This window comes from Pseudomonas taiwanensis, from assembly GCF_013393345.1.
GTDB lineage: Bacteria > Pseudomonadota > Gammaproteobacteria > Pseudomonadales > Pseudomonadaceae > Metapseudomonas > Metapseudomonas resinovorans_C.
The window spans coordinates 1-113,787 of the sequence record NZ_QJRF01000070.1 but is presented as its reverse complement, the minus strand read 5'-3'; the positions used below and the strand labels follow the sequence as shown (position 1 = coordinate 113,787).

General features: G+C 64.1%; 98 protein-coding genes, 4 tRNA genes and 1 pseudogene (1 of these 103 only partly in view). 49 read left to right on the top strand and 54 right to left on the bottom strand.

What is annotated here, in order from left to right:
- The 16 genes from DM872_RS23405 to yaaA all read right to left on the bottom strand — a co-directional run.
- Nucleotides 1–316, bottom strand: the 5' portion of a protein-coding gene (locus tag DM872_RS23405) for a hypothetical protein (protein WP_179061671.1). 53 nt of this gene lie to the left of the window's left edge; the window shows 316 of its 369 coding nt (coding positions 1–316); the start codon lies at nucleotides 314–316; the stop codon falls past the left edge of the window.
- A 98-nt stretch (nucleotides 317–414) separates the two neighbouring features.
- A complete protein-coding gene (locus DM872_RS23400; RefSeq protein WP_179061670.1) occupies nucleotides 415–1,245 on the bottom strand; it encodes an SDR family oxidoreductase in 831 nt (276 codons plus the stop codon).
- An 85-nt stretch (nucleotides 1,246–1,330) separates the two neighbouring features.
- Complete coding sequence (locus DM872_RS23395; protein ID WP_179061669.1) at nucleotides 1,331–1,795, bottom strand: multidrug transporter; 465 nt, start codon at nucleotides 1,793–1,795, stop codon at nucleotides 1,331–1,333.
- A gap of 106 nt (nucleotides 1,796–1,901) precedes the next feature.
- On the bottom strand, nucleotides 1,902–3,344 hold the full coding sequence (locus DM872_RS23390) for a mannose-1-phosphate guanylyltransferase/mannose-6-phosphate isomerase (protein ID WP_179061668.1): 1,443 nt from the start codon (nucleotides 3,342–3,344) through the stop codon (nucleotides 1,902–1,904).
- Between the two features lie 135 nt (nucleotides 3,345–3,479).
- On the bottom strand, nucleotides 3,480–4,124 hold the full coding sequence (locus DM872_RS23385) for an alginate O-acetyltransferase AlgF (protein ID WP_179061667.1): 645 nt from the start codon (nucleotides 4,122–4,124) through the stop codon (nucleotides 3,480–3,482).
- Nucleotides 4,125–4,191: 67 nt separating this feature from the next.
- The gene (locus DM872_RS23380) at nucleotides 4,192–5,340 is read right to left on the bottom strand and encodes an alginate O-acetyltransferase (protein ID WP_179061666.1); all 1,149 of its coding nucleotides are present in this window, start codon (nucleotides 5,338–5,340) and stop codon (nucleotides 4,192–4,194) included.
- A gap of 12 nt (nucleotides 5,341–5,352) precedes the next feature.
- Complete coding sequence (locus tag DM872_RS23375) at nucleotides 5,353–6,846, bottom strand: MBOAT family O-acyltransferase (protein ID WP_179061665.1); 1,494 nt, start codon at nucleotides 6,844–6,846, stop codon at nucleotides 5,353–5,355.
- A 190-nt stretch (nucleotides 6,847–7,036) separates the two neighbouring features.
- Nucleotides 7,037–8,134 carry a mannuronate-specific alginate lyase gene (locus DM872_RS23370; RefSeq protein ID WP_179061664.1) on the bottom strand — a complete coding sequence of 366 codons (1,098 nt, stop codon included), beginning with the start codon at nucleotides 8,132–8,134 and terminating at the stop codon, nucleotides 7,037–7,039.
- 14 nt (nucleotides 8,135–8,148) lie between these two features.
- Nucleotides 8,149–9,573 carry an alginate O-acetyltransferase gene (locus tag DM872_RS23365; RefSeq protein WP_179061663.1) on the bottom strand — a complete coding sequence of 475 codons (1,425 nt, stop codon included), beginning with the start codon at nucleotides 9,571–9,573 and terminating at the stop codon, nucleotides 8,149–8,151.
- A gap of 11 nt (nucleotides 9,574–9,584) precedes the next feature.
- Complete coding sequence (gene algG / locus DM872_RS23360) at nucleotides 9,585–11,144, bottom strand: mannuronan 5-epimerase AlgG (RefSeq protein WP_179061662.1); 1,560 nt, start codon at nucleotides 11,142–11,144, stop codon at nucleotides 9,585–9,587.
- A gap of 29 nt (nucleotides 11,145–11,173) precedes the next feature.
- Entirely contained in the window at nucleotides 11,174–12,619 is a 1,446-nt protein-coding gene (locus DM872_RS23355) for an alginate export family protein (protein WP_179061661.1), read from the bottom strand.
- 91 nt (nucleotides 12,620–12,710) lie between these two features.
- Nucleotides 12,711–14,072: an alginate biosynthesis TPR repeat lipoprotein AlgK gene (gene algK / locus DM872_RS23350; RefSeq protein ID WP_179061660.1), complete on the bottom strand. Its 1,362-nt coding sequence runs from the start codon at nucleotides 14,070–14,072 to the stop codon at nucleotides 12,711–12,713.
- A gap of 13 nt (nucleotides 14,073–14,085) precedes the next feature.
- Nucleotides 14,086–15,246 carry an alginate biosynthesis protein Alg44 gene (locus DM872_RS23345; RefSeq protein WP_179061659.1) on the bottom strand — a complete coding sequence of 387 codons (1,161 nt, stop codon included), beginning with the start codon at nucleotides 15,244–15,246 and terminating at the stop codon, nucleotides 14,086–14,088.
- A gap of 29 nt (nucleotides 15,247–15,275) precedes the next feature.
- The gene (gene alg8, locus DM872_RS23340) at nucleotides 15,276–16,757 is read right to left on the bottom strand and encodes a mannuronan synthase (protein WP_179061658.1); all 1,482 of its coding nucleotides are present in this window, start codon (nucleotides 16,755–16,757) and stop codon (nucleotides 15,276–15,278) included.
- Nucleotides 16,758–16,821: 64 nt separating this feature from the next.
- Entirely contained in the window at nucleotides 16,822–18,132 is a 1,311-nt protein-coding gene (algD, locus tag DM872_RS23335; protein ID WP_179061657.1) for a GDP-mannose 6-dehydrogenase, read from the bottom strand.
- Between the two features lie 775 nt (nucleotides 18,133–18,907).
- Complete coding sequence (gene yaaA / locus DM872_RS23330) at nucleotides 18,908–19,687, bottom strand: peroxide stress protein YaaA (RefSeq protein WP_179061656.1); 780 nt, start codon at nucleotides 19,685–19,687, stop codon at nucleotides 18,908–18,910.
- 416 nt (nucleotides 19,688–20,103) lie between these two features.
- Here yaaA and DM872_RS23325 point away from each other — a divergent pair, with 416 nt between their 5' ends.
- From DM872_RS23325 to DM872_RS23305, 5 genes are all read left to right on the top strand, one after another.
- Nucleotides 20,104–21,495, top strand: a complete 1,392-nt coding sequence (locus DM872_RS23325) for a PhoH family protein (RefSeq protein ID WP_077522549.1) — start codon at nucleotides 20,104–20,106, stop codon at nucleotides 21,493–21,495.
- An 81-nt stretch (nucleotides 21,496–21,576) separates the two neighbouring features.
- Nucleotides 21,577–22,047 carry a cyclic pyranopterin monophosphate synthase MoaC gene (gene moaC, locus DM872_RS23320; protein ID WP_179061655.1) on the top strand — a complete coding sequence of 157 codons (471 nt, stop codon included), beginning with the start codon at nucleotides 21,577–21,579 and terminating at the stop codon, nucleotides 22,045–22,047.
- A 2-nt stretch (nucleotides 22,048–22,049) separates the two neighbouring features.
- Nucleotides 22,050–22,298, top strand: coding sequence for a MoaD/ThiS family protein (locus DM872_RS23315; protein WP_179061654.1), 249 nt, complete (start codon nucleotides 22,050–22,052; stop codon nucleotides 22,296–22,298).
- Nucleotide 22,299: 1 nt separating this feature from the next.
- Nucleotides 22,300–22,749: a molybdopterin synthase catalytic subunit MoaE gene (moaE, locus tag DM872_RS23310; protein ID WP_179061653.1), complete on the top strand. Its 450-nt coding sequence runs from the start codon at nucleotides 22,300–22,302 to the stop codon at nucleotides 22,747–22,749.
- A 373-nt stretch (nucleotides 22,750–23,122) separates the two neighbouring features.
- Entirely contained in the window at nucleotides 23,123–23,899 is a 777-nt protein-coding gene (locus DM872_RS23305; RefSeq protein ID WP_179061652.1) for an ABC transporter substrate-binding protein, read from the top strand.
- Between the two features lie 731 nt (nucleotides 23,900–24,630).
- Here the strand turns inward: DM872_RS23305 and DM872_RS23300 are convergent.
- The 4 genes from DM872_RS23300 to DM872_RS23285 all read right to left on the bottom strand — a co-directional run bounded on the left by DM872_RS23300 (nucleotide 24,631) and on the right by DM872_RS23285 (nucleotide 28,837).
- Nucleotides 24,631–25,392, bottom strand: coding sequence for an amino acid ABC transporter ATP-binding protein (locus DM872_RS23300; protein ID WP_077522538.1), 762 nt, complete (start codon nucleotides 25,390–25,392; stop codon nucleotides 24,631–24,633).
- A gap of 10 nt (nucleotides 25,393–25,402) precedes the next feature.
- Nucleotides 25,403–26,500, bottom strand: a complete 1,098-nt coding sequence (locus DM872_RS23295; protein WP_179061651.1) for an amino acid ABC transporter permease — start codon at nucleotides 26,498–26,500, stop codon at nucleotides 25,403–25,405.
- Between the two features lie 10 nt (nucleotides 26,501–26,510).
- Nucleotides 26,511–27,698, bottom strand: coding sequence for an amino acid ABC transporter permease (locus DM872_RS23290; RefSeq protein ID WP_179061650.1), 1,188 nt, complete (start codon nucleotides 27,696–27,698; stop codon nucleotides 26,511–26,513).
- A gap of 110 nt (nucleotides 27,699–27,808) precedes the next feature.
- The gene (locus DM872_RS23285; protein WP_077522532.1) at nucleotides 27,809–28,837 is read right to left on the bottom strand and encodes an amino acid ABC transporter substrate-binding protein; all 1,029 of its coding nucleotides are present in this window, start codon (nucleotides 28,835–28,837) and stop codon (nucleotides 27,809–27,811) included.
- Nucleotides 28,838–29,314: 477 nt separating this feature from the next.
- Between DM872_RS23285 and DM872_RS23280 the strand changes: the two genes are divergently transcribed.
- The 5 genes from DM872_RS23280 (at nucleotide 29,315) to rhlB (ending at nucleotide 35,968) form a co-directional block, all read left to right on the top strand.
- Nucleotides 29,315–29,974, top strand: a complete 660-nt coding sequence (locus DM872_RS23280; RefSeq protein ID WP_179061649.1) for an alpha/beta hydrolase — start codon at nucleotides 29,315–29,317, stop codon at nucleotides 29,972–29,974.
- A 29-nt stretch (nucleotides 29,975–30,003) separates the two neighbouring features.
- Nucleotides 30,004–31,905: an acyl-CoA synthetase gene (locus tag DM872_RS23275; protein ID WP_179061648.1), complete on the top strand. Its 1,902-nt coding sequence runs from the start codon at nucleotides 30,004–30,006 to the stop codon at nucleotides 31,903–31,905.
- Nucleotides 31,906–32,214: 309 nt separating this feature from the next.
- Nucleotides 32,215–33,153, top strand: a complete 939-nt coding sequence (locus DM872_RS23270) for a GGDEF domain-containing protein (RefSeq protein WP_179061647.1) — start codon at nucleotides 32,215–32,217, stop codon at nucleotides 33,151–33,153.
- An 83-nt stretch (nucleotides 33,154–33,236) separates the two neighbouring features.
- The gene (locus DM872_RS23265) at nucleotides 33,237–34,394 is read left to right on the top strand and encodes a dipeptidase (protein WP_179061646.1); all 1,158 of its coding nucleotides are present in this window, start codon (nucleotides 33,237–33,239) and stop codon (nucleotides 34,392–34,394) included.
- Nucleotides 34,395–34,492: 98 nt separating this feature from the next.
- Nucleotides 34,493–35,968, top strand: coding sequence for an ATP-dependent RNA helicase RhlB (gene rhlB / locus DM872_RS23260; RefSeq protein ID WP_179061645.1), 1,476 nt, complete (start codon nucleotides 34,493–34,495; stop codon nucleotides 35,966–35,968).
- 1,096 nt (nucleotides 35,969–37,064) lie between these two features.
- Here rhlB and DM872_RS23255 read toward each other — a convergent pair.
- Genes DM872_RS23255 through DM872_RS23230 form a run of 6 tightly spaced genes read right to left on the bottom strand, consistent with a single transcriptional unit; the run spans nucleotide 37,065 to nucleotide 43,937 of the window.
- Complete coding sequence (locus DM872_RS23255) at nucleotides 37,065–38,396, bottom strand: DUF58 domain-containing protein (RefSeq protein ID WP_179061644.1); 1,332 nt, start codon at nucleotides 38,394–38,396, stop codon at nucleotides 37,065–37,067.
- Entirely contained in the window at nucleotides 38,393–39,421 is a 1,029-nt protein-coding gene (locus DM872_RS23250) for an AAA family ATPase (protein ID WP_179061643.1), read from the bottom strand. Before DM872_RS23250 ends, DM872_RS23255 begins: the two co-directional genes overlap by 4 nt.
- Nucleotides 39,418–40,659 (bottom strand): DUF4350 domain-containing protein, encoded by a 1,242-nt coding sequence (locus DM872_RS23245; RefSeq protein WP_179061642.1) that lies wholly within the window; start codon nucleotides 40,657–40,659, stop codon nucleotides 39,418–39,420. The genes DM872_RS23250 and DM872_RS23245 overlap by 4 nt, the downstream gene beginning before the upstream one ends.
- Nucleotides 40,656–42,239 (bottom strand): DUF4129 domain-containing protein, encoded by a 1,584-nt coding sequence (locus DM872_RS23240; RefSeq protein WP_179061641.1) that lies wholly within the window; start codon nucleotides 42,237–42,239, stop codon nucleotides 40,656–40,658. Before DM872_RS23240 ends, DM872_RS23245 begins: the two co-directional genes overlap by 4 nt.
- Nucleotides 42,226–43,206, bottom strand: coding sequence for a stage II sporulation protein M (locus DM872_RS23235; protein ID WP_179061640.1), 981 nt, complete (start codon nucleotides 43,204–43,206; stop codon nucleotides 42,226–42,228). The genes DM872_RS23240 and DM872_RS23235 overlap by 14 nt, the downstream gene beginning before the upstream one ends.
- Entirely contained in the window at nucleotides 43,203–43,937 is a 735-nt protein-coding gene (locus DM872_RS23230; protein WP_179061639.1) for an RDD family protein, read from the bottom strand. Before DM872_RS23230 ends, DM872_RS23235 begins: the two co-directional genes overlap by 4 nt.
- Nucleotides 43,938–44,255: 318 nt before the next feature.
- On the opposite strand from DM872_RS23230, the gene sbcB reads away from it, so the two are divergent.
- The gene (gene sbcB, locus DM872_RS23225) at nucleotides 44,256–45,686 is read left to right on the top strand and encodes an exodeoxyribonuclease I (RefSeq protein WP_179061638.1); all 1,431 of its coding nucleotides are present in this window, start codon (nucleotides 44,256–44,258) and stop codon (nucleotides 45,684–45,686) included.
- An 80-nt stretch (nucleotides 45,687–45,766) separates the two neighbouring features.
- Here sbcB and mvaT read toward each other — a convergent pair whose 3' ends face one another.
- The gene (gene mvaT, locus DM872_RS23220; protein WP_077522510.1) at nucleotides 45,767–46,147 is read right to left on the bottom strand and encodes a histone-like nucleoid-structuring protein MvaT; all 381 of its coding nucleotides are present in this window, start codon (nucleotides 46,145–46,147) and stop codon (nucleotides 45,767–45,769) included.
- A gap of 324 nt (nucleotides 46,148–46,471) precedes the next feature.
- Between mvaT and purU the strand changes: the two genes are divergently transcribed.
- Genes purU through DM872_RS23205 form a run of 3 tightly spaced genes read left to right on the top strand, consistent with a single transcriptional unit; the run spans nucleotide 46,472 to nucleotide 47,981 of the window.
- A complete protein-coding gene (gene purU / locus DM872_RS23215; protein WP_077522508.1) occupies nucleotides 46,472–47,323 on the top strand; it encodes a formyltetrahydrofolate deformylase in 852 nt (283 codons plus the stop codon).
- A gap of 48 nt (nucleotides 47,324–47,371) precedes the next feature.
- Complete coding sequence (locus DM872_RS23210; protein WP_179061637.1) at nucleotides 47,372–47,797, top strand: CBS domain-containing protein; 426 nt, start codon at nucleotides 47,372–47,374, stop codon at nucleotides 47,795–47,797.
- A 10-nt stretch (nucleotides 47,798–47,807) separates the two neighbouring features.
- Entirely contained in the window at nucleotides 47,808–47,981 is a 174-nt protein-coding gene (locus DM872_RS23205) for a hypothetical protein (protein ID WP_179061636.1), read from the top strand.
- A gap of 215 nt (nucleotides 47,982–48,196) precedes the next feature.
- Here the strand turns inward: DM872_RS23205 and DM872_RS30975 are convergent, their stop codons facing one another.
- Both DM872_RS30975 and DM872_RS30970 read right to left on the bottom strand, forming a co-directional pair.
- Nucleotides 48,197–48,961 (bottom strand): methyl-accepting chemotaxis protein, encoded by a 765-nt coding sequence (locus DM872_RS30975; protein ID WP_373273739.1) that lies wholly within the window; start codon nucleotides 48,959–48,961, stop codon nucleotides 48,197–48,199.
- A gap of 93 nt (nucleotides 48,962–49,054) precedes the next feature.
- Nucleotides 49,055–50,074 (bottom strand): annotated as a pseudogene (locus DM872_RS30970) (cache domain-containing protein); the annotation flags it as partial.
- A gap of 124 nt (nucleotides 50,075–50,198) precedes the next feature.
- Between DM872_RS30970 and DM872_RS23195 the strand changes: the two are divergent.
- Nucleotides 50,199–51,692 (top strand): helicase HerA-like domain-containing protein, encoded by a 1,494-nt coding sequence (locus tag DM872_RS23195; RefSeq protein ID WP_179061634.1) that lies wholly within the window; start codon nucleotides 50,199–50,201, stop codon nucleotides 51,690–51,692.
- Between the two features lie 250 nt (nucleotides 51,693–51,942).
- Here DM872_RS23195 and DM872_RS23190 read toward each other — a convergent pair whose 3' ends face one another.
- The 8 genes from DM872_RS23190 to DM872_RS23155 all read right to left on the bottom strand — a co-directional run bounded on the left by DM872_RS23190 (nucleotide 51,943) and on the right by DM872_RS23155 (nucleotide 60,657).
- Entirely contained in the window at nucleotides 51,943–53,415 is a 1,473-nt protein-coding gene (locus tag DM872_RS23190; RefSeq protein WP_179061633.1) for an inorganic phosphate transporter, read from the bottom strand.
- 156 nt (nucleotides 53,416–53,571) lie between these two features.
- Nucleotides 53,572–53,769: a hypothetical protein gene (locus DM872_RS23185; RefSeq protein ID WP_077522498.1), complete on the bottom strand. Its 198-nt coding sequence runs from the start codon at nucleotides 53,767–53,769 to the stop codon at nucleotides 53,572–53,574.
- A gap of 303 nt (nucleotides 53,770–54,072) precedes the next feature.
- Complete coding sequence (mapR, locus tag DM872_RS23180) at nucleotides 54,073–55,494, bottom strand: GntR family transcriptional regulator MpaR (RefSeq protein ID WP_179061817.1); 1,422 nt, start codon at nucleotides 55,492–55,494, stop codon at nucleotides 54,073–54,075.
- An 81-nt stretch (nucleotides 55,495–55,575) separates the two neighbouring features.
- Nucleotides 55,576–56,991, bottom strand: a complete 1,416-nt coding sequence (gene ccoG, locus DM872_RS23175; RefSeq protein ID WP_179061632.1) for a cytochrome c oxidase accessory protein CcoG — start codon at nucleotides 56,989–56,991, stop codon at nucleotides 55,576–55,578.
- A 202-nt stretch (nucleotides 56,992–57,193) separates the two neighbouring features.
- Nucleotides 57,194–57,367: a hypothetical protein gene (locus DM872_RS23170; RefSeq protein ID WP_179061631.1), complete on the bottom strand. Its 174-nt coding sequence runs from the start codon at nucleotides 57,365–57,367 to the stop codon at nucleotides 57,194–57,196.
- A gap of 82 nt (nucleotides 57,368–57,449) precedes the next feature.
- Nucleotides 57,450–57,995: an ADP compounds hydrolase NudE gene (gene nudE / locus DM872_RS23165; protein WP_179061630.1), complete on the bottom strand. Its 546-nt coding sequence runs from the start codon at nucleotides 57,993–57,995 to the stop codon at nucleotides 57,450–57,452.
- A gap of 376 nt (nucleotides 57,996–58,371) precedes the next feature.
- Nucleotides 58,372–59,502 (bottom strand): LuxR C-terminal-related transcriptional regulator, encoded by a 1,131-nt coding sequence (locus DM872_RS23160; protein WP_179061629.1) that lies wholly within the window; start codon nucleotides 59,500–59,502, stop codon nucleotides 58,372–58,374.
- Between the two features lie 108 nt (nucleotides 59,503–59,610).
- Nucleotides 59,611–60,657 (bottom strand): Rieske 2Fe-2S domain-containing protein, encoded by a 1,047-nt coding sequence (locus DM872_RS23155; RefSeq protein ID WP_179061628.1) that lies wholly within the window; start codon nucleotides 60,655–60,657, stop codon nucleotides 59,611–59,613.
- A 269-nt stretch (nucleotides 60,658–60,926) separates the two neighbouring features.
- Here DM872_RS23155 and DM872_RS23150 point away from each other — a divergent pair, with 269 nt between their 5' ends.
- From DM872_RS23150 to DM872_RS23130, 5 genes are all read left to right on the top strand, one after another.
- Complete coding sequence (locus tag DM872_RS23150; protein WP_179061627.1) at nucleotides 60,927–61,901, top strand: NADP-dependent oxidoreductase; 975 nt, start codon at nucleotides 60,927–60,929, stop codon at nucleotides 61,899–61,901.
- A gap of 88 nt (nucleotides 61,902–61,989) precedes the next feature.
- Nucleotides 61,990–62,805 (top strand): SDR family NAD(P)-dependent oxidoreductase, encoded by an 816-nt coding sequence (locus DM872_RS23145; protein WP_179061626.1) that lies wholly within the window; start codon nucleotides 61,990–61,992, stop codon nucleotides 62,803–62,805.
- An 11-nt stretch (nucleotides 62,806–62,816) separates the two neighbouring features.
- A complete protein-coding gene (locus tag DM872_RS23140) occupies nucleotides 62,817–63,743 on the top strand; it encodes an alpha/beta hydrolase (RefSeq protein WP_179061625.1) in 927 nt (308 codons plus the stop codon).
- Between the two features lie 11 nt (nucleotides 63,744–63,754).
- The gene (gene ribB, locus DM872_RS23135) at nucleotides 63,755–64,840 is read left to right on the top strand and encodes a 3,4-dihydroxy-2-butanone-4-phosphate synthase (RefSeq protein WP_179061624.1); all 1,086 of its coding nucleotides are present in this window, start codon (nucleotides 63,755–63,757) and stop codon (nucleotides 64,838–64,840) included.
- A complete protein-coding gene (locus tag DM872_RS23130) occupies nucleotides 64,837–66,048 on the top strand; it encodes an NADH:flavin oxidoreductase (RefSeq protein ID WP_179061623.1) in 1,212 nt (403 codons plus the stop codon). Before ribB ends, DM872_RS23130 begins: the two co-directional genes overlap by 4 nt.
- Before the next feature lie 519 nt (nucleotides 66,049–66,567).
- On the opposite strand, the gene surE is transcribed toward DM872_RS23130, so the two are convergent.
- The 4 genes from surE to DM872_RS23110 all read right to left on the bottom strand — a co-directional run bounded on the left by surE (nucleotide 66,568) and on the right by DM872_RS23110 (nucleotide 72,188).
- Nucleotides 66,568–67,557, bottom strand: a complete 990-nt coding sequence (gene surE, locus DM872_RS23125; protein ID WP_179061622.1) for a 5'/3'-nucleotidase SurE — start codon at nucleotides 67,555–67,557, stop codon at nucleotides 66,568–66,570.
- Between the two features lie 137 nt (nucleotides 67,558–67,694).
- Nucleotides 67,695–69,071, bottom strand: a complete 1,377-nt coding sequence (locus DM872_RS23120; RefSeq protein ID WP_256873460.1) for a DUF1329 domain-containing protein — start codon at nucleotides 69,069–69,071, stop codon at nucleotides 67,695–67,697.
- A gap of 79 nt (nucleotides 69,072–69,150) precedes the next feature.
- Nucleotides 69,151–70,527 carry a DUF1329 domain-containing protein gene (locus DM872_RS23115; protein WP_179061621.1) on the bottom strand — a complete coding sequence of 459 codons (1,377 nt, stop codon included), beginning with the start codon at nucleotides 70,525–70,527 and terminating at the stop codon, nucleotides 69,151–69,153.
- Nucleotides 70,528–70,550: 23 nt separating this feature from the next.
- Entirely contained in the window at nucleotides 70,551–72,188 is a 1,638-nt protein-coding gene (locus tag DM872_RS23110; protein WP_179061620.1) for a DUF1302 domain-containing protein, read from the bottom strand.
- Between the two features lie 234 nt (nucleotides 72,189–72,422).
- Here DM872_RS23110 and DM872_RS23105 point away from each other — a divergent pair, with 234 nt between their 5' ends.
- Both DM872_RS23105 and DM872_RS23100 read left to right on the top strand, forming a co-directional pair.
- Nucleotides 72,423–74,180 (top strand): FAD-dependent oxidoreductase, encoded by a 1,758-nt coding sequence (locus tag DM872_RS23105; RefSeq protein ID WP_179061619.1) that lies wholly within the window; start codon nucleotides 72,423–72,425, stop codon nucleotides 74,178–74,180.
- A gap of 156 nt (nucleotides 74,181–74,336) precedes the next feature.
- On the top strand, nucleotides 74,337–75,215 hold the full coding sequence (locus DM872_RS23100) for an SDR family NAD(P)-dependent oxidoreductase (RefSeq protein WP_179061618.1): 879 nt from the start codon (nucleotides 74,337–74,339) through the stop codon (nucleotides 75,213–75,215).
- A gap of 49 nt (nucleotides 75,216–75,264) precedes the next feature.
- On the opposite strand, the gene DM872_RS23095 is transcribed toward DM872_RS23100, so the two are convergent.
- Both DM872_RS23095 and DM872_RS23090 read right to left on the bottom strand, forming a co-directional pair.
- Nucleotides 75,265–76,020, bottom strand: a complete 756-nt coding sequence (locus tag DM872_RS23095) for an SDR family NAD(P)-dependent oxidoreductase (protein WP_179061617.1) — start codon at nucleotides 76,018–76,020, stop codon at nucleotides 75,265–75,267.
- Nucleotides 76,021–76,119: 99 nt separating this feature from the next.
- Complete coding sequence (locus DM872_RS23090; protein WP_179061616.1) at nucleotides 76,120–77,079, bottom strand: GlxA family transcriptional regulator; 960 nt, start codon at nucleotides 77,077–77,079, stop codon at nucleotides 76,120–76,122.
- A gap of 96 nt (nucleotides 77,080–77,175) precedes the next feature.
- On the opposite strand from DM872_RS23090, the gene DM872_RS23085 reads away from it, so the two are divergent.
- The 3 genes from DM872_RS23085 to pbpG all read left to right on the top strand — a co-directional run bounded on the left by DM872_RS23085 (nucleotide 77,176) and on the right by pbpG (nucleotide 79,137).
- On the top strand, nucleotides 77,176–77,616 hold the full coding sequence (locus tag DM872_RS23085) for a thioesterase family protein (RefSeq protein ID WP_179061615.1): 441 nt from the start codon (nucleotides 77,176–77,178) through the stop codon (nucleotides 77,614–77,616).
- Nucleotides 77,617–77,628: 12 nt separating this feature from the next.
- On the top strand, nucleotides 77,629–78,015 hold the full coding sequence (locus DM872_RS23080) for a DUF488 domain-containing protein (RefSeq protein WP_179061614.1): 387 nt from the start codon (nucleotides 77,629–77,631) through the stop codon (nucleotides 78,013–78,015).
- 177 nt (nucleotides 78,016–78,192) lie between these two features.
- On the top strand, nucleotides 78,193–79,137 hold the full coding sequence (gene pbpG, locus DM872_RS23075) for a D-alanyl-D-alanine endopeptidase (RefSeq protein WP_179061613.1): 945 nt from the start codon (nucleotides 78,193–78,195) through the stop codon (nucleotides 79,135–79,137).
- Between the two features lie 141 nt (nucleotides 79,138–79,278).
- On the opposite strand, the gene DM872_RS23070 is transcribed toward pbpG, so the two are convergent.
- Nucleotides 79,279–80,208 (bottom strand): LysR family transcriptional regulator, encoded by a 930-nt coding sequence (locus tag DM872_RS23070; RefSeq protein ID WP_179061612.1) that lies wholly within the window; start codon nucleotides 80,206–80,208, stop codon nucleotides 79,279–79,281.
- Nucleotides 80,209–80,328: 120 nt separating this feature from the next.
- Between DM872_RS23070 and lysA the strand changes: the two genes are divergently transcribed.
- Nucleotides 80,329–81,564 (top strand): diaminopimelate decarboxylase, encoded by a 1,236-nt coding sequence (lysA, locus tag DM872_RS23065; protein ID WP_179061611.1) that lies wholly within the window; start codon nucleotides 80,329–80,331, stop codon nucleotides 81,562–81,564.
- A 174-nt stretch (nucleotides 81,565–81,738) separates the two neighbouring features.
- Nucleotides 81,739–82,845, top strand: coding sequence for a cell division protein ZapE (gene zapE, locus DM872_RS23060; protein ID WP_179061610.1), 1,107 nt, complete (start codon nucleotides 81,739–81,741; stop codon nucleotides 82,843–82,845).
- Between the two features lie 9 nt (nucleotides 82,846–82,854).
- On the opposite strand, the gene DM872_RS23055 is transcribed toward zapE, so the two are convergent.
- Nucleotides 82,855–83,340: a GlcG/HbpS family heme-binding protein gene (locus DM872_RS23055; RefSeq protein WP_179061609.1), complete on the bottom strand. Its 486-nt coding sequence runs from the start codon at nucleotides 83,338–83,340 to the stop codon at nucleotides 82,855–82,857.
- 195 nt (nucleotides 83,341–83,535) lie between these two features.
- Here DM872_RS23055 and DM872_RS23050 point away from each other — a divergent pair, with 195 nt between their 5' ends.
- Complete coding sequence (locus DM872_RS23050) at nucleotides 83,536–85,266, top strand: AMP-binding protein (RefSeq protein WP_179061608.1); 1,731 nt, start codon at nucleotides 83,536–83,538, stop codon at nucleotides 85,264–85,266.
- Here the strand turns inward: DM872_RS23050 and DM872_RS23045 are convergent.
- Nucleotides 85,244–85,834, bottom strand: coding sequence for a Crp/Fnr family transcriptional regulator (locus DM872_RS23045; RefSeq protein WP_179061607.1), 591 nt, complete (start codon nucleotides 85,832–85,834; stop codon nucleotides 85,244–85,246). The two genes, DM872_RS23050 and DM872_RS23045, sit on opposite strands and share 23 nt — an antisense overlap.
- 169 nt (nucleotides 85,835–86,003) lie before the next feature.
- Between DM872_RS23045 and DM872_RS23040 the strand changes: the two genes are divergently transcribed.
- Nucleotides 86,004–86,423, top strand: coding sequence for a hypothetical protein (locus DM872_RS23040; RefSeq protein WP_179061815.1), 420 nt, complete (start codon nucleotides 86,004–86,006; stop codon nucleotides 86,421–86,423).
- 779 nt (nucleotides 86,424–87,202) lie between these two features.
- Here the strand turns inward: DM872_RS23040 and DM872_RS23035 are convergent.
- Nucleotides 87,203–90,682 (bottom strand): hybrid sensor histidine kinase/response regulator, encoded by a 3,480-nt coding sequence (locus tag DM872_RS23035; RefSeq protein ID WP_179061606.1) that lies wholly within the window; start codon nucleotides 90,680–90,682, stop codon nucleotides 87,203–87,205.
- Between the two features lie 251 nt (nucleotides 90,683–90,933).
- On the opposite strand from DM872_RS23035, the gene DM872_RS23030 reads away from it, so the two are divergent.
- The 5 genes from DM872_RS23030 to DM872_RS23010 all read left to right on the top strand — a co-directional run bounded on the left by DM872_RS23030 (nucleotide 90,934) and on the right by DM872_RS23010 (nucleotide 95,888).
- Entirely contained in the window at nucleotides 90,934–91,503 is a 570-nt protein-coding gene (locus tag DM872_RS23030; protein WP_179061605.1) for a GNAT family N-acetyltransferase, read from the top strand.
- Complete coding sequence (locus DM872_RS23025; RefSeq protein ID WP_256873459.1) at nucleotides 91,503–92,348, top strand: AraC family transcriptional regulator; 846 nt, start codon at nucleotides 91,503–91,505, stop codon at nucleotides 92,346–92,348. Before DM872_RS23030 ends, DM872_RS23025 begins: the two co-directional genes overlap by 1 nt.
- A 37-nt stretch (nucleotides 92,349–92,385) precedes the next feature.
- Nucleotides 92,386–93,117 carry an AzlC family ABC transporter permease gene (locus DM872_RS23020; RefSeq protein ID WP_179061604.1) on the top strand — a complete coding sequence of 244 codons (732 nt, stop codon included), beginning with the start codon at nucleotides 92,386–92,388 and terminating at the stop codon, nucleotides 93,115–93,117.
- Nucleotides 93,099–93,428: an AzlD domain-containing protein gene (locus tag DM872_RS23015; RefSeq protein WP_179061603.1), complete on the top strand. Its 330-nt coding sequence runs from the start codon at nucleotides 93,099–93,101 to the stop codon at nucleotides 93,426–93,428. Before DM872_RS23020 ends, DM872_RS23015 begins: the two co-directional genes overlap by 19 nt.
- Before the next feature lie 585 nt (nucleotides 93,429–94,013).
- On the top strand, nucleotides 94,014–95,888 hold the full coding sequence (locus DM872_RS23010; protein ID WP_179061602.1) for an MFS transporter: 1,875 nt from the start codon (nucleotides 94,014–94,016) through the stop codon (nucleotides 95,886–95,888).
- Nucleotides 95,889–95,930: 42 nt separating this feature from the next.
- Here the strand turns inward: DM872_RS23010 and sugE are convergent, their stop codons facing one another.
- Entirely contained in the window at nucleotides 95,931–96,245 is a 315-nt protein-coding gene (gene sugE, locus DM872_RS23005) for a quaternary ammonium compound efflux SMR transporter SugE (RefSeq protein WP_179061601.1), read from the bottom strand.
- Nucleotides 96,246–96,450: 205 nt separating this feature from the next.
- On the bottom strand, nucleotides 96,451–97,371 hold the full coding sequence (gene rdgC, locus DM872_RS23000) for a recombination-associated protein RdgC (RefSeq protein WP_179061600.1): 921 nt from the start codon (nucleotides 97,369–97,371) through the stop codon (nucleotides 96,451–96,453).
- 159 nt (nucleotides 97,372–97,530) lie between these two features.
- On the opposite strand from rdgC, the gene DM872_RS22995 reads away from it, so the two are divergent.
- The 6 genes from DM872_RS22995 (at nucleotide 97,531) to DM872_RS22970 (ending at nucleotide 99,670) form a co-directional block, all read left to right on the top strand.
- Nucleotides 97,531–97,606 (top strand) — tRNA-Val (locus DM872_RS22995).
- Between the two features lie 15 nt (nucleotides 97,607–97,621).
- A tRNA-Asp gene (locus DM872_RS22990) sits at nucleotides 97,622–97,698 on the top strand.
- A 73-nt stretch (nucleotides 97,699–97,771) separates the two neighbouring features.
- Nucleotides 97,772–97,847: transfer RNA gene (locus DM872_RS22985), tRNA-Val, on the top strand.
- A 15-nt stretch (nucleotides 97,848–97,862) separates the two neighbouring features.
- Nucleotides 97,863–97,939: transfer RNA gene (locus tag DM872_RS22980), tRNA-Asp, on the top strand.
- 214 nt (nucleotides 97,940–98,153) lie between these two features.
- Nucleotides 98,154–98,864 carry an FKBP-type peptidyl-prolyl cis-trans isomerase gene (locus DM872_RS22975; RefSeq protein ID WP_077521478.1) on the top strand — a complete coding sequence of 237 codons (711 nt, stop codon included), beginning with the start codon at nucleotides 98,154–98,156 and terminating at the stop codon, nucleotides 98,862–98,864.
- A gap of 371 nt (nucleotides 98,865–99,235) precedes the next feature.
- Nucleotides 99,236–99,670 carry a YkvA family protein gene (locus DM872_RS22970; protein ID WP_179061599.1) on the top strand — a complete coding sequence of 145 codons (435 nt, stop codon included), beginning with the start codon at nucleotides 99,236–99,238 and terminating at the stop codon, nucleotides 99,668–99,670.
- Here the strand turns inward: DM872_RS22970 and DM872_RS22965 are convergent.
- Nucleotides 99,658–100,419, bottom strand: a complete 762-nt coding sequence (locus tag DM872_RS22965; RefSeq protein WP_373273735.1) for a substrate-binding periplasmic protein — start codon at nucleotides 100,417–100,419, stop codon at nucleotides 99,658–99,660. The genes DM872_RS22970 and DM872_RS22965 overlap by 13 nt on opposite strands.
- Before the next feature lie 121 nt (nucleotides 100,420–100,540).
- On the opposite strand from DM872_RS22965, the gene DM872_RS22960 reads away from it, so the two are divergent.
- From DM872_RS22960 to DM872_RS22950, 3 genes are read left to right on the top strand one after another with little or no spacing between them, the layout of a single operon-like run.
- Nucleotides 100,541–100,855: a helix-turn-helix domain-containing protein gene (locus tag DM872_RS22960; RefSeq protein ID WP_179061598.1), complete on the top strand. Its 315-nt coding sequence runs from the start codon at nucleotides 100,541–100,543 to the stop codon at nucleotides 100,853–100,855.
- Nucleotides 100,852–101,217: a hypothetical protein gene (locus DM872_RS22955; RefSeq protein WP_077521470.1), complete on the top strand. Its 366-nt coding sequence runs from the start codon at nucleotides 100,852–100,854 to the stop codon at nucleotides 101,215–101,217. The genes DM872_RS22960 and DM872_RS22955 overlap by 4 nt, the downstream gene beginning before the upstream one ends.
- The gene (locus DM872_RS22950; RefSeq protein ID WP_179061597.1) at nucleotides 101,217–101,684 is read left to right on the top strand and encodes a tetratricopeptide repeat protein; all 468 of its coding nucleotides are present in this window, start codon (nucleotides 101,217–101,219) and stop codon (nucleotides 101,682–101,684) included. Before DM872_RS22955 ends, DM872_RS22950 begins: the two co-directional genes overlap by 1 nt.
- Nucleotides 101,685–101,837: 153 nt before the next feature.
- Here the strand turns inward: DM872_RS22950 and DM872_RS22945 are convergent, their stop codons facing one another.
- On the bottom strand, nucleotides 101,838–103,583 hold the full coding sequence (locus DM872_RS22945; RefSeq protein WP_179061596.1) for a bifunctional diguanylate cyclase/phosphodiesterase: 1,746 nt from the start codon (nucleotides 103,581–103,583) through the stop codon (nucleotides 101,838–101,840).
- A gap of 83 nt (nucleotides 103,584–103,666) precedes the next feature.
- Nucleotides 103,667–105,748, bottom strand: a complete 2,082-nt coding sequence (locus DM872_RS22940; protein WP_179061595.1) for a carboxy terminal-processing peptidase — start codon at nucleotides 105,746–105,748, stop codon at nucleotides 103,667–103,669.
- A 126-nt stretch (nucleotides 105,749–105,874) separates the two neighbouring features.
- On the opposite strand from DM872_RS22940, the gene DM872_RS22935 reads away from it, so the two are divergent.
- From DM872_RS22935 to DM872_RS22920, 4 genes are all read left to right on the top strand, one after another.
- Nucleotides 105,875–106,840, top strand: coding sequence for an NAD(P)H-quinone oxidoreductase (locus DM872_RS22935; RefSeq protein ID WP_179061594.1), 966 nt, complete (start codon nucleotides 105,875–105,877; stop codon nucleotides 106,838–106,840).
- A gap of 156 nt (nucleotides 106,841–106,996) precedes the next feature.
- A complete protein-coding gene (ahpC, locus tag DM872_RS22930; RefSeq protein ID WP_069082528.1) occupies nucleotides 106,997–107,560 on the top strand; it encodes an alkyl hydroperoxide reductase subunit C in 564 nt (187 codons plus the stop codon).
- 176 nt (nucleotides 107,561–107,736) lie between these two features.
- Nucleotides 107,737–109,293: an alkyl hydroperoxide reductase subunit F gene (gene ahpF, locus DM872_RS22925; protein ID WP_179061593.1), complete on the top strand. Its 1,557-nt coding sequence runs from the start codon at nucleotides 107,737–107,739 to the stop codon at nucleotides 109,291–109,293.
- 122 nt (nucleotides 109,294–109,415) lie between these two features.
- Nucleotides 109,416–109,955 (top strand): hypothetical protein, encoded by a 540-nt coding sequence (locus tag DM872_RS22920; protein ID WP_179061592.1) that lies wholly within the window; start codon nucleotides 109,416–109,418, stop codon nucleotides 109,953–109,955.
- 72 nt (nucleotides 109,956–110,027) lie between these two features.
- Here DM872_RS22920 and modA read toward each other — a convergent pair whose 3' ends face one another.
- Together modA and DM872_RS22910 are read right to left on the bottom strand one after the other, a co-directional pair.
- Nucleotides 110,028–110,783: a molybdate ABC transporter substrate-binding protein gene (gene modA, locus DM872_RS22915; protein ID WP_179061591.1), complete on the bottom strand. Its 756-nt coding sequence runs from the start codon at nucleotides 110,781–110,783 to the stop codon at nucleotides 110,028–110,030.
- Nucleotides 110,784–110,832: 49 nt separating this feature from the next.
- Nucleotides 110,833–111,645 carry a TOBE domain-containing protein gene (locus DM872_RS22910; protein WP_179061590.1) on the bottom strand — a complete coding sequence of 271 codons (813 nt, stop codon included), beginning with the start codon at nucleotides 111,643–111,645 and terminating at the stop codon, nucleotides 110,833–110,835.
- Nucleotides 111,646–111,794: 149 nt separating this feature from the next.
- Between DM872_RS22910 and DM872_RS22905 the strand changes: the two genes are divergently transcribed.
- The gene (locus DM872_RS22905) at nucleotides 111,795–112,223 is read left to right on the top strand and encodes a TOBE domain-containing protein (RefSeq protein WP_179061589.1); all 429 of its coding nucleotides are present in this window, start codon (nucleotides 111,795–111,797) and stop codon (nucleotides 112,221–112,223) included.
- Nucleotides 112,224–112,537: 314 nt separating this feature from the next.
- Nucleotides 112,538–113,787: OprD family porin (locus tag DM872_RS22900; RefSeq protein WP_179061588.1), on the top strand; the 1,250-nt coding region annotated here is incomplete at its 3' end.

Genomic DNA, 113,787 nt, shown 5'->3' with positions numbered 1-113,787 from the left:
GATAGCAGAGGTAATGGACCAGGAACAGCAGGACGCCCATGGGGCTGGGCGTGTCCTGCAGCGTCATCATCGCCAGCAGTCCTAGGTATAGCAGGCCGAGCAGGCCGCCGTAGGTGAACACGATGCGCCAGCGCTCACCGGGTTCGGGGGCGCGGCGCTGGATCAAGCGGAACGCGAATGCGAGTGCAGCGGCCGTGGCGGCAGCGATCAGCAGCGTGGCGAAGATCCCGCCGATTTTCACGAAACTGCGAAACAGCAGGTTCAGGACGACGGCCAGGGCCACGCCGCCGACGGCGTAGCGCAAGGAGAGCGACATGGTGGTTCCTCGGGACCAGGGTGGGGTAACTCTAGCTGATCGGCTTGAACGTAGATCGCGTTGGGCCTCGCTGTGCTCGGCGCCAACCTACGAGGGCGTCACAACTCCACGCCGAGACCGAAGCGCTTCTTCAACACCCGGTCCAGCACGCGTCGCGGCACCCAGCGCGCCAGCAGCGGCAGGGCGCGGCTGCCGTTGCCGATGCGTACCAGCGGCGGACGCGGATTGCGTTGTACGGCCGCGAGCAGGGTGCGGGCGAAGTCCGCCGCCGAGGTGGGGTTGTCCTGAGAGGCACGGGCGCGGGCGCGGATGCCTTCACGCACCGGCCACCAGGGCGAATCTTCGGCGATCAGGGCTTCCGCCTCGCGAGTGGCGCTGGCGCCGAAGCTGGATGCGATGGCACCGGGCTGTACCTCCATCAGCTCGATGCCGAAGGGCGCCAGTTCCAGGCGCAGGGCTTCGGAAAGCGCGTGCACTGCGGCCTTGGACGCGCAGTAGGCACCGGCGAAGGGGGTGACCAGCACACCCGATACGCTGCCGATGTTCACCACCAGGCCGCGGCGCTTGCGCAGCAGCGGGAAGCAGGCGCGGGTCACATCCACCAGCGCGAAGACGTTGGTGTCGAACTGCTTGCGCAGGGCATCGATACCACCGTCCAGCAGCGGCCCCATGGCGCCGAAGCCGGCATTGTTCACCAGTACGTCGAGGCCGCCTTCCTCCTGTTCCAGCCGCTCGGCGAGGGCCGCTACGGCGGCCTGGTCGTTCACGTCCAACTCGACGGCGATGAAGCCGGCGGCGTCCAGCGCGGCCAGGTCCTGCGGCTTGCGGGCCGTAGCCCAGACGGTGTAGCCGCTGGCCGTGAAGGCGTCAGCCAGGGCGCGGCCGATGCCGCTGGAGCAACCGGTGATGAGGGCGGTGGGGGAGGGCATGGCGTGTCCTTGTACGCGGAATGTTGGGCTTCGCTTCGCTCTGACCTGCGCGGCCCGCACCAACCTACGGTCGCTGGCTGGGCGATCAGTCGACGAATGTGCCACGCAGATTGGCGGCGCGAAACTCCAGGGATTGTGCGCGATAACCCTGGCGAATGGGCGGCAGGGTCAGGCAGTCCTGCCATTCGGCGCCGGGTTGCAGTTCGGAAGGGCCGAGGTAGCGCGGATGGTCGTAGCTGGGCTGAGCGAGGTTGATGGTGTCGCCGGGGCGGAAAGCCTGGACCTGCCAGGCGAAATCGCGCAGCACGGCCTTGTCGCCGTTATGCACCCGGATCGCCAGCGGGCGGTCGGCGGGGCAGCGTTGCGGGGTGTACGTGAGCTGGATATCGAGGCGGGCGAAGCGGCGTTCCTCGCCACGTTCTTCCCAGAGCACCCAGACGGCGATGAGCGCTACGCCCAGCACCGCCGCCAGGGACAGCGACAGGGCCTTGGCCGGGTAGCGCACCAGCAGGATCAGCCAGGTGAGGAAAAGAACGGCGCCAATGAGCATGGAAGGACCTCCTTGAGGCCTTCCATGCTAGCAAGAGTGCCCATGGCCGAGGAGCGAGCTTGCTCGCGAAAGGTTGCCCCTTCGCCAGCAAGCTGGCTCCTACCGGTCAGCGGGCGATGCTGTGCACGGTCGCGGACTGCGGGGCGCGGCCGTAGACGTCGTCCAGGCGCTCGATGTCGTCTTCGCCCAGGTAGCTGCCGGACTGCACCTCGATGATTTCCAGCGGGATCTTGCCGGGGTTGGCCAGGCGGTGGACCGAGGCGATCGGGATGTAGGTGGACTGGTTTTCGGTCAGCAGGAACACCTTGTCGTCGCAGGTCACCTGGGCGGTGCCGGAGACCACGATCCAGTGCTCGGCGCGGTGGTGGTGCATCTGCAGCGAAAGCTGCGCGCCGGGCTTCACCGTGATGTGCTTGACCTGGAAGCGGCCACCCATGTCCACCGAGTCGTACGAGCCCCAGGGACGGTACACGGCGCAATGGTTCTGGGTTTCGCTGCGGCCGTCGGCGTCGAGCTTGTTGACCAGCTTTTTCACGTCCTGCACGCGGTCCTTGTGGGCGATCATCATGGCGTCCTTGGTCTCGACCACCACTACGTCGTCCAGGCCGATCACCGAGACCAGCTTGCCGTTGCCATGCACCAGGCAGTTGTGGCTGTCCTGCACCACGACGTCGCCCTTGGTGACGTTGCCGTTGTTGTCTTTCTCGTGCACTTCCCAGATGGAGCTCCAGCTGCCCACGTCGTTCCAGCCGGCGGAAAGCGGCACCACGCAGGCGCGGGAGGTCTTCTCCATCACCGCGTAGTCGATGGAGTTGTCCGGGCAGCAGGCGAAGGTGGCCGAGTCGATGCTCACCGCGACGCCGTCGCGCTTGCTGCGCTCCAGGGCCAGCAGGCAGGTGTCGTAGATGTCCACGTCGTGTTGCTTGAGCTCTTCCAGGAAGCGGCTGGCGCGGAACAGGAACATGCCGCTGTTCCAGAAGTAGTCGCCGGATTCCACGTACTCGCGGGCCTTGGCTTCGTTCGGCTTCTCGACGAACTGCGCCACGCGGCTGATGCCTTCCGGCAGGGCGCCGTCGACCTTGCTGCGGATGTAGCCGTAACCGGTTTCCGGACGCTCGGCGGGGACGCCGAAGAGCACCATCTCGCCCTTTTCGGCGGCGCTGCTGGCCAGCGCCAGGGCTTGCTCGAAGGCCTCCTGGTCGCGCAGCACGTGGTCGGCGGGGAGCACCAGCATCAGCTCGTCGCGGCCTTCGGCGACCAGTTGCATGGCGGCGATGGCCACTGCCGGCGCGGTGTTGCGGCCGAAGGGTTCCAGCAGCATGGACTGCGGTTGCAGGCCGATGGCATCGAGCTGCTCCTGGACGATGAAGCGGTGATCCTGGTTGGCCACCAGCACGGCTGGCTGCATGCCCTCGAAGCAGAGGCGCTGCAGGGTCTGCTGGAACAGGGTCTGGTCGCCGGCGAGGGCGAGGAACTGCTTGGGATACTGTTTGCGCGAAAGAGGCCAGAGGCGAGAGCCGCTACCGCCAGAGAGGATCACGGGAATCATGGGTGTTTCTCCTAACTCAGTCATGGGTTGTAGGCGCTGCTTCCACAAATCACATTTCTTTCTTTTCCCACCCTCTGCGGGGCGGGTAGGTACCGGCGGGGGTTCAGCCCACGCCGGTTATTTCTGCTGTGCCGCTCAGGATTCCGCCGGGCGCTTCACCCACACCGGGGAGAGCTTGCCGCCGTTGCCGGTGATGTAGAGGCACACCACTTCGCCGCGCTGCAGGGAGACGGGCTTGAGGTCGCTGACCTTCTTGTCGCCGTCGAACAGGGCGAGGCCGACTTTCACCGGGTTGATCTCGCGCTCGCCGCGACCTTGCGGGGCCACGTCGGCGACGACCGGGGTCTTGCCGTCGGCGGTCTTCAGGGTGAGCTTGGCGTCGGACAGGTTCTGCACGCGCAGCAAGGCTTTCTGCTTGTTGCGGAACGGCGGTTCTTCCACCAACTGCGGGCCCTTGCCGGTCTGGTTGACCAGGGTGTAGTAGCGGTCGGCCTCGAGTTTCACCGAGAGGTTGCTGCTGCCGACCTGGGCGCTGTAATTGCCGGCCGGGAGGAATTTGAAGTCGCTGGAGCCGAGCGGCGGTACGTCAGTCAGCGCGGTGTTGCCGACATTGACGCTGAGCTCGTTGCTGGCGGCGTTGTAGGCGCGGACGAAGGCGGACCCCTTGGGCGCCTTTGGCCCGTACAGGCCACCCTCGTCGGCCTGGGCATGCAGGGCACCGAGGCCGAGTACCAGGGCGCAGGCATAAGACGTCCAGCTGCGGTTGTTCTGTCGGTTCATGAGGTGTACCTCCATCTATCTCTCTGGATAGGGCCGTGTCCGGCCCTGTGTTCCCCTCACGGGGTATTCAGTTGCCCGAGCGCGAAGCCAGGCGTTCTTCGGAACCCGCGCCCTTGCGCAGGTTGGCGACCCATTCGGGATCGAAGTCGGACAGATCGCTCTGCATCGGCAGGTAGCGTTCCGGGAACTCCCAGATCACCAGCTGTGGCGGGGCGTCCTTCAGTTCGTCGCTCTTGAGGTACTTGAGCATCGGCAGGATCGGCCCATTGCCGTCCTCGGCGTGGTTCACCAGGTCGCGTTGCAGGGACTGGCGCAGGGCGCCGGCGAAGTTCCACTTGTCGTTGGCGCTGTAGCTGGTGCCCACCAGCACCACCGGCACGTTGCTCTCGGCGAACAGGGCATCGCCGCCGGCGTCGGTTTCGTCCTGGCTGCGGGTGGCGCGCTTCTGGAGCTGATCCGGTGCCGGCATCAGGTTCTCGAACAGCGGGTCCAGCGGCAGGAAACGGGTCAGGTCGCCCTTGTAGTCCTCATTGCCCAGCACCTCGGTGACGTATTGCTGAGGGCTGCCATGCAGGCTCATGGCCTGGCTGATCGACTGGCCCAGGCGACCGGCTACCACTTCGGCACCCAGCGGGGTCCAGTGGGTGTCGGTGCGCAGGAATACCTGGCCCTGGTTCTTGGCGTCTTCCAGCGTGGCGAGCAGGTCCGGGGCAATGATCCCGGCCTTGCGCGCGACGCCACGGAAGCGCTCATAGAGGTCCTGGCGCAGGGCGGTGGGGGTGACCTGGCCGACGTGTTCGGGGTAAAGGCGCGATTTGGCCGGGATGATCGCCAGCACCAGTTCCACGTTGTGCCGCGCCAGTTCGTCGCGCACGCCCCCGATCAGCGCCAGGTTGTCGCGGACCTGGCGGGTGCCATCGGCTACCGGGTCGAATTCCTCGTCCGAGTAGAGCCAGCCGTCCTGGCCGATGACCACGCCCTGGCGGCCTTCACCGAACAGCTTGTAGTCCACCAGAGCCCAGAGGTTGGTCCCCAGCTGCTTGACCGGGAATTCCTCGTCGTAGCGCTTCTCGAAGGCCAGGGCCAGCTTGCCGTCCAGCACGCTGGTTTCCTTGGCCACGGAGAAGCCGAGGATCGCGCGCATGGACCACAGGCTCAGCGCCAGCAGCAGGCCGCAGAAGAGCAGGATGTAGAGCAGGTTCAGGGTTCTGTTCATGGTCGGTTCCACTCAGAACTGGAAGTACAGGAAGGGCGAGAAGCTCTGCGCCGAGAGTTTCAGCACCGAGGCGGCGAACAGCAGGAGTACGGCAGCGTGGAAGGCCAGGGCGCCGATCTGCACGCGAGCACGGGGCAGGGCAGCGCTGCCGTCGGCATTGATGGTGATGCCGTCGTCTTCTTCACGGGCCTTGGCCTTCGGCGCGCCGGCCAGGGGCTGGGCGTAGAACTGGCGGATACCGCAGATGACCAGCACCACGTAGGCCAGCAGCAGGGTGGCGATCTGCAGGCTGGTGAGCTGGGCGCGGTTGAGCTCGGAAAGCTGCCAGTCACCGAAGCTGAACATGGCGGCGTACATGCGCCAGGCAACGTCCAGGTTTTCGGCACGGAAGATCACCCAGCCGATTACCACCAGCAGGAAGGTGAAGACCCATTTCAGCGGGTTGATCGCCCGTGGCGCGGCGTTCACGCCCAACGCGCGCTCGATGGCCAGCCAGGCACCGTGCCAGGCGCCCCAGATGATGTAGGTGAAGTTGGCGCCGTGCCACAGGCCACCCAGCAACATGGTGAGGAACAGGTTGCGGTAGGTCTGGAAGGTGGTGCCACGGTTACCGCCCAGGCTGATGTACAGGTAGTCGCGCAGCCAGGTGGAGAGGCTGATGTGCCAGCGCCGCCAGAACTCGGTGATGGACTGGCTGATGTAGGGCTGGTTGAAGTTCTCCATGAAGCGGAAGCCCATCATCAGGCCGAGGCCGATGGCCATGTCGCTGTAGCCGGAAAAGTCGAAGTACAGCTGCGCGGTATAGGCCAGCGCACCGAGCCAGGCGTCGCCCGTGGTGGGATCGGAGAGGGCGAAGCAGTGGTCGGCGATGGGCGCGATGCTGTCGGCGATGAAGACCTTCTTGATGAAGCCCTGCATGAAGCGCGTGCAGCCCTCGGCGAACTTGTCCACCGTGTGGGTGCGGTGATTGAACTGGTCCACCAGGTCCTTGAAACGCAGCACCGGGCCGGCGATCAGGTGAGGGAAGATCGCCACGAAGGCCGCGAAGTCCACCAGGTTGCGCGTGGCCGGCGTGTCGCCGCGGTACACGTCGATGATGTAGCTGATGGATTCGAAGACGTAGAACGAGATCCCGATCGGCAGCAGGATGTGCGTGAGCACGAAGGGCTCCATGCCGAACGAGGTGATGATCGCGTTGAGGCTGTCGACACCGAAGTTGGCGTACTTGAAGTAGCCGAGGACGCAAAGGTCCACCACCACGCCGAGGAGCAGCCATTTCTGCGCCGTTTTCGTGCGCACTCCGGCCGCACCGATGCGCAGGCCGATCCAGTAGTTGAAGACCGTTACGGCGGCGAACAGCACCAGGAAGTCGATGCGCCACCAGGCATAGAAGATGTAGCTGGCGACCAGCAACAGCAGGTTTCGATAGCGTGTCCCGACCAGGTAGTACAAGCCGAGGAAGATCGGCAGGAACAGGAACAGGAACACGTTGGAAGAAAAGACCATCCGAGTCTCTCCAGTGAACGTTTGATTTCAGTCCCGCCTGCGAGGGCGGGGGCGTATTTCTCCCCTCTCCCTTTGGGAGAGGGGCCGGGGCGGGCCGCGTTCGGATGAGGGTTACTGAGCTCCGCGCGGAGTCCGTCCACCCTTACCCCAACCCTCTCCCAGGGGGAGACGGGGCTATCCGAGCGTGGGTTTAGCTCTCTCCTTTCTTCTTCGGATGGAACACCTGGGTCACATCCCCGCCGAGGCGGAAGGTCTTGTAGGGGCCCATTTCGTCCTTCCATGCGAGGGTCTTGGCCGAGCAGGAATAGAGCGAGCACCAGGGCTCGAGCCAGGAGAACTTGTCGTGCTTCTTCAGCTCGCTCATGTCCTGGTCGTCACCGGTCTTTTCATCGAAGGCGTCCTGGTCATCCACGCCGGCGATCACCTTCTCGCCGAGGCGGCGCAGGGCGCTGTCGTTCGTTTGGCGCAGGTCCACGTCGTTGGCCTGGGCGAACGCCGCGATCATCGCCAGCGGCGGCAGGCTGTAGTTGTGGTAGGCGAGGGCGCGTTGCTTGCGCTTGAGTTCGTTGGGCAGGAAACCGTTCTGATCCACCTGGCCAGCTGCCACGCGATACTGCGCCACCGACCAGTCGAAGAGGTCCTCGCGGTTGGTCGCCACAGCGGTGGCCATCACCGACCAGGCGGCCCAGTAGGAGTGGTTGTTGATCTTCTTCAGCGGCAGGTCGCTCCAGTCGTGGACGACCTGGTCGGCCAGGCGCGAGAACCAGGATTCGATCACCTGGGTCTGGGCGCGGTAGGGCGCCAGCGGCTGCGACTCGGAGAACTTCAGGCGCAAGTAGGCCGAGGCCATGCTGCCCAGTGCCCATTTGCGCATCGACTTGCCGGTGTGGTTGTACTGCGGGCTCAGCAGCGCATTGGCCTGGGCCCAACTGCCCAGCCATTGCAGAGAGCATTCGAGCTGCGTGCGCTGGCCCTTGCGCATGTACTCCATGACCATCTTGCTGACGCCGCGCTCCATCTCGGTGATGTCGGCGGTCTTCTCGCGAAAGGCCTTTTCCGCGTTTGGGTTGAGGGTGGCGCGGGCCTTGTCGGAGCCCTCGTACTTGCTGCGGAACTCCAGCTTGGCGGTGTAGGGCGCGGGCGGCGCCTTGCAAGTGCCGGCGGACTTGGCGTCGATATCCACAGGGGCGTAGTAGCCCCTGGGCGGCACCAGGTCTGCGGCGTGGCCCTGTGCGGCGAGCAGGATGCCTGCGAGCAGCGGAGCGATCAGCCAGGGTCGGGTGGTCATGGGTACCTCCTTCCTCACTCGGCCTTCGCCGTGAGGTTGTCCCCGCCCTTGCCAGGGCGTGCGCAGACGCTGACCTCGACGCTGAGGTCCTGGGGCATCTGCTCGGGGCTGTGGATTTCCAGGGCGAGCATGTTCAGGTCGGCCCAATCGGGCTCGTTGCGCAGCTCGAAGGCGTAACGACCACCGGTATCGATGCGGTCGCTCTGTTCCAGCTTGAAGTTCTCGCGGCGGCCGTTGAGGTACCAGATGGTGGTCTTGAGGTCGTGGATGGACGGATCGCTGAGGCGCAGGTCCACCTGGTAATCGCCGCCGCGCAGGTCGCGCAGTGGTGCGCCCTTGCCATTGACCAGCACCTCGTTGGCGCCAGGCTTGAGCTTGACCTTGTTCTTCAACACCGCCGGCCGGCCTTCGCAGCCGTTGTTCACCATGGGCACGGCCTGGCGGTAGAAGCTCGCTTCGGCCATGTCGTAGTGGGTGGCGAATTCCCAGACCAGGACCTTGGGCGGGTTCTGATGGAATTCCGGGCTGCTCATGTACTGCATCAGGGCGCTTTCGAAACCGCCGCCACTGACGGCCATGTTGAGCACCTCGGCACCGGTGTGCTGCTGCAGGAAACCGGCGAAGTTGTAGGCCGGACCGCTGTTACTGGTGCCCACCAGGGTGACCTTGGGGTTGGATTCGTCGCCGAACAGGCTGTCGCCGCCATCGCCCGCCGCCTCGGTTTCGTAGCGGTCGACGTACTGGGTGGCATAGCCGTTGCCGCAGAACTGGGCGGCAGTCTTGTGCAGGGTACCGGCCTTGGGCAGCAGGCCCACCACCTTGCTCTGGTAGTCCTTCTTCGGAATGTCGCTGAAGCCGGGAATCTGGTTCAGGGTCTCGGCGACAAGCTTGGCGGTGCGGTCCGCACCGGCCGGCGTCCAGTGGTGGTCGGCCTTGAAGTAGTAGTCGGTGCCAACGCCTTTCTCATCGAAGAGTGGCGACAGGTCGGTGACCCAGATGCCAGCCTTGCGGAAATGGTCGACGGCAGCCAGGTAGTTCTTCTTCGCCAGTTCGTAGTTGAAGTGGGCCTTCTCTTCGGGCGTGAGCTTCTCGCGGTTCACCAGGCCTCGGGTGGGCTGGTAGACCACCATCAGCTCGACTCCCTTGGCCTTGAGCGCGTCGCGCAGGCGCTTCAACTGGCTCCAGCCGAAGGGTGTGGTGCCGAAATCGGTACGCAGGTCGTACTGGGTCCGGAACAGCCAGTCGCCCTCACCCTGCACCAGGGTGGTGAAGAAGCTCAGGTACTTGGTGTTGTAGTTGGCCGGATTCTGCGCCGCGGCGCAGAGCGGCCCCGTGCGTTGCACGCTGAACTCGGGCGCGGCGTGCGCACCCTGGGCAGAAGCCAGCAGGGCGGCTGCCAGGGCCGAAGGGATGAACCATTTGCGGGAAATTCTGGGCATGATCGGGTACCTCAATCCTGGAGTTCGGCCTGGGTTTCGACGGGGTCGATCAGCACCGCTTGCTTGCGGCGCACCATCAGGTCGAGGATCTCGTCCTGCTTTTCGCCGAGGATGCCGGCGAAGCTGATACCGGTGGATTTGCTCGGGGCGAGCAGCTCGACGCGGTACAGCTCAACCGATAGGGGCGAGTCGATGGACAGGGGGCTGGAGCCGTTTCCGGCGAGCTTTCCGCCGACCAGGATCAGCGAGACCTTGGTGTCGAAGGGGTCGAGCTTGATGTTGCGGTCGGTGTTGGAGAGGTCCTTGATGTGGCCATACACGCCGGTCAGGCCGTTGGCCGCGGAGAGGTTCTCGTACAGGCGGATGTTCACGCTGTTGCGCACGCGAATGCCGTGGCGCTGGTTGCTGAGGATCTTGTTGCCCCAGAGCAGGTTGTTGGAGCTTTCGTAGATGGTGATGCCGTCGGAGTGGTTCTGGTACACCTCGTTCCAGGCCACGAGATTGTTCACCGAGTTACGGTCGATCACGATGCCGGAGAGCTTGTTGTCGTAGCTCTTGTTATTGATGATCCAGCTGTCGTCCACCTCACGGGAAATGATGATGCCGTGCTTCTTCTTGGTCCCGAAGACGGTGTTGTGGGCGATGATCAGACCGTTCGAGCGGTCGTGCGGGTCGATGCCGTAGACGATGTTGTCGCGGTAGGTATTGCCCTTGATGACCACGTTCTCCGCTTCGAAGCAGTAGAAGCCGTACCAGTGGTCGACGAACTCGGAATCCAGCAGCCAGCCGGTGGGCGCAGGGCGTTTCAGGCGCTTGGCCTGGCCCGGCGTGTACTGGGTGATGGAGACGCCGTAGGACTTGGAGTTGTCGTAGCCGAGGCTGGTGACCTTGCTGCCGACGATGTACAGCTCGCTGCCACCCCAGGACACCAGGAACGGACGGAATTCCTCGGGCTTCTGGAACCAGGCCGGGGACTTGTTCTTTTCGTTCCAGGCGGTGAGCTGGGTGCCGGTGATGAACAGCTTGCCGTCGTTGACCAGGAACGCGCCGCGCTCCTGGGACAGGCGGAATTCCCGGGTCTCCTTGCCGATCTGCAGGCTCGCCCCCTGGGCCACCACGATTGGCAAGCGGGCGAGGTACACGCCCGGCTCGGTTTCGCTGAACTGGCTGTCGGGCAGTGCCTTGGCCAGGTCCGCCGGGGTCACGTAGCCACCTTCGACGAAGATCGCCTGCGGCATGCTCTGCTGACGTTTCACCCACTCGCGCAGGCGCTCGTCACCGCCGATGAAGTCCTTCAGCGAGTCCTGCTGGAGCATGCGCCTGACCGCCACCTTGCCGCGGATTGAACGATCGATCTTCGCGTCCACGGCGGCGGCGGTGTAGCCGGACAGGTCTGGCGCCTTGGGTGTATCCAGATGCAGTTGCTCCACCGGCGCAGTGGACACCGTGTAGTTCTTGATCGGCTTCAGTTCCTGGGTCAGTTCTGCACCCTGGACCCAGGGTGCGGCGAACTGCAGGGCGCCGAGCACGACGCCGCCTGCCAGCAGCGTGGTTCCCATGCCACGTTTCATGACTGTTCCTCCCTTGCGCCGGATGTCCATCAGAAGCGCCAGATGAAGTCGACGAAGGCGCGATGCATGAGCGAGTCGGTGCCGCTGGCATAGGCATCGCCCGGCTTGAACACGCCGCCACGGAAGCGCACGAGGGCGGAGCGCTCGTCCAGGTGCTCGGCCATCGAGGCCGGCAGGAGGCCCTGCTTGAAGTAGCGGGTGACCACCAGGTCCATCTCCTGGCCGATGTCTTTCTCGCCGTCTTCCAGGGGAGCGATGATTCCGCTCTGGCCCACGTCCTGGTTGTCGTCCACGCGCCAGAAACGGTGGTAGACGACGCTTGCGTCGTAGTCCTCGCCCATCTGCCAGGAGGTGAAGGCGGTGGCCACCTGGAGGTTGCTCAGCTCGCCCCGGAAGGCTTCACCGAAGCGGTGCATGCGGGCTTCGGTGCCGGTGAAGTTGGAGCGGTTGCTCTCCAGACCGGTCTGGCGGAACTGCTCCGAGCTGTCGTCGTCGCCGCCACCGCTGCCACGGGCATAGGCGCCGCCGACCTTCCATTGGTCATCGATGTTCCAGCGCAGGCCGAGGTCCACCGCCCAGGCGTCGACATCGACATTGCGGCTGCCGTTGGCGAAGTTCTGGTTGCCCAGGGTCGACTGCTGCAGTTCGTCCACGTCGCCGGTCAGCCAGGTGGCCTGCGCCCAGTAGTTCAGCGGCAGGGTGGAGCGGCGGTCGAAGAAGCCACCGTCGGCTTCCAGGCCCAGCCAGGTCAGGTCGCCGGTGGTGCGCTTGTCGAGCTCATCCACTTCCTCGCCGACGTTGGGCAGGTCGCCGTTGTCGCGACTGTGGTGCAGCTTGGCGCCGACCCAGTGACCCGGGCGCCATTGCGTGGAGATGTCGCCGAAGAAGTGCTGGCGGTCCTCGTCTTCCGGCGCCAGTTCGTCGATGTCGGTGCGGTATTCGCTGAAGCGCTCGGCGACGCCAGCATGGGCGCGAAGCAGGGTGGTGTCGAAGCTCCAGCGCAGCGCTTCGATGTTGGTATCCCACCAGGTGCCTTCTTCGCTGCGTACACGCTGGCGACCGAAGCGCAGGTGCTCGCCGGGGTAGGCGGTGAGGCCGCCGTAATCGATCCAGAACTCGCGCATGGCGAGGTAGCTCTTGTCCGGTTCGCGTCCGTTGTTGCGCTGGGCGGCATCGGCTTCGATGTCGTTGGATTCCAGGGTGTCGGTTTCGACGATATCGGTGGCGGTGACCGCCTGGCCCATGGCGAAGGCGCTCCATTCGCCGCGTTCGCCGTAGACCCAGGGGCGCAGGTCGAGACCGATGCCGTTGACGTCACCGCCGTCGCGGGTGCCGAGGTCGCGATCATCTTCGGATTGGGCGGTGATCTTCACGTCCAGGCCGAAGTTCTTGTCGTGGGTCTCTGCGGCGTGGGCGATGCTTGCGGCCAGCAGGGACAGACCAAGGCCAGCCTTGATCCAGGGATTCTTGTTCATGCGTTTCTCATCTCTCTTGTTCCGCGGGCCGTACTTCGCTGTTGGGCTTCGCTGCGCTCTGCCCAACCTACCGGGAGCTGCGGAGGGGGATTCATAGGCTGCTCATCTGCGTGTCGGGCGCTGCGGCGCCGCGCACGGCGCGTTCTTCACGCAGCAGTTGTTCGGCGCGGGGACGTTCGGCCGGCGGCAACTGCTGCTGGACGCTTTGCGCCAGCTCGAGGGCCTGGGGCGTGTTCTTGGGCAAGGCCAGCTGGCTGAAAACGAACGCGTTGACCAGGTTGCGCTGGATACCCTTGCCCTGGGCGTACATCTGGCCGAGGGCGAAGTCGGCATTGATCTGGCCGCTGCGGGCGGCACGGAGCAGGTGGTCCAGGGCCTTGTCCGGATCGATGTCGCCCAGATAGCCCCGCAGGTAGATCTGGCCCAGCAGGTAGTTGGCGGTGGGTTCGGTGGCGGCGGCCTTGAGCAGGTGCTCCTCGGCCTTCTTCGGGTCCTGCGGCACCAGCTTGCCTTCGTAGTAGAGGCGGCCTTGCAGCAGCTCGGCGCGGGGCTGGGAGGCGGCTCGGCCTTTCTCCAGGTAGCCCAGCAGTTGCTCGGTATCGCCCTGTTCCGGGTATTCGTAGATCAGCTTGGCCAGGCTCACCCAGGCGGCGGGGTAAGCGGGTGCCAGCGCTTCGAGCAGTTCCTTGGCCTTGCCTTCGTCGGGCGTGCCGATGTCGGCGTCGGCCAGGACCAGCGCGACCGATTCCACGCGCTGGGCGGGAATGCGCCCGGCGCGGTAGCCGGCCATCAGTTGCTCCAGCAGTTTCTCCTTGGCGTCGGCATTGCCTTGCTTCTGGTAGACGGTGGCCAGCTCGACGTAGCAGACGTCGGCCAACGCCAGGTTGCGGGTGCAGATCTGCTCGATCTCCCCGAGGTGCTGATCGTAGGAACCCTGGGTGCGATAGAAGAGGATCTGCGCCAGCTCCGCCTGGGTGTGACCCTCGGCGCGCCATTTGGCGATGCGCGCCGGAACGTTCACCGAGGGGAAGTCCTGCGGGTATTGCAGGTAGAGCATCACCAGCGGCAGCAGGCTGCTTTCCTCACCGGCTTCGAAGGACTCTTCCAGCAACCGCGCGGTTTCCTGGCGTTCGGCCTGGCTCAGCTGGGTCTTTCGCGCCAGCAGCTTGCCCAGACGGGCCTTGGCACGGGGCGACTGGTCGATGGCCTGGCGATAGGTCTGCTCGGCCTTCTGCAGTTGCGCCGGGTCTCCGCTGGCCACCTGCAGGTCGGCCAGGCCGACTGCGGCGTCGGCATAACCGAGGTCGGCCAGCTGGCGGTAGTTCTGCTCGGCGGTGGAGCTGTCACCGCGCTTCAGGGCTTCGTGGGCGAGGCGTTCGTCCGGCAGGCCGGCACAGCCGGCCAGGGCGACGGCCGCGGCCAGCAGCAGGAGGGGAGTGGCGTGATGGGCCATGGTTGCGCCCTCCTCAGAAGCCCGCGGCCAGGGCGCGGTCGATCAGCCAATCGAGGGACGGGCCACGATCGATGCTGACTTCCACCGGCTGACCGGCGAAGGTGCTGGGCAGCGGCTCGTCAGGCTGGATGGTGGCGCGGATGTCGGCGGACATGGTGCCGTCATGCAGGCTGCTGCTGAGGATCTTGCCGTGGCGTGCCTGGTCTTCGCCGGCCACCTGGAAGGTGACGCGGGCACCCGGTTTGGCCTGGCCGATGTGGCGGAAGGGGAAGCGCGCCTGGATGGTGGCCTGGGTGTCCTGGGGCACCAGTTCGAAGATCACGTCGCCCTTGCTGGCGAACTGGCCGTCAGCCACGAGCTGGCGGGCGATCTTGCAGTTGCAGGGGCTGGTGAGGGTGCCCTTCATCTGCTTGCCGAACAGTTCTTCGACGTTCTTCGGGGTGAGCTGGTCGTCGGTCAGGTGACCCTTGAGCATCTCCAGCATGGTGGCGTTGAAGGACGCGATGGGCGCGCCTTTCTCCACGCTGGCGTCTGGGCTAACCAGGCTTTGCACCGTGCCTTCGCGGGGCATGGTGACCTGCATGGAAGGCACCGCGACCATGGCCGAGTCGGCATGGGTGACGAAGTACAGGCCGTACAGCGAATTGAGGATGTAGCCGAAGGCCCCGACACCGACGACGAAGATGCCAGCACTCAAGCCGACCGCCTTGAGACGCGCCAGGGGGCCCATGCCACCGCCCGCACCGCCTTTGCGTGGCTTGGTGAAGTTCTCGCGCTGCAGGGTGCTGAGCAGGTCGCCGGCGCTGACCAGTTCGCCCGAGAGGTGCGAGCTGATGAGGTAGCGCAGGGTGGCGATGTCACGCGGCTGAAGGCCATGGAAGACACAGCCAATGCGCTCGGTGCGGGTGTCCACGGCGCGCACCTGGAACTCTACGTCCAGGCCCAGGCTGAGGCCGTCGATCTGGAACATCAGGCGGCCCTTGTGGTGGTCGCCGATGCTGGAGCCGGCGCGCCCGGCAGTGAAGGCGAAACCGCCGGCGGAGACGTCCAGCAGCGACGCTTCGAAGCGCTCGCCACGGGCGATGTAGCGGATCTTGCCGGGGATCTTCACCCGCGCGTGCTGGCGCTGGGCTTCGGATTCATGCACCACATTGAGATTGACGGCTGTATTCATGGCTTCGATTCCTGTCAGGTTCCTTGTGCTCACACGATCGCCAGCAGCGCGGCGACGAATACGCTGGTTGCGGAGAAGGTCATGGCGCGTGAGGACCAGGTGTTGAACCAGCGCGAGAAGCTCGCGAGGTCACGGTTGAGCTTGGTGTTCTGGCGAGTCCAGGACTGCTGGTCGAGGCGGAAGAAGACGTAGATCTTCACCAGCGCTCCGACGATCTGGTTGTAATAGAGGATCAAGGGGTAGGCCGGTCCGATCCGGTGCCCGGTAATGCTGAGCAGCAGGGTCAGGACGAAGCGGGTAAGGCCGATCCACAGGAGGTACACCAGCAGGTAGGCGATGCTGTACTTCAGGCTGGCGATGATGGCCACGGCCAGGCCCAGCAGGCAGGTCCACATCGAGGCACGCTGGTCGGCCAGTACGACGGAGGTGAACCAGCCGAGACGACGCGGACCGAGCGCCAGGGCGCGGGAGTTCTGCCGCAGGTTGTTGCCGTACCAGCGGAACATCAGCTTGCGACTGGCCTTGATGAAACTCTTCTCCGGCGGGTGCTCGACCGTGTTGATCGCGGCATCCGGAACGTAGAAGGTGTCGTAGCCCAGGCGCATCAGGCTGTACCAGCTGGACTTGTCGTCACCGGTGAGGAACTGGAAACGCCCCAGACGCCAGTGGTCCAGGTGGTCGCTTTCCACGTCGGCGATGAAGTCCGGATCGGTCACCACGCTGGCGCGGAACACCGACATCCTCCCGGTCATGGTCAGCACGCGCTTGGAGAGGGCCATCGAGCACATGTTGAGGTGGCGCTGGGCGAATCGCAGCTTGTGCCACTCGCTCATGATGTAGCTGCCGCGCACCTCGCAGAACTCGTTGGTGGTCAGGCCGCCGACGTTGGGGAAGAGCTTGAACCAGGGCACGGTCTTCTTGACCACGCCTTCGGCCAGCACTGTGTCGCCGTCGATCACCGCCACGACCGCGTCCGCATCCGGCAGTTGCCGGGAGATGGCGCGGAAGCCATAGGCCAGGCCATCGCGCTTGCCGGTACCGGGAATGCGCACGAAGTCCAGCTTGACCCGCGACGGTGGCGCGAGCTTCGTCCAGAGGTTCTTCACCAGCAGCTCGTCGGACAGCTCGACGATGGAGCAGACGACGGTGGTCGGGTAGCCGCAGGCGATGGCTTCCTCGATCACTGAGCGGTAGACCATGGCGGTGGTCAGGGCCTCGATGCGGAAGCTCGTCACCAGCAGGAACACGTGGGACGGGTCTGCCGCGTTGCCGAGCTTGGCCAGGCGCCGCTTGTACCAGGGATACACGAAGTAGAGGAACAGCGTGCCGCGCACGAAGTGCAGGGCGCCCATGGAATAGCGCCAGATGCCCACAGCCCCGATCAGCAGCAGGAAATGCTTGGAGTCGGGGTCGAAAACGGACCTGGGCAGTGCCAGTGCCAGCAGCATCAGTGCAATGAGGTAGAACAGCCAGCCCGAGGCTTCGAGCAGGCCATGCTTGATCTTGTCCATAGAGTCGTCCTGGGCTCGTTTGGCGGATGCCCCCCTTCCCGTTGGGGAAGAGGGGCAGGGCGCTTTACCAGCAGATTCCCTCGGCGTTGCCTTGGGAGCCCTTGGGCATGAAGCCCACCAGGTCGATCACCTGCTTGCCGGCCGGTGCTTTCTGGGCCAGCGGGGCGAACAGCTCGTCACGGTTGCCCAGGACGATGATGTCCGCCTTGTCGACCACCGCGTCGAAGTTGCTGTCCAGCAGCGAGGACACGTGGGGGATCTTCGACTCGATGTAGTCCTTGTTGGCACCGTGGACGCGGGCGTACTCGACGTTGCGGTCGTAGATGCTGAGGTCATAACCCTTGCCGATCAGCATCTCGGCGAGTTCCACCAGCGGGCTTTCACGCAGGTCGTCGGTACCGGCCTTGAAGGACAGGCCGAGCAGGGCGACCTTGCGCTTGTCGTGGCCGGAGATGATGTCGAACGCCTTCTGCACCTGGCCGGCGTTGCTGCGCATCAGCGAGCCGATCAGCGGGGATTCCACGTCCAGGGAAGTGGCGCGGTAGTTCAGCGCGCGCACGTCCTTGGGCAGGCAGGAACCGCCGAAGGCGAAGCCCGGGCGCATGTAGTACTTGGACAGGTTGAGTTTGTTGTCCTGGCAGACCACGTCCATCACCTCACGACCATCGACGCCGACCGCCTTGGCGATGTTGCCGATTTCGTTGGCGAAGGTGACCTTGGCCGCGTGCCACACGTTGCAGGTGTACTTGATCATCTCGGCCACTTCGATGTCCTTGCGGATGATCGGGGCGTCGAGCTCGCGGTACAGGGTTTCCAGGACGTCACCGGCGGCCTTGTCCAGCTCGCCGATCACGGTCATGGGCGGGTAGTCGTAGTCCTTGATCGCGGTGCTTTCGCGGAGGAACTCGGGGTTCACAGCGACGCCGAAGTCCACGCCGGCCTTCTTGCCGGAGCAGTCTTCGATGATCGGGATCACCACGTTCTTCACGGTGCCCGGCAGCACGGTGCTGCGTACGACCACGGTGTGGCGCTCGGCCTTGTCGCGCAGGGCGAAGCCGATTTCGCGGCAGACGCCTTCGATGTAGTCGAGCGACAGGTCGCCATTCTTCTTGCTCGGGGTACCGACGCAGATGAAGGAAACCTGGGTGTCGCGAACGGCACCGGCGACATCGGTAGTGCCGCGCAGACGGCCAGTTTTCACGCCTTGCTGTAGAAGTTCTTCCAGACCCGGTTCGACAATGGGCGATTTGCCATTGTTGATCAGGTCGATTTTGGTCTGAGAAACGTCGACACCGACAACTTCATGACCACGAGCAGAGAGGCAGCCGGCGCACACTGCACCAACATAGCCCAAACCGAAGATGCTGATTCGCATCGTATTCACCTCGTCCTTTAAGCACGCTGTTTAATATGTGACGTTAGTGTCACTTCCGTTTGCACCTTTATGTCGCAGTTGCAACTTTAAAGTGCACAGGCATGAGTAGTACCGGACGCCAAAGTTAGGGCGCCTGAACTGGGCATGTCGCATTGCTTGCCCGGGTAGAGTCCTGAGCTGATCGCCGCAACGGCTCTGGCTCGTTGGTTTTGTCCAGTAGGTCGAGTTTGTTGCGCTTCTCCTTAATTAACTTATTTGGCTTTCGCCAGATAAAAACTACCCCTCGGCTGCGAGCCGATAGTTGGTAAAGGCAGTTTGAGATCACACCGAAATATGGTGTGAAGAATTAAGTCACGGGGGTATGAGTGTCCGTCATTTCGGATAGTTCCTACCGTTCGTCCCAGATTTTACTTATTGCAGTTTTTTGACTACGCCCCGTGTCAAGGTCGTGGCATTCTCAGAGTTGACGTGATTTGAAAAAGTTCCAATCAGGCAGTTTGCAAGTTTTCGACTATTGCATTTTGCAAGTTGGCCACTATCCGAAAACAACTTGGCCACCATCAAAAAACAAGTTCGCCAGTATCAAGGACGAACTTGTGCCAGCCATATGATCTTGAAGTGATATTGAAGCCGCAGTGGCAATCCAGTGGCCCGCACCCGCCCCGTAGGTTGGGCAGAGCGCAGCGAAGCCCAACACCAGAAGTGCCAGGCGAGCAGGAAAGGGATAGCGACGGCACAAACGAAAACCCCGCCATTGCGGCGGGGTTCTGTCATCTCACTCCTGCGGCTCGTCGCGCAGGAACACCAGGCTGTCCGGCTTGGAATGCTCCGCCGAGTAGCGGTAGCCCTGATAGTTGAAGTCCTTGAGGCCTTCAGGGTCCTGCAGGCGCTCCTTGATCACGTAGCGGGCCATCAGGCCTCGGGCCTTCTTGGCGTAGAAACTGATGATCTTGTACTGGCCGTTCTTCAGGTCCTTGAACTCGGTATCGATGATGCGGGCGTTCAGCGCCTTGCGCTTCACCGAACTGAAGTACTCGTTGGAGGCTAGGTTGAGCAGGATGTCGTCACCCTGGGCCGCCAGGGCTTCGTTCAGCCAGCCACTGATGCGCTCGCCCCAGAAGGCATAAAGGTCCTTGCCGCGGGCATTGGCCAGCTTAGTGCCCATTTCCAGGCGGTAGGGCTGCATCAGGTCCAGCGGTCGCAGCAGGCCATAGAGGCCGGAGAGCATGCGCAGATGCTGCTGCGCGAAGTCGAAGTCGGCCTCGACGAAATCTTCGGCATTGAGGCCCGTGTACACGTCGCCCTTGAAGGCCAGTAGGGCCTGCTTGGCATTGGCTGGGGTGAAATCCGGATGCCAGCTGCCGTAGCGCGCGACGTTGAGGCCGGCGAGTTTGTCGGACAGGTGCATCAGCTCGGCGATTTGCGCGGGGCTGAGCTCGCGCAGTTGCTGGATCAGCTCCTGGGCATGGTCGAGGAACTCCGGCTGGGTGAAGCGCGAAGTGACCGGCGGGGTCTCGTAGTCCAGGGTCTTGGCAGGGGAAATCACCAACAGCATCGAATCGTCTCCTTCGGGAACGGGGCGATTCTAGGGATTTGCGTCGGTTGGCTCCACCTATCCCGCCGATAGGCAGGTTGGATACGGCAGCCGGAATGATCCCAAGCGGGAAAAGTCGAGGAATTTCGGGGGAGGGGACTTTCGAATTTAACGGGTGCTTTCCTACGCGCCAAGGTCTTTTTGTCGTACTGAAAAAAAATCGTGTACAGGCAAAAAAGTTCTTTTTTCTGTCATCCCGAATGGAGTATTAACAAATCAGACCGCCGAACCCTGCAGACAGGTGGCGGCCATCGGCCCTCACCTTGTTGGCTCCATCCCTTAACCGGCATGACCCGGAGCGGGGAGGTCGGCGGCCCTCCGCGGCGGAGAGCCTCCCTGGCATTCCGTCGCCTGGCCCTATAAGAAGGTGACCGAGTATGGATGACCACGGACGCTCCCGCCCTACCGCTCCAACCTTGTACGCGCTCGACACCAACGTCCTGATCCACGATCCCAACGCCTTGTTCAACTTCCAGGAACACCACGTGGCCATTCCGATGACCGTGCTGGAGGAGTTGGACAAGCTGAAGACTGGCAAGCAGGGCGTTGCCGCTGAATGCAGGCAGGCCATCCGTAATATCGACAAGATTCTCAGTGGCGCAACCCCCGAGGAAGTGGAGCACGGAGTACCCATCCAGCGAGAGAAAAGCGGCCCCTGCGGCTTCCTCTCGATTCTCATGAGCAAACGCGCAGCCCCCATCACCTGGCTGCCTGAAGACCTCAACGACAACAAGATCATCAACCAGCTGGTGGAGCTGAAGAGCCGCAGGCCGGGCATGTCCGTGGTGCTGGTGACCAAGGACATCAACATGCGCCTGAAGGCGCGCGCCTGCGGGATCGATTCCGAGGACTACCACACCGACCAGTTGGTCGACGATGTGTCCCTGCTGTCCCGTGGCTACCACGATATGCCCGGGTCGTTCTGGGACCGTGTGAGCAAGGTGGAGACGCGCCAGGACCATGGACGTACCTGGCATCGCGTGCAGCTCACCGACAACCTTCCAGCCGTGCACGTCAACGAGTTCATCGTCGACGAGCAGGGTTTCGTCGGCTGGATCAAGGGCATCAAGGCCGATGAGCTGCTGATCCTCGATCTGCATCAGGAGCCGCTGCTGCATCAGGAAGCCTGGGGCCTGCGTCCGCGCGATGTGTACCAGGCGCTGGCGCTCTACGCGCTGCTGGACCCGGATATCCACCTGGTCAACCTCAGCGGTGCGGCGGGTTCGGGCAAGACCATCCTGGCGCTGGCCGCAGCTATCGAGCAGACCATGGTCAGCAAGCGCTACCGGCGCATCATCGCCACCCGCAGCGTGCAGGGCCTGGACCAGGAAATCGGCTTCCTGCCCGGTACCGAGGCGGAGAAGATGGAGCCCTGGCTGGGTGCGATCACCGACAACCTCGAAGCCCTGCACATGGACGACGAGAACACCCACGGCAGCGTGGATTACATCCTCAGCAAGGTGCCGCTGCAGTTCAAATCCCTGAACTACATCCGCGGCCGCAGCTTCCAGCAGAGCCTGATCATCATCGACGAGTGCCAGAACCTGACGCCGCACCAGATGAAAACCATCATCACGCGTGCCGGTACTGGCTCCAAGGTGATCTGCCTGGGCAACCTGGCGCAGATCGACACCCCTTACCTTTCCGCCCCGAGCTCGGGCCTGACCTACCTGACCGAACGCTTCAAGGACTTCCCCCACGGCGTGCACATCACCCTCCAGGGCGTGCCGCGCTCCGTGCTGGCCGAGTACGCCGAAGCGCATATGTGACCCTCGACTCCCGCTGGGCGGCAGCTGCCGCCCAGCGGGGATTTCTGTATACAATCTGTCTCCTGTCCAAGGAGACTCGCAGTGCTTACCCATCTCGATGCCCAAGGTCGCGCCAACATGGTCGACGTCACCGACAAGGCGGTGACGTCCCGTGAGGCGACGGCCGAAGCCCGTGTGCGCATGCGCCCGGAAACCCTCGCCATGATCCAGTCCGGCGGCCACCCCAAGGGCGACGTGTTCGCCGTGGCGCGCATTGCCGGCATCCAGGCGGCGAAAAAGACCTCCGATCTCATTCCGTTGTGTCACCCGTTGATGCTCACCAGCGTCAAGGTGGAGCTGGCCGCGGAAGGGGACGACTGCGTGCATATCGTCGCCCGCTGCAAACTGGCCGGGCAGACCGGCGTGGAAATGGAAGCGCTGACCGCCGCCAGCGTGGCTGCCCTGACCATCTATGACATGTGCAAGGCGGTCGATCGCGGCATGACCATTGAAAACGTACGCCTGCTGGAAAAGCTGGGCGGCAAGAGCGGCCATTACCAGGCCGGGGAGTAATGATGATTCGCGTGCAGTATTTCGCCCGTTACCGTGAAGCGCTCGGCATCGAAGGCGAGCAGCTCAACTGTGACCCGACGTTCGCGAAGCTGGATGATCTGCGCCGGCATCTGCTGGCCCGTGGCGGTGTCTGGGAGGTTCTCGCCGAACAGAACCTGATGTGCGCCCGCAACCAGGAGCTGTGCAGCCTGGACGAAGCCCTCAGCGACGGTGACGAAGTCGCCTTCTTCCCCACCGTGACCGGAGGCTGAGATGGCCATTCGCGTGCAGGAAATCGCTTTCGATCCCGGTGTTGAACTCAACGCGCTGCACGCGGCCAATGTGGGGATTGGCGCGGTGGTCGGCTTCGTCGGCTATGTGCGCGACTTCAACGACGGCCAGGATGTAGCCGGTATGTTCCTCGAACACTATCCGGGCATGACTGAGAAGGCCCTGGAGAAGATCGCGGCCGAAGCACGGGAACGCTGGCCGCTGCTCAATGTGGATATCCTCCACCGCATCGGCCGCCTGGAGCCGGGCGAGCCCATCGTCTTCGTCGGTACTGCCAGCGCCCATCGCCAGGCAGCGTTCGACGCCTGCAACTTCATCATGGACTTCCTCAAGACCCGCGCGCCGTTCTGGAAGAAGGAAGACACCGCCGAAGGCCCACGCTGGGTGGAAGGGCGGTGCAGCGACAAGACCGCTGCCGAGCGCTGGGAATGAACCGAGTGCGGACTGCTTTTCCTGTGGGGGCGAATTCATTCGCTAAGCAGGCCGCAGGCCTGCCATTTGGAGTCCCTAGGGGCAGCTACGCTCCCCTTCGCGAATAAATTCGCCCCCACAGATATTTGTTCCTGTTGTCTCGAAGCCCGGACCCGCCGGGCTTTTTCTTGGGCCATTGACGATATGTACATTTGAGTCCAGTATGGACTCACAAGTACAAGTTAGCGGCGTCCATGATGATCCACAGCCAGCTACCCATTCCATTCCCATGCCGGCCAGCCTTGGCGGCAACTGCTTCTGCCTCGCAAATCCATTCCGAACCGGCACGCCCTGCAATGCGGCGGGCCTCCATCCGTAATGCGGGAGTCGCACCATGAAGAAACTCGTTCTGCTGGGCAGCCTTGCCCTTAGCCTGCTGGCCTCCAGCGTTTTCGCTGCTGACAAGCCCCTGCGCATTGGCATCGAAGCGGCCTATCCACCCTTCGCCTTCAAGACGCCGGAAGGGCAGATCGCCGGCTTCGACTACGACATCGGCAATGCCATGTGCGAGGAAATGAAGGTCAAGTGCCAGTGGATCGAGCAGGAGTTCGATGGCCTGATCCCCTCCCTGAAGGTGAAGAAGGTGGACGCCGTGCTGTCCTCCATGACCATCACCGATGAGCGCAAGAAATCCGTCGACTTCACCAGCAAGTACTACTACAGCCCGGCGCGCCTGGTGATGAAGAAGGGCAACGTGGTCGACCCGGAATTCAAGAGCCTGGTGGGCAAGACCATCGGTACCCAGCGCTCCACCACCACCGACCGCTTCGCCACCGAGGTCCTGGAGCCCAAGGGCATCAAGATCGTGCGCTACAGCACCCAGAACGAGATCTACCTGGACGTGCTTTCCGGTCGCCTGGACGGCGCGCTGGCCGACGTCTTCCCGCTCAACGAGGGCTTCCTCAAGACCGATAACGGCAAGGGCTACGAGTTCGTCGGCCCGGTGCTGAACGATCCGAAGTACTTCGGCGAAGGTGCCGGCATCGCCGTGCGCAAGGGCGATGACGAACTGCGCGAGAAGTTCAACAACGCCATCAAGACCCTGCGCGAAAACGGCAAGTACCAGGCGATTCAGGCCAAGTACTTCGACTTCGATATCTACGGCGAGTGATCGATCTGCCGCTAGGAAGAAGCCGCGCGAATGCGCGGCTTTTTCATTTGGACGAAAGCAGTCAGAGCGCTGCACGGACTGCCCCCTCTCCCGCTGCGGGAGAGGGTTGGGGTGAGGGTTGCTTCGCGAATGAATTCGCTCCTACAAAGGCAGGCAGGGCTGCGCCCTGCTTGGCGATTGAAATCGTCCCCACAGGTATGTGCGGGCGCCGAAGTTGAGCCGGGAGTCACCCCTCTCCCATTGGGAGAGGGGCCGGGGGTGAGGGTGGTTTCGGGCTGGCTCGGCGCCCGACTGCTTCGCGAATGAATTCGCTCCTACAAAGGCAGGCAGGGCTGCGCCCTGCTCAGCGATTGAAATCGCCCCCACAGGTATGTGCGGGCGCCGAAGTTGAGCCCGGAGTCACCCCTCTCCCATTGGGAGAGGGGCCGGGGGTGAGGGTGGTTTCGGGCTGGCTCGTCGCCCGACTGCTTCGCGAATGAATTCGCTCCTACAAAGGCAGGCAGGGCTGCGCCCTGCTTGGCGATTGAAATCGCCCCTACAGGATTGTGCGAGCGCTGAAGGTGGGCTGATAGTCACCCCTCTCCCGCCTGCGGGAGAGGGGCCGGGGGAGAGGGGATTCCGGTAGGCTCGGTGCCAGCCCCTTCGCGAATGAATTCGCTCCTACAGCGAGCTGTCCCGCGCCAACAAAAAAGGGAGCCCGAAGGCTCCCTTTTTCATTCAGCGTCCAATCCTCAGTGCAGGATCTGTCCCAGGAACAGCTTGGTCCGCTCGTTCTGCGGGTTGTCGAAGAAGGCGTTGGGCTCGTTCTGTTCCACGATCTCGCCCTTGTCCATGAAGATCACCCGGTTGGCCACGGTGCGGGCGAAGCCCATTTCGTGGGTCACGCAGAGCATGGTCATGCCGTCATGGGCCAGGCCGATCATGGTGTCGAGCACTTCCTTCACCATCTCCGGGTCGAGCGCCGAGGTGGGTTCGTCGAACAGCATGATCTTCGGCTTCATGCACAGCGCGCGGGCGATGGCCACGCGCTGTTGCTGGCCACCGGAAAGCTGCCCCGGGAACTTGTGCGCCTGCTCCGGAATGCGCACGCGCTCCAGGTAATGCATGGCGACTTCCTCGGCCTGGCGCTTGGGCATCTTGCGAACCCACATGGGCGCCAGGGTGCAGTTCTGCAGCACGGTGAGGTGCGGGAACAGGTTGAAGTGCTGGAACACCATGCCCACTTCGCTGCGGATCGCCTCGATGTGCTTGAGGTCGTTGGTCAGCTCGGTGCCGTCGACGACAATGCGCCCCTGCTGGTGTTCTTCCAGACGGTTGATACAGCGGATGGTGGTCGATTTGCCGGAACCGGACGGGCCGCAGAGGACGATGCGCTCGCCCTGCTGCACGTCGAGGTTGATGTCCTTCAGCACATGGAACTGGCCGTACCACTTGTTCACGCCCTGCAGTCGGATGATCGGCTCGCCGGCGGTTTTCTTGCTTGCTTCAGTCATGGGATGACTCCTAACGCTTGTGGCTGGTGTCCAGCTTGCGCTCCAGGCTCATGGAGTAGCGGGACATGCCGAAACAGAAGATCCAGAACACCAGGGCGGCGAAGACGTAGCCTTCGGTGGCCATACCCAGCCAGGCGGGGTCGGTGGTGGCTTGCTTGATGCTGTTGAGCAGGTCGAACAGGCCGATGATGATCACCAGGCTGGTGTCCTTGAACAGCGCGATGAAGGTGTTGACGATGCCGGGGATAACCAGCTTCAGGGCTTGCGGCAGGATCACCAGGCCCATCATCCGCCAGTAGCCCAGGCCCATCGCCGCAGCGGCTTCGTACTGGCCCTTGGGGATGGCCTGCAGGCCGCCACGCACCACTTCAGCGATGTAGGCCGACTGGAACATGATCACGCCGATCAGCGCCCGCAGCAGCTTGTCGAACGACAGGCCTTCAGGCAGGAACAGCGGCAACATCACCGAGGACATGAAGAGGACGGTGATCAGCGGCACGCCGCGCCAGAACTCGATGAAGGTCACACAGATGACCTTGATCGCCGGCATGTTCGAACGTCGTCCCAGGGCCAGCAGGATGCCCAGTGGCAGCGCACCGACGATGCCCACGGCAGCGATCACCAGGGTCAGCATCAGGCCGCCCCATTGGCTGGTGGAGACGGTGGACATGCCGAGGAAGCCGCCGTGCAGCAGCCAGTAAGCGACGATCGGGTAGATCACCAGGAATGCCAGGCCGTACTTGGCCTTCTGCTGGAAGCGCGGGATGAACAGCGGCGCAGCGCCGATGATCGCGACCCACACCGCCAGGTCCACTCGCCAGCGCAGTTCTTCGGGATAGAAACCGTACATGAACTGCGAGAAGCGCATCTTGATGAACACCCAGCACGCGCCTTCGCTGGTGCAGTCGGCACGGGTGGTGCCGCTCCAGTCGGCCTGGAGGAAGGCCCACTTGATCAGCGGCGGCAGGATCAGCCAGACCAGGTAGATGGCGAACAGGGTCAGCAGGGTGTTGAACCAGTTGGAAAACAGGTTGGCGCGCAGCCATCCCAGTACGCCGACGCTCATCCGGGGTGGCGGCTGGTCGGGCTTGAATACGTGTGTCGTCATGGTTCGGACCTCACCGCTCGACTAGCGCAATGCGCTTGTTGTACCAGTTCATCAGCAGGGAAATGCTGATGCTGATGGCCAGGTAGACGCTCATGGTGATGGTGATCACCTCGATCGCCTGGCCGGTCTGGTTCAGCACCGTACCGGCGAACAGCGAGACCATGTCCGGGTAGCCGATGCCGGCCGCCAGGGACGAGTTCTTGGTCAGGTTCAGGTACTGGCTGGTGAGCGGCGGGATGATCACGCGCAGGGCTTGCGGAATGATCACCAGACGCAGGGTCTTGGCAGCGGGCAGGCCCAGAGAACGCGCGGCCTCGGTCTGGCCGTGGCTGACCGCCTGGATGCCGGAGCGCACGTTCTCGGCGATGAACGCCGCGGTGTACACGGTCAGCGCCAGGGTCAGGGCGATCAGTTCCGGAATCACTACCCAGCCGCCGCGGAAGTTGAAGCCCTGCAGCACCGGCATGCTCCACTGGAATGGCGCGCCGAATACCAGGGACACCAGACCCGGAATCACCACCAGCAGCGCCAGGGCGCTGAGCAGCACCGGGAAGCGTTGACCGGTGGATTCACGCTTGGCTTTCGCCCAGCGGGCCATCGCGATGATCGCCACCAGCACCAGTACCAGGCTGACCAGGAACGGCCAGAAGCCATCGGCGATGGTCGGCGCCGGCATGTACAGGCCGCGGTTGTTGAGGAAGAAGTGCTCGCCGATGGCCAGGCTCTGGCGCGGCCCCGGCATGGGCAGCATCACCGCGAAGTACCAGAAGAAGATCTGTAGCAGCGGCGGGATGTTGCGGAAGGTTTCGATGTAGACGGTCGCCAGCTTGCGTACCAACCAGTTCGGCGACAGGCGCGCTACGCCCAGGATGAAGCCGAGGATGGTCGCGAAGACGATGCCGATAGCCGAAACCAGCAGTGTGTTGAGCAGACCGATGACGAAGACACGGCCATAGCTGTGGCTTTCGTTGTAATCGATCAGGTGTTGGGAAATCCCGAAGCCGGCGCTCTGCTCGAGGAAATCGAAGCCGGACAGGATGCCGCGCTGTTGCAGGTTGTGCTGGGTGTTCTGGAACAGGTACCAGCCCAGTGCCACGACTGCGACGACGGCGATGATCTGGAATAGCCACGCGCGTGCCTTGGGATCGGTCCAGATCGAACCTTTCGGGGCACGCGGGGCGTTGGCAGGTTTTTGCATGACAGCCCTCTGGGAACCACTGGCCGGCCGGATGGGGGGGCGGCGGCCAGGGTTCGCGTTGAAACGGAACTCGAACCCGGCAGCCACTTCATGTGGCCGCCGGGAGACGGTCAGCGCACCGGCGGTGCGTACTGCAGACCGCCCTTGTTCCACAGGGCGTTGATGCCGCGGTCGATCTTCAGGTCGCTACCGGCACCGATGTTGCGATCGAAGATTTCACTGTAGTTACCGACCTGCTTGACGATTTGCACCGCCCAGTCCTTCGGCAGCTTCAGGTCCTTGCCGAACTCGCCTTCAGTACCCAGCAGACGGGCAATGTCGGGGTTCTTGGTGGACTTGGCGGTTTCTTCGACGTTCTTCGAGTCGATGCCCAGTTCCTCGGCGTTCAGCATCGCGAACAGCGACCAGCGCACGATGTCGAACCACTCCTCGTCACCCTGGCGTACGGCCGGGCCGAGGGGCTCCTTGGAGATGACTTCCGGCAGTACCACGTACTCGTCCGGGGCAGCCAGCTTGATGCGCTGTGCATAGAGCTGGGACTGGTCGGAGGTCAGCACGTCGCAACGACCGGACTCGAGCGATTTGGCGCTCTCGTCGGAGGTGTCGTAGGTGATGGGGGTGTATTTCAGGTTGTTGGCGCGGAAGTAGTCGGACAGGTTCAGCTCGGTGGTGGTGCCGGCCTGGATGCAGACGGTGGCGCCATCGAGCTCCTTGGCGCTGGAAACGCCGAGCTTCTTGTTCACCAGGAAGCCTTGACCGTCGTAGTAGGTCACGCCGGTGAAGTTCAGACCCATGGCTGCGTCACGGGAGCTGGTCCAGGTGCTGTTACGCGAAAGGACGTCGACTTCGCCGGACTGCAGCGCGGTGAAACGTTCCTTGGCGGTCAGCGGGCTGTACTTGACCTTGCTGGCATCGCCGAACACGGCAGCGGCAACGGCACGGCAAACGTCAACGTCGATGCCTTTGTAGTTGCCCTTGCCATCGGCATACGAGAAGCCCGGGAGGCCGTCGCTGATGCCGCATTGTACGAAGCCTTTTTTCTTCACCGCGTCCAGGGTGGCGCCCGCTTGCGCGAAACCGCTGACACCGAGAACGGTTGCCGCGGTCAGCACGGCCAGGGTGGATTTCACCATCTTCATCAAAACCTCCAGTTGCTTTTATTGGTGTTGGAGTCTCGGTCCCACCGCCGTACCCTCGTGAGGCAGGTTCAACCTTTCATGCACTGGAAAAGGTCAACCGGGGTGTCAGACCTAAGGAAGGAGTCTAGTTGGCGCTGCTCCGCTCGCCACCAGACCTTTCCTCGCCCATTGGTCAAATGGGCTGGAGACGGATTGCGCCACCCTCGCACCACGAATGGCACCAGGTGATCGCCTGCAAGGTAGCAACCTGGATTGCTACCCAACCCGTTGCACGCCAGGGCAAGTGTTACCGAGCCCCGGCGCAAATTTCAGTCTGGTGCTCGTTAGCAAAGGGCGTACCAGCGAGGTGCCAGTAGGCCTATTCCGATAGGTCAATAGGTAAAGTTTTAGCGGTGCGACATCTTTTTCAGTTATCAAACCACCCCTTTGAATGGCATCGCCCCACAACTGTGCAGATGCACCACAACGGAGCCACACATGAGCGACACACTGATTCTCGAGCCCCCACATCGCGCCGATGCCTGCGTCATCTGGCTTCACGGCCTGGGCGCGGATCGTTATGACTTCCTGCCAGTGGCCGAGGCCCTGCAGGAAGCGCTGGGCACCACCCGCTTCGTGCTGCCGCAGGCGCCGACCCGTGCGGTGACCATCAATGGTGGCTGGGCCATGCCTTCCTGGTACGACATCCTCGCCATGAGCCCGGAGCGCGCCATCAACCAGCCCCAGCTGGAGGAATCGGCGGAGCATGTGATGGCCCTGGCGCAGGCACAGGTCGACGGCGGCATCGAGCCGCGCCGCATCTTCCTCGCCGGCTTCTCCCAGGGCGGCGCCGTCGTCCTGCACACCGCCTTCCTGCGTTGGGCGGATGAGTTGGGCGGCGTGCTGGCGCTTTCGACCTACGCACCGACCTTCAGCGATGACATGACACTGTCGGATACAAAACGACAACTGCCGGTCCTTTGCTTGCATGGCACTTTCGACGATGTGGTCCCGCCCGCGATGGGCCGCTCCGCCCATGATCGCCTGGCCGCCGCCGGTGTTCCCGTGGAGTGGCGCGACTATCCGATGGCCCACGAAGTACTGCCGCAGCAGATCCGCGACATCGGCACCTGGCTGGTGGAACGGCTGCACAGCTGATCTCCAACCCTTCAGTACAAGAAGCGACCATGGCCCCGACCTCAGCTCCGCCCATCGCCAATCTGCGCGATATCGAAGAACTCGAACGTCTTTCGCTGGAACAACGCGGCATGCCGGACAGCACCTACGAGCTGATCCGCCGCAGCGCCGAACGCAATCCGGGCAAGCGCGCCATGACCTTCCTGCTCCAGGGCGACGCTGAGGAGACACCTGTCGAGGTGACCTATGGTGAACTGCTGGCGCGGGTGACCCAGGCCGCCAATGCCTTCCACCATCTGGGCGTGCGTCCGGGCAAGGCGGTGTCATTCCTGCTGCCGAACCTGCCCCATACGCACTTCACTATCTGGGGCGGCGAAGCGGCGGGGGTGGTCAATGCCATCAATCCCTTGCTGGAGCCGGAGCACATCGCCGAGCTGATCCATGCGGCCGACTCCAAGGTGCTGGTGACCCTGGCGCCGTTTCCCGGTACCGACCTCTGGGACAAGGTCGCCAGCCTGCGTGACCGCCTGCCGGAATTGGAGGCCATCGTCACGGTTGACCTGGCGAACCTGCTGCCCGAGCCGCAACGCAGTGCCATCAAGGCCCAGCGCGGCGCGTTGCCGGAAGGGGTGCTGGACTTCGACGAGCTGCTCGACCGCTTCCCCGCGGACCACCTGCAAAGCGGCCGCGTGATCGCAGCGGATGACGTGGCGTCCTACTTCCACACCGGCGGTACCACCGGCACGCCCAAGCTGGCGCCTCACAGCCACCGCAACGAAGTGGCCATGGCGATGATCCTCGCCTACGCGATCAACCTGGGGGAGGGCGACAACACGCTCTGCGGCCTGCCGTTGTTCCACGTGAATGGCGTGATGGTCACCGGCCTCGCACCGATCTTCGCGGGCGCCGAGTTCCTCATCGCCACGCCCCAGGGCTATCGCAATACGCGGCTGATCCAGAACTTCTGGAACGTCATCGAACGTTATCGGGTGAGTTTCTTCAGCGGCGTGCCGACCATCTACGCGGGTCTGTTGCAGGTCCCCAGCGAAGGCCATGACTTGTCCAGCTTGCGCTACGCCTTGTGCGGCGCAGCGCCCATGCCGGTGGAGCTGATTCGCCAGTTCGAGGCCAAGACCGGCCTCAAGCTGATCGAAGGCTACGGCCTGACTGAAGCCACCTGTGGCACCTGCGGCAATCCCGCCCATGGTGAGCGCCGGCCGGGTTCCATCGGCATGCGCATGCCCTATTGCCAGGTGAAGGTGGCGGTGCTCGACGAACAGGGCCAGTACCTGCGGGATGCCGCGCCTGATGAAATCGGTAACCTCTGCGTGCGTGGCGTGACCGTGTTCAAGGGCTACTTGCAGGCGAGCAAGAACAAGGACATCTGGGTCGATGGCGACTGGTTCAACACCGGCGATCTCGGCCGCATGGACGCCGACGGCTACATCTGGCTCACCGGCCGCAGCAAGGACCTGATCATCCGGGGTGGACACAACATCGACCCGCAGATGATCGAGGAAGCCCTGCATCGACATCCCGCCGTGGCCATGGCCGCGGCGGTCGGCAAGCCGGACGACAAGGTCGGCGAGTTGCCGGTGGCCTATGTGCAGCTCAAGCCCGGCGCCGTTGCCAGCGAAGCCGAGTTGCTGGCACACGCGGCGCAGCATGTGCCCGAGCGTGCCGCAGTGCCCAAGGATGTCTGGATCATCGACGCCATTCCGGTGACCGCCGTGGGCAAGACCTTCAAGCCGGCGCTTCGCTACGACGCTACCCGCCGCGTGCTGGAAGGTGTGCTGGGGGCCATCGCTCCCGGCGTGAAGGTGGAAGTGGTGAATGATGATCGCCACGGACAGGTCGCGGAGATTCGCGCACCCGGGTTGGATGAGCCGCTGCGTACGCTGCTGGAAGCTCGCATGGCGGGCTATTCGGTGAAATTCCGCTTGATGGCTTGAGGCCATCTATACTGCCCCCAGAAGGCCGCCTCCGGGCGGCCTTCTGGTCACTGCGCCATTCAGATTTCGCGTCTTATGCTCCGAGCAGTTGCAGGAGCGTTTTCGTGCGTCCAGAAAAATGTTGCGAAATTGTGGCGAACATCAGGAATTGTCGCGTTCCTTACCGATATCCGTCCGCCCGTCGGCCCAACTTTGGACGGGCATTGCCAGACGAAAAGTGCGGGAATACTGTCGCACTGCGTTAACAACTGAGACAGGGATCGTTAGCGGTGCCGTCCGCTTCGACTGCCATCCGAGGCCGTTGCAGCCATGAAGCATGTCCACTGGCAAAAAGACATGGCCCTGTTGGGCCGACTGCGTCTGTTCCAGAACGTCACCGCGAACAGCCTCGAGCTGTTGCTCAAGGAGTTTCGCGCCTGCGACCTGGACGCCGGCGAGATCGTGCTGAGTCCGTTCAATCGCAACCAGTACCTTTATCTCGTCGTGAGCGGGCGGCTGAAGGTCTACCTGGGTTCCCTGGACAACAACCCTGTCAGTTCCATCGAGCCGGGCGAGTGCGCCGGCGAGATCAGCTTCATCGACAACGACCACCCTTCGGCCTACGTGGTCGCAGCGGAGCCCACTACCGCATTGCGACTGCACCGGCAATCGCTGGTCAGCCTGTTCCAGCAGTCGCCGCAGTTGATGCAGAACCTGCTGGAAGTGCTGTGCGACCGCGTGCGCCAGGGCAATCGGATCATTCTCGATACCGAGCAGAACGCGAAGATCGACACCTTGACCGGGCTCTTCAACCGGCGCTGGCTGGAACAGATCTACCAACGCGAAAGCACCCGCTGTTCCTTCAACGAGCAGCCGATGTCGATGCTCATGCTGGATGTCGACCACTTCAAGTCCTACAACGACTGCCATGGGCATCTGGCGGGCGATTACGCGCTGTGCCTGGTGTCCCACACGCTGCGCAATCAGCTGCGGCCCAAGGACAGCATGGCGCGCTATGGCGGCGAGGAATTCGTCATCCTGCTGCCCGAGATGGGCTGCGAAGAGGCCCGCACCATCGGTGAGCGGCTGCGGACCAGCCTGGAACAGATCCCGTCCTTCTATTCACCGCTGGGCGTATTGCCGGGCGTGACCATCTCCATCGGCCTGGCGGAAATGCAGCGCCCGGACAGCCTGCAGGGCATGATTTCGCGGGCCGACAACGCGCTGTACCAGGCCAAGCAGGATGGGCGTAACCGACTGAACGGCTGATTTCGGCCCCGCATTACATTTCCGCTTCCTTCAAACGTCTGTTTGCTAGAGTCCGTTCACTACAAGACAGCGGGAAGCTGGACATGCGCAAACTCCTGATCGCTTTGCTTTTGCTGGTGGCCGTTGGCCTGGGGATCTTCTTCTACCTGCCGGGCTTCCTCGACCGTGAAATGAACACGGTGGCCGCTCCGCCGCCCTATCACGCCTCCGACGAGGCCGAGAAACTGCACAAGACCCTGTTCGTCGCCGACCTGCACGACGATGCCCTGCTGTGGAACCGCAACCTGCTGGAACGCCATGATTTCGGCCATAGCGACCTGCCGCGCCTGCTCGAAGGCCACGTGGGCCTGCAGGTGTTCTCCACCGTCACCAAGACGCCGCGCGGCCTCAACTACGAGCGCAACGGTTCGGACACCGACGACATCACCCCCCTGGTCATGGCCCAGCGCTGGCCGCGTGCGACCTGGCACAGCCTGCTGGAACGCGCCCTCTATCAAGGCAAGAAGCTGGAAGAAGCCGCTGCCGGCAGCCAGGGCAAGTTGACCCAGGTGCGCAGCCGCGAAGACTTCTCCCGGTACCTCGCGGCCTGGGAGAAGGACCCGAACCAGGTGGCCGCCATCCTGGCGACCGAGGGCCTGCACCCGTTGGAGGGCAAGCTGGAGAACGTCGACCGCATGTACGACGCGGGCTTCCGCATCATGGGGCTGACCCATTTCTTCGATAACGAGGTCGGTGGTTCCGCCCATGGCCTGGAGAAGGGCGGCCTGACCCCCTTCGGTCGCCGAGTAATCGCCCGACTGGAAGAGAAAAAAATGCTGGTGGACCTGGCCCATGCGTCTCGCGCACTGATCGACGACGTGTTGACTATGGCCGAGCGTCCGGTGCTGGTGTCCCACACCGGTGTCGAAGGCACCTGCCCGGGCACCCGCAACCTCACCGACGCGCATATCCAGCGTATTGCCGCGACCGGCGGGGTGATCGGCATCGGCTATTGGGACACTGCGGTCTGCGAAACCTCGGTGAAAGCTATCGTCAGGGCCATCCGCTATGTCGCCGACAAGGTGGGCGTGCAGCATGTGGCACTGGGTTCGGACTTCGACGGTGCCGTGCACACGCCATTCGACACCAGCGGCCTGGCGCAACTGACCCAAGGCCTCAAGGACGCCGGATTCAACGAGGCGGACATCGCCCTCATCATGGGCGGCAACGTTCGCCGACTGTTGCTGGAGTCCCTTCCTTAGACCAAGTCAAGCCCTAGAATGCCCGCAGCTCTTCGCCCTGCGGGCATCTTGCTTTACACTGGCGGCCGTTCATTCCTTAATCAATCGACGAGACCACCGTGCTCAAAGCACTCAAGAAGATTTTCAGCAAGGGTGAAGAGCCGCAGGCCGGCCCCACCCCAACCGCTCCAGCCCCCGCCCGTACCGACAAGGAAGAGCGTCCGGCCAAACCGAAGAAAGCGCCTCGCGAAGCAGGCGAAAAGGCCGAAGGCTCCAGCGAACGCGCTCCCCGTGGCGAGAAAAAGCCCCGCAGCGACAAGCCCAAATCCGACAAGCCGCGTCGTGAGCGCCCGGCCAAGGCCGCGGCCCCGGCGAGCACCTGGAAGCTGGAAGACTTCGTGGTGGAGCCTCAGGAAGGCAAAACCCGCTTCCATGACTTCAACCTCGATCCAAGTCTGATGCATGCCATCCACGATCTGGGTTTCCCCTATTGCACCCCGATCCAGGCACAGGTCCTCGGTCATACCCTGAAGGGCAAGGACGCAATCGGACGCGCCCAGACCGGTACCGGCAAGACTGCCGCCTTCCTGATTTCCACCATCACCCAGTTGCTGCAGACCCCGCCGCCGAAAGAGCGCTATATGGGCGAGCCGCGTGCGCTGATCATCGCGCCGACCCGCGAACTGGTGGTGCAGATCGCCAAGGATGCCCAGGCCCTGACCAAACACAGCGGCCTGACCGTGATGAGCTTCGTCGGCGGCATGGACTTCGACAAGCAGCTCAAGCAACTGGAATCGCGTTTCTGCGACATCCTGGTCGCCACCCCCGGCCGTCTGCTGGACTTCAACCAGCGCGGCGAAGTGCACCTGGACATGGTCGAAGTGATGGTGCTGGACGAAGCTGACCGCATGCTCGACATGGGCTTCATCCCGCAAGTGCGCCAGATCATTCGCCAGACCCCGCACAAGGGCGAACGCCAGACCCTGCTGTTCTCCGCCACCTTCACTGAAGACGTGATGAACCTCGCCAAGCAGTGGACCGTCGACCCGGCCATCGTCGAGATCGAGCCGGAGAACGTCGCCAGTGAAACCGTCGAACAGCATGTCTACGCCGTGGCTGGCAGCGACAAGTACAAGCTGCTCTACAACCTGATCGCGCAGAATGACTGGACCCGCGTCATGGTCTTCGCCAACCGCAAGGACGAGGTGCGCCGTATAGAGGAACGCCTGACCAAGGACGGCATCAGCGCCGCCCAGATGTCCGGCGACGTACCTCAGCACAAGCGCATCAAGACCCTGGAAGGTTTCCGCGAAGGCAAGATCCGCGTCCTGGTGGCCACCGATGTCGCCGGCCGTGGCATTCACATCGATGGCATCAGTCACGTGATCAACTTCACCTTGCCGGAAGACCCGGACGACTACGTCCACCGCATCGGTCGTACCGGCCGTGCGGGCGCCAGCGGTACCTCCATCAGCTTCGCTGGCGAGGACGATGCCTTCGCCCTGCCGCCGATCGAGGAATTGCTGGGCCGCAAGATCAATTGCGAGATGCCCCCGACCGAACTGCTCAAGCCGGTGCCGCGCAAGCATCACTGAGGTCGAGTGGAATGAGAAAAGGCGAAGCCAGGTGCTTCGCCTTTTTCTTTGGGGGCAGGGAAGGGGAGACCTGCGGCCTCCTTGGCGAATGAGCGCCGGCTCTTGTAGGTTGGGCAGAGCGCAGCGAAGCCCAACGAGGTCGACCGTGACTCCGCGTGTTGGACTTCGCGTAGCTCTGCCACAACCTACGGGTCGGATACGCGGATCGCCCCCGCGCGGACGGGGTTCTTGTAGGTTGGGCAGAGCGCAGCGAAGCCCAACGAGGTCGACCGTGACTCCGCGTGTTGGACTTCGCGTAGTTCTGCCACAACCTACGGGCCGGATGCGCGGATCGCCCCCGCGCGGACGGGGCTCTTGTAGGTTGGGCAGAGCGCAGCGAAGCCCAACGAGGTCGACCGTGACTCCGCGTGTTGGACTTCGCGTAGCTCTGCCACAACCTACGGGTCGGATACGCGGATCGCCCCCGCGCGGGCGGGTTCTTGTAGGTTGGGCAGAGCACAGCGAAGCCCAACGAGGTTGACCGCGACTCCGCATGTCGGGCTTCGCGTAGCTCTGCCACAACCTACGGGCGCGGATGCGCGGATCGCCCCCGCGCGGACGGGGCTCTTGTAGGTTGGGCAGAGCGCAGCGAAGCCCAACGAGGTCGACCGTGACTCCGCGTGTTGGACTTCGCGTAGCTCTGCCACAACCTACGGGCCGGATGCGCGGATCGACCCCGCGCGGACGGGGCTCTTGTAGGTTGGGCAGAGCGCAGCGAAGCCCAACGAGGTTGACCGTGACGCCGCGTGTTGGGCTTCGCGTAGCTCTGCCACAACCTACGGACCAGATGCGCGAATCGAACCCGCGCGGACGGGGCTCTTGTAGGTTGGGCAGAGCACAGCGAAGCCCAACGAGGTTGACCCTGACTCCGCATGTTGGACTTCGCGTAGCTCTGCCACAACCTACGGGCCGGATGCGCGGATCGCCCCCGTGCGGACGGGGTTCTTGTAGGTTGGGCAGAGCGCAGCGAAGCCCAACGAGGTTGACCCTGACTCCGCGTGTTGGACTTCGCGTAGCTCTGCCACAACCTACGGGCGCGGATGCGCTGCCCCGTGGACTACAGCGCCCCCGCCTTCTTCCACGCCAGATAACGGCTCACCAACTCCGGTCCCAGCTCACTGGGGCGGGCGTCCAGCACCGGCACGCCGTGGGCCGCCAAGCGTTCATGCAGGCTGTTACGGGCATTCAGGTAGTCCACCGTACCGCAGTAGGCGAGGGCATCATCGAAGCCCCGGACGGGGCTCTGGCGCAGGCTGTCGAGGACTTCCTCACGCAGGCTGACCACCAGCAGGCGGTGTTGGCGGCCGAGGCGCTTCACGGCGTTGAACAATTCGGCGTCGTCCTCGTCGCGCAGATTGCTCACCAGGACCACCAGTGCGCGGCGGCGCTGGCGCGCCAGCAGCGCGTCCGTGGCGGCACTGTAGTCAGCCGGGCGCAGCGTACTGTCCAGGTCGTAGACGCCATTGAGCAGCACGTTCAACTGCGCCGGCCCCTTCACCGGCGCCACGAAGCGGTCGCGCTCGGCTGCGAAGGTGGACAGACCAACCGCATCGCCCTGGCGCAGCGCCACATAGCTGAGCAGCAGACTGGCGTTGAGGGCGTGGTCGAAGTGCGAGAGATCACCGTCCTGGCTGCGCATGCGCCGGCCGCAGTCGAGCAGGAAAACGATCTGCTGGTCACGCTCGTCCTGGTATTCGCGGGCGATAGGCGTGCGCTTGCGGGCCGTGGCCTTCCAGTCGATCTGGCGCAAGGTGTCGCCGTCGCGGAATTCCCGCAGTTGGTGGAATTCCAGGCCCAGGCCGCGGCGCGGGCGCTGGCGTACACCGAGCTGGCTGAGCCAGTCGTCCACAGCCTTCAGCTGCGCGCCATAGAGGCGCGCGAAATCCGGGTAGACGCGGGCTTCGCCGGGCAGGTCGAGCACGCGCTTGTGCCGCCACAGGCCGAGCGGGCTGGGCAGCTGTATTTCGCAGGCAGGGAAGTGGAAATGGCCGCGCTTGAGTGGTCGCACCCGATAGCCGAAGTCGGTGCGCTCCCCCGGGTGCAAGGCCACCCGCTGGGGTAGCGACTCGAATTCCATGGCGGCTGGCACCTGGTCGAACAGGTCGATCTCCAGGGGGCGGCCATAGCCGTGATGGAGGGTCAGTCGGACATCGCTCCAGCGCCCAAGTGCCAGGTTGCCGGGAAGCTTGCGCTCCAGCTGCGGTGACGGCAGGCGGCGCAGCCAGAGACCATCCACCAGGCCAAGCAGGATGAGGGCGCAGAGCAGCCCCCACCAGAGCAGGTCCAGCTGGCCGGGCAGGCCGACGCCCAGCGCCGGCAGGGCGCCGAGCAGCAGGGCCAGGCCGAACAGCGTGGCCACCAGCGCCAACAGTGCGCGGGACGGCTTCATAGGCGCGGCGCCGGCACCTGGTCGAGGAGTTGCTGGAGCACCTGATCCACCGACAGGCCTTCGATATCCAGTTCCGGCGACAGACGCACGCGGTGGCGCAGTACCGCCAGGGCGCAGCCCTTGATGTCGTCCGGGAGCACGAAGTCGCCGCCGCGCAACAGGGCGCGGGCGCGGCCGCCGCGCACCAGGGCAATGGAGGCGCGCGGACCGGCACCCATGGCCAGGCCCGGCCAGCTGCGGGTGGCGCGGGCCAGACGCACGGCATAGTCGAGCACCTGGTCGTCCACCGGCAGATCGCTGGCGATCTTCTGCAGGGCCATGACATCGCGGGCTTGCAGCAGCGTGCGCAGCGGTGCCACTTCGAGCATGTCGGCGCGAGGCGAGCGGGTGACCTGGCGCACCAGGCTGAGTTCTTCGTCGGCGGCTGGGTAATCCATGCGCAGCTTGAGCATGAAACGGTCCAGCTCGGCTTCCGGCAGGGGATAGGTGCCTTCCTGCTCGATGGGGTTCTGCGTCGCCAGCACGAGGAAGGGCTGGGGCACCGGCAGGGCGCGGCCTTCGAGAGTGACCTGGCGCTCCTGCATCACTTCCAGTAGCGCGGCCTGGGTCTTGGCCGGGGCGCGGTTGATCTCGTCCGCCAGCAGCAGATTGGTGAACACCGGGCCCTTGCGCAGCTTGAACTGCTCGCTCTGCATGTCATACACGGCATGGCCGGTGACGTCGCTGGGCATCAGGTCGGGGGTGAACTGGATGCGCGAGAACTCGCCGCCGAAACAGCGGGCCAGGGCGCGGACCAGCAGCGTCTTGCCGAGGCCCGGCACGCCCTCCACCAGCACGTGGCCACCCGCCAGCAACGCGGTGAGCACGTCGTCGATCACGGCGACCTGGCCGACCACGGCCTTCTGCAGTTCCACGCGCAACGCCTGGGCCAACTGGCTGGCGCGCTGACGCTGGACGGCGACCGAGGGGGCGGAAGCGCTGCTGGCTTCGGTTTGCGACGGGTCGGAAATCTGTTCGCTCGTCATAGGGCGTTCCTAAGGGTTTGCAGGTGGGTGACCTGGCGGGTGAAGTCGGTGGCGGTGAGCCGTTGCTTGGGCAGCGGCCGCATGGCCTGGCTGATGGCGCTGGGCGGCAGGCGGGTCAGGCGGCCCAGCACTTGCCACTGTTCGGCCACGGCGAGCCGTTCGAATCCGGGATGGCGATGGCGGGCGCGACGCTGGATATCACGTTGCAGGCCTTGCAGCAGGCTGGCCTGACCGCTGCGGCGAAGCAGGAAGTCGGCGCTGCCGCGCAGGTGTTCTTCCAGTTGCCGGCGCGCGCGGCTGGCCGGTGCCTGCAGCGGCCCCTGGCGTTGGCCAACGTGCCAGAGCAACAGGACGATAAGCAGGGCCAGGGCCACCAGGGCCTCGGGGAAGTTTTGTCCGAGCAGCGTGGCCAGGCTGTCGCGCTCTGCGCGGTAAAGCAGGGTGACGGTGCTGTCCTGGGTGAGATACCAGAGCAGCCAGGCGTTGTCGTACTCGCCGATATCGCGGGTCTGCCAGATCCAGCCGTCGGTGAGCACGGTGACCAGGCCGTCGCCGTGGTCCAGTTGCAGCATATGCGTGGCCTTGGCGCTGTTGGCCCAGGCGTGGGCGCGGTTCTGGCTGTCGTAGAGGTGGAACTCGGGGTCGAAGCTGGCGTAGGCCGGCGCTTGTTCATTTTCCAGATAGAGTTTGGTCAGCTCCGGGAAGGGGTCTTCCTCGGCGGGCTCCTGTTCGTCCTGGGGAGAGGCCGCGGCCTCGGCCTGTTCCTCGGTGCGAGTGTCGTCAGGCGTCTCGGGTTCGGGGCCAGTATCTTCTTTCAGGTCCTTGGCTTCGTGCTGCTGGATGCCCAGGCGGTCCGCCAGCAGATCGCCGCTCTTGCCTTCGTCTTCGTCGTAGATTCGCTCGGCGATGAACAGCAGATGCCCGCCCTTGCTCGTCCACTCCAGCAGGCGATCGGCCTGGCGTGGCGTCATGCGCGAGCGGCTGCCGAGCAGCAACAGGCTGTGGCCGGCGCTGGGCAGGTTGTCGAGTACTTCCAGGCCGTCCGCCCGCGCCACTTGCAGGCCCTGCTTGCGCAGGAAGTGTTCGGCGGCGAGGTACGGATTGCCCAATACTTCAGGCGCCGGGCCGTGTTCGACGGTGTCCTGATAGGGCTGCAAGCGCCCGCCGATCTGGATCGCCAGCAGACCCAGCAGCAGGGCCAGGCCGGCGCCAATGAGAAAGCGCAGGCGCGGTTTCATGTTGCGGCTCCGGCGGCGAACAGGCGACGCCAGCCATCGCAGAGACCCTGGCGCAATTCGGCGGCGGGCAGGCGGTGGCCGTAGGCGAGGTTCTGCCAGTGCCCGGTGAGCGCCTGGCTGAAACCTTCCAGTTCGGTGTTGTCCAGGCGGCGCACCAGTTGCAGCACTTCACCTTCGGTATGGGATTGCCTGAGTGGCAGGCGGAAGTCGTGCAACAGGCGGCTCAGCAGGGCGCGGTAAAGCAGGCCGAGGGCTTCGCGGGGCTGGCTGGCCCAGAGGCGTTCGGCCTCTGTGGCGACATCGTCAGGCAAGCTCTCTGGCGCCAGCTCCAGTCCGAACAGCACTGAAGGCGCTTCACGCGTGCGGCGTTGGGGAAGTCCCAGGTGCCCGGCGAAGGTGCTGATCCAGTCGCGATAGCGCCAGAGCAGGAGCGCAAGGAGGCTGATCAGCGCACCCCATAGCAGCACCTTGATGACCAGGGCGAGGGTGTCCAGGCTTTTGGCGTACTCGGCCAGCTTGAACAGATTACGGATGAATTGGGCCCAGCCTTCGACGTCTTCGGGCTTGGGTTCCTTGTCAGCGGCTTCTTCGCCCAGGCGCCAGCGAGTGACGGTTTCCCGATTCTGGAAGGGCGGGCCATCCAGCAGGGCGCCGATGTTTTCCTTCGCGGTCTTGCCGGTCAGCGACTGGTGGGTGAGGCGTTCGGCATCGGGACCGTCAAGGAAGGCCTGGGGCGCGAGGCAAATGGGCGGCGTGTCGTCCGCCATGGCCGGTTGCGGCAGCTGGCTGAGCAGCAGGCCGAGCCCCAGCAGCAACGCGTAGGCAGTGCCGGTCAGACGCTGACGCATGCGACGGAACTGGAGTTCGATGTCCCAACCTTCGAGGGACGTGCGGCGGTTCAGGTACAGGGTGAAGCCGCAGGCGACGTAGACCGGCCCCCAGATCATCAGCACCAGGACGTAGAGGCTGTTGGACAGGTGTTCCAGCCAGAGCCATTCGCCGGACGCCATTTCCAGGAGCTTCTGCCAGTCCCAGTCGATCGCCACCTGCTGGGGCAGCATCAGGTAGAGCAGGGTGATGAGGCCGAACCAGAGGGCGGATTCCAGGTGGATGCCGATCACCGTCAGCCAGGTGGCACCGCCTGCGTTGCGCTGCCCCAGCACGACCAGGCGCTGGCTTCGCGCCTGTCCGGAAAGGCCTTCCAGTTGGAGTACCGGCAGGTCGAAGCTGCGGGTGGTACTGAGGCGCCGCCAGGTGAGGCTGGCGAGCAACTGCGGCTTCAGCAGTCGCGGATACGCGCGCAGTGCTTCGCCGAGGGTCGGCGTGTCACCGAACAGGGCGCGGGAGAGGATGTACAGCGGCAGCCGTTCGTAGGCGGGCTTGAGCAGCCAGAAGAGGAAGACCGCCAGCCCCGGGTAGCTCCAGCAGACCAGCGTGAGCAGGCCGAACACCGGCAGGGTTACCAGTGCCCAGCTGGCCATCAGTAGGCCGGCGTGACGGCGCGCCAGCAGCACGCCGAGGTCCATGGCTTCCCACGCACTGCGGGGGCGGATCGCGACGCTGGCGTCAGTCAGGCGCATGAGCCCTCCTGCCCACCAGCCCGAAATAGAGTGCGACCAGCAGCCAGAGGCCCGCACCCACCCTGTACTTCACCTGGGGCGTCACCAGGGTCATCGACGACCAATAGGCCTCGACGAAGGCGGCGATCACCAGTAGCAAGATCACTCCGGCGACCAGTTGCACGCTGCGGGCCCCGGCCAGTCTCAGGGCTTCGCCACGGGGCAAGCGGCCCGGGGCGAGCAGGGCCCAGCCCAGTTGCAGGCCGGCGGCACCGGCGAAGGCGATGGCGGTGAGCTCGAAGGCACCATGGCCGATGACGAAGGACCAGAAGGTTTCGCCGAAACCGACCTGGGTCAGGTGCCCCGCCACGGCGCCTATGTGCAGGCCGTTGAACAACAGGAAGAACAGGCTGCCGACGCCGAAGAGCAGGCCGCCGGCATAGGTCTGAAAAGCGATGCCGATGTTGTTCATGATGTAGTGGCCGAACATCATCCAGTCGTCCCCGGAGTCCCGCTCGCTCATGGGGCCGATACGCCGCGCATCGGGGTCGTACATGGACTCCATCGACGACACTTGCTCCGGATCCAGCACGCTGTAGACCAGGTCCGGCCAGTTGTGTACCAGCAACCCCATCAACAGCAGGCTGCCGTAGAACAGCAGGCTGGCGGCGGCGATGCTGCGCCACTGGCTGCGCACCAGGCGCGGAAATCCACCCAGGAGAAAGCCCAGCAGGCGCGCACCGAGGTGGCTGCGATGGCGGTAGAACTGCTGGTGGCCGCGCATGGCGAGCTGTTGCAGGTGCTCCACCAGGTGGCTGCTGTAGCCGCGCTCCTGGGCCAGCGCCAGTTGCTGGCAGACCTGTCGGTAGTCGGCGGAAAAACTTTCGCAGGCACGGGCGTCGGCCTTGCCACGTTCGAGGCGGTCAAGCAGGTCGGAAAAAGCTTTCCAGTCTGCCTGGTGCTGGCGTTCGAAGAGGTTCTGTTTCATGGCGAAGCCGATCCCAACAGGCCCCGGGCGATGCCGTTGATGCGAGCCTGGGCCTGTTCCGCCGATACGTTCAGCGGCGCGGCGAGGATGCCCGCGAGCTCAGCGCGTCGGGCCGGCGACAGGTCGGACTGGCGTTCGGCGAAGCCCAGCAGGGCACGCTGGTCGGCGAGGGTCAGGTCGAATGGCGCGCGCTCGGGCGCGGCCTCCGGCAGTTCGGGACGTTGAGTCTGCTCGTCGCGATAGACCACCAGGCTGCCGGCGGCAATGTCGCCCAGGCGCTTGAAGGTAGGGTGCAGGAGGCAGCTGAGGGCGCCCAGGGTGTAGGCGAAGGGCAGCAGGTCGACGAAGCGCAGCAGGTTGCGCACCAGCGAGGCCGACCAGCCGACGGGGGTGCCATCGTCATGCACGACCCGCAGGCCCATGACCTGCTTACCGGGCGAACGGCCCTGGTTGAGCACTTCGAACAGCACCATGTACCACCAGTTGAGCAGGAACATGAGGATCAGGCCGAGACCGAAACCGAGCTGGCCGAGCAGGGCAAGGGCGATGAACAGCACCAGCATGATAGCGCCGCGAATGGCCAGGTCGATGGCATAGGCAAGGGCACGTGGGAGCAGGCCGGCCGGACGCAGAACCAGGTCGATGCCTTCCGGCGTTTCCACCTGGTAGCGGGTGTCCAGCGGTTTGGCTTGGGAGTCGACCGGTAGGGAACTGGCTCGGATTGCGGGCATCGGCTGGGCGCCAAGGGGAAAGCCCGATGCTAGCGAGCGGCCGGTATCCAGGCAACCTGGCGGCGCGGACTCAGACCGCATGCTGTGAAAGATGTGGAGTTATCGACAGGGCGCTTGGCGCGCGGGTGCGTGCGCGAAGTGCGAAAGGCACGGGCATGGGGCAGTCCTTGGCGGGGCGGTCGTCCAGTGGCGGCGATTCTAGGCACGCCGCAAACCGCCCAGCAAGGCGGTGAATGGCGAAGTTTCCCGGTCTGTCCAGCGCCGTTGCACTCTATCCGCCGGTGATAGACTGCCCAGCTCACGAAAAAGGGGGACGCCGTGACATCCAGCATTTTCTGGCACGACTACGAAACCACCGGCATCAACCCGCGCTGCGACCGTCCGCTGCAGGTGGCCGGCATTCGGACCGACGAGGCGCTCAATGAGATCGGCGAGCCGATCAACCTCTACTGCAAGCCCAGCGACGATATCCTGCCCCACCCGGCCGCCTGCCTGGTCACCGGCATCCTCCCCAGCACCCTGGAGGCAAAAGGATTGGGTGAAGCCGAATTCATGCATCGGGTGCACGCCGAGCTCGCCCTGCCGGGCACCTGTGGTGCCGGCTACAACACCCTGCGTTTCGATGATGAAGTCACCCGCTACAGCCTCTATCGAAACTTCCATGACCCCTATGCCCGCGAATGGCAGGGCGGAAACAGCCGCTGGGACCTGATCGACCTGGTGCGCACCGCTTATGCGCTGCGGCCGGAGGGCATCGAGTGGCCGCAACAGGAAGGCCGCGTGAGTTTGCGCCTGGAGCTGCTGACCGCGGCCAACGGCATCGACCATGGGCAAGCCCACGATGCGCTTTCCGACGTCCGCGCGACCATCGCCCTGGCGCGCCTGCTGCGCGAGCGTCAACCGAAGCTGTTCGACTATCTCTATCAGCTGCGTAGCAAGCACAAGGTCCAGGAGCAGGTGCGCCTGCTGCAACCTCTGGTGCACATCTCCGGGCGCTTCTCCGGTGAACGTCACTACCTGGGGGTGGTGCTACCCCTTGCCTGGCATCCGCGCAATCGCAACGCGCTGATCGTGCTGGACCTGCAGTCGGAGCCTGGCCCGCTGCTCGAACTGAACGCGGAAACCCTGCGCCAGCGCCTCTATACCCGGCGCGATGACCTGGTTGAGGGCGAGTTGCCGGTACCGCTGAAGTTGCTGCATATCAATCGGTGTCCGGTAGTCGCGCCCCTTGGGGTGCTGCGCGAAGCTGATCGGCAGCGCATTGGCGTTGATCTGGAACTCTGCCAGCGTCGTGCCGAACTGGTCGCCACGCAGGCCGCCATCTGGCAAGAGAAGTTGCCGGTTATTTACGCCGAAGAAGAATTCGCTTCGGTGGATGATCCGGAGCAGCAGTTGTATGACGGATTCCTCGGTGACCGGGATCGTCGACTCTGCGAACAAGTGCGGCGCGCCGATCCGCAACGTTTGTCCCGCGAGAATTGGCCGTTCGACGACCCGCGCTTGCCGGAGTTGCTGTTCCGTTACCGTGCAAGAAACTTCCCTGAAACTTTGTCGGATTCCGACCGCACGCGATGGGAGGCATTTTGCAGGAATCGGCTGAATAGCCCGGAATACGGGGCGCCTAATACCCTGGAGAGTTTTTTCAAGGCACTGGATGAGTTCCAGCTCAATGCCGAGCCCGCAAAACAGGCGGTGTTGCTGGAGTGGCGTCGATATGCCACGGAACTGCGGCATCGCTATCAGTTGTGAAAATACCCCGGGTAATTCCGGGGTTTACTCGCGCCAATAAAAAACGCCAGCAGATGCTGGCGTTCTTTATTGCCGAAGGCTTAGCCCAGGATGGTGGCCCAGCTTTCAACGGCGTCGGCGCCCCACTTGGCTTTCCACTCTTTCAGAGTCTTGTGGTTGCCGCCTTTGGTTTCGATGACTTCACCGGTGTTCGGGTTCTTGTACTGCTTGACCTTGCGGGCACGCTTGCTACCGCCACCAGCGGCTTTGGCGGCGCGGGGCGCCTTGGCGGAGCGGGCATCGGGGTCGAGCAGGGCAATGATGTCGCGCAGGGATTTCTGATATTCGCCCATCAGGGTGCGCAGTTTGCCTTCGAACTCAAGTTCTTTTTTCAGCTTGTCGTCCTGGGACAGGTTCTTCAGGCGCTCCTGGAGCTCCTTGATGGCTTCTTCCGTTGCCCGGTATTCGTTGATCAGCGACATGTCGGCGTCCCTTGTTGGAATCTACGTTGACTTGCGATTGCGAAGTGTCATCAATAATAGACAGCGATTATCTGCAAGTAAATAAGCAGGAAAACTTTTGTACGCATTGTCGGTGACTTCTTCTTTCATACTAGTCCGCTGGTCGTTCAAGTGCGTAATTGCGCTTCGTGCACTCGCTATATCGATGTCGGCTTTCGCCCCTTAGTTGTGCGTTGGGTTTTCTTCGCGGTGGCGGGCAATCCGCTGCAAGCCACGTGGTTACTGAAGTTTTTGTGCACACTGGCTAGAATGGCCGCCTTCGTGAAGTCTCTGGAGTGTTCCCAAATGCGCACATTTCGTCTGGTGATTGCCTGTCCGGACGGCGTCGGCATCGTAGCCAAGGTCAGTAACTTCCTGGCTACCTACAACGGCTGGATTACCGAGGCCAGCCATCATTCGGATAATCAGAGCGGCTGGTTCTTCATGCGCCATGAAATCCGTGCCGATTCCCTGCCTTTCGATCTGGATGGTTTCCGCCAGGCGTTCGCGCCCATCGCCCGTGAGTTCGCCATGGACTGGCGGGTGACCGACTCCGAGGTGAAGAAGCGCGTCGTGCTGATGGCCAGTCGCGAGTCTCACTGTCTGGCCGACCTGCTGCACCGTTGGCACAGCGGCGAACTGGATTGCGAGATCCCCTGCGTGATCGCCAACCACGACGACCTGCGCAGCATGGTGGAATGGCACGGTATCCCTTACTTCCACGTGCCGGTGGACCCGAAGAACAAGCAGCCGGCCTTCGATGAGGTTTCGCGCCTGGTGGAAGAGCACAACGCCGATACCGTCGTGCTTGCCCGCTATATGCAGATCCTCCCGCCGGAGCTCTGCCAGCGTTACGCCCACCAGGTGATCAACATCCATCACAGCTTCCTGCCATCCTTCGTGGGCGCCAAGCCTTACCATCAGGCATCGCTGCGGGGCGTGAAGCTGATCGGCGCCACCTGCCACTACGTCACCGAAGAGTTGGACGCCGGTCCGATCATCGAGCAGGACGTGGTGCGCGTGACCCATCGCGACAGCGTCGAAGACATGGTTCGCTTCGGCAAGGACGTGGAAAAGATGGTGCTGTCCCGTGGGCTACGCTATCACCTTGAAGACCGGGTGCTGGTGCACGACAACAAGACCGTCGTGTTCAACTGACGACCTTGGCGGGCATCCGCTCCGGTCAACCGGCAGAGGAGCCCGCCCATGCTCAAGTCGATCAAGGTGCGCGACTGCATGACGCGCCACCTGGTGACCTTCAGGTCCGACACCGATCTTCTCCTCGCCATCGAGCGGCTGCTGGAGCACCGGATATCCGGTGCTCCCGTGGTGGACTCCCAGGGCCATCTGATCGGCATGCTTTCGGAAGGCGACTGCTTGCGCGGCATCCTTTTCGGCACCCATGACGAGGCTGCGATTGGCAGTGTCAGCAAATGCATGTCCACCCGGCTGGAGACCGTCTCTCCCGACGCTGACATCATCGACATCTGCCAGCGTTTCCTGCGCGACAAGCGCCAGCGCTTTCCGGTAGTCGAAGAGGGCGTGCTGATCGGCCAGGTCAGTCGTCGCGATGTGTTGCTTGCCGTGAAAGGCTTTGCCCGGCATGACCCTGAACAACCCCCGGAAGTCTGAGGATTGCCCCATGACTGACCCACGTGACCGAGCCACCTCCAGCCCGCCGCCCACCCTTGGCGAAGGCTGCGTACGCCGCTATGACCCCGATGAGCTGAGCGAGGAGAACGGCACCGAGTTCCCCGGCGCGGCGGAGTTGTGGCGAAAGACGCAGGAAGAGGAAGAAACGAAGAAGGCGCCCTAGGGCGCCTTCTTAGTGTTTGATGTGGGAGCGAATTCATTCGCGAAGAGTCCGAGCACGGCCTTTCGCGAGCAAGCTCGCTCCTACGGCTGTCAGTTGCGTAGGGTGGATAACGCTCTTTTTATCCACCATCGGCGTCATGCCGAACGACTTGTTTCCGCTGTGGGAGCGAATTTATTCGCGAATGAATTCGCTCCCACACGAGCAACCACCCGCCGTCAGATGCGGAAACTCCCCACCAGTTGCTGCAGGCGTGCGGCCTGCTGGTCCAGGTCGGCACAGGCGCGCAAGGTCGCCTGGAGGTTTTCCACGCCTTCCTGGTTGAGGGTGTTGATCTCGGTGATGTCCATGTTCAGCGAATCGACTACGGCGGTCTGTTCCTCGGTGGCGGTGGCCACCGACTGGTTCATGCCGTCGATCTCGCCGATGCGATGGGTCACGCTGCCCAGGCGCTGGCCGGCCTGGTTGGCGATTTCCACGCTCTGCTCGCTGTAGCGCTGGCTCTCGGTCATGGTGGTGACCGCTTCGCGGGCGCCGACCTGCAGCTCTTCGATCATCTGCTGGATTTCCTGCGCCGACTCCTGGGTGCGATGGGCCAGGTTGCGCACCTCGTCGGCCACCACGGCGAAACCACGACCGGCTTCGCCGGCGCGGGCGGCTTCGATGGCGGCGTTGAGGGCGAGCAGGTTGGTTTGCTCGGAAATGCCTTTGATCACTTCGAGGATCTGGCCGATGTTCACCGTCTTGCTGTTCAGCGTCTCGATGTTGCCGCAGGAGGCGCGAATCTTGCCGGACAGCTCGTTCATCGCGGAGATGGTGCGCTCCACCACCTGGCGGCCATCCTCGGCCAGGGTGCGCGCGGAGGATGCCTGGTTCGAAGCGTCGGCGGCGTTGCGGGCGATTTCCTGCGCGGCGGCGCCAAGTTCGTTGATCGCGGCGGCGACGCTGTTGGTGCGGTTGGCCTGCTCGTCGGAGTTGCTCATGGACGAGTTGGAGGCGTTGAGCACCAGCTTGGCGACCTGATTGACCTGATTCGTGGCCGACGACACTTCACGGATCGAACTGTGGATACGCTCGAGGAAACGGTTGAAGGCGCTGGCCAGATCGCCGAACTCATCCTGGGTATGGATCGCCAGGCGGCGAGTCAGGTCGCCTTCGCCCTGGGCGATGTCCTGCATGGCGCGACCCATGATGTGCAGGGGTTGCATCAGGACGCGGATCAGCATGCCGAGCAGGATCATGATGATCACCACGGCGATCACGGTGGCGATGATGGCCGACGCGCGGAACTCATTGAGCATGCTGTAGGCCTTGTCCTTGTCCACCGATACGCCGATGTACCAGTTCACCGAGGGCAGGCCTTTCACCGGGGCGAAGGTGAGGATGCGCGTGGTGCCGTCCACTTCGACTTCGCTGAAGCCGGTGCTGATGGCCGGGGTGTTCTGCGGATAGAGGTCCCGCAGGCTCTTCATCACCAGGTCCTTGTTCGGATGCACCAGGACCTTGCCGTCGGCGCTGACCAGGAAGGCGTAGCCCATGCCGTCGAAGTCCAGGGCATTGATGATCTGCACCAGCGTCTGCAGGCTCAGGTCGCCGCCCGCGACGCCCAGGGACTGCACTGGCGTGGCGATGGTCATGATCAGCTGGCCGGTTGCAGCATCCACGTAGGGTTCGGTGAGGGTGGTGCCGCCGGCGCTCTTGGCGCCCTGGTACCAGGGGCGGGTGCGCGGGTCGTAGCCCTCGGGCATCGCGCTATTCGGGCGCATGGTGAATTGCCCGTCTTGCGTGCCGAAATAGGTGAACGCGAAAGTCGAACTCAGTGCCCGCTGTTGCAACAGTGAAGGTACGGCATCGGCGGAAGGGTTGGCTGCAAGGGATTCGGCCACGCTTTCCACCAGCAGAATCCGGCCCGACAGCCAGTTCTGGATATTGCTGGCGGTGACATCGCCCATTTCCTGCAGATAGTTTTCCAGATCGTCTCGGAGCGCATTCCTTTGCAAGTAATCGTTGTACAGGGTGAACAGCGAGAAGGCTGCAATGACCACCAGCGAGGCGGCGAGCAGAATCTTGTGGCTGAACCTGAGGTTTTTGATCATGTTTGCTTGCGTCCGGTTGGGTCAGGCACCAGTCTTCATGGCACGTGAGTGCTGAAAAACTGAGTAGAAACGTCGGTTTATATATCGGCGGGAATCAATCAAAGCTTTAACCGAGGAAGGCGAAATGCCCGATCAAAACTCCCTGATTCTCGGCGCTGACCCACAAGGCGCTGCCGTCTCCCAGGCCATGAAACTGGCCAATCGCCACGGACTGATCGCGGGCGCTACCGGCACCGGCAAAACGGTGACCCTGCAGCGCCTGGCTGAAGTCTTCAGCGATGCCGGTGTGGCGGTGTTCGCGGCGGATATCAAAGGCGATCTCTGCGGCCTTGGCGCAATGGGCAATCCCCAGGGCAAGGTGGCCGAGCGCATCGCCTCCATGCCCTGGCTTGGTCATCGGCCCCAGGCTTACCCGGTGACCCTATGGGATGTTGCCGGGCTCTCCGGCCATCCGCTGCGCACCACCCTCAGCGAGATGGGCCCGTTACTGCTGGGCAATCTGCTGGAGCTGACCGACAGCCAGCAGGCCGCGCTGTATGCCGCCTTCCAGGTCGCCGACCGCGAAGGCCTGCTGTTGCTCGACCTGAAGGACCTCAAGGCGCTCCTCAACCATCTCAAGGATCACCCGGAACTGCTGGGTGAGGACCGTGCCCTGTTCGCGGGCGCTTCTGCCCAGGCCCTGCTGCGACGACTGGCCACCCTGGAGCAGCAGGGCGCCGAGGCACTGTTCGGCGAGCCGGCACTGCAACTGGAGGACATCCTCCAGCCGGACCGCGACGGCCGTGGGCGTATCCATCTGCTGGACGCCAGTCGTCTCGTCCATGAGGCGCCCAAGGTCTATGCCACCTTCCTGCTCTGGCTGCTGGCCGAGCTCTTCGAGCAATTGCCGGAGCGGGGCGATGCGGACAAGCCGGTGCTGGCGCTGTTCTTCGATGAGGCGCACCTGCTCTTCGCCGGGACTCCGAAGGCCCTCCAGGAGCGCCTGGAGCAGGTGGTGCGACTGATTCGCTCCAAGGGTGTCGGCGTGTACTTCGTCACCCAATCCCCCAGCGACCTGCCGGATGACGTGCTCGCGCAACTCGGCTTGCGCATCCAGCATGGCCTGCGCGCCTTCACCGCCAAGGAACAGAAGTCGCTGCGCGCAGTGGCCGATGGTTTCCGCCCGAATCCCGCGTTCGACGCATTGAGCGTGCTCACTGAACTGGGCATCGGCGAGGCGTTGGTGGGGACGCTGGAAGAGCGGGGCACCCCGGCCATGGTCCAGCGCGTCGCCATCGCACCGCCTCAGTCACGAATCGGCCCGCTGAATGACAGCGAACGCGCCGCGCTGGTGCGAAGTTCGCCCCAGGCCGGTCGTTACGACAAACCGATCGATCGCGAGTCCGCCTATGAAAGGCTCACCGCCCGTGCCGCTCAGGCACCCGCCGAAGAACCGGTGCAGAAGGGCGGCAAGGCGCAGGCCAGCCCACCTGGCATGGGAGATCTGGCCGGTGAGTTGCTGGGCTCCTTCGCCAGCCAGGCGATGAAGACTGCCGTCCGCCAAGCGGCCAACCAGCTCGGCCGGCAACTGGTGCGCGGCCTGATGGGGTCGTTGCTGGGCGGCAGCAAGCGCCGTTGACTGCTTGTGGGAGCGAATTCATTCGCGAATGAATTCGCTATGTCTGCATTAAGAGTTGCAAGTAGCTGCATTGCCCGTAGGAGCTGGCTTGCCAGCGAATGGCCCCGTTTCGCTAGCAAGCTAGCTCCTACAAGGCTCCTGGACCGATCGCCGATCTCTGGCGACAGCTAACGCAGACATAGCCAATGAATTCGCTCCCACAGGAACGAAAAAGGGCGCCACAAGGCGCCCTTTTTCATGCTCGTCCGAATCAGACGATGAAGGTGATGGCCAGCCAGAAGAGGGCGGCGGACAACACGATAGTGGTCGGCAGGGTGAGCACCCAGGCCATCAGGATGTTGCGCACGGTGCCACCTTGCAGGCCGCTCTTGTTGGCGACCATGGTGCCGGCGACGCCGGAAGACAGCACGTGGGTAGTGGACACCGGCAGGCTGTAGACGTTGGCGAGGCCAATGGCGCAGGCCGCGGTGATCTGCGCGCTCATGCCCTGTGCGTAGGTCATGCCGTGCTTGCCGATCTTCTCGCCGACGGTCCGCACTACGCGCTTCCAACCCACCATGGTGCCGATGCCAAGGGCCAGGGCCACGGCCAGGATCACCCAGAACGGCGCGTATTCGGTGGTGGCGGTCAGGTCCTTGCGCAGCTTCTCCAGGTCGGCCTTTTCGCGGGCCGGCAGTTCGGAAAGCTTGCCTACCTTCTTCGCGGTGTCGTCCAGACAGAGCAGGTAGCGGCGGACTTCCACGCGGGTTTCGTCGCTCAGATCACGGTAGTTGGCCACGCCGTTGAGGCTGTTGAGCAGGGCGGCGATGGTCGGCTCGGTCTGCTTGGGATCGCAGCGATAAAGCTGCGGCATCTCGCTGCCATTGCTCTTGCCCAGCGCCAGCATCTCGCCGAGGGTGTCGGTATGACGCTGGTAGAACTGGCTCAGGTGGGTCGCCGCGTCGCGGGTACGCTCGATCTGGTAAGTGGTGCTGTTCAGGTCCAGGACGAACTTGGCCGGCACGATACCGATCAGCACCAGCATGATCAGGCCGATGCCTTTCTGGCCGTCGTTGGAACCGTGCACGAAGCTCACGGCCATGGCGGAAAGCACCAGCACCAGGCGGTTCCAGAAGGGCGGGTGCTTCTTCTCGTCCAGTTCCTTACGGGTTTCCGGCGTCTTGTGCATCTTCGACAGCGGATACAGCCACTTGAGGCTGAGCAGTACCAGGGCCGCGACCAGGAAACCAGCTGCCGGCGAGAAAATCAGCGACAGGCCGATATCGATGGCCTTGCCCCAGTTCACGCCTTCGGCAAGCGGAACTTCGGTCAGAACGGCGTTGGCCAGGCCGACACCGAGGATCGAACCGATCAGGGTGTGGGAGCTGGAAGCCGGAATACCGAAGTACCAGGTGCCCAGGTTCCAGGCGATGGCCGCGGTGAGCAGGCTGAACACCATGGCCAGGCCATGGCCGGTGTTGACATTGATCAGCAGTTCCACGGGAAGCAGGTGGACGATGGCATAGGCCACGCCGACGCCGCCCAGCAACACACCTAGGAAGTTGAAGACTCCCGAAAGGAATACCGCCCGATAGGGCGACATGGCCTTGGTGTAGATGACTGTGGCCACCGCGTTGGCGGTGTCATGGAAACCGTTGATGAACTCGAAGGTCAGGACGAATGCCAGGGCGAGACAGAGGCTCAGCACCAGCCAGGCATCTAGCCCGCTGAAGAGATCGAACATGAAAGTTTTGTGACTGAGGTCATGAAGGGGCCGCGATTATGCCAGAAAACCGGTCGTCGCCCAGTCCCTGACGCCGAGCGGCTTCCGAGGTTCCCTACTGAAGTTGTCGCAAATCAATACGAGCGATTCTCCCGACGGGCGGGGTGCGACAATCTGTCAGGGTTCCTCTCGCAACTCTTTCTCGATCTTCTCCAGCTCTCTTTCGAAGCTCTTGTCTAGCAGGCTGGGTTTCTTTCGCCAGGGCTTGCGCTCGGGGTCCCTTTGCGCAGCGTAGGTGGTTACTTCGCCACCGTATACATCCTTGTAACGTTGCGCCTGGCGCTCGAGTTCGGCGCGCAGTTCGTCTTTCGTCACGTGGTTAATCCATCTCTCTGATTAATGGTCTTCAGCTGCAGCGGGTGATCTAGAGGCTTCTGCCCCCTTGGCGTCGGTCACCCGGTAGAGGCCGTCGATGCGACCTTCTTGTAGGACAATGTTCGTTACTCGCAACTAGTGGGGACTTAACCGCGTACTACGGAAAGTCCCTGCGAATAATCTGGGATTAGATGTCGATTTCTGTAAGAGCCCAGATGGAACAGTCGCAAGTATAACAAGCAAACGGGAAAGCTCCATTGTTGGAGCTTCCCATTCATGCGACGGATATCTGCACTTGCAGTATCAGGAGTTACCCAGGAGAGACCGGATTATCCTGCCGAGAGTTTCCATTGCCTGTTCACTGGAGTTGCTCCAGGGATGGCCATAGTTGAGGCGAGCGCAATGGCCGAAACGCCGTGTTGCCGAAAAGATCGGCCCCGGCGCGATGCTGATGCCCTGGGCCAGGGCGAGTTGGAACAGGCGCAGCGAGTCCACCTGCTCGGGGAATTCGAGCCAGAGGAAGTAGCCCCCTTCCGGGCGGCTGACGCGGGTTTCCTCGGGGAAGTGCCGGGCCACTGCCGCGAGCATCGCATTGCGCTGGCTTTCCAGGGCGTAGCGCAATTTGCGCAGGTGGCGGTCATAGCCGCCATGTTGCAGGTAGTCGGCGATGGCGGCCTGGGCCGGCACCGAGGCGGAGATGCTGGTCATCAGCTTCAGCCGCTCGATCTGCCCAGCGAAGCGTCCACCTGAAACCCAGCCCACCCGGTAGCCGGGCGCAAGGCTCTTGGAGAAGGAGCTGCAATGCATCACCAGGCCTTCGGTGTCGAAGGCCTTGACCGGTTTGGGCGCGTGCTGGCCGAAGTACAGCTCGGCGTAGACGTCGTCCTCGATCATCGGTACCTGGTGCTTGGCCAGCAGCGCCGCCAGCTGGCGCTTCTTGTCTTCGGAAAGGCTGGCGCCCAGCGGATTCTGGAAGTTGCTCATGAACCAGCAGGCCTTGATCGGCAGCCGCTCCAGGCTGTCTTCCAGTACTTGCAGGTCGATGCCATCGCGCGGGTGCACGGGAATTTCCACTGCTTTCAGTTTCAGCCGCTCGAGTACCTGGAGGCTGGCATAGAAGGCTGGCGCCTCGATGGCGACGAGGTCACCGGGGCGAGCCACCACCTGCAGGCAGAGGTTCAACGCCTCCAGCGCGCCGTTGCAGATCACCAGTTCCTCAATGGGCAGCGGCAGGCCACCGACCATGTAGCGCAGGGCGATCTGCCGGCGCAGGGCATGGTTGCCCGGCGTCATGTCGGCCACCGTCGAGCGCGGGTCCATCTCCCGCACCGCATGAGCCATGGAGCGGGCCAGACGCTGCAGGGGGAACAGTTCCGGGCTGGGGAAAGCCGAGCCGAAAGGCACGGTGTCCGGGTCCTTGATGGAGCTGAGCACCGAGAACACCAGTTCGCTGACGTCCACCTCGGTGGTTGCGGCTTCCCTCGGTCCGGGCTGGGGTTCCGGCAGCGGCCGGCGCACATGCTCGCAGACGAAGTAGCCCGAGCGCGCACGGGCCATGATCAGCCCGCGGCTCTCCAGCAGGTAGTAGGCCTGGAACACAGTGGAAGCGCTCACACCGTAGGTGCGGCTGGCGTGGCGCACCGAGGGCACCTTCTGCCCTGGGGCCAGGACCCCGGTGCGGATCAGTTCGGCGATCTCGTCGGCGAATTTCTCGTAGCGCTTCATCTTTTCCTGGTTGGGCAGCGGCAAGGCGGTGCCCAACTCTAAGCGCTCGGCGCGTGCGCCGCCATGATCCCGGGCCATGCTTCAGCGCCTCGGGCTGACGAAGGTGCTGTTGCCACTAGCCTCGGTGGCCGGGTCGTCCAGGCTGCGCACCACGAAGCGGAGCGGGCGGGAGCCGGCCGGGCCACTGTCGTCGGTGTGCGCCACGGAAACCGGCAGGGAGAGAATCTCGCCGGCACCGATGCTGACCTCGTGCTCGCCCTGCAGGCGGAAGCCGGGGACGTCTTCCAGCTCCACTACGTAGCGCTGCTCCCGCTGGGTCTTGTTGATCAGCTTGAGGTTGTAGATGTTCTCGATCTCGCCAGCGGCGTTCTCGCGGAACATGCCACGGTCCTTGATCACGTCCACCGACAGCTGGGGACGGGTGGCTCCCAGCCAGAAGAGGGCCGCGATCATCAGCAGCAGGGCAATGGCGTAACCGATCAGTCGTGGACGCAGCAGGTGGGTCTTGCCACCTTCCAGCGCACGCTCCGAGCTATAGCCCACCAGCCCGCGGGCATAGCCCATGCGATCCATGATCGAGTCGCAGGCGTCGATGCAGGCGGCGCAGCCGATGCAGGCGATCTGCAGGCCGTCGCGGATGTCGATGCCAGTGGGGCAGACCTGCACGCACATCTGGCAATCAATGCAGTCCCCCAGGCCCTGGGCCTTGGGGTCGCTGCCTTTCTTGCGCGGTCCACGGGATTCGCCGCGGGTGGCGTCGTAGGAAACGATCAGCGTGTCCTTGTCGAACATCACGCTCTGGAAGCGGGCATAAGGGCACATGTGGATGCACACCTGCTCGCGCATCCAGCCTGCATTTATATAGGTGGCGAAGGTGAAGAAGATCACCCAGAACAGTGCCGTCCCGCCGACCTCCCAGGTGGCCAGGTTCGCCACCAGATCACGCACTGGGGTGAAGTAACCGACGAAGGTGATGGCGGTTGCCAGGCTGATGGCGAGCCAGAGGCCGTGCTTGGCGGAGCGGCGCAGCAGCTTGCTTGCGCTCCAGGGCGCGGCGGCGAGCTTCATGCGCTGGTTGCGGTCGCCTTCGGTAACCTGCTCGCACCACATGAACATCCAGGTCCAGACGCTCTGCGGGCAGGTGTAGCCGCACCAGACGCGGCCGGCGAACACTGTGATGAAGAACAGGCCGAACGCGCAGATGATCAGCAGCCCTGACAGCAGGATGAAGTCCTGGGGCCAGAACGTGGCGCCGAAGATATAGAACTTACTGTCTTCCAGGCTCCACAGCACCGCCTGGCGACCGCCCCAGTCGAGCCAGAGGGTGCCGAAGAACAGCAGGCACAGGAGACCCGCGCCGACGCGGCGCAAGTCACGGTAGAAACCGGTGAAGCTACGGGTGTGGACAGGTCCGTTGGAGGCGGAAAGGGGTTTGCTTGCAATCGGCGGCAGGCTGGGGGTGACCTCTATTACCTGCGCTGGAATTCTCTCGCTCATGATCAGTGCCCATCAGGCTGTTACGGCGAGACGGACTATAGGAAGGCACTGATCGGCAAAACAGATTCAGATCAGCCGGCAAAAACCATATCAGATGAGTCGGTATGGGGCGCGAAGCCGCAACACGCGTGGCGTGGGTGCCTGGCGGTGAAATCCAGGACAGCTGTGCGGCAACCGGTCGCGGGGTGCCGCAGCACAGCGATCAGCGCAACATCGACCCTATGGTGGCAACCGGCATGATGCAGGTGGGGTAGGCGGGAGGACAGTACTGGGTCGCGGCCAGGGGCTGCGGCAGGGGGCGCATCAATACGGCGGCGTAGGCAGCACCGAAGGCGCAGATGACGACGGCGAGGCACAGCTTTCTTCTTGTTGTCATGGTCATTCCTCTGCAACGGAGGGACATCTTGTTATGGGGCAAGACTAGGAACTGCTGCGACAAGCCGCCTCGTCCGAATGGACTAGATTCGGGGCGACCTGCTGAGTGCCATGAACAGTGCGGCAATGGCGCGTGCTTCCTGCAACTCGCCCGACGCCACCAGGGTCGGCAGCTGTGACAGGGGAACCTGCATGACCTCCAGGGGTTCCGGCTCATCACCCGTGGTAGCGCAGGGCTGCAGGTCTTCGGCCAACACCACGCGGCAGCTGTGGCACAGGTGTCCGGGCGCCAGGGTCAGCACGCCCAGTTCACGGAGGTATCCAGCGCGCAGGCCGACTTCCTCCATCAGTTCGCGATTGGCCGCCTGTAGTGTGGTTTCCCCGGGCTCGACCCCGCCCTTGGGCAGGCCCAGCACGCGCTGCTCCACGCCGACGGCGTACTCACGCACCAGCAGCACGTGCTGTGGGTCGGCCAGCGCCACGACGAGCACCGATTCATAGCCGGAGCCCCGCAGACGCTCGTAAACCCGCTGCTGGCCGTTGGCGAACTCCAGGTGCAGGGCTTCGATCTGGAACCAGTCGCTTCTGGCACGCAGTTCGGTCTTGAGGATGGTGGGCAGGCTGCGCATGGCGGGCTCCCGTGGCGGACCCGACAGAGCGTCGCGCGCATCGGCGGCGAGGGCATCGTCTGGATGGACTACGCCACACTGTAGGAGCCAGCTTGCTGGCGAACGGCTGCGCGCGGGTCTATTCGCGAGCAAGCTCGCTCCTACAAAAACGGCGCGGGCCGGACCGCTCGCACCAGCTGTAGGAGCCAGCTTGCTGGCGAACGGCCGCGCACGGGGGCTATTCGCGAGCAAGCTCGCTCCTACAAAAGCGGCGCGGGCCGGACCGCTCAGCCCAACGTCGCACTCGCTGTAGGAGCCAGCTCGCTGGCGAAGGGTCGCGCACGGGGGCTATTCGCGAGCAAGCTCGCTCCTACAAAAGCGGCGCGGGCCGGACCGCTCAGCCCAGCGTCGCCACGCTGCGCAGGATCAACCGCACCAGCATTGTCTGGCGGGTCACGCCGGTCTTGGAGAAGGTGGAGCGCAGATGCGCCCGTGCGGTATTGCGGCTGATCCCCAGGGCGTCGGACGCCTCGTCCAGGGTCAGGCCGTTGGCCAGCAGCATGGCCAGTTGGGCTTCGGCGGGCGTCAGGTCGAACAGCGCCTTGACGATCTCCTGGGGGGCGCTGGATTCCTGCTCGGGGTCGCTGATAAAGATCACCACCGATGGGCACTGCTTGCCTTCGTTCCAGGCCGACAGCGGCACCGAGCGCACGATGATGCCGAGGTCCGCCTTGCCGGACGGCCGCTGCACGCGCAGGGCCTCCACCACCGAAGGGAGGTTGTTCTTCTGCGATTGCAGGGCCTGCTTCACCAGCCGGCGAAACTCCTGGGTATCCCGTGGGTTACCCACCTGCAAGCCATCGTTGACCAGCTTGAGGCCGTCCTTGTCGTGCAGGAGGCGTTCGGCCACGCGGTTGGTCTGCAGTACCTTGCCGTCCTCGTCGAGGATGATGGTGCCCACGGCGAGCTGATCCACCGCACCGGCATACAGGTTGCGCTCGGTCTCGATGCGGTTGAGCTGCATGTGGATCTTGATCGAGCGTTCCAGGTGCGGGATGAACTGCGCCACCAGCGCCTTGTCGTCTTCGGTGAACTCAGCGTCCTCGCGACCCCGGCTGACACGGATGCGGCATTGCGCGCCGTCGCTGGTCCGGATGTCGGCGCCGAGAATGTGGAACACACCCACCGGCTCCAGGAAGCTCTTGAAGAACTCCGACTCTTCCCATTCCGTACGGGAAAGGAATTCGCTGTTGGTCACCACCTGTCGGTTGGGCAGGCCGACGAAGGGGTCCAGGGCGAAGAAGTGCTTGTTGTAGGACGCCGTGACTTCGGAGGAGCTGCCGGTGGTGTTGACCATCAGACCCTCGGCATGCTCGCTCGGCGGCCGCAGGATGAAGGTGACGTACTTGCTCTGCAGGTACTGGTTCAACTGATTGAGAAAGGTTGCCCAGGGGATGTCTTCCAGCGGTCCCTGATAGAGGTTGCCGAGCATCCCGCTGAACTCATCGAGCGTGAGATTGTGTGCCATATCTGAACCGCTTTTTATTTTTGTAGGGAGCTTCTTACAGACTAACGGGATCATTCATCAAGGCTGATCGTCTCCCACTGATCGGGAGACGATCGATCCCGACCGAACTCAGGCGGTTTCGGTGATGTCCAGAACAACGAACGAACGCGGTTCGGCGAGGCTGGCGGGCAGCTCGGCGATGTCGGTGTAGAACTGGTCGTACCACTTGCGCAGCTGGTAGACCGGACCGTCGCCATCGCACAGCAGCGGGTTGTCCACACGGGTCTTGCTGTGCCAGATGGCCACGTCTTCATAGAAGGCGTTCTGGGCCTGCTGCACATAGGCCCTGGCCATTTCGCGGTTCTGCTCGTCGGTCAGTCCGGGCACCTTCTTCACCAGCACGCCGTAGCGCAGGGTGAAGCTGTTCAGGTCGATGGGGACGTGGCAGTTGAGCAGGATCGAATGGATCGGCACACCACCCATGGCACCGGTCATTTCGGTGATCTGGTAGGCCGGGCCGTAGTAGGTCGCCACCGTGGTCAGCTCACTGTCGCCGGACAGGCGCGCGCTGCTGCCGCGCATCACCTGAACCGCCATGTGGCGCTCGAAGGTGTTGCTGAAATGGTTGAGATCGGTGCCGTGCACCGCGTCGAAGTGAGCCATGTCGGAGATGTTGTCGATCAACTCGCGGCAGTTGGTGTCGATCTTCAGCTCCGCCACTTCCCAGTCGGCCCACTCATCGCTGAAGGAAGCGTCGATGCGCGGGATCGCCTGCTCCTCGATCGGCCCATTGCCTTCTGGATCGTTCCAGACGAACAGCAGATTGTTCTGCTCCGACACCGGCCAGGACTTGATTTTCGCCCGTGGGGGGATGCGCTTGGCGTAGGGAATGTCATCGCACACGCCGTCGGCGCGCCAACGCCATTCGTGGAAGGGGCAGCGGATTGCGTCGCCTTCGACGCAGCCCTGGCTCAGGTCCGCGCCCATGTGCGGGCAGAACCCGTCGAGGATGCGGATCTGACCGTCTTCCCCGGCGAAGGCCACCAGGCGGGTGCCGAACACATCCAGGCGGTGCGCCTTGCCGTCGCGGTACTGCGCGGCCAGTCCCAGGCAATGCCAGCCTCGCGCGAAGCGCGGTTCCAGCTGCTTGGCTTCGATTCGGTGCAGGGTACTCATGTTCTTGTTCTCCCATCGGGGTTCTCGAGGGCTGCTTGCGGCTCAGGCAGAACGGCGCAGCGGATGCACTGAACGGATTCTGCGGAGCCAGCATTTCCCGGCATCGTCTGATCGGACGATGGCCCTGGTCGGCGACGCGGTTTTACTGCGGGCAAGCGCAACAAACAGGCGCTGACATCAACCGATGTGCGTCGCCCATGCCATTTGTCCCTTCGGGCAAGACTGCTCCCAGGCGCGCCACTCAATTGGAAACTGACTCGGAGACTCGCATGCGCGCAGTGGTCATCGAACGCCTTGGTGGAGCCGAGGTACTGCAACTGACGGAAGTCGAACGCCCCCGCCCTGGCCCCGGTGAAGTGCTGGTGCGGGTGGTCTGCGCCGGGGTCAATCCGGCGGACTGGAAGTGCCGCGAGGGTTACCTCGGCGGCTTCCTCGACTATCGCTTCCCCTTCATCCTCGGCTTCGACCTCGCTGGCACCGTCGCCGAACTGGGTGAAGGTGTGAATGATCTGGTTCCGGGCAGCCGGGTCTTCGCCCAGAGCGATGTCGGCGCCGGCAAATGGGGGGCCTACGCCGAGTACGCCTGCGTATCCCGCGATTCCCTGGTGCCCATGCCGGACAACCTCAACTTCGCTGCTGCGGCTGCCGTGCCGACTCCGGCACTGGCTGCCTGGACCGGCCTGCTCGAAGAGGGCGCGCTGCGACCCGGCCAGACCGTCCTGATTCATGGTGGCGGTAGCGCGGTAGGCGGATTCGCCATCCAGTTCGCCCGCTGTGCCGGGGCGCGGATCGCCACAACGTGCAGCGCCGCCAATGCCAGCCAGGCATGCGTCCTGGGTGCCGAGCTCGCCATCGACTATCGATCCGAAGATATCCACAAGGCACTCGGGCAATGGGCGCCGGAAGGTGTGGACCTGGTGCTCGACTGCATCGGGGGCGGCAGCCTGCCGAACGGTCTCGACCTGTTGCGCCCCGGTGGTGCCCTCGTCGCCATCCTTACCCTGGCACCGGGCGATTCTGGCCCCGACCATGCCGAAGCGGCTCGACGCGGACTGCGCACGGCGGTGGCCTACAGCCGCATGCCCAGCGGCGAAATGCTGGGACGCATCGCCAGCCTGCTGGCCGCTGGCCGAGTGCGCCCACCCGCCCTCGACCTGCTGCCGCTGGCTGAGGTGGCCAGTGCCCACGAACGCCTCCAGCAGGGCCGCGTGCGGCGCAAGCAGGTCCTGCAAGTCGCCGAGTGAGCCACGCCCTCGTCCGCTCGGACGATGGATTGGCCAGCCGAAGCGGCTCTACTGGCTCCGACAACAACAAGAGCAAGGGGCGTCAGCCATGCGAATCGAACAGGGCCAGGTGGCGGTGATCACCGGTGCAGCCGGCGGCATAGGTCGCGGCCTGGCGGAAGAAGGGGGCGCACGTGGTCTGCGTCTGGTGCTGAGCGATGTGGACCCGCAGCGCCTGGCGGCCCTTGCCGCGCAGCTTCAGGAGCAGGGTGTCGAAGTGGTCAGCCGCGTAGCCGACGTGGGTGACGCGGACCAGGTGGATGCCTTGCGCGATCTCGCCGTCGAACGTTTCGGCGGCGTCGATCTGCTCTTCAACAATGCCGGCATCATGCAGACCGGCTTCAGTTGGGAGATCGAGGCCAGCCGCTGGCAGCGCCTGCTGGATATCAACCTGGGTGGCGTGATCAACGGCATCCGCAGCTTCGTTCCGCTGCTGCTCGCCCAGCAACGCCCGGCACAGGTGGTCAACACCGCGTCCCTGGCCGGACTGGTCTGCAGCCCCATGCTCGGCCCGTACACCGTCAGCAAGCAGGCGGTGGTGGCGCTGTCGGAAACCCTCCACTACGAACTGGCCGTGTTGCAGTCCCAGGTCGCTGTGGCGGTGCTCTGCCCGGGACCCGTGGCCAGCGACATCATGACGTCCAACCGGGTCGCTGGCGCCGCCACCGGCCAGCTCGACGCGCTCCTCGACAGCAGCATCCGCCAAGGCATGGACCCGCGTGACCTTGCTCGCGAAGTCTTCGCCGGCATCGAGGCCGGACGCTTCTGGCTGCTGCCCCACAAGAATTTCAAACCGGCGCTGGAACGGCGCCTCACCAGCATCCTCGACGAGACCAACCCGGTCTTCCAGATGGCCGAAGCCTAAGGACCGCCACCATGTCCCTCGATCCCCAGATCGCCGCCGTGCTCCAGCAATTCAGCGGCATGCCGCAACCGGACTACAGCCAGCTCGACCCCGTGCAGTACCGGCAGTTCTGCGACAACCTGATGCCGCCGATTCCCGGTGATCGCCTGTTCGAGGTGCGCAACCTGCGCCTGGCGGGCGCCGAAGGCGAGCTGGATGCACGGCTCTACCGACCGGAGGATCGTAACGACCTTCCCCTGCTGGTGTTCTTCCATGGCGGTGGTTTCGTCATCGGCAACCTAGACACCCACGACAACCTCTGCCGCAGCCTCGCGCGCCTGTGCAACGCCGTAGTGGTGTCGGTGGCCTACCGACTGGCGCCGGAGAGCCGCTTCCCGGCGGCGCCTTACGACTGCTACCGCGCCACCTGCGACCTGGTGGAGCGTGCCCGCGAACTGGGCTTCGATGCCAGTCGCCTGGCCCTGGCCGGAGACAGTGCCGGGGGCAACCTCGCCATTGCCGTGAGCCGACTGGCACACATTCGCAAGGGCCCGCGCATTGCCTGGCAGTGCCTGTTCTATCCAGCCACCGATGCCCGTTGCGACAGCGCATCCCATGAAGCCTTTGCCGAGGGCTACTTCCTCACCCGCGAACAGATGCGCTGGTTCTGGAGCCAATACCTGCCGCGCACCGAACTGGTCGACGACGCCCTGGCGTCCCCCGTGCGCGCCGAGGACCTGGCCGGTCTGCCGCCCACCACCCTGATCAGCGCCGAATACGACCCCTTGCGCGATGAAGGCGAAGCCTTTGCCCAGCGCCTGCAAAAGGCTGGGGTGCAGGTCCGCCTGGAGCGTTGCGAAGGCATGATCCACGGATTCATCAGCATGTCCGCGTTCGTCAGTCGGGCCCAGGCAGCGCTCGAATCCGCCTGTGCCGACCTGCGCCGCGCATTGAACTGAAAGGAGTACCCATGGACAGCCCGCAGCGACTGATCGAGGCCATGGCCAGCGGCACGATGCTGGTGGTGACCGACGAAGACGAAGGCGAAGGCTCGCTGGTGATCGCCGCCGGCCGCGCCGATGCCGACGCCATCAACTTCATGGCTCGCGAAGCACGCGGGCTGATCTGCCTGGCGCTCACCGAGGAGCGTTGCAAGGCCCTCGGCCTGGAACTCATGGTGCCCAACTCGCGGGCCCGCCACGGCATGGGGTTCACCCTGTCCATCGAGGCGCGCACCGGGGTTTCCACCGGCATCTCCGCGGCCGATCGCGCACGCACGGTATCGGTCGCGGTGGACCCGACGAGCGTCGCGAGCGACCTGGTGCAGCCCGGTCACATCTTCCCCTTGCGTGCTCAGCCGGGCGGCGTGATGCAGCGTGCCGGACATGTCGAGGCTGCGTGCGACCTGGCGCGCCTCGCCGGCCTCATGCCCGCCGCCGTGCTGGTGAGCATTCTCGATGAAGACGGCGAACCCGCACGCGGCCAGGCCCTGCGCGACTTCGCGGAGCGGCACGGCCTGCCGCTGGGCAGCGTGGCCGACCTGATCCACTACCGCATCCTCCATGAGGGCACCATCCGCCGCTCGGGCGAGTACCCGATCCAGACCCGTCACGGCGAGTTCCGCGTCATCACCTACCTGGACGACTACGAGGGACAACTGCACCTGGCTCTGGTACGTGGCGAAGTCCGCCGCGACCGGCCAGCGCTGGTGCGGGTTCAGGCGGCGGAAACCCTGCGGGACCTGCTCGACAGCCACCCCGGGCAGTGGAACCTCGACCGCTCACTGGCGAAGGTGGCGGAGGAGGGCGCAGGCGTTGTGGTCCTGCTGGCTCATCAGGAAACGCCGGCCGCGCTGATCGAACAACTCCAGCAGGGTGAGCACAAGCTCCGCCCCCCGAGCTTTCCGCAGCGCACGCTGGGGATCGGCGCACAGATCCTGCGGGACGTGGGCGTTCGCAAGATGCGCCTGCTGAGCTTCCCGGTGAACTTCAAGGCGGTGTCCGGCTTCGAGCTGGAAGTCGCCGAATTCGTCCCCTTCGATCGGGAGCAGGCATGAACCAGCACCTCGACAGTTTGCTGCAACCGGCTCGACTGGCCGGGCTTCAGCTGCGCAATCGGCTGATCAAGACGGCCACCTTTGAGGGCATGTGCCCGGGCGGGATTCCCGGCGACGACCTGATCAACCATCACGCGAGCGTGGCTCGCGGCGGCGTCGGCCTGACCACCGTGGCCTATTGTGGCGTCTCGCCCGACGGCCTGACTTTCCCCGACCAGATGTGGATGCACGCCGGCATCTTCCCGCAGCTGAAACGCCTGACAGCGGCCGTGCACGCCGAGGGCGGCGCCATTTCCGCCCAACTGGCCCACTGCGGCTACTTCAGCCGCAACCGTCCGCTGAACATTCCACGTCCTCGCGGCCCGAGTGCCTGCATCAACCAGTACGGCCTGTTCTCCGGCATTCCCTTCGGCGGTGCCATGGGCATGGCCGACATCGGCCGCACCGTTGCTGAGTACGCAGCAGCGGCCAGCCTGGTCCGTGATGCGGGCTTCGATGCCATCGAAATCCACATGGGACACGGCTACCTGCTCAGCCAGTTCATTTCGCCGGCCCTGAACAAGCGCCGCGATTCCTACGGCGGCGCACTGGAGAACCGAATGCGCCTGCCACTGCAGGTGCTGGCCGCCGTGCGTGGGGCGGTGGGGCGCGATTTCCCGATTCTGGCCAAGCTCAATCTCAGCGATGGCTTTGCCGGTGGCCTGCAGATCGAAGAAGCCTGCGAGGCCGCGCGCCTGCTGGAAAGCGCAGGGCTGGACGCCATCGTCATGAGCGGCGGGCTGGTCAGCCGTACGCCGATGTTCCTCTTCCGCGGCGATAGCCCGCTGGCGCAGATGGTGCCGCTGGAAAAGAACCCGTTGCAGCGCACCGCGATGAAATGGTTCGGCGGCGCCAGCTTCCCCGACCTGCCATTCGAGGAGCTGTACTTCCTCGAACTCGCCCGGCAGATGCGCAAGGCAGTGTCCATGCCCCTGGTGTACCTGGGCGGCGTGGCCAGCGGTGAAGGCATGGCGAAGGCAGCGGAGGAAGGCTTCGATTTCCTCGCGCTCGGCCGCGCCCTGCTCAATGACCCGCACCTGCCGCAACGCCTGCAGCAGGAAGGCTCGACCTGGCGCAGTGCCTGTACGCACTGCAACCAGTGCGTGGCCAGCATGGGGTTGCCGGGTGGGATTCGCTGCGTGCTGAACCAGCCTGCGGTGTTTGCCTAGCGCTGCGCTGGCACTGATTTTTCTGTGGGGGCGAATTCATTCGCTAAGCAGGACGCAGGTCTGCCTGGGTGACTGCTTCGCAGTCCATAGCGAATGAATTCGCCCCCACACCAGGAAGCTTTGACTCCGAGTTATTCACAACAAAAACGAACACCCGTGACTCGTGAAGCATTCCCCGAAGGCGTCGCCCTGGTAGCCGCGTAGCTCAGCCACAACCTACAAGGGACCACGCTTCATCGGTTCCCCAACGCACGATGCGCTTTTGTAGGTTGGGCCGGGCGGCGTTCCGCGAGCGCAGCGAAGCCCAACGTGGCGTGGGTTCAGGTCCGCACCGTTGGGCTTCGCGTAGCTCAGACACAACCTACAAGGGACCGCGCTTCATCGGCTCCCCCCGACGCACGATGCGCTTTTGTAGGTTGGGCAGAGCGCAGCGAAGCCCAACGTGGCGCGGTATCAGGTCCGCATAGGTCGCACAAAAAAGCCCCGCATTCGCGGGGCTCTTTTTTCATCACCGAAAGCTTAGGGCTTCACGCCACCCAGCATCAGCTTCGCCTGCGCCTGGACCAGCGGCGAGGCGGTGTAGTTGCCGTCGATGGGGGTGATCACCGCTTTGCCGAGGGACAACTGGTAGGAGTCACCCTGCTTCTGCTCGGCGGTGGGGGCGGGCGGAGGGACGAGGTTCACCCGTACCACACCGTCAGCGCCTTGCTGCGGCTGGAAGACCACGTTGCCCCAATCGCTGATCGGCGCGAAGGCCACGCCGGTGACTTCGCCCGATTCCAGTGCCGGGTAGTTGATGTTCAGCCCGGTGTTGCCCGGCAGGCCGATCACGTTGGTTTCGCAGTAAGGCTTGGCCTTGCCACGGCTCTTGTCGCAGATGCGTTTCGCCTCGGCCCCGAGGGCGGCCGCGCGGTTGATCACGCGAACGGCGAAGCGCGCGGTGTCGTCCATGGCGTTGAGGGTTTTCTGGTAGCCGGCCTGCGGGTTCTGGGCGATCAGTTGCAGGTCGATGGCGGTGGACACGGCCACTGCCGGCACGCCCTTGAACATGGCGCGGACGGCTGCGTTGACGGTGCCGGACATCTGCGTCAGCGGGCCGACGTTGTCGCCGAAGTTGGTGCCGGAGACCACCAGGTCCGGGCGGTTGTCCTTGAGCAGCAGGTCGAGGCCCACGTTCACCGCGTCCACCGGAGTACCGATGGCGGATGTCTTGCCAGCCGGCGGGGTGTAGCCGGCGGGGGCGCCGACGCAGTACTTGTCCTGGGCGAGCTGGGTAATGGCGACGGCCTGGCCGGGCACTACGACGCTGGCCGCGCCGATGCCGCTGCTGTCGTTCTGCGGGCCGACCAGGGTGACCTGGTGGCCGGCGGCGACCAGCGCCTGGTAGACGGCGTCGATGCCGGGAGCGCGGCAGCCGTCGTCGTTGGTCAGGAGGATGTTCAGGGCACTGGCCTGCGCGGACAGGCCAAGGGCGGCCAGGCAGATGCCGGCGCTCAACAGCGTTTTCATTGTTGTTTCCTCGTGAGGTGGGGCTGTTTGGAAAAAGCTGACCCTAGGGTCGATTTGTTACAGGCTTTCGAGGGTGCTGTTGCAACTGCTGCCGGGTGGCGACGCCATTGCGGCATCGCCACCCGGCATGCCCGGGATCAGCGACCCTGCTTGCGCAGGCTCGCGACTGTGAAGTTACTGGCGTCGAAGTCGCTGGCATTGAGCTTCGGCGCGTCCTGGTCGTTGATCAGGCGGTCGGCCAGGTAGGAGCCGGCGATCAGGTCGTGATAGACCGCGACGCGGGCATGGAAGCCCTGCAGCTCATAGGCGTAGATCGAGGCTTGCATGTTGGTACGCCAGAGTTGGCCCTTGCCGTCGTAGTTGTCGGCCAGGGCGGCGGCCCAGGTGTCTTCGTCCAGGTACATCACGCGCTTGCCGTAGACGTGGCGTTTGCCGGGCTTGAGAGTGGCTTCCAGCACCCAGACGCGGTGCTTCTCGTAGCGCATGTATTCCGGATTGATGTGACCGTTCGTGGACAACAGTTGGTCGAGCTTCACCGCCGGGTCGTCGAGCCGGTAGTTGTTGTAGGGGATGTACAGCTCTTTCTTGCCCACCAGTTTCCAGTCGTAGCGGTCGGGGGCACCGTTGAACAGGCGGTCCTCGTCCATCACGCGGAAGCCGCCGGCGCCGTACGGGGTGTCGTAGGCCACGGTGGGCGCGCGACGCACGCGACGGTTGCCGGGCAGGTATTGCCAGCTCTGGCGCGGCTGGGCCAGCGGGTCGGTGAACTCGTTGCCGAGGAAGATCTCGCCCCGTTTCCGGGTGGGTTCCATGGTGGTGATCATGAAGTGCGCCTGGATGCCGTTGAAGGCACCGGCGGTCCCCTGGGGATCGGTCCACGGCGAGAGGATCTTGTAGTTCACCAGTTCGAACTGGCGGTTACCGTTGGACAGGGTCAGGGCCATCTTGTAGGTGGCGTCTTCCTTCCAGGCCACGGTGTGGAGGTTGTGGTTCCACATCAGTTCGTAGCCGTTTTTCGGAATGGGGAAGGGCGCTCCGCCATAGGCATTCGCCACGCCGTTACCGTCATTCACCAGTTCGGCGTTCAGGGCGTTCTGCTTGATCGCGTCCTCGACCCACTGGGCGTACCGGAAGTCCCGGTGGCTCGGGTAGACGGGCATCGTGAAGCTCTTTGGATAGCGCTGGAACAGCGCCTTCTGACCGTCGGAGAGCTGGTCGGCGTACTGCGCCATGTTCTCGGCGGTAATGGTGAACAACGGTTTTTCGCCCGCGTAAGGATCGGGGTGCTTATTGCCGCTACCGGCGAACTGCACCTGGGGCGGGGCACCGCGCCACTTGCCACTCCAGGCAGGAATGCTGCCGTCGGCGTTGCCAGCTTTTTCGGCACCGGTGGGCGTCAGTTCCTGGCCGAGGCGTGCGGCTTCTTCGGGGCTGACCTTGGCCAGGGCGGAGGTACTGGCGATGCTGGCGACCAGCAGGGCGCCGAGCACGGGCGCGGGGTATCTCATGAACATGTTCAAGGGTTCCGTGGATGGGCAGGGAAAGCCCCGGCCCCGCCGCTTTGCGCGGTATCGGGGCCAGGGCGCGCCGGACTTATTTACCCAGCTTGCGCAGGTTGGCGGCGGTGAAGTAGCTGGCGTCGAAGTTCGCTTCGTTCAGCTTTGCCGGCTTCAGCCCGTTGACCAGGCGGTCGGCCAGGTAGGAGCCGGCGATCAGGTCCTGGTACACCGCCACGCGGGCGTGGAAGGCCTGGATCTCATAGGCGTACACCGAGGTCTGGGTGTTGGTGCGCCAGAGCTGGCCCTTGCCGTCGTAGTTATCACCCAGCGCGGCGGCCCAGCTGTCCTCGTCGAGGTAGAACATGCGCTTGCCATAGACATGGCGCTTGCCCGGCTTGAGGGTCGCTTCCAGTACCCAGACGCGGTGCAGCTCGAAGCGCACATGGTCGGGGTTGATGTGGCCGGTGCCGGAGGTCAGCTCTTTGACGGGCAGGTCCGGGTCATCCAGGGCGTAGTTGTTGTAGGGGATGTACATCTCCTTCTTGCCCAGCAGCTTCCAGTCGTAGCGGTCGGGGGCGCCGTTGAACAGGCGGTCCTCGTCCATCACTCGGAAACCACCTGCGCCGTAGGGCGTGTCGTAGCCGATGGTGGGCGCGCGACGCACGCGACGGTTGCCGGGCAGGTACTGCCAGGCCTGGCGCGGCTTGGCCAGCGGGTCGGTGAAGTCGCAGCTGAGGATGATCTCGCCCTTCTTCCGAGCCGGTTCCTGGGTGCTGATCATGGCGCAGGCCTGGGTGCCATCGAAGCCTTCGACCGAGCCCTTGGGGTCATCCCAGAGGGAGAGGATCTGGTAGCCGACCTTCTCGTCCACGCGGTTGTTGTTGGCCAGCACCAGGGACATGTTGTAGGTGGCTTCTTCCTTCCAGGCTCGTGCCGGAAGGTTCTGGTTCCACATCAGCTCGTAGCCGTTCTTCGGGATGGGGAAGGGCGAACCGCCGAACGCGTTGGTCACGCCGTTGCCTTCATTCACCAGCTCAGCGCTGACGGCGTTGTGCTTGAGGTTGGCCTCTACCACGGGCGAGAAGCGGAAGTCGCGATGGCTCGGGTAAACGACTATCCGGTACGTGTCCGGGTAGCGCTTGAACAGCGCCAACTGGCCGTCGGAGAGCTTGTCCTTGTACTGCTCCACGTTGGCCGCGGTGATGGTGAACAGCGGCTTTTCACCCGCATAGGGATCGGGTCGTTTGCTGCCGCTGCCATCGAATTTCACATGGGGCGGTGCACCCAGCCATTTGCCGCTCCATGCGGGAATGCTGCCATCGGCGTTGCCGGCCATTTCGGCGCCCATGGGGGTCAGGTCCTTGCCAAGACGGGCGGCTTCTTCGGGGCTGACCTTGGCCAGCACGGGAGTGCTGGCCAGGCTGGCGGCGAAGAGGGCGATGAGGAGCGGTTTGTTGTTGTGCGCTTGCATCTCGTCTCTCCTGCTGCGGTGGATCAGAAGCTGTACTTGGCGCTGAGGCCGAAGTTGTCGCGGTCTGCCAGCGGGGTGTCGCCGGCGTCGCCGAGGAAGGCGTTGTAGCGAGCCTCGATGGTGAAGTTGTTGAGGTAGCGCCAGGTGGTGCCGATGCCGAGGCGGTCGTCGCCTTCACCCATCCCGAAGCTGCCGGCCATGGAGGAATCGCCACCGAGGGACTGGCTGTAGATCAGCGGAATGGTCAGGTCCCAGCCTTCGAAGATGTTCAGGTAGTCCAGCGACAGGTTGAGGGTGTAACCCCAGGCCCGCTTGTCGTTGTAGAGCTCGTCGGTGTTGTTGGTGGTGATGGGCACCGCACCGCCGAAACCGTCCGGGACGAAGACGTTGAAGCTGGGCGCACGGTCGTTGTTGAGCACCTCGTTGTAGCCAACCTCACCGGTCAGGGTGGTGTTGTCGGCAAAGGGCTGGTCGCCGAAGGAATGGATGAACGACACCTGCGCCTGCAGGGTCTCGGCGCGCACCGCGTGAGGCGTCAGGCCGGTATCCACCAGCACCGGCTGGCCATCGCGGTAGCTCACTTCACCGCTGACGTTGGTTTCGCCGAGCACGGTGGAGAAGCTCGCACCGTAGAGGTCGATGTTGTCGAAGTAGCGCACCTGGTACTGGGCGGAGTTCCAGTTGGTGAGGAAGTCCAGGGTCGGCGCCTTGTCGTGGAAGCGGATGTAGTAGAGGCCGAACTCGGTGTTGTTCAGCGACTCGGCCACGTAGGTCATGGCCACGCCGTACTGGCCGCTGTCGCTGGGCTTGTCGTCGTCGATCCGGCGGGTCAGGCCGAAGGCGTCGGTGAAGCCGCCTTTGTCCATCTGGTCGGTGACCGAGAAATAGCTGCCGACGCCGTCGATCTCGGTCTTGTCCCAGTCGTACTGGTAGTAGGCCTGCAAACCGAGATTGTCGGTGACGCTGATCTGGCCGAAGAGCTGGCCGACCGGCAGGAAGATTTCCTTGATCTCGACACCCGGCGTGTTGGCCTTGGTGCCATCGGCGGGGCTCATGGCGGAGGAAATGCCGTTGCTGATGAACAGGCTTTCACCCCAGCTCACGACCTGGTCGCCGAGGCGCAGGTTGAGGTCATGACCGCCCATGTCCCAGGCACCGTAGACGTAGGAGTCGAGCATGCGCACGTCTTTGCCGTGCTGGTCGATGGTGTCGTGGGGGAAGTGGTTGGCCTTCGAGCAGGCACCCCCGGCGAGGCAGTTGGAGGTGCCGGTGCCGTTGTCGTTGCTGCGGTTGTAGACGTCGTCGTAGAAACCGCTGGCACGCATGAACAGGCCGAAGTCCTGACGCCAGTTGAAGTTGGCCTCGGTGAGGAAGCTGGCGCGGTTGTTGATCAGGCTGCCCTTGTCGAAGGCGTTGTTGCCGTCATCGATGTTGGCGATGGCTGGATTCGGGAAGCCGTTGGACAGCGCGTGATCGCGGGACTCGGTACGCCAGGCGAGGGCGTAGGTGAGGGTCGTGTCCCAGGAAATCTTCAGGTCTTCGTTGGGCTGGAAGGCCAGGGCATGGCTCTGTCCGGCTTGACCGAGGGCCAGCCCCAAGCAGGCGAAGCGGATCGCGGAGTGTAGCGGCGCAAGGGGATGCCCCTTTCTTGTTCTTATCATGATGTCGCTCTCGGCGTGTCTGGGCACAGCTCGTTCCGCCAGGCCCAAGATTGAGTTGAGTGTGGCGGGGCTGACTATGTGGTCACCGAGAGGGCGCAACATCGTCCGAAAAGACTAAGCGGAACGGCCCGGCACAAGGCGCCTTGCGCTAGTCCCAATGGACGATGTTGCTGCGCGGAGGGCTGTCGAGAATCCGGCTGGATTGCGCAGACAGAACAACAAGGGAGTAACCCGATGAGCGCGAACAGCCTGCAGTGGGACGAGAGTTGCGACGTACTGGTGGTGGGATCGGGAGCCGGCGCCATGACCGCTGCGCTCCGGGCCCGAGACCTCGGTTCGACGGTGCTGGTGGTGGAGAAAAGCGACCGCTATGGCGGCACCTCGGCGGTGTCCGGTGGCGGTATCTGGATACCCTGCAACCACCGCATCGAAGCCCTCGGCGGCGAGGATTCGGCGGAGCAAGCCATTGCCTACATCCGGGCCGTGACCCATGGCGAGATCGACGACGGCCGCATCGAGCAATACGTGGAGCAGGGGCACCAGGTGGTGCGCTATCTCGAAGCCAATTCACGTGTGCGTTTCGAAGCCCAGCCACGCTACGCCGACTACTACCCGGAAGTGCCCGGCGGCAAAGCCGGTTACCGCTCGATGGACCCGCTGCCCTTCGACGCCCGCCTGCTGGGGGACGAGTTCGCCCGCATGCGTGAGCCTTCTCCCGGCACCCTGATGATGGGCCGCATGGCCATGACCATGAAGGAAGCGCAGGTGCTGCTGTGCCGTGGTCCCGGCTGGTTCGGCCTGACCCTGAAGATTCTCTGGCGTTACTGGCGCGACCTGCCGGGGCGCCTGCGCTCGAAGCGCGACCGCTTCCTGACCCTGGGCAACGCCCTGGTCGCCGCCTTGCGCCGCTCCCTGCTGGACCGCGAGGTGCCGCTGTGGCTCAACTGCCGGCTCGAACGCCTGATCGAGGAGGACGGCCGGGTGTTGGGCGCCGAAGTGATCCGCGATGGCCGCCGCCTGCTGATCCGTGCCCGTCGTGGGGTGGTGCTCGGCGCCGGTGGTTTCGAGCGTAACCAGGAGATGCGCGGCCAGTATCATCCGCAGCCGTCCCGCAGCAACTGGAGCGCCACGCCGCCCTATAACACCGGCGACGCCATTCGCGCCGGCCAAGCCCTGGGTGCGGCTACCGCGTTGATGGACCACAGTTGGTGGGCACCGACCACCCATGTCGAGGGCGAGGAAAAGCAGCGCGCGCTGTTCGTCGAACGCACCTTGCCGGGCTGCATCATGGTGGACTCCGCCGGCCAGCGCTTCGTCAATGAAGCCGCGCCGTACACCGACATCGTCTATGCGATGTATCAGCACGACAGCGAAGGCGCTCGCAGTGTGCCTTGCTGGCTGGTGTTCGATGCCGAGTTCCGCCGCAAGTACCCCTGCGGCGCGCTGTTGCCGGGTTACGCGATGCCCGACAGCCGGCTGCCGAAGCACTTGCAGGGTTACTTCCACAAGGCCGACAGCCTGGTGGAGCTGGCGGGCCAGATCGGCGTCGATCCGACCGGGCTATTGCGCACCGTCGAACGCTTCAACCCCATGGCCGAAGCGGGCCGGGATGAAGATTTCCACAAGGGCGACTCGTTGTTCGATCGCTACTACGGCGACCCCACCGTGCAGCCGAACCCCTGCCTGGCGCCGCTGCTGCAGGCGCCTTACTACGCCGTGAAGGTGGACGCCGGCGACATCGGCACCAAGGGCGGCCTGCTCACCGATGTGCACGCCCGAGTGCTGCGGGAGGATGGCAGCCCCATCGCCGGCCTCTATGCCATCGGCAACACCGCCGCTTCGATGATGGGCCGCACCTATCCCGGCGCCGGCTCCACCATCGGCCCGGCCATGGTGTTCGGCTTCCTGGCGGCCGGTCATATCCACGATGCGGAGCAGAACCCTGTAGGGGCGAATTCATTCGCCAAGCAGGCCGCGGGTCTGCCCTCCTGACCGCCAATTTGTAGGAGCTAGCTTGCTAGCGAAAAAGGGGTCATTCGCTGGCAAGCCAGCTCCTACGGGCAATGCAGCTACTTGCAACACTTAATGCTGACTCAGCCAATGAATTCGCCCCCACAACAGAGCAGCCCACTCCAAGGAGTCCATGAGATGACTGCAAACAAACCCCGCATTGCCCTGGTCACCGGTGCCAGCCGTGGCGTCGGCAAGGGCATCGCCATTGCCCTCGGCGCCGCCGGCATGACCGTCTACCTCAGCGGCCGCTCCGGCACCGAAAGCGCCAGCCGCCTGCGTGGCCAGTTGCTGCCCGGCAGTCTCGCCGAAACCGCAGAAGCAGTGACCCGTGCCGGCGGCCAGGGCATAGCCGTGCCCTGCGACCATCGTGACGACGAGCAAGTGCGTGAACTTTTCGCCCGTATCGAACGGGAGCAAGGTCGTCTCGATCTGCTGGTGAACAATGCCGCCTTCCTCCACGAGAACCTGATCGATCCCGGTCCGTTCTGGGAGAAGCCGCTGGAGCTGGTGGACATCCTCGACGTCGGTCTGCGCTCGGCCTACATCGCCAGCTACCATGCGGCACCGTTGCTGGTGAAGAACGGTCACGGTCTGATCGCCTTCGTCTCGTCCTACGGCGCCGGCTGCTACATGCACGGCCCGGCCTATGGCGCGCAGAAGGCGGGTGTGGACAAGTTCGCTGCGGACATGGCGGTGGACTTGGAAGGCACGGGCGTGGGTGCGGTGTCGCTATGGCTGGGGCCGCAACGCACAGAGCGCACCGCCATTGCCGGGGCCGAACGCGCTGACCAGTACGAAGCCTTCCTGGCCGTGGCGGAAACCCCGGAGTTCAACGGCCGGGTGATCCATGCCTTGCTGAACGACCCGCAGCTTTCCAGCCTCTCCGGGCAAACCCTGGTGACGGCGGAGCTGGCGCAGGGTTATGGCATCAGCGAAGCCGAAGGCCGGCAGCCGCCGTCCTACCGCGAGATGCTTGGCAGTCCGCGCCAGCAACATCCAGCGCGGGTGATCTGAGGCAAAGGAGAAAGGGGCGCTTGGTAGCGCCCTTTTTTCGTTCCATCCATCAGCCCCAGTACGCCTGGCCGCCATCCAGAGGGATGGTTGCGCCGGTCATGTAGCGGGCATGGTCGCTGACCAGGAAGGCCACGGTGCGGCCGATATCGTTCTCGCAATCACCGACCCGGCCCAGCGGAATGCTGCGGACGAAGGCTGCGGCTTCTTCCGGGCAGGCTTCCATCCAGCCGCGAAGACCGGGTGACAGGGCGTGGGGGGCGATGACGTTGACGCGGATGCCGTCCGGCCCCCATTCGCAGGCCGCGCCGCGGCTGAGTGCGCGGATGGCTTCCTTGGTGGCGGCGTAATGTCCGTAGCCCGAAGCATCCCAGCGCACGGCGGCGGAGGAGGCCAGGTTGATCACCGCGCCGTCGCCCTTGAGGTGCGGATAACAGGCGCGCATCAACCTCAGGGTTGCCACCGGGCCGGAGTCGAGGCCCTTGCCGAATTCTTCGTCTGTGACGTCCAGGATGCGTCCCAACGGCACGATCTGCGCGTTGTTCACCAGGATATTCAGGCCACCGAAGGCGTCCACCACCTCGCTGACGCAGCGCTCGATATCTCCAGCGTCCATCACGTCGCAGGTCACCGCCAGGGCGCGGCCTCCGCGTTGCGTGATCTGCTCACAGGTCTGTTCCAGCGTGGCCAGGGTGCGCCCGGCCACCGCTACGTGCGCGCCCTCGGCCGCCAGCGCCAGGGCGATCCCCTGGCCTACGCCCTGACCACCGCCCGTCACCAATGCCACCTTGCCTTCCAGCATCTTCATCGGCTGTTTCTCCTGCTCCTCATGGATGGGGTATTGCCGGGGCAAAACTCCCACCCAGGCCGGGAGGTGGCATCGTCCGAGGGGACTAACGCCCGCCACTCAGCCGGCGCGCAGCTCGCGAATACCCTTGCCGAGGCGCTTGCGCAGCAGAGTGCGCAGGGTTACGCCGTCGGCGTAGCCCACCAGCCCGGCCACCTGGTCGACGCTGTGCTCGCTGGTTTTCAGCAGGTGCACGGCGCGTTCGATGCGCAGGTCCTGCACATAAGCGAGGGGCGTCTTGCCCAGCACTTCGTGAATGCGACGGGCGAGGGTGCGCTTGCTGGTGGCCAGCTCGCTGGCTGCGGCATCGAGGTTGAAGCCTTCCGCCAGGCGCTCACGTACCCAGCGGTCGAAGCGTTGCACCAGCGGGTCGGCATGGGCCAGGTGGTCGGATAGGGCATAGGCCGATTGCGACGGCCGCGAGTCGACGATCAGGTAGCGCGCTACCAGGGCGGCAAGCTCCGGGCTGGTCTGGCGGATGAGCCAGAGGGTCAGGTCCAGGTGGCTGAGGGCGGCGCCGGCGGTTACCAGTTGCCCGGAGCTGACGATCATCCGGCCGGCATCCAGTTGCACCTGTGGATAACGTTGCCGGAACAGCGGTGTCAGCCACCAGGTGGTAGTGGCCTCATGGCCGTCCAGCAAGCCGGTTTCCGCCAACACGAAGGTGCCGATGCAGGCCGCGGCGATGCGCGCACCGCCTTCGGCCCAGCCGCGCAGGGTGGCGACCGCATCGGCGACATCGGGACGCGCCAGGGCCTGTTGCAACGGGTCGGGCATCTTGTAGCCCATGGCCGGGACAATCACCCATTCCGGCATCGGGCAATCCATGGCTGGACGCACAGGAACGCCGAAACCCAGGGAGCTTTTCACGTGCGGCCGTACCCCCGCGAGGGCCACCTCGAACTGCGGGCAGGGCAGGTTATGCAGAGCGGCCAGTTCGTTGGCGGTGGTCAATGCATCGAGGACGGTGGCCAGGCCGGTATCGAACACCCCTTCGAGGGCGAGGACGGTGATCTTCATGGCGAGATCGCTACCAAAGTTGTCAATCGCGCCAGTATGGCAAAGGGACTTTGGGCCATAAAGTGAGCCCCACACCCCTTGCTGCGGAGACTCCTCATGTATCAGAAGACCCTTATCGCCGGTTGGGGCGACATGGACTTCAACTCCCACATGCGCAACACCGCCTACCTCGACAAGTCCGCCGACGTGCGCATGATGTACTTCGCCGATCGCGGCTTCCCCATGTCGGAGTTCCGCCGCCTGCGCCTGGGACCGGTGGTCATGAAGGACGAGATCGAGTACTTCCGCGAATTCCACCTGCTGGACGAAATGGACATCAGCATGCGCTTGTCCGGCCTGTCCGAGGACGGCAGCCGGATGATGCTGCGCAACGAGTTCTATCGCGGCGGGACCCTGGCTGCGCGGGTGACCTCCACCGCCGGCTGGTTCGACCTGGAGCAACGCAAGCTGGTGGTTCCTCCGCCCGCCCTGCTGGAGGCACTTCAGGCCCTGGAAGAGAGTGAGGACTTCCGCGTGCTGCCCGGCAGCAGCCGCTGAGGAGGAGGGGAGATGAGCATCAGCATCGTCAAACTGGGCACTCCACGAGCCGCCGATGAAGGGTTGCGCATCGGCACCGTGCGCCGGCCGCCACGGGGTGTACCCAAGGCCGAGTTCGCCAGCCGTGACTACTACGACACCTGGCTGCCATTGCTGGCTCCGAGTGCCGAGCTGATGGCCGAGGGCAAGGCCGCTGAAAGCGACGTCGATTGGGCGCGCTTTGCCAAGCGCTATCGCGCCGAGATGGAGGGCGGGGAAGGGGCCCGGGTGCTGGACCTGCTGTCAGCGCTTTCCCACAGCAGCCATTTCGCGGTGGGTTGCTACTGCGAAGATGAGGCACGTTGCCATCGTTCCGTGCTGCGTCAATTGCTGGCTGAGCGCGGAGCCTCGATTCGCTGACTCCCGCGCCGATTTTCGCCGCGCATTCCCCTCTGGCGATCATTCGACCAAAGGCGCAAAATCGCGCCCCGACGACAGAAGGCGCTGAGTATTCAGCGCCTTCGTTCCTATACTTCTACGGTATAGGTCCTACTCTTCATTTCTCTCTTTTCCTTCATCTTTGTTACTGGACGCATCGTGAAAATTCGCAGTTCGATCGCCAAACTGTTCGTTCTCGGTTCCTGCCTGTTCGTTCTTGCAGGCTCACCCGTTCAAGCTCAGGAGGCGCCACTGCCGGTTCGCGACCCGGCACAGCTGCACCTGGCTTCCGGCAGCGTGATGCTGCTGGACCTGAATACCGACAAGATCCTGTATTCCCGAAATTCCAATCTGGTTGCCCCCATCGCCTCGGTGACCAAGCTGATGACCGCCATGGTGGTGCTGGACGCCAAGCAGCCGATGGACGAGATCATCACCGTGACCATCCGCGACAACCCGGACATGAAAGGGGTGTATTCGCGGGTACGCGTGGGCAGCCAGGTGAATCGCCACGACATGCTGCTGATGACCCTGATGTCCTCGGAAAACCGTGCCGCCACCGCTTTGGCCACGGCGTATCCGGGCGGCTACCCGGCCTTTATCAAGGCGATGAACGCCAAGGCCCGCGCCATCGGCATGAGCAACACCCGCTATGTCGAACCCACCGGTCTGTCGCTGCACAACGTGTCCAGCGCCCACGACCTTGTGCTGCTGCTCAAGGAAGCGCGCAAGTACCCGATGCTGAGCCAGCTCAGCACGACCCCGGAAAAGACCATCACCTTCGTCAAACCGCGCTACAGCCTGGGCTTTCGCAACACCAACAACCTGGTGCGCAAGCCTGGCTGGAGCATCCAGGTGACCAAGACCGGCTTTACCGACGAAGCCGGCCACTGCCTGGTGATGCTGACCCAGATGAACGGCCGTCCGGTGGCCATGGTGCTGCTGGATGCCTTCGGCAAGTACACCCACGTGGCCGACGCCACGCGCATGCGCCGCTGGCTGGAAACCGGCAAGAGCGGCCCGGTCCCCGCGGCGGCGAAGAACTACCGCCAGTACAGGGACAACCAGATTCGCCAGGCGACGGTGCAGAACAGCGCGCAGTGAGGAGTGGGGCAGGCGCGACGGCCTGCTTGGCGAATGAATTGGCCAGAGCCTTGTAGGAGCTAGCTTGCTAGCGAAAAGCGACCATTCGCTGGCAAGCCAGCTCCTACGGACGAACCGGCTTCCCGGTGCGCGTGGCGCACCCTACGGAATGAGTCCGCGCAATCGGGATTCCAGCCTTTCCAGGAATCCCGCCGCCACATCCTTCAACACGTCCTCCGCCTCATCCACCAGTGCCGAGGACGGACGATACTCCGGCCGGATCAACTGCACGCGGAACGGAATCGAGGTTCGCAGACGGCGTATCTGCAACCCACGCCCAGCTTCGTCCAGCGCACTCAGTGGGTTGACGATGGCCAGGCCGAGCCCTTGGCGAACGAGGGCGCAGAGCGACGCGGCGGTGCTGGTTTCCACCACCATGCGGCGTTCCACTCCGGCGGCGAGGAAGTGGGCGTCCAGGCTCTGTCGGTAGATATCCAGGCCGGACAGGCTGATGAATGGACGACCCTGGAAGTCCGCCAGCGCCAGTTCGGGTCTGGCCAGCAGTTCGTGACCTTCCGGCAGCACACAGACCATATCCGCAGCGAATAGCGTCGAACCTCGGGTGCCACGGGGCAACAGGTCGGTTTCCGACAGGCCCAGGTCATGCCGCTGGCCGCTCAGGGATTCCTCCAGCAGCGGGGACTCCTGGGCGCTGATGGACAGGCGCACGCCGGGGTGGCGTTCGAGGAAGGCCTGGCAGAACCCTGGCAGCAAGGTCTGGGCAAAGACCGGAAGGCCGGTGATGGCCAGTTGTCCCTGGTCGAAGCGGCGGATGGCCTGGGCCGCACCAACGATGCGTTCCAGACCGGCGTAGGAGCGCTGCACCTCGTCGAATAGCGCCAGTCCCTGGGCGGTGGGAGACAGTCGTCCCCCTTCGCGATCGAACAGGCGGAATCCCAGCAAATGCTCGAAGCGGGCCAGTTCGCGGCTCACGGTGGGCTGCGACGTGAAGAGCAGGCGTGCGGCGCCGGTGGCGCTGCCGGCGGTCATCACGGCGCGGAAGACTTCTATATGGCGGATGGAAAGATCCATAGGGCGCTCGGAAACGGGAGTCGAAACATATCAATAATGAATGGTGTGCGCACAAATTGGTATTTTATTGAATTGATTCGCTTCTCCATCATGGCGCCATCCTGAATTCCGGAGGCCGCCATGCGCCCGAACATTCCCGCCGCCACCCTCGCCAATCTCGTCCGTGAACACGGCACCCCGCTGTGGTGCTACGACGCCGCGGTGATCCGTGAGCGCATCGCCCAGCTCGAGGGATTCGACGTCATTCGCTTCGCTCAGAAGGCCTGCTCCAACCTGAGCATCCTGCGCCTGATGCGTGAAGAGGGCGTGCAGGTGGACGCGGTATCCCTCGGCGAAATCGAGCGCGCACTGCTGGCCGGCTATTCGCCCAAGGGCGAGCCGGCGGGCGTGGTGCTGACCTGCGACCTGCTCGACCGTGCCACCCTGCAACGCGCCGTGGAGCTGGGCATCGAGGTGAACGTCGGCTCCATCGACATGCTCACCCAGCTCGGCCAGGCCAGTCCGGGCCATCGCGTCTGGCTGCGCATCAACCCTGGCTTCGGCCACGGCCATAGCCAGAAGACCAACACCGGCGGCGAGAACAGCAAGCACGGCATCTGGCACAGCCAGCTGGACGCTGCGATGGCGGTGATCCGTAAATATGGCCTGGTGCTGGTCGGCCTGCACATGCACATCGGCTCCGGCGTGGATTACAGCCACCTGGAAGAGGTCTGCGGTGCGATGGTCGGCGCGGTGCGCGACCTGGGCTGCGACCTGGAAGCCATCTCCGCTGGCGGCGGCCTGTCCATTCCCTATCGCCAGGGTGACCCGGTGGTGGATATCCCGCGTTACGCCGAACTGTGGAACCAGGCTCGCCGCGACATCGAAGGCATCGTTGGGCACCCGGTACGCCTGGAGCTGGAGCCTGGCCGTTTCCTGGTGGCCGAGTCCGGCTGCCTGCTCAGCGAAGTGCGTGCGGTGAAGGATGTGGGCAACAACCACTTCATCCTCGTCGACGCCGGCTTCAACGACCTGATGCGTCCGTCCATGTATGGCAGCTTCCACGACATGAGCCTGCTGGATGACGCCGGCAACCCGGTCAGCGCGCCGCAGCGTCCGACGGTGGTCGCCGGCCCGCTGTGCGAATCCGGTGACGTCTTCACCCAGCACGACGGTGGCCTGGTGGCCCCGCGCGCGCTGCCGGCAGCCCAGGTCGGCAACCTGCTGCTGATCCATGACACCGGCGCCTATGGTGCGTCCATGTCCTCCAACTACAACAGCCGGCCGCTGCTGCCGGAGGTGCTGGTGGATGGCAACGAAACCCGCCTGATCCGCCGTCGCCAGCCGCTGGCCGACCTGTTGGCGCTGGAGCTGTAGGAGCGTCAAATCCAGTGGGGGCGAATTTATTCGCTAAGGGCCACTTCGTGGCCCCTTGGAAGTCGGCAAGGCGGACCTGCGGTCCGCTCAGCGATTGAAATCGCCCCCACAATCACTGCAGTGGGCAGGCCCGTCCGCTTGCTTCCTGCCATCCAACCCGCACAATGCGGCGCCATGACCTTCGATTCCCCACTCGCCGCCTACCGCCATGCCCTGGAGCAGGGCGGTTTTCTGCCGGACGCGGCCCAGCGCCACGCGGTCGATTGCCTGCAGGCCTGCCATGAGGCGCTGCACCATGCGGGCGAGGTGACTGGCGTCTATCTCTGGGGGCCGGTAGGGCGCGGCAAGACCTGGCTGATGGACCGCTTTCACCAGAGCTTGCGGGTTCCGGCACGGCGCCAGCATTTCCATCACTTCATGCGCTGGGTCCACCAGCGGCTGTTCCAGCTCACCGGCACGCCTGAACCGTTGCAGGCCCTGGCCCGTGAACTGGCGCAAGAGGTGCGGGTGTTGTGCTTCGACGAGTTGTTCGTCAACGATATCGGCGACGCGATGCTGCTGGGCCGCCTGCTGCGGGCGATGTTCGACGAAGGCGTGGCCATGGTCGCCACGTCCAATCAGCCACCGCAGCAACTCTATGCCGATGGCTTCAACCGCGAACGTTTCCAGCCGGCCATCGACGCCATCGAGCGACACATGCAGGTCGTGGCGGTGGACGGCGGTGAGGACCATCGCCTGCACCCTGGTACGGCTCATCAGCGCTACTGGGTGGCCGAGCCCGGCGAGCCTGCCGTCCTTGCGGAAGTCTTCGAGCGGCTGGCAGCGGGGCAGGGCAGTTCCGACGAGCCGGTGGAGCTTGGCCATCGCCCGGTGCCCGTGGTGCGCCAATGCGCGGCGGCGGTCTGGTTCCGCTATGAAGACCTTTGCCAGCAACCGCTGGCGGCCCTGGATTTCATCGCCCTGTGCGACCGCTTCCCGGCGATTCTGCTCGGGGATGTGCCGAACCTGAGTGCTTCTCGCCGCGAGGGACGCATTGCGCGTGGTACCGAAGATGGCGCCGAACGGGTGGAAGCCGGCGACCGCGAGTTGCCGCAGTTATCGGTGCATGATGACGGCGTACGCCGCTTCATTGCGCTGGTGGACGAGTGCTACGACCGCCGGGTGCCGCTTTACCTGGAGGCGGCCGTGGCCATGGACCGCCTCTATACCGAGGGCTACCTGGAGTTCCCCTTCCGCCGCACCTTGAGCCGGCTGAAGGAGATGCAATTGGCGCGGTTCTGAGCTGCGGCCCTACTTGAGCTGATCCTTCACCGCTTCCAGACCGGCGTTGGCGCATTCTTCATCCAGATGCCCACCCGGCGCGCCGCCCACGCCCACGGCGCCGATCACCTCGTCGCCGACCTTCACCGGAACGCCGCCGCCCACGACCAGGAAACCGTCGATCATCGGCAGGTACTGCGCGGCGGGATTCTTCTGCACGTTCTCCAGCATCTCGGTGGTGCTGCGTTTGGTCGAGGCGGCGGTGTAGGCCTTGCGCCGGGCGGAGTCGAGAGTATGCGGGCCAGCCTTGTCGGTGCGGAGGATGGCGCGCACACCGCCGGCGCGATCAACCACTGCGGCCGTGACGTTGTAGCCCTTGGCGGTGCAGGCTTGCACCGTGGCATTGGCGATTTCGCTGGCGATCTTGAGGGTCATGTTCTTTTCGCTGGCGACCTCGGCATGGGCACTGAGGCAGGCGGCGAGGCTGCCCAGGACGAGGTACTGGAGTGGTTTCATGGCGGGGTTCTCCTGTCGCGGCACGCGTGAAGCCTTTGCCTTCGGCCGGGAGACAGGGACGGCGAAACGATGTCGCCAGCCAGGCGCTGGCCGTGGCTTACAAGCCTAGCCAGCCTTCTTAACATTTGTTAATGCCGCCTGTGCGGCGGCCCCCAAGAATCGGCGCACAACAACGCGCAGGTCCAGGAGGCCGCCATGTCCAGCCAGGTTCCCACCACCGTCTACGAACTGTTGCAGGCCTCGGCCGCCGCTCACCCGGAGCGTACGGCACTGACCTTTATCCACAGCCTCGGGGCGGAGATTGGCGAGCAGGACCTGAGCTATGCGGCGTTCTTCGCCCAGCTCAATCGCAGCGCGCGGATGCTGCTGGACCTGGCCGGCACGCCGAGGCCGGTGATCACCCTGCTGCTGCCGAACACTCCGCAGAGCCAATGCCTGCTCTGGGCCGCCACCAGCATCGGCATCGCCAACCCGATCAACCCGCTGCTGAATGAAGAAGCCCTGGCCAGCCTGATGGAAAAGGCCGGCACGGATCTGGTGGTGGCACTGGGTCCGGTGCCCGGCTCCGACCTGTGGCAGAAGGCGCTGGGTGCTTCGCAGCGATTGCCGAAACGTCCCAGGTGCGTGTCGGTCGTGGTGGAGGGGGGAGCGTTCTTCTACGACTCCTTGCTCGAACGCTATTCCGGTGCGGCCCTGGAGCCGGCTCTGCTGCCGGGGCCCGATGATAGTGCCGCCTACTTCCACACCGGCGGCACCACCGGGGTGCCCAAGCTCGCCCGGCAGACCCATGCGAACCAGGTAGCTGCCGCTTGCGCCTACCGCGCCTGCGTGCAGGCCGGCCCCGAGGATGTGGCACTGAATGGCCTGCCGATCTTCCATGTGGCCGGTGCCCTGGTGAACAGCCTGGGTGGCCTGGCCAGCGGGTTGCGCATGTTGCTGCCGACGCTGGGTGGCTTCCGCAATCCGGAGGTGATCCGCCAGCACTGGCGTCTGGTCGAGCAGTACGGCATCACCCTCAGTGGCGGCATTCCCACCTCGGTCGCGGCGATGCTGGAGGTCTCCATTGGAGGGCACGACATCGGCAGCCTTCGCTTCATGCTTTCCGGCGGCGCCCCGGTGCCGTCGGCCCTGTGCGAGAAGGTAAAGGAACTGATCGGACTGGAGCTGTACCAGGCCTATGGCATGACGGAATGCAGCGGGGTGATTGCCTTGCCCAACCTGGCCCACCCAGCCATTCCGGGCAGCGCCGGGCATGTGGCGGCGCCGATCGAGGTGCGGATCGACGGCGGGGAAGTCTGCGTGCGCGGCCCCACGGTGTTCCCCGGCTACCTGGGCCAGGAGCGGTCGCCGCTGGAAGATGGCTGGCTGCGCAGCGGCGATCTGGGGCACCTGGACGGCAACGGCAATCTGTTCATCACCGGGCGCGCCAAGGACCTGATCATCCGCAGCGGCCACAATATCGATCCGGCGCTGATCGAGAATTGTCTGGAAAGCCATCCGGCCGTCTCCATGGCTGCCGCAGTGGGCATGCCCGACGAGTACGCCGGCGAACTGCCGGTGGTGTTCGTGCAGTTGCGTCAGGGCCAGACGGCTAGCCTCGATGAGTTGCAGCAGTTCGCGTTCGAGCGCATCGCCGAGCGTCCGGCCTGCCCGAAACGGGTGTTCCTGGTGGATGCCCTGCCGGTGACGGTGGTGGGGAAGATCTTCAAGCAGACGCTGCGGGAGCTGGCGGCGGCCAGCGCCTATCGCGAACGGGTTGGCGGCGCCTGCCCGGCATTGGATTGCGAGGTGGTCCAGGGCGCCGATGGCAGCCTGTGGATAAGCCTGGCGAATGTACCGGCCGAGCAGCGTGAGTTCTGCATGCAGAGCGCCGAGGCGCTGGGGCTGCAGGTGCGCGAGTTGCTCAGCCCGCCCGTTTGCGCTTGACCCGTGAGAAGGACACCGGGTCCATCCCCAGGTAGCTGGCCAGATGGTATTGAGGCACCCGATCCAGCAGCCAGGGCTCGTTCTCCAGCAACCACTGGTAGCGCTGCTCCACATTGCGGGTGAGCAGCAGCGCTTCGCGGTCTTCGTTGCGCAGCATGATCTGCCGAACCATCAGGTGCTGCATCTGCAGCAGCTGCGGGAAGCGTTCGCCGTACTGGTCCTGTATCGCCAGGGGCAGGCTCGCCAGCCGACACCTTTCCACAGCGGCGATGTTGTAGGTGCAGGGCTGCTGTTTGAGGTAGGCGCTGAGGGAGCCGATCAGCTGACCTTCGCGGAAGAAGGTCTTGTTCCACTGGCGGCCCTCTGGTGACAGGTAGTAGTAGCGCGCCACGCCGGAGAGAATCACGTAGAAGTGGGTGGGACGTTCGCCTGCGCGGATGATCAGTTGCTCATGCTCGTAGTCGCGCAGCTTGAGCGCCTGCATCAGGCACTCCTGCAGCGCCGGGTCAGTCATGCCGTGGGCGTTGAAGATTTCCTGCAGTTGGGCCTGGATGTCGGCGGGAATCATTTGGGATTGGCCTGGGGGGTATTGGATTCATCTAAGCACAGGCGAGCGCTCGGCTCCCAATCCGCAATTGCCCGCCGCTTCCGCGTGCCTGAAACTAGACTCCTTTTTTCTGCCCCAACCAAGAAGGAACTCTCCCGTGTCCCCACGCCAACAAGACAGCTGGGCCCAGATCTGCCTGGCCGCCGGCCTCGACCCGGAAAAGCGCCTGGCTGCCCGCGAGGCCGTGCTGGGCCATGCCGATGCCCTGGAGTGCTCGCTCTATCGTCCCGACGAAAACGACCTCGACGCCGAAGAAGAAGACCTGGGCGATGCGCGCATCCTCTTCACCGGCCCCTTCCAGGCGCCGGCCGAATGGAGCGCGCAGGACCGTGAGGATTATTTCGGCGATATCGATCCCGCCTCGTTCGTCACGGCGTTGATCGAGTGCCAGGCCGATCCGGCGACGCGTGATTTCTTCCTCGCCGATGCCGGTGACTTCGTCGCGGTGGTCGCCGCCTCCGGCGAGGTACAGATGTTCTACCTCTACGACTGCACCGAAGACGACAGCGGCATGCACTGTGTGCTGGTGCGGGAAGACGAAGACGTCTGAGTTCCGCTGCCTACCCTGTAGGTTGTGTCTGAGCTATGCGAAGCCCAACGGTGCGGACCTGATACGCCGCCACGTTGGGCTTCGCTGCGCTCTGACCAACCTACGGAAAAGCGCCTGGCGCGTAGCGTGGATTCTGGGTGAACCACGAATGGTGGGCCGGTGAAGCGTGGTCCCCCTGTAGGTTGTGTCTGAGCTACGCGAAGCCCAACAGTGCGGACCTGATACGGCGCCACGTTGGGCTTCGCTGCGCTCTGACCAACCTACGGAAATGTGCCTGGCGCGTAGCGTGGATTCTGGGTGAACCACGAATGGTGGGCCGGTGAAGCGTGGTCCCCCTGTAGGTTGTGTCTGAGCTACGCGAAGCCCAACGGTGCGGACCTGATACGCCGCCACGTTGGGCTTCGCTGCGCTCTGACCAACCTACGGAAATGTGCCTGGCGAGTAGCGTGGATTCTGGGTGAACCACGGATGGTGGGCCGGTGAAGCGTGGTCCCCCTGTAGGTTGTGGCTGAGCTACGCGAAGCCCAACGGTGCGGACTTGATACGGCGCCATGTTGGGCTTCGCTGCGCTCTGCCCAACCTACGGAAAAGCGCCTGGCGCGTAGGGTGGATTCTGGGTGAACCACGAATGGTGGGCCGGTGAAGCGTGGTCCCCCTGTAGGTTGCGTCTGAGCTACGCGAAGCCCAACAATGCGGGCCTGATACAGCGCCACGTTGGGCTTCGCTGCGCTCTGACCAACCTACAAAAGGCGCATCGTGCAAGTCTCCCACAATGCATTTCAGCGTAGGTTCACGTGCCGGCTGATCAGCGCCCGTAGCGCCGCGGGCTTCACCGGCTTGGCGAGGTAGTCCAGGCCGGCGGCGTGGACTTCGGCCACCAGCTCGGCGCGGCCGTCGGCGCTGATCACGACGCCGGGCAGCGGTTCACCCAGGCGGGTCCGCAGCCAGGCCATGAGTTCGGTGCCGGTCTCGCCCTCATCCAGGTGGTAGTCCACCAGCGCCAGTTGCGGCCGCACCTCTTCGGCCAGCAGGTGCTCGCATTCCAGGCGGTTGCGCGCCGTCCAGACCTGGCAGCCCCAGCGCGACAGCAGGCTGTGCATGCCGGTGAGGATGCTGTCCTCGTTGTCGATGCACAGTACCTGGGTACCGTTGAGGAACTGGCCATTGGCTTCGGCCTGTTTCTGCACCACAGGCGACGGCTGCTGGGCGCGTGCCAGCGGCACGGTGACGCTGAATACGCTGCCCTTGCCGGGCCAGGAGCGCACTTCCAGCTTGTGGCCGAGCACGCGGCAGAGGCCGTCGGCGATGGCCAGGCCCAGGCCCAGGCCTTTCTCGGCGCGGGTCTGATGGCTGTCCAGGCGCTTGAACTCCTCGAATATCACCTTGCGCTTGTCTTCCGGGATGCCGGGGCCACGGTCCCAGACTTCCAGGCGCAGGTTGTCGCCGTCGCGCCGGGCGCCGAGCAGGACGCGTCCCCTGGCATAGCGGAAGGCGTTGGTGAGGAAGTTCTGCAGGACCCGACGCAGCAGTTTCATGTCGCTTTCCACCCGCAACTTGCTGCCGCGCAGGCGGAAGTCCATCCCCTGCTCCTGGGCCAGTACCTTGAACTCGGCGCCGAGGGTGTCGAACAGCGACGCCAGGGGGAAGGGCGCGCGGTCAGGGGTGACGCGGCCGCTTTCCAGCCGGGAGATGTCCAGCAGGTCGGTAATCAGGTCCTCGGCCGAACGCAGCGAGCTGTCCAGGTGATTGACCAGTTCGCGGGCCTCGCGAGGCAGGACTTCCTGCTGATGGCCGAGGGCGGCGGAGAACAGCCGCGCGGCGTTGAGCGGCTGCATCAGATCGTGGCTGACGGCGGCGAGGAAGCGGGTCTTGGACTGGTTGGCGGATTCCGCCGTGCCCTTGGCTTCGATCAGCGCGTGGTTGAGCTGGGAGAGTTCCAGGGTCCGCTCGGTGACCCGTCGCTCCAGGCCTTCGTTGGCATCCTTGAGATCGCGCTCGGCCTGGCGATAGGCGGTGATGTCGGTGAAGCTCATGACGAAACCGCCGCCGGGCATGGGGTTGCCGATCAGTTCGATGACCCGGCCATTGGGGAACAGGCGCTCTGAGGTGTGCGGTGTGCCCTGGCGCATCCAGAACAGGCGGCGGGCGACATGGGATTCCACCTCGCCGGGGCCACAGAGGCCGCGTTCAGCGTTGTAGCGGATGATGTCGGCGATGGGGCGACCGACGCTGATCAAGCCTTCGGGGTAGTCGAACAGCTCCAGGTAGCGACGGTTCCAGGCCACCAGTCGCAAGGACTGGTCGACGACGCTGATGCCCTGGGTGATGTTCTCGATGGCGCCCTGCAGCAGCGCGCGGTTGAATTGCAGCACTTCGGACGCTTCGTCGGCGATGCGCACCACGTCCTCCACCTGCATCTCGCGTCCTTCGATGGCCGCCTTCACCACGGCGCGCGCCGAAGAGGCCCCGAGTACGCCGGCGAGCAGGCGTTCGGTGTGGGTGATCCAGTCCTGGTTGGCGTTCTGCGCCGGGTTGAAACTGATGCCCAGCCGATAGGCGAAGCGGATGAAGCTCTGCCGCGCACGTTCCTCGCCGACGAAGCGCGAGGCGAGCATCAGCAGGTCGTCCACCTGCACTGCCAGGAGCGTGCGGGAACTGCCGCGCGCGGACACCTGTTGGCCAACGAAACGGCTGGCCTGCCAGTGCTCGGAAACGCGGGTGCGGGAGAACAGCGATACCCAGGCGAAGAGGAGCCAGTTGCCGGCCAGCGACAGCACCACGCCCTGGGTCAGGGGCTCGATGGGCAGGTCCAGGGGGTTCGCCATCATCCAGGCGAGGCCGGGGAAGTTCTCCAGCGGCCAGCCCAAGCCACGTGCCATCACCGGCAGCACCAAGGTGTAGGCCCAGAGTGCGGCGCCGGCGGCGAGGCCGGCGAAGACGCCGCGGCGGTTGGCCTGTTTCCAGAACAGCGCGCCGATCATCGCTGGACCCAGCTGGGCGATGGAGGCGAAGGCGATCTGGCCGATGGTCGCCAGGCTCGCGGTGGAGCCCAGCAGGCGGTAGCTGACGTAGCCCAGCAGGATGATCACCACGATGCTCACCCGGCGTACCGAGAGCATCCAGTGGCGGAACACCTCGAATGGGCGTTCGGCGTTCTGCCGGCGCAGCAGCCAGGGCAGCAGCATGTCGTTGGACACCATGGTGGACAGCGCCACGGCTTCGACGATCACCATGCCGGTCGCGGCCGAGGCCCCGCCGATGAAGGCCAGCAGCGCCAGGGCCGGGTGGGCCTCGGCCAGCGGCAGGCTGATGACGAAGGAGTCCGGGATCACGCCGCTGGGCAGCAGCATCTGTCCGGCCAGGGCGATGGGCACCACGAACAGCGCCGCCAGGGCCAGGTAGATGGGGAATATCCAGCGCGCCTGGCGCAGGTCGCGCGGCTCGATGTTCTCCACCACCGTCACGTGGAACTGGCGGGGCAGGCAGATGATCGCGAGCATGGCAACGCCGGTCTGCACCAACAGCGAGGACCAGTCCATGGATTGCGACCAGTAGTGCTCCAGTTGCGGGGCGCTGCGGGCGCGGGTGAACAGGTCGTCGAAACCGTCGAACAGGCCGAAAGTCACGTAGGCGCCCACCGCGAGGAAGGCCAGCAATTTGACTAGCGATTCGAAGGCAATCGCCAGGACCATGCCACGGTGGTGCTCGGTGGCGTCGAGGTTGCGCGTACCGAAAAGGATGGTGAAGAGGGCGAGCACCAGGGACACGATGAGCGCGGTGTCCTGGGCGCGGGTACCGGAGGCCTCGGCGCTCGGGCCGATCAGCAGGTTCACCCCGAGGACGATGCCCTTCAGTTGCAGGGCGATGTAAGGCAGCACGCTGACCAGGCAGATCAGCGCCACCACCACCGCCAGCGCCTGGGACTTGCCGTAGCGCGCGGCGATGAAGTCGGCGATGGAGGTAATGTTCTCCTGCTTGCTGATGAGCACCATCTTCTGCACCACCCAGGGCGCCACCAGGAGCAGCAGGATGGGGCCGAGGTAAATGGGCAGGAAGTTCCAGACCTGGCCGGCGGCCTGGCCGACGGCGCCGAAGAAGGTCCAACTGGTGCAGTACACCGCCAGCGACAGGCTGTAGACCCCGGCGCGCATGCGCGGCGACAAGGGCGTGCTGCGTCGGTCGCCATAGAAGGCGATGGCGAAGAGGATGGCCATGTAGAGGAAGGCGACCGTGGCGATCAGCCCGCTGGACAGCGACATTGCAGCTCCGGATGGTGCGGTGGCGGGATGTGCCCGCGAGAATTCGACTTCCAGCAGTTTCGCACCAAAGTCGGCAATTCGTCAGGCCGCTGCTACCAAGGTCGCAGGTACTCTTGAGCGCCCGCACGGGGGCTGATAGCGTGCTCTATCGCCCGCGCTGTTCCATCGATCTTGCGCGGACGCCTGCACGGCACTTCCGCTCGGCGCGACGTTCTCATCCGGCAGGGTTCTTTCGCCTGAGGAGGGCGCAGATGTTCAATCCACAACCGGTCATCCTGCAGCGCGGCGCCTTGCGCCTCGAACCGCTGGCAGAGGCCGACATCCCAGCGCTGGTGACCCTGGCCGAAGCCAACCGTGAAGCCCTGGCCTATATGAACGGCCCCCTGCGCCCCGACTGGTATCGCCAGGGCCTGGCCGCCCAGCGGGAAGGGCGGGCAGTGGTCTTCGCCGTTCGCCTGGGTGACAACCTGGTGGGCACCACGCGATTCGCCGATTTCATACCCAACCTGCCGGCCGCCGAGATCGGCTGGACCTGGCTGGCCGCCGGTGAGCACGGCAGTGGCCTGAATGCGTCGATCAAGTACCTGATGCTGCGCCACGCTTTCGAGGAGTGGCAGCTGGTGCGGGTGCAACTGAAAACCGCCGCCAGCAACCTGCGCGCCCAGCGCGCCATCGAAAAGCTCGGCGCCCAGCGCGAGGGCGTGCTGCGCAACCATCGCCGCCTGGCGGGCGGCCGCCTTGATGACAGCGTGCTCTACAGCATCACCGACCACGATTGGCCGGACGTGAAGCAACGCCTGGAGGCGCTGTTCAGCGCTTGATGGATATGGCGAGCGGCGAAACGACACGCTTCTGGCAGGCCAGCGAATTAGGCGGGGTGGAGCTGCTCCATGCCCGCTACATCGAGCAGCGTTTCGCTCCCCATGTGCATGAAGGTTATGTGTTCACCGTGATCGAGTCCGGTGCGCAGCGTTTCCGCCATCGCGGCAGCGACCACCTGGCGCCTGTAGGCAGCATGGTGCTGATCAATCCCGATGAGTTGCACACCGGTTCCAAGGCCCATGAACAGGGCTGGCGTTACCGGGGCTTTTACCCGGACCTTGAGCGGGTGACGGATGTACTGGCGGAACTGGATATCCGGATGAACGGCCTGCCCGGGTTTGCCGATAGCGTTATCCAGGACCCCGAGGTGGCAGTAACCTTCATTCGGCTGCACCAATTGCTCGAGGACAGCACTCCCGCGCTTCAGGTACAGACGGCCTGGCGCGAGGCGATTCTGTTGCTGTTCCGACGCCATGCGCGTGTCGCCGTACCCCGCGGCGCCGGGATCGAGCCACGGGCCGTGGCGCTGGCGCGGGATATTCTGTCCGCGCGCCTGGCCGAGCCGCCGTCCCTCGAAGAACTGGCCGCCGAAGTGGGGCTCTCGCCCTTCCATTTCGCCCGTACCTTCCGCCGCGCCACCGGCATGCCGCCCCATGCCTGGCTCAAACAGCAGCGTCTGGACCAGGCCCGCGCCTTGCTGAAGGCCGGTTGCGCGCCGGCCGGTGTGGCGGCACAGCTGGGATTCGCCGACCAGAGCCACCTGACCCGCCAGTTCAAGCAGGCCTATGGCGTGGGACCGGGCGAATATCGCAACGCCTGCGCAAGATCGTTCAAGACCCATTGATGGCCGTCCGCTAGCCTTCCGGGACAAGGAGGGCCCCATGTCCCGTATCACTGAGTTCATCCACGGCGCCCGAGACATCGTCCCGATGATCGTCGGCGCCATTCCGTTCGGCATCATCTTCGGCACCCTCGCGGCCGGCGCCGGGCTGTCTGCCTGGCAGACCCTCGGCATGTCGCTGTTGGTGTTCGCCGGTTCGTCCCAGTTCATCGCCATTACCCTGCTCAGTGGGGGCGCCGGGGCAGCGGTGGTGCTGCTGACCACCTTCGTGGTCAACCTGCGCCATGCCCTCTACAGCGCCACCCTGCAGCCCTTCGTGCGCCATCTGCCGACCCGCTGGCGGATGCCACTGGCGTTCTGGCTGACCGACGAAGCCTTCGCCGTGGTCCAGCATCGCTACGCGGAAAAGGACGACTCGCCGCACAAGCACTGGTACTTCTTCGGCGCCGCCCTGGCCATGTACCTGAACTGGCAGCTCTGCACCCTGGTGGGCGTGCTCTTCGGCCAGGCGGTGCCCAACCTGGCAGCCTGGGGCCTGGACTTCGCCATGCTCGCCACCTTCATCGGCATCGTGGTGCCCATGCTGCGCAACAAGCCGCAGGTGGCCGCCGCACTGGTGGCTGGCGCCGTGGCGCTGGCTTGTCAGGGCCTGCCCTACAAGCTGGGCCTGATGGCGGCGGCCCTCTGCGGTATCGCCGTAGGCGTGGTGCTGGAACGTCGTTATCGCCTCGATCTGGTCCGGGAGGACATCTCGTGCAAACCTGGAGCCTGATCCTCGGCATGGCGGCCATTACCTTCGCCATCCGCTACAGCCTGTTCGCCTGGCCGAACCTCAGTTTCCCCCCTGTGGTGCGCCAGGGACTGCACTACGTTCCCACGGCCGTGCTCACCGCCATCGTCGTGCCGGGAATGCTGATGCCCGACGGCCAGAACCTGCAGCTGGCGCTGGACAACGCCTACCTGCTGGCGGGCCTCGGCGCCATCCTGATCGCCGCGCTGACGCGTCACCTGCTGGCGACCATCCTCGGTGGACTGGTGCTGTTCTTCCTGCTGCGCTGGGCGCTGGGGCAGTTGCCGATCTGAGTCGGGGAACGGGCCTGTAGGGGCGTGTCTGCCTTGTAGGAGCTAGCTTGCTAGCGAAACGGGGCCATTCGCTGGCAAGCCAGCTCCTACGGGCGATGCAGCTACTTGCAACACTCGCCCTTGGCGAATGAATTCGCCCCCACAGGGAACGATTCGCGAGCAGAGCTCGCTCCTACGATCCAGGGTCTGCGAATTCGCAATCGCCGCGCCTGTAGGGGCGATTTCAATGGCTATGTCTGCCTTGTAGGAGCTAGCTTGCTAGCGAAACGGGGCCATTCGCTGGCAAGCCAGCTCCTACGGGCGATGCAGCTACTTGCAACACTCGCCCTTGGCGAATGAATTCGCCCCTACAGGAAAGCCGCGCATCTGAGGATCGATACGGGATCGGGTCTGTGGGAGCGATTTCAATCGCGAATGAAGGAACGATTCGCGAGCAGAGCTCGCTCCTACGATCCAGGTCTGCGAATTCACACAAACATCTTTCCTGTGAGTGTGGCTTTCCGCCACCGTCTTGCAGTCCAATCAGCGACGTGCAACTTCAGTTGCACGAGGCTATTCCACTGCCAACCACAGGTACCAAGGAAGATGAGCCAACACTCGCAATTCGCCCTGCTGGGCACGCGGCGGTTCCTGCCGTTCTTCGTGACCCAGCTGCTCGGCGCCTTCAATGACAACATCTTCAAGCAGTCGCTGATCCTCGCCATCCTCTACAAGCTCGCCATTTCCGGCGACAAGAGCATCTTCACCAACCTTTGTGCGCTGCTGTTCATCCTGCCGTTCTTCCTGTTTTCCGCCCTGGGCGGGCAGTTCGGCGAGAAGTTCGCCAAGGACGCGCTGATCCGCGCGATCAAGCTGGCCGAGGTCGCCATCATGGCGGTGGGGGCGCTGGGCTTCTTCTTCGACAGTCTGCCGCTGCTGTTCCTGGCGCTGTTCGCCATGGGCACCCACTCGGCGCTGTTCGGCCCGGTGAAGTATTCAATCCTGCCGCAGGTGCTGCGGGAGGATGAGTTGGTGGGGGGTAACGCCCTGGTGGAAATGGGTACCTTCCTCGCCATCCTCGCGGGGACCATCAGCGCCGGTCTGATGATGTCCGTCGAGCGCTACGAGCCGGTGGTGGCCTGTGCCATCGTCTTCACCGCCAGCCTGGGCTACCTGGTCAGTCGCGGCATCCCCCGTGCGGCTGCCGCGCTGCCGGAGCTGAAACTGGACTGGAACATCTTCCGCCAGTCCTGGCAGATCCTGCGCCTGGGACTGGGCCAGCGACCTTCGGTATCGCGCTCGCTGGTGGGTAACTCCTGGTTCTGGTTCCTCGGGGCTGTCTATCTGACGCAGATCCCGGCCTATTCGAAGGAGTTGCTGCACGGTGACGAGAGCGTGGTGACTTTGATCCTCACAGTGTTCTCAGTGGGGATCGCATTGGGTTCGATGCTGTGCGAACGCCTCTCGGGCGGCAAAGTGGAGATCGGCCTGGTGCCCTTTGGCTCCATCGGCCTGACCCTGTTCGGCCTCCTGCTCTGGTGGCATTCCGGCGAGTTTCCGCAGGGCGCGACGCCGCACGACTGGCTGACGCTGCTGGGCCATGGACAGGCCTGGCTGATCCTTGCGGATATCCTCGGTATCGGCCTGTTCGGCGGCTTCTACATCGTGCCGCTGTACGCGCTGATCCAGTCGCGCACGGCGGAGAACGAGCGCGCCCGGGTGATTGCCGCGAACAACATTCTCAACGCGCTGTTCATGGTGGTGTCGGCCATTGCCTCGATCCTCTTCCTCAGCGTCGCCGGGCTGTCGATTCCCGAACTGTTCCTGGTGGTGTCGCTGATGAACATCGCGGTGAACAGCTACATCTTCAAGATCGTCCCCGAGTTCACCATGCGCTTCCTGGTCTGGCTGCTCGGCCACTCCATGTACCGCGTGGAGCACAAGGGCCTGGAGGCGATTCCAGAGGAAGGGCCGGCGGTGCTGGTGTGCAACCACGTGTCCTTCGTCGATGCGCTGCTGATTGGCGGCGCGGTGCGACGTCCGGTGCGCTTCGTCATGTACTACAAGATCTACCAGCTGCCGGTGTTGAACTTCATCTTCCGCACCGCCGGGACCGTGCCCATCGCGGCGCGCCATGAAGACCTGCTCGTCTACGATGCGGCCTTCAAGAAGATCGCCGAATACCTGCGCAACGGCGAAGTCGTGTGCATCTTCCCCGAGGGCAAGCTGACCGGCGATGGCGAGTTGAACGAGTTCAAGAACGGCATCGAGCGCATCCTCCAGGAAAACCCGGTGCCGGTGATCCCGATGGCGCTGCAGGGGCTGTGGGGCAGCTTCTTCAGCCGCGACCCGGCCAAGGGATTGTTCAAGCGCTTCTGGTCGCGCATCCACCTGGTGGCGGGGACGCCTGTATCGCCCGAGTTGGCTGACAGGCAGAGCCTGCAGTTGCAGGTGGCCGAACTACGGGGTGATGCCCGCTGAATGAAAAAGCCCGCCAAATGGCGGGCTTTTTCATTGTGGGACTCAGTGGCTGAGCTTGAGGCCGATCAGGCCGCCGATGATCAGCGCGACGCTGAGCAGGCGTACCAGCGCCATGGACTCGCCGAACAGGATGACCCCAGCGATCACCGTGCCGACCGCGCCGACTCCGGTCCAGATGGCGTAGGCGGTGCCGAGCGGCAGCTCCTTCATGGCCAGGCCGAGCAGGCCAAGACTGATAATCATGGCGAGGGCGGTGAGGGCAGTGGGCAGCGGCTTGCTGAAACCGTCGGTGTACTTCAGGCCTACGGCCCAACCCACCTCGAACAGGCCGGCGAAGAAGAGAATGATCCAGGACATGGTGAACTCCAGATAGACGACTGATTGAGTGGGGCCGTCCCCGGTGATCACTCGCAGAGTGGCAAGGTCGTCCTCGCGCTGCGCAGTATTTTGCACATCCTGGCCGGTCGGACAAGTCCGGCCGGTCGCCATGGTCGGAAAGGTTCGAGTCAGGCGCTGGCTAGCGGGCAGGAAAGCGCCGGCACGGGGCCGGCGCCTGGAGGGGTCAGACGCCCTGCGGAATCTCTTCGCCGCCCAGGGCTTCGAAGAGCTGCGGAATGAATTCCACCAGGGTCAGCATCATCAGGGTGAAGCTGGCGTCGAGCTGGCTCAGGGCATCCTCACCGCCATCCTGCTCGGCCTTCTCTTGCAGCAGGTCCTCGAAGCGCAGGCGCTTGATCACAATCTTGTCGTCGAGGATGAAGGACAGCTTGTCCTGCCAGGCCAGGGACAGCTGGGTGACCAGCTTGCCGGACGTCAGGTGCAGCTGGATCTCGTCGCTGGTCAGGTCCTGGCGCTTGCAGCGCACCACGCCGCCGTCTTCGTCGGTGTCGCGCAGTTCGCACTCGTCCAGCACATAGAAGTCGCTGGCGGCTTCCTGGGTCTGGACCCACTGGGTGAGGGTGGCGGTGGGGGCGATCTTCACCGAGGCCGGACGCACCGGCAGCGAACCGATGGCTTCACGCAGGGTGGAGAGCAGGTCTTCGGCGCGCTTGGGGCTGGAAGCGTCGACGAGGATCAGGCCTTGTGCCGGCGCGATGGCGGCGAAGGTAGCGGACTTGCGGATGAAAGCACGCGGCAGGAAGGTCTGGACGATCTCGTCCTTCAACTGGTCGCGTTCCTTCTTGTAGACCTTGCGCATCTGCTCGGTCTCGATCTGGTCGACCTTTTCCTTCAGGGCATCCCGCACCACGCTGCCGGGGAGGATGCGCTCTTCCTTACGCGCAGCAATCAGGAAGAAACCTTCGCTGACGTGCACCAGCGGTGCATCGGCGCCCTTGCCGAACGGCGCCACGAAACCGTAAGTGGTCAGCTCCTGGCTGGCACAGGGCCGGGCCGGTTTGGTCGCCAGCGCGGCTTCCAGCGCCTCGGCATCAATATTCAGATCCTGGGTGAGGCGATAGACAAGCAGGTTGCGAAACCACATAGGGGGAAAACCTCCGGACACAAAGCGCGCATTATTCTCATCGGGAGGCTTCGGGCTCAACCCTGAGCTAAGCCTTTGGAAGGCCTGATAATTTTTTTTCAAAAGGGACTTGCCAGAGGCGGGATACCTCTCTAGAATGCGCCCCACTTCGAGAGTGAAGGGTGATTAGCTCAGCCGGGAGAGCATCTGCCTTACAAGCAGAGGGTCGGCGGTTCGATCCCGTCATCACCCACCAATCTCGCAGTTACGCGCAGCGGTAGTTCAGTCGGTTAGAATACCGGCCTGTCACGCCGGGGGTCGCGGGTTCGAGTCCCGTCCGCTGCGCCATATTCAAAACCCTCAGGTAGCAATGCCTGAGGGTTTTTCGTTTAGTGTGTGACCCTTCATTGGGCGCATATTTGGGTGATTAGCTCAGCCGGGAGAGCATCTGCCTTACAAGCAGAGGGTCGGCGGTTCGATCCCGTCATCACCCACCAGTTTCAAGGTTACGCGCAGCGGTAGTTCAGTCGGTTAGAATACCGGCCTGTCACGCCGGGGGTCGCGGGTTCGAGTCCCGTCCGCTGCGCCACTATAAAAGCCCTCAGGTAGCGATACCTGGGGGCTTTTTCTTTGCCTGCCAAAATTCCCCGACAGCACTGTCATCAATGCTTACGTGATGCCGCGCAAGCTGCTGAACTTATTGCAGACGTGCCGTTCTTATTGCCCATAGCCACCTCTCGCGGCGGCCTGCTAAGCTCGCCGCTCCATCGTATTGCCATCATGGCGACAGACAAGGATTCAGCATGAAACAACATCGGTTGGCGGCCGCTGTGGCCCTGGTGGGCCTGGTTCTCGCGGGCTGCGATTCGCAGACCAGCGTTGAGCTCAAGACTCCGGCCCAGAAGGCTTCCTACGGTATTGGCCTGAACATGGGCAAGAGCCTCGCCCAGGAAGGCATGGATGACCTCGATCCCAAGGCTGTCGCCCAGGGCATCGAAGACGCCATCGGCAAAAAGGAGCAGCGCCTGAAGGACGAAGAGCTGGTTGAAGCCTTCGCCTTCCTGCAGAAGCGTGCCGAAGAGCGCATGACTGCACTGAATGCCGAGAATGCCAAAGCCGGCAAGAAATTCCTCGAAGACAACGGCAAGCGTGAAGGCGTAGTGACCACCGCCTCCGGCCTGCAGTACGAGATCGTCAAGAAAGCCGAAGGTGCCCAGCCCAAGGCGACCGACGTGGTGACCGTTCACTACGAAGGCAAGCTGACTGACGGCACCGTGTTCGACAGCTCCGTCCAGCGCGGCAGCCCCATCGACCTGCCGGTCAATGGCGTGATCCCGGGTTGGGTCGAAGGTCTGCAACTGATGCACGTGGGTGAGAAGGTCAAACTCTTCATCCCCAGCGAGCTGGCCTATGGCGAGCAGAGCCCGAGCCCGGCCATTCCGGCCAACTCGGTTCTGGTCTTCGACCTGGAACTGCTTGGCATCAAGGATCCGGCGGCCGCTGGCCAGCAATAAGCGGCAGCTGTTTCACGAAAACGCCCCGTCTCGACGGGGCGTTTTCGTTTCCGACGCCAGTCTCATCTGAACCGCGAAGCGACTTTTCAGTCACATCGGGAGTGAGGCGTCGAGAAGGTGTTACGGTTATGCACATGACCGGGTAACCACGATTGTGCGCAGTGCGACGTGCAGTCGCATTGCGGACCGCCTGGTCAAATGATTGATTTTGCTGGGCTTTTGGCAGTGGGCAAATTTTGCCCGATCTGTCGCGGAGCCGCATGACATGGGCCTTTTCCGCGTTATGTGGAAAACTGTTAACAAGGTTATCCACAGATTTCGTGGATAACCGCGCCAAGCCGTCTAGGCCAGGCTTCTGCCGAGGAGTAGCCGTGAAAGCACCCTGGAATTTCCAGCGTTACCTGACCCTGGCGCAGCGTTTCCTCGCCGGTGGCCGATTGCCATCCCTGCTGCTGGCGGTATCACGCAAGAGCTCGAGCCAGAGCGGCCGGCTCGGTGCGGTGAAGGATGACCTGCGACTGTTACTGTCGCTGGCCAATGCCTGGCTGCGCGGTGACTACCGGCAGATCAATCCCAAGGCATTTCTCGCCGTGGTAGGGGCTTTGATCTATTTCGTCACGCCGCTCGATGCGCTTCCGGATTGGCTGATGGGCATGGGCTTCGTCGACGACCTGGCTGTGCTGGCATGGGTTCTTAAAACCTGGGGTAGCGAACTGGATGCCTTCCGCGCGTGGCGCGATGGCCAGTCGTCGGCTGTACGGGCGGCGCTGGAACGGCTGCCGGCGCCGGACTCTCAGCGATCCTGAAGTCCCGCGCGCTGCTGCTCGCCTTGGAGCAATGATTCGATCTCACCGCTGTCCCTCAAGCGTTGCAGTGCGGCGTCCAGTTGTTCCGCTGGTATCGGTAGCTGGCCGCTGTAGGCGCAGTGCAATTGGTAGCGCTCCACGATCCAGGGGCTGAATACCAGGGGGGCATCGGGTCGCACAGCCAGTTCATAGGCAAGGGCGCGGCGCATGTCGATGATGGCGTCCAGCCGCTTGTGGCTCAGCAGGTTCAGGCGGGTGTCGAGATCGCGCACATCCTTGCGCTCCACGTCGTTATTCGCGAAGGCCTCCATGAGCGGCATGCTGTAGGCGAAGCCCAGGCTGGTGCCCAGCACCTTGCCCTTGAGATCAGCCAGGCTGGCGATGCGCGGACTGTCGCGATGCTGGAGGAGGGCGTCTTCTTCTTCGAACAACGAGGGCGACCAGTGATACGCCGAAGCATCCACCATCCATTCGGGATTCGAGTTGCAGATCAGGTGAATGCGCCCGTTCTTCAGGGATTCCTCGATGCGCTTGTTCGGCGTCTCGATGAAGCTGACCTTGATCGACAGCTCCTTGGCGATGCGTTCACCCAGATGAAGGATGAAGCCGCCAAGCAGGGCGTGGTCGCTCACCTGCGCGTAGGGCATGCCATCGGCCGGGCCGAAACCCCAGCGCAGCTCTTCACTTAGCGCGAGTCTGGGCCAGAGGCTGAACAGTATCCAGAGAACTACACGAAAATGCCGCGTCACGAGCCTTCCCCCGCCAGGTGGACGCAGTATAGTTCACCCTCTGCGGGCCCTCGGCCTGATAATATGGCCGCCTGCATGGAGGTGCTGAAGCAGTCGGCACTGCGTTCCACGGGGAGCTTCAATGAGTGTGCAAGTGATCATGCGTGACGGCCAGGCGGAGTACGCGGTACTGCCCTGGGCCGAGTATCAGGCGCTGCTGCGCGCCGCCGGCCAGGCCGCTACGGAATCGGCCACCGAACCAACCAGGGTTGCGCTCGGACAACTGAAGTCGCTGCGCGAAGCGCAGGGCCAGAGCCTGGAGCAACTGGCTCGTGCTGTGGGGATCAGCCCGCATTATCTCGGGTTGATCGAGAGCGGCGAACGCGAGCCCGATGAAGCCATCAAACGGAGTCTGGCGCATGTCCTCGGCGTATCCGGCTGGGAGTCCGGATCTTGAGTCTGCGAATCAGCCGCCAGCACTGGCAAGCCTTGTTGGATGAACTGGAAGATGCTCGCCGTCAGCGTCATCTGTTGACCTACCGGGCATTGATCGAACGCCTGCAGTTGCCGTCCCCGGCAATGCAGACCCTTACTGCAGCCCTCGAGCACCTGGCCGCCCTCGACGCCCGCGCCGAGCGACCCTTGCGCAGTTCCCTGGTGATCAGCCAGGGCGCCAGTCGCCTGCCGCGCACGGGGTTCTTCGAGTGCGTCGAACGCCTGGGCCGTTTCGCCGGCCCGCCGGATGGCACCGCCGCCGCGTCCTGGCATGCAGCTGAAGTCGTTCGCGTATTCGAGTTCACCTACCCCGAGGAGCAGTGATGCTCTGGAAGCTGCGGGCACGGCTCGGCTACCTGGTAGCACGCCGGCTCATGCGCTTCCCCAAGCTGGTGGCCCATCCGCGTGCCTGGCAATGGATGCAAGGCCAGTTCGCGCGCATGGCTGCCCTGGGCGACCTGTCCGCACAGAGTTTCTACGGTCACCTGCTGCTTCACCGTGGACACGGCTTCGGCGCGCGGGAGGAGGGCATTCGCCTGCTCCGCCTGGCAGCTCAGGCTGGCGACGGAAAATCCGCCTATCAGCTTGGGGTGCTGAGCCTGGACGGGGATGCCCGCCAGGCTCCGGATGCTGCGGAAGCCGCGCGCTGGTGGCAGTTGGCGGCCGATGCTGGCCATCCGCTCGCAGCGCGCAAGCTGGCCGACCTCTACCGCGACGGCGGACCGGGACTGGAACCCGATGCCGAGGCCGCCGAGCGCACGGCGCGGCGGGCGGGCGAATTGGGGCTCTGACAGCGCATTCCGGGCATGCGGCCTGTGGTGGAAATCCGCCACGCGGATTTTCACCCTACGTAGACAGCAGCGCCAGGAATCTGCGCGTAGGAGCGAGCTTGCTCGCGAATAGGGCCTTCGCCAGCAAGCTGGCTCCTACAGGTCGGGGCTCTTTTACTCTGCGTCGATGATATGCAGGCTGTAGCCTGGCATCGCCTTGGCGTGGCGCTTGGCCTCGGAGGCGAGCCCCGCCAGTTGCGAGGCATCCAGTCGCAGGCAGTCTTCGGCCTTCAGGGTCACAACACCAATGGACAGCGACAGCAGCGGATATTCCTCGCGCTGGCCATGACGGTTATGGGCGACGAAGCAGCCCGCTTCCAGATGGTCATTGCGGTAGAAGCGCCGGCACTGACCCTGGAAGTCTTCCAGCAGATGGTTGAGGCGCATGCGCCAGTCAGCCGACCCCAGTACCAGCATGAAATCGTCGCCGCCGATATGACCGACGAAGTCCCGAGCCGGGTCCACGCGTTCGCTCAGGCACTGGGCCAGGCACAGCAGCACCTCGTCGCCCTTGGCGTAGCCATAGAGGTCGTTGAAGGGCTTGAAGCTGTCGATGTCCACATAACAGACCACCGCCTGACGGCGTTGCTGCAGCAGGCGCGTCAGGCACTGCTGGATGGGTACGTTGCCCGGTAGCAGGGTCAGCGGATTGGCATGGCGCGCTTGCTGGATCTTCAGCTCGGTAATCAGTTTGAGCACATCGATCACCCGCCCCAGGCCCCGGTAGCGGCCCTCGAGAATGATGATGAAGTCCTCTTCGATCCGTTGCCGCGCACGGCTGGTGATCAGGCGGCTGACTTGTTGCAGCGACTGTCCCAGTTCCACCGCGAGGAAGTCCGTGCTCATCAGCCGATTCACCGACTTGCGGGTGAACAGGTCGGTGGCGAAAGGACGCAGCAGGGCCTCGGAGAGCAGGTGGCGATGCACGATGCCGACCGGGCGTTCATGGGCGTCCAGCACTGCCAGCGAGTTGAGGTTGGCCTGGGCGCGGAACGCTTCCAGCACTTCGTGGATGGGGGTGTCCTCGTGTACCGCCGGCTGCTCGTTAAGCAGCGCAGAGAGGTCGCGGTTCTCCTCGTTCATGCTGCTGAGCGACTCCATCGTCGGCAACAGCGCGCGCGGGTCGCGCGAGGGGTGTTCCTGAGGGCGGCCCAGCAGGTAGCCCTGGACCAGGTCGATCCCCATCTCCGCCAGAACCGCGAGTTCTTCCGGCAGCTCTATGCCTTCGGCGATGACCTGGGCACGCGAGGCCTTGGCCATTTTCAGGATGGATTCGACGAACTCGCGCTTCACCGCGTCCTGGTGGATGCCGTCGATGAAGTGGCGGTCGATCTTCACGTAATCCGGGCGTAGCTCGGACCACAGGCGCAGGCTGGAGTAGCCGGCGCCCAGGTCGTCCAGGGCGATGGAGAAACCCATGGCGCGGTAATGGTGCAGGGCGGTATCGAGCAGATTGAAGTCTTCGGTCGGGGTCTGTTCCGTCAGCTCGATCACCACCTGGCTCGGCGGGATACCGAAGGCTTGCAGCATCTTCAGGGTGCGACCCGGTTGGTGCGCCGGGTCCAGCAGGGATTCCGGGGACACGTTGAGGAACAGCAGGCCATCGAGCTTGAGTTCCTTGAAGCGCCGGCACGCGCTCTTGCGGCAGGCCATTTCCAGTTCGCTGAGGCGTCCGGCGTGGCGCGCTACCGCGAACAAGGTCATGGGGGAGTGCAACGGGCTGTTGGACGGGCCTCGGGTCAGCGCCTCGTAGCCGAGGATGCGCCGCTCCGACAGCGACAGGATTGGCTGGAACAAACTGTGCAAGTCGCCGTGAGCGAGGATCAGGCCCAGTGCGCTCAACTGCTCGGTGACGGTCATGCTGTTACTCGTGAAAAAGAAAGGGGCCGCAATTGCGGCCCCCGGATTTCACGACAGTTATGTGACGGCGTTATGACATCATTTCAATGTTTCGCCACGGCTGCGTTCAGGCCCAGGTAATCCAGCAGGATCTGCCCGGTCTCGGTCAGGTAGGCGTCGTCTTCCGGCTTGGTCTTTTCCTCTTCTACCGGGACGGCGTCTTCGTCTTCCGCTTTGAGTTCCTTCAGAAGCTCCTCGCCCTTGGCCTTGCGACGGGTGTTCTCCATCGTCAGCTGCTTGGTCTCGATGTCGGCCTGCTGCGCGCGACGCTTGGTCTCGTTGAGGCTGACCACGGTGTCCTTCATCAGCTTCTGGGCCAGCGCCAGGCGCTCGCGGCTGTAGACGAAGTCCGGGTCCTGCGCGGTGCGCGCATCGTGGCGGGACTTCAGTTCGGCCAGGAACGGCTTGAACGGGTCCAGTTCGGGCTTGATGGCCGGGCGGATGCTGTCCCAGGGCATGGCTTCGGGTAGGGCGCTTTCACCAATCTGCTTGGTGTCGACCACCGAGGGGTACTCGATGTCCGGCAGCACGCCCTGGTGCTGGGTGCTCTGGCCGGAAACGCGGTAGAACTTGGCCAGGGTCAGCTTCAGTTCGCCGTGGTTCAGCGGCTGGATGGTCTGCACGGTGCCCTTGCCGAAGGTCTGGCCACCGATGATCAGCGCGCGGTGATAATCCTGCATCGCGCCCGCGAAGATTTCCGAAGCCGAGGCGGACAGGCGGTTGACCAGAACGGCCATCGGGCCGGTATAGAAGGCGCCGGTGTTCTCGTCGGCCAGCACATCGACACGGCCATCGCTGTTGCGCACCAGAACGGTCGGACCCTGGTCGATGAACAGGCCGGTCAGTTCGGTGGCTTCCTGCAGGGAGCCGCCGCCGTTGTTACGCAGGTCGATGACCACGCCGTCGACTTTCTCCTTCTGCAATTCGCCCAGGAGCTTCTTCACGTCGCGGGTGGTGCTCTTGTACTCGGGGTCGCCGGCGCGGAAAGCCTTGAAGTCCAGGTAGAAGGCCGGTACCTCGATCACGCCGAGCTTGAACTTGCTGCCTTCATGCTCGAGATTGAGGACGGATTTCTTCGCGGCCTGTTCTTCCAGCTTCACCGCTTCGCGAGTGATGGCGACGATCTTGCTGGTCTGGTCGTTCGGCGCGTTGCTCGCCGGAATCACTTCCAGGCGAACCACCGAGCCTTTCGGGCCGCGGATCAGCTTGACCACTTCGTCCAGGCGCCAGCCGATCACGTCGACCATTTCGCCATTGCCCTGGGCAACGCCGACGATCTTGTCCGCCGGGGCGACCTGCTTGCTCTTCTCGGCCGGACCGGCCGGCACCAGGCGCACCACCTTCACGTACTCGTTATCGCTCTGCAGCACGGCGCCGATGCCCTCGAGGGACAGGCTCATGTTGATGTCGAAGTTCTCCGCGTTGTCCGGGGAGAGGTACTGGGTGTGCGGGTCGTACGTCTGGGCAAAGGCGTTGATGTAGGCCTGGAACACATCTTCGCCACGGGTCTGTTCGAGGCGGGAGAGCTGGTTCTTGTAGCGCTTGACCAGCAGTTCCTGGATGGCCTTGGGTTCCTTCTTGGCGATCTTCAGGCGCAGCACTTCGTCTTTCACGCGCTTGCGCCAGAGGTCGTCGAGGGCGGCACGGTCCTTGGCCCAGGGCGCCTTCTCGCGGTCGATTTCCAGGCTCTCGTCGACGTTGAAGTCGATCTTGTCGACGCCCTTGTCCAGCAACGCCAGGGCGAAGTCCAGACGCTCCTTGAGGCGGTCCAGGTGGCGCTTGTAGATGATGAAGCCCGGTTCCAGATCGCCGCTTTTCAGCAGGTCGTCGAAACGCGTGCGCCATTTGTCGAATTCGGCGATATCACCGGCGGTGAAGTACATCCGCGCCGGGTCGAGGAGCTTGAGGTAGCCCTCGTAGATCTTCACCGAGCGCTCATCGTTGAGCGGCGGCTTGTTGTAGTGATGGCGCTTGAGCAGTTCCACCACATTGAGGCTGGCGATCACCTGTTCACGGTCGGGCTGAATGGAGTCCCAACTGTTCGGGGCGGTAGGGGCGGCATGCAACGGCAGGACGCTGACGCTGAGAGCCAGGGCGAGGGCGGAACTGATCAGGGAGCGCTTCATGCTGATTCGACGTCGGGACAGGTGATAACGCATATTAGGCCGTATTTGAGGGCGCCGGGTTCCATTGGCGCAACGCGAAGGCCCAGCAGGTCGCTGGGCCAGGTCCAAGCTCACTATGGAGGCACCGTGAAGGCATTGCAAGGCGTCGAAGGGCGCGTGGAGTGGGGGGAGCGGGCGAGCCCGGCTTGTGATGCAGGACAAGTGCGGATCCGCGTGGCCGCCGCCGGTCTGAATCGAGCCGACCTGTTGCAACGTGCAGGGCTGTATCCGCCGCCGCCAGGGGCCAGCGATATCCTGGGGCTGGAAGCTTCCGGGGTGATCGCCGAGGTAGGCCCGGGCAGTGGCGCCTGGCAGGTGGGTGACCGTGTCTGTTGCCTGCTCGCCGGAGGCGGCATGGCGGAGGAGGTCGTGGTGGATGCGCGCCATGTGCTGCCGGTGCCCGAGGGGCTGTCGCTGGCTGAAGCCGCTGCGCTGCCGGAGGTCTATGCCACCGCCTGGCTCAACCTGTTCCAGCTGGCAGCTCTGAAACCGGGCGAGAAGGTGTTGCTGCACGCCGGCGCAAGCGGTGTCGGCTCGGCCGCCATCCAGTTGTGCAAGGCCTTTGGCAACCCTTGCTGGGTCAGCGTGGGGTCGGCCGAGCGCCTGGCCTACTGCGAATCCCTCGGCGCCCAGGGCGGCGCGCTGCGTGGCGAGGACCTGGAAGGCCTGCGTGACTTCGCACCCTTCAATGTGATCCTCGACCCGGTGGGCGGCAACTATGCCAGCCTCAACCTGGCGCTGGTCGCCGTCGATGGCCGCTGGGTGAACATCGGCCTGATGGGCGGTCGCAAGGCCGAGCTGGACATGGCGCTGCTGCTTGGCAAGCGCGTGCAGCTGATCGGCTCGACCCTGCGCAGCCGCGACGAGCAGTTCAAGGCCGATCTCATCAGCGATCTCCGCCAGCACGTATGGCCGCTGTTCGAGGAAGGCCGCCTGCAGCCGCGATTGGAACGCGCCTTCCCCGCGAAAGACGCCGAGGCCGCTTTCGAGGCGCTGGCCAGCAACCAGGTAGAAGGAAAACTGGTGCTCGTGCTGGACGAAACGTTGGTCTGATAGCGGTTGCTCCGACGCTCCAGGCCCCGTGGTCCGGGGCGTCGAAGAGTTGCATTGAGGTAATCAATCGTTCTGATGGGGTCATTCAATGTGATCTTTTTGGAATAACCCAATAGTCTTTGTCGGGTAAATTTCTAACCCAACGAGGACGTTGCGATGTCTCTGATCAATACCGAAGTCAAACCGTTCAAAGCCACCGCCTACCACCACGGCAAGTTCGTCGAACTGACCGAAGCCAACCTGAAAGGCAAGTGGTCCGTATTCTTCTTCTACCCGGCTGACTTCACCTTCGTCTGCCCGACCGAGCTGGGCGACCTGGCTGACAACTACGCCGAGTTCCAGAAACTGGGCGTGGAAATCTACGGCGTGTCCACCGACACCCACTTCACCCACAAGGCCTGGCACGACACTTCCGACACCATCGGCAAGATCCAGTACCCGCTGGTTGGCGATCCGACCTGGGTTCTGTCCAAGAACTTCGAAGTTCTGATCGAAGAAGCTGGCCTGGCTGACCGTGGCACCTTCGTGATCGACCCGGAAGGCAAGATCCAGATCGTCGAAGTCAACGCCGGCGGTATCGGCCGTGACGCCCAGGAGCTGCTGCGCAAGGTCAAGGCTGCCCAGTACGTTGCCGCTCACCCGGGCGAAGTCTGCCCGGCCAAGTGGAAGGAAGGCGAAGCGACCCTCGCCCCGTCCCTGGACCTCGTCGGTAAGATCTAAAGACGGTCGGGAAGCTGTGGCGCTTGCTGTCGCGGCTTCCCACTCCGTTTTTCCGCTGTAAGAAGTCTGGCAGATGGCTTCGCGCCATCCGCCAGCACCACACCCCTCATCCCGTTTCGGGCGGTCGGCAACGACCGTCGAGGGGTGACTCATGCCCGCAATAAAGGAATTCGCACATGTTGGACGCCAATCTTAAAACTCAGTTGAAGGCCTACCTCGAAAAGGTCACCCAGCCGTTCGAGATCGTCGCGTCCCTCGATGACAGCGACAAATCCCGCGAACTGCTTGGCCTGCTGCAAGACATCGTCGGCCTGACTGACAAGATCACCCTGAAGACCGATGGCAGCGACGCCCGTCGCCCGTCGTTCTCGTTGAATCGCCCTGGCGCGGACATCTCCCTGCGCTTCGCCGGCATCCCCATGGGCCACGAATTCACCTCGCTGGTGCTGGCCCTGCTGCAAGTGGGCGGTCACCCGTCCAAGCTCGGCGCCGACGTGATCGAACAGATCAAGTCGATCGAGGGCGAGTTCACCTTCGAAACCTATTTCTCGCTGTCCTGCCAGAACTGCCCCGACGTGGTGCAGGCGCTGAACCTGATGGCCGTGCTCAACCCGAACATCCGCCACGTCGCCATCGACGGCGCGCTGTTCCAGGGTGAAGTCGAGCAGCGCCAGATCATGTCGGTGCCCAGCCTCTACCTGAATGGCGAACTGTTCGGCCAGGGCCGCATGGGCGTGGAAGAAATCCTCGCCAAGATCGATACCGGCGCCGCCGCTCGCGATGCCGAGAAGCTCAACGCCAAGGCGGCCTTCGACGTGCTGGTGATCGGTGGTGGCCCTGCCGGCGCTGCCGCTTCCATCTACGCCGCCCGTAAAGGCATCCGCACCGGTGTTGCCGCCGAGCGTTTCGGCGGACAGGTGCTGGACACCATGGCCATCGAGAACTTCATCTCCGTGCAGGAGACCGAAGGCCCGAAACTGGCTCGTGCCCTGGAAGAGCACGTCAAGCAGTACGACGTGGACATCATGAACCTGCAACGTGCCAGCGCTCTGGTCCCGGCCAAGGCCGAGGGCGAGCTGCATGAAGTGAAGTTCGAGAGCGGTGCGACCCTGAAAGCGAAAACCGTGATCCTCTCCACCGGTGCCCGCTGGCGCGAAATGAACGTTCCTGGCGAGCAGGAATACCGCGGCCGCGGCGTGGCCTACTGCCCGCACTGCGACGGTCCGTTGTTCAAGGGCAAGCGCGTGGCGGTGATCGGCGGTGGTAACTCCGGTGTGGAAGCGGCCATCGACCTGGCTGGCATCGTCGCCCATGTCACCCTGATCGAGTTCGACGACAAGCTGCGTGCCGACGCCGTGCTGCAGAAGAAGCTGGCCAGCCTGTCCAACGTCAACGTCATCAAGAGTGCGCTGACCACCGAAGTGAAAGGCGATGGCCAGAAGGTCAACGGCCTGGTCTACAAGGACCGCACCTCGGACGAGCTGCGCACCCTGGAGCTGGAAGGCATCTTCGTGCAGATCGGCCTGCTGCCCAACAGTGAGTGGCTGAAGGGTGTTGTGGAGCTGTCCCCGCGCGGCGAAATCATCACCGACGCCAAGGGTCAGACCAATATCCCCGGCGTGTTTGCCGCCGGTGACGTGACGACGGTTCCGTACAAGCAGATCGTGATCGCCGTGGGCGAGGGCGCCAAGGCGTCGCTGAGCGCCTTCGATCACCTGATCCGTACGACCTGATTTTTACTCAGCGTGGTGTGCTGAAGTGGCGGAGGCTCGCAAGGGTCCTCCGCTTTTTTTATGTCCGCGTGGCTTCCCTGTATCCTTCGCGCTTTCGTTCCTCAAGCGGCAGGGCTCATCTCGTGAAACAGCAACTTATCGAATTGATCGCGGCAATCAGCTCCGGCTGCATGGCCGAGGATGAGATCGAAGGTGTCGCCGCCGAGGCGACCCAGGCCTACGCCGATGCGGATGCCTTCCTCGCTGCCAACCCGGATATCAACTACGACGACAGCTTCCCCATTCCCCTTGGAGAATGGGTGGTAGTGGGCAGCCTGCCCGACACCGTGCTGTTCCAGGCCGACAGCTACGACCAGTTGTTCCAGCAGGTAGTGGATTCCTTCGGTCCGAGCGTGAACTTCGTGCTCAAGCCCAAGCAACTGGTGAAAGTCGAGCCGCTCAAGGCCCTCAACCGCATCCAGGTGCAGATGGGCAGCCTCTACCCGGAGAAGGGCGGCTACGTGCTGGTGGATTTCAGCGAACCGCTGGATGACGAGCTGCAGTGCGTGCTGGTCTACAAGCACGACCTGGAGAAGGTCATGCAGCTGGCCGTGGACGTCGGCATCTACACCGCACCGGCCTACGAGGCCCTCAAGGCCGCAATGGAAGAAGGCGACGACTGAGCCGCCGCCGACACGCTCCCCTCTCCCTTTGGGAGAGGGGCCGGGGGTGAGGGTGTTTCACCCCGCGCCGTCTTACAGCTGATAGCCGTAGGACTTGATCACTTCTGCGGCCTTCGGCCCTTTCAGGTAATCCACCAGCGCCTTGGCGGCCGGGTTGGATTCACCCTTCTTCAGGATCAGCGCGTCCTGCTTGATCGGCTCGTGCATGTCGGCCGGCACGATCCAAGCGGAGCCGCTGGTGATCTTGCCATCCTTGTACACCTGGGACAGGGCGACGAAGCCCAGTTCGGCGTTGCCGCTGGAAACGAACTGCAGCGCCTGGGTGATGTTCTGGCCTTCAACCAGCTTGGGTTTGACCGCTGTGGTCAGGCCCAGCTTGTCCAGCACCTGGGTGGCAGCCAGGCCGTAGGGCGCGGCTTTCGGGTTGGCAATGGACAGGTGCTTGTACTGGCCCGTTTTCAGCACGTCGCCCTTGGCATCCACATAGCCGTCCTGCGCCGACCACAGCACCAGGGTGCCGATGGCGTAGGTGAAGCGCGAACCGGACACGGCATCGCCTTCTTTCTCCAGCTTCGCCGGGGTGGTGTCGTCGGCCGAGAGGAAGACCTCGAAAGGCGCGCCGTTCTTGATCTGGGTGTAGAACTGGCCGGTGGCGCCGTAGGCGGCGACCAGCTTGTGGCCGGTGTCCTTTTCGAAATCCTTGGCGATGGCCTGGATCGGCGCGGTGAAGTTGGCGGCGACGGCCACCTGGACTTCGGCAGCCGAGGCGCTGCCCAGGGCGAACAGGGCGACGAGCGCGGCGGCGGCGCGGGTGAGGCGATGACTCATGGGATGACTCCTTGTTGTGGGTTGTGTGGTGTTCATCGTTGTTGGTGATTCAGAAATGACTGGCGAGGATCACGCTGGAGGCCTTGAAGAAAGCGCAGGCCGGCAAGCCGGGGCGCAGGCCCAGGCTTTCGCAGCTGGCCTGGGTGACCACTGCGGTGATGCTGCGTCCGGACGGCAGGTCGAGGGTCACCTCGTTGTTCACCGGGCCTTCGTGGATCAGGGAAATTTCGCCCCAGAGCTGGTTGCGCGCGGTCATTCGCACGTCGCGCTCGGTGCTGAGCATCACCGAGGACGCCTTGACCATCGCCAGCACTTCCATGCCCGGCGCCAGGCCCAGGTTTTCCACGCTGGTGCGGGTGACCACGGTGACGATCTCGGTCTGCGGATCGAGGCGAATACGCACTTCGGCTTCCACCGGGCCTTCCACCAGCTCGCTGATGCTTCCGGAGAACTGGTTGCGTGCACTGCTGTTCAGGCGCATGCGCCGCATCAGCGCCTGGAATGCCTGGATGTCCTCGGGGCCGTTGTGGTCAAGCTGCCCGGCCAGACGGTCCAGGGTGGCCTGGTATTCGCCTTCCAGCGCGCGGTACATCGCCACCACCTTGCGGCCGTAATCGGTCAGTTCGGTGCCGCCACCCTGTGGGCCGCCCTTGACGCGGATGACCAGCGGAGTGGGGGAGAGGTTGTTCAAGGTGTCCACCGCTTCCCACGCGGCCTTGTAGGAAATCGGCACGGCCTTGGCTGCCTGGTTGATCGAGCCCTTGAGCTGTATCTGCTCCAGCAGGCGGATGCGCGTGCCGGATAACTCCGCACCAATGGCGGTTTCCAGCGACATGCGGGCGAGGAAGCGGGGTGCAGTCATGGGTGGCTCGCAGGAATGAGGATGAAATCGGCCGTTGTGGTTGAGGCGCTATAAGTGCCGGACCTAGAGTCTTGGCCGGTCCTGTTCTCGCTATTTACTACGCTATATAGCGCCATTCGTGACCTCTCGAAACACGGAGGAAAAATCCTGTGAAAGTAAGTGCCCGCAACGTATTCAAAGGAACCATCAGCGCCCTGACGGAGGGCGCGGTGAACGCGGAAGTCGTGCTCGCCCTGCCCGGCGGCGACAGCCTGGTGGCGGTCGTCACCCTGCAGAGCGTCAAATCCCTGGGCCTCGCGGTCGGCAAGGAGGCCATCGCGCTGGTCAAGGCACCCTGGGTGATGCTCATGACCGATGGCAGCGACATCCGCCTGTCCGCCCGCAACTGCCTCAGCGGCACCGTGGTATCGGTGGACGCCGGGGCTGTTAACTCCGAAGTCGTGATCGAGCTGCCCGGTGGCGCCAAGGTCACCTCCGTGGTGACCCGTGAAGCCGTGGCCGAACTCGGCCTGGCCAAGGGCGTCAACGCGACGGCCGTGATCAAGGCCTCCCACGTCATCCTCGGCGTACCTGCCTGACACCAGCGGGCCGGAACCTGAAGTTCCGGCCCGACTGTCCGCATTTCCCACCGGCTGACCTTGGGTCGGCCGGTGCGGTCGCATTCTTGAAAGAATTTGACTTTGAAGTCAAGTTTTGGCGTCATGCACGCCGTCTCGCGCTTCTCGGCTTTTACAGTCGCTACTGCGCACCCTTGAACGAACCCTCTTGAGCAGACCGAAAGCCCCGGTGCTGCTGATGTTCGCCCATCGCTATATACAAAACAATACAGCGATAGGGGCGAGGAGATGTTCGAGGTGACCTTTCAAGACCACAAGAAAATGGAGTAACCCGAATGCACCAATCGTCCCTCGCCCTGGCCGTCGCCCTCGGCGTGCTGGCCCAGCAGGCCGCCGCCGGCGGTTTCATCGAAGACAGCAAGGCCAGCCTGACCCTGCGCAACTTCTACATCAACTCGGACAACCGCCAGTTCGCCGACGCGCCGTCCAAGCAGGAAGAGTGGGGCCAGGGCTTCCTCTTCAACTACGCCTCCGGCTACACCGAAGGCACCGTGGGCGTCGGCGTCGACGCCCTCGGCCTGTTGGGCGTGAAGCTGGATTCCGGCAAGGGCACTCACTACAACCCGACCAGCGCCAGCTACGGCGGCACCGTGTTCCCGACCGACAACGACGGCCGCGCCAAGGACGATTTCGGCAGCCTGGGCGTGACCGGCAAGGTGCGCATCTCCAAGACCGAAGCGCGCCTCGGCACCCTGCTGCCGAAGCTACCGGTGGTGACCTACAACGACGGTCGCCTGCTGCCGCAGACCTTCGAGGGCGGGCAGGTGACCTCCAGCGAGATCGCCGGCCTGACCCTGGTCGGCGGCCAGCTGGAACACGCCAAGGGGCGTAACTCCAGCGACGCCCGCGGCCTCTCCATCGCCGGCGCCAACAACGCCCGCACGGGTCAGTTCGTCAACACGTTCTACTTCGCCGGTGGCGACTACAAGGTCAGCGACAACCTGCTCGCGCAGTACTACTACGGCAACCTGGAAGACTTCTATCAGCAGCACTTCGTCGGCCTGACCCACAACTGGGCGCTGCCGGTGGGCGCGCTGAAGTCCGACCTGCGCTACTTCTACAGCGACTCCGACGGCAAGAACGCCAGCGTCGAAGGCCGCCGCGAAGGCTTCCGCAGCTCGGGCAACTGGGCGACCAACGATCCGGACCGCTTCGAAGTGGACAACCGCACCTGGAGCGCCCTGTTCACCTACACCCTCGGCGGCCACGCGGCGAGCCTGGGCTACCAGCAGGTGTCCGGCGACAGCGCCTTCCCTTTCCTCAACCAGGGCGACGGCGCCACCGCCTACCTGATCACCGACCGCCAGATCGGCAAGTTCCTCAGCGCCGGCGAGCGCACCTGGGTGGCCGAGTACGGCTACGACTTCGCCAAGCTCGGCGTGCCGGGGCTGAAGGCCGTGGGCACCTACCTGAAGGGCAGCAACATCGAGACCCAGGGCAGCGACCAGGGCGAGTGGGAACGCGACTTCCGCCTCGACTACGTGCTGCAGGGCGGCCCGCTGAAAGGCCTCGGCGTGTCCTGGCG

Coding starts and splice junctions, on each gene's coding strand:
- DM872_RS23010 (WP_179061602.1), top strand. CDS start 94,014: ATGAGCCAACACTCGCAATTCGCCCTGCTGGGCACGCGGCGGTTCCTG.
- DM872_RS23070 (WP_179061612.1), bottom strand. CDS start 80,208: ATGGATCTTTCCATCCGCCATATAGAAGTCTTCCGCGCCGTGATGACC.
- DM872_RS23290 (WP_179061650.1), bottom strand. CDS start 27,698: ATGCAAAAACCTGCCAACGCCCCGCGTGCCCCGAAAGGTTCGATCTGG.
- DM872_RS23050 (WP_179061608.1), top strand. CDS start 83,536: ATGTCCAGCCAGGTTCCCACCACCGTCTACGAACTGTTGCAGGCCTCG.
- DM872_RS22960 (WP_179061598.1), top strand. CDS start 100,541: ATGAGTGTGCAAGTGATCATGCGTGACGGCCAGGCGGAGTACGCGGTA.
- DM872_RS23395 (WP_179061669.1), bottom strand. CDS start 1,795: ATGCTCATTGGCGCCGTTCTTTTCCTCACCTGGCTGATCCTGCTGGTG.
- DM872_RS22945 (WP_179061596.1), bottom strand. CDS start 103,583: ATGACCGTCACCGAGCAGTTGAGCGCACTGGGCCTGATCCTCGCTCAC.
- DM872_RS23020 (WP_179061604.1), top strand. CDS start 92,386: ATGTCCCGTATCACTGAGTTCATCCACGGCGCCCGAGACATCGTCCCG.
- nudE (WP_179061630.1), bottom strand. CDS start 57,995: ATGCGCAGCCTGCCCACCATCCTCAAGACCGAACTGCGTGCCAGAAGC.
- DM872_RS23265 (WP_179061646.1), top strand. CDS start 33,237: ATGCGCAAACTCCTGATCGCTTTGCTTTTGCTGGTGGCCGTTGGCCTG.
- DM872_RS23295 (WP_179061651.1), bottom strand. CDS start 26,500: ATGACGACACACGTATTCAAGCCCGACCAGCCGCCACCCCGGATGAGC.
- rdgC (WP_179061600.1), bottom strand. CDS start 97,371: ATGTGGTTTCGCAACCTGCTTGTCTATCGCCTCACCCAGGATCTGAAT.
- mvaT (WP_077522510.1), bottom strand. CDS start 46,147: ATGTCGCTGATCAACGAATACCGGGCAACGGAAGAAGCCATCAAGGAG.
- DM872_RS23275 (WP_179061648.1), top strand. CDS start 30,004: ATGGCCCCGACCTCAGCTCCGCCCATCGCCAATCTGCGCGATATCGAA.
- DM872_RS23255 (WP_179061644.1), bottom strand. CDS start 38,396: ATGAAGCCGTCCCGCGCACTGTTGGCGCTGGTGGCCACGCTGTTCGGC.
- ahpC (WP_069082528.1), top strand. CDS start 106,997: ATGTCTCTGATCAATACCGAAGTCAAACCGTTCAAAGCCACCGCCTAC.
- DM872_RS23085 (WP_179061615.1), top strand. CDS start 77,176: ATGTATCAGAAGACCCTTATCGCCGGTTGGGGCGACATGGACTTCAAC.
- DM872_RS23090 (WP_179061616.1), bottom strand. CDS start 77,079: ATGAAGATCACCGTCCTCGCCCTCGAAGGGGTGTTCGATACCGGCCTG.
- DM872_RS23375 (WP_179061665.1), bottom strand. CDS start 6,846: ATGGTCTTTTCTTCCAACGTGTTCCTGTTCCTGTTCCTGCCGATCTTC.
- algD (WP_179061657.1), bottom strand. CDS start 18,132: ATGCGAATCAGCATCTTCGGTTTGGGCTATGTTGGTGCAGTGTGCGCC.
- DM872_RS23095 (WP_179061617.1), bottom strand. CDS start 76,020: ATGAAGATGCTGGAAGGCAAGGTGGCATTGGTGACGGGCGGTGGTCAG.
- DM872_RS22975 (WP_077521478.1), top strand. CDS start 98,154: ATGAAACAACATCGGTTGGCGGCCGCTGTGGCCCTGGTGGGCCTGGTT.
- DM872_RS23190 (WP_179061633.1), bottom strand. CDS start 53,415: ATGTTCGATCTCTTCAGCGGGCTAGATGCCTGGCTGGTGCTGAGCCTC.
- DM872_RS23080 (WP_179061614.1), top strand. CDS start 77,629: ATGAGCATCAGCATCGTCAAACTGGGCACTCCACGAGCCGCCGATGAA.
- lysA (WP_179061611.1), top strand. CDS start 80,329: ATGCGCCCGAACATTCCCGCCGCCACCCTCGCCAATCTCGTCCGTGAA.
- DM872_RS23345 (WP_179061659.1), bottom strand. CDS start 15,246: ATGAATACAGCCGTCAATCTCAATGTGGTGCATGAATCCGAAGCCCAG.
- algG (WP_179061662.1), bottom strand. CDS start 11,144: ATGAAACGTGGCATGGGAACCACGCTGCTGGCAGGCGGCGTCGTGCTC.
- DM872_RS23325 (WP_077522549.1), top strand. CDS start 20,104: ATGGATGACCACGGACGCTCCCGCCCTACCGCTCCAACCTTGTACGCG.
- zapE (WP_179061610.1), top strand. CDS start 81,739: ATGACCTTCGATTCCCCACTCGCCGCCTACCGCCATGCCCTGGAGCAG.
- DM872_RS23120 (WP_256873460.1), bottom strand. CDS start 69,071: ATGTTCATGAGATACCCCGCGCCCGTGCTCGGCGCCCTGCTGGTCGCC.
- DM872_RS23030 (WP_179061605.1), top strand. CDS start 90,934: ATGTTCAATCCACAACCGGTCATCCTGCAGCGCGGCGCCTTGCGCCTC.
- DM872_RS23365 (WP_179061663.1), bottom strand. CDS start 9,573: ATGCCCAGAATTTCCCGCAAATGGTTCATCCCTTCGGCCCTGGCAGCC.
- moaE (WP_179061653.1), top strand. CDS start 22,300: ATGGCCATTCGCGTGCAGGAAATCGCTTTCGATCCCGGTGTTGAACTC.
- DM872_RS22940 (WP_179061595.1), bottom strand. CDS start 105,748: ATGAAGCGCTCCCTGATCAGTTCCGCCCTCGCCCTGGCTCTCAGCGTC.
- modA (WP_179061591.1), bottom strand. CDS start 110,783: ATGAGTCATCGCCTCACCCGCGCCGCCGCCGCGCTCGTCGCCCTGTTC.
- DM872_RS23400 (WP_179061670.1), bottom strand. CDS start 1,245: ATGCCCTCCCCCACCGCCCTCATCACCGGTTGCTCCAGCGGCATCGGC.
- DM872_RS22950 (WP_179061597.1), top strand. CDS start 101,217: ATGCTCTGGAAGCTGCGGGCACGGCTCGGCTACCTGGTAGCACGCCGG.
- DM872_RS23110 (WP_179061620.1), bottom strand. CDS start 72,188: ATGATAAGAACAAGAAAGGGGCATCCCCTTGCGCCGCTACACTCCGCG.
- DM872_RS23115 (WP_179061621.1), bottom strand. CDS start 70,527: ATGCAAGCGCACAACAACAAACCGCTCCTCATCGCCCTCTTCGCCGCC.
- sugE (WP_179061601.1), bottom strand. CDS start 96,245: ATGTCCTGGATCATTCTCTTCTTCGCCGGCCTGTTCGAGGTGGGTTGG.
- DM872_RS23270 (WP_179061647.1), top strand. CDS start 32,215: ATGAAGCATGTCCACTGGCAAAAAGACATGGCCCTGTTGGGCCGACTG.
- DM872_RS23055 (WP_179061609.1), bottom strand. CDS start 83,340: ATGAAACCACTCCAGTACCTCGTCCTGGGCAGCCTCGCCGCCTGCCTC.
- DM872_RS23285 (WP_077522532.1), bottom strand. CDS start 28,837: ATGAAGATGGTGAAATCCACCCTGGCCGTGCTGACCGCGGCAACCGTT.
- mapR (WP_179061817.1), bottom strand. CDS start 55,494: ATGAAGCGCTACGAGAAATTCGCCGACGAGATCGCCGAACTGATCCGC.
- ahpF (WP_179061593.1), top strand. CDS start 107,737: ATGTTGGACGCCAATCTTAAAACTCAGTTGAAGGCCTACCTCGAAAAG.
- DM872_RS23155 (WP_179061628.1), bottom strand. CDS start 60,657: ATGAGTACCCTGCACCGAATCGAAGCCAAGCAGCTGGAACCGCGCTTC.
- ribB (WP_179061624.1), top strand. CDS start 63,755: ATGGACAGCCCGCAGCGACTGATCGAGGCCATGGCCAGCGGCACGATG.
- ccoG (WP_179061632.1), bottom strand. CDS start 56,991: ATGAGCGAGAGAATTCCAGCGCAGGTAATAGAGGTCACCCCCAGCCTG.
- DM872_RS23235 (WP_179061640.1), bottom strand. CDS start 43,206: ATGAAACAGAACCTCTTCGAACGCCAGCACCAGGCAGACTGGAAAGCT.
- DM872_RS23150 (WP_179061627.1), top strand. CDS start 60,927: ATGCGCGCAGTGGTCATCGAACGCCTTGGTGGAGCCGAGGTACTGCAA.
- DM872_RS23025 (WP_256873459.1), top strand. CDS start 91,503: ATGGATATGGCGAGCGGCGAAACGACACGCTTCTGGCAGGCCAGCGAA.
- DM872_RS23300 (WP_077522538.1), bottom strand. CDS start 25,392: ATGACTGAAGCAAGCAAGAAAACCGCCGGCGAGCCGATCATCCGACTG.
- DM872_RS23145 (WP_179061626.1), top strand. CDS start 61,990: ATGCGAATCGAACAGGGCCAGGTGGCGGTGATCACCGGTGCAGCCGGC.
- algK (WP_179061660.1), bottom strand. CDS start 14,072: ATGGCCCATCACGCCACTCCCCTCCTGCTGCTGGCCGCGGCCGTCGCC.
- DM872_RS23105 (WP_179061619.1), top strand. CDS start 72,423: ATGAGCGCGAACAGCCTGCAGTGGGACGAGAGTTGCGACGTACTGGTG.
- DM872_RS23280 (WP_179061649.1), top strand. CDS start 29,315: ATGAGCGACACACTGATTCTCGAGCCCCCACATCGCGCCGATGCCTGC.
- DM872_RS23045 (WP_179061607.1), bottom strand. CDS start 85,834: ATGATTCCCGCCGACATCCAGGCCCAACTGCAGGAAATCTTCAACGCC.
- DM872_RS22910 (WP_179061590.1), bottom strand. CDS start 111,645: ATGACTGCACCCCGCTTCCTCGCCCGCATGTCGCTGGAAACCGCCATT.
- DM872_RS23210 (WP_179061637.1), top strand. CDS start 47,372: ATGCTCAAGTCGATCAAGGTGCGCGACTGCATGACGCGCCACCTGGTG.
- purU (WP_077522508.1), top strand. CDS start 46,472: ATGCGCACATTTCGTCTGGTGATTGCCTGTCCGGACGGCGTCGGCATC.
- DM872_RS23315 (WP_179061654.1), top strand. CDS start 22,050: ATGATTCGCGTGCAGTATTTCGCCCGTTACCGTGAAGCGCTCGGCATC.
- DM872_RS23100 (WP_179061618.1), top strand. CDS start 74,337: ATGACTGCAAACAAACCCCGCATTGCCCTGGTCACCGGTGCCAGCCGT.
- yaaA (WP_179061656.1), bottom strand. CDS start 19,687: ATGCTGTTGGTGATTTCCCCTGCCAAGACCCTGGACTACGAGACCCCG.
- DM872_RS23245 (WP_179061642.1), bottom strand. CDS start 40,659: ATGAAACCGCGCCTGCGCTTTCTCATTGGCGCCGGCCTGGCCCTGCTG.
- DM872_RS23130 (WP_179061623.1), top strand. CDS start 64,837: ATGAACCAGCACCTCGACAGTTTGCTGCAACCGGCTCGACTGGCCGGG.
- DM872_RS23205 (WP_179061636.1), top strand. CDS start 47,808: ATGACTGACCCACGTGACCGAGCCACCTCCAGCCCGCCGCCCACCCTT.
- DM872_RS23195 (WP_179061634.1), top strand. CDS start 50,199: ATGCCCGATCAAAACTCCCTGATTCTCGGCGCTGACCCACAAGGCGCT.
- DM872_RS23355 (WP_179061661.1), bottom strand. CDS start 12,619: ATGAACAAGAATCCCTGGATCAAGGCTGGCCTTGGTCTGTCCCTGCTG.
- DM872_RS23140 (WP_179061625.1), top strand. CDS start 62,817: ATGTCCCTCGATCCCCAGATCGCCGCCGTGCTCCAGCAATTCAGCGGC.
- DM872_RS23305 (WP_179061652.1), top strand. CDS start 23,123: ATGAAGAAACTCGTTCTGCTGGGCAGCCTTGCCCTTAGCCTGCTGGCC.
- alg8 (WP_179061658.1), bottom strand. CDS start 16,757: ATGGACAAGATCAAGCATGGCCTGCTCGAAGCCTCGGGCTGGCTGTTC.
- DM872_RS23160 (WP_179061629.1), bottom strand. CDS start 59,502: ATGGCACACAATCTCACGCTCGATGAGTTCAGCGGGATGCTCGGCAAC.
- DM872_RS23380 (WP_179061666.1), bottom strand. CDS start 5,340: ATGAACAGAACCCTGAACCTGCTCTACATCCTGCTCTTCTGCGGCCTG.
- DM872_RS23230 (WP_179061639.1), bottom strand. CDS start 43,937: ATGCCCGCAATCCGAGCCAGTTCCCTACCGGTCGACTCCCAAGCCAAA.
- DM872_RS23250 (WP_179061643.1), bottom strand. CDS start 39,421: ATGACGAGCGAACAGATTTCCGACCCGTCGCAAACCGAAGCCAGCAGC.
- DM872_RS23385 (WP_179061667.1), bottom strand. CDS start 4,124: ATGAACCGACAGAACAACCGCAGCTGGACGTCTTATGCCTGCGCCCTG.
- DM872_RS23035 (WP_179061606.1), bottom strand. CDS start 90,682: ATGTCGCTGTCCAGCGGGCTGATCGCCACGGTCGCCTTCCTCTACATG.
- DM872_RS23390 (WP_179061668.1), bottom strand. CDS start 3,344: ATGATTCCCGTGATCCTCTCTGGCGGTAGCGGCTCTCGCCTCTGGCCT.
- DM872_RS23170 (WP_179061631.1), bottom strand. CDS start 57,367: ATGACAACAAGAAGAAAGCTGTGCCTCGCCGTCGTCATCTGCGCCTTC.
- DM872_RS23240 (WP_179061641.1), bottom strand. CDS start 42,239: ATGCGCCTGACTGACGCCAGCGTCGCGATCCGCCCCCGCAGTGCGTGG.
- DM872_RS23370 (WP_179061664.1), bottom strand. CDS start 8,134: ATGACCACCCGACCCTGGCTGATCGCTCCGCTGCTCGCAGGCATCCTG.
- DM872_RS30975 (WP_373273739.1), bottom strand. CDS start 48,961: ATGAGCAACTCCGACGAGCAGGCCAACCGCACCAACAGCGTCGCCGCC.
- surE (WP_179061622.1), bottom strand. CDS start 67,557: ATGAAAACGCTGTTGAGCGCCGGCATCTGCCTGGCCGCCCTTGGCCTG.